Origin of the sequence: Methylobacterium sp. Leaf94 (genome assembly GCF_001426045.1) — a bacterium.
Classification (GTDB): domain Bacteria; phylum Pseudomonadota; class Alphaproteobacteria; order Rhizobiales; family Beijerinckiaceae; genus Methylobacterium.
Genome location: NZ_LMRM01000034.1, coordinates 57,422 through 169,847, shown reverse-complemented (window position 1 = coordinate 169,847; position 112,426 = coordinate 57,422). Strand labels below are relative to the sequence as shown.

104 protein-coding genes and 2 pseudogenes (2 of these 106 cut by a window edge) are annotated in these 112,426 nt (G+C 70.7%); 62 read left to right on the top strand and 44 right to left on the bottom strand.

Annotation, left to right across the window (positions count from 1 at the left end; all coding sequences use genetic code 11):
* The 4 genes from ggt to ASG63_RS16260 form a co-directional block, all read left to right on the top strand.
* Positions 1-383, top strand: the final stretch of a protein-coding gene (gene ggt / locus ASG63_RS16275; protein ID WP_056218494.1) for a gamma-glutamyltransferase. 1,390 nt of this gene lie to the left of the window's left edge; the window shows 383 of its 1,773 coding nt (coding positions 1,391-1,773); the start codon falls outside the window, past its left edge; the stop codon is at positions 381-383.
* A 100-nt stretch (positions 384-483) separates the two neighbouring features.
* Entirely contained in the window at positions 484-1,281 is a 798-nt protein-coding gene (locus ASG63_RS16270) for a lysophospholipid acyltransferase family protein (RefSeq protein ID WP_056218491.1), read from the top strand.
* A gap of 124 nt (positions 1,282-1,405) precedes the next feature.
* On the top strand, positions 1,406-1,852 hold the full coding sequence (locus tag ASG63_RS16265) for a hypothetical protein (protein ID WP_055946546.1): 447 nt from the start codon (positions 1,406-1,408) through the stop codon (positions 1,850-1,852).
* 162 nt (positions 1,853-2,014) lie between these two features.
* Entirely contained in the window at positions 2,015-3,097 is a 1,083-nt protein-coding gene (locus ASG63_RS16260; RefSeq protein WP_056218488.1) for a DUF2125 domain-containing protein, read from the top strand.
* Between the two features lie 26 nt (positions 3,098-3,123).
* Here the strand turns inward: ASG63_RS16260 and ASG63_RS16255 are convergent, their stop codons facing one another.
* The 3 genes from ASG63_RS16255 to ASG63_RS16245 all read right to left on the bottom strand — a co-directional run bounded on the left by ASG63_RS16255 (position 3,124) and on the right by ASG63_RS16245 (position 6,214).
* Positions 3,124-4,056, bottom strand: coding sequence for a prephenate/arogenate dehydrogenase family protein (locus ASG63_RS16255; RefSeq protein ID WP_056219443.1), 933 nt, complete (start codon positions 4,054-4,056; stop codon positions 3,124-3,126).
* A 1-nt stretch (position 4,057) separates the two neighbouring features.
* Positions 4,058-5,194: a pyridoxal phosphate-dependent aminotransferase gene (locus ASG63_RS16250; protein WP_056219439.1), complete on the bottom strand. Its 1,137-nt coding sequence runs from the start codon at positions 5,192-5,194 to the stop codon at positions 4,058-4,060.
* A gap of 156 nt (positions 5,195-5,350) precedes the next feature.
* Positions 5,351-6,214, bottom strand: coding sequence for a chorismate mutase (locus tag ASG63_RS16245; protein WP_056218486.1), 864 nt, complete (start codon positions 6,212-6,214; stop codon positions 5,351-5,353).
* Between the two features lie 323 nt (positions 6,215-6,537).
* Between ASG63_RS16245 and metX the strand changes: the two genes are divergently transcribed.
* On the top strand, positions 6,538-7,743 hold the full coding sequence (metX, locus tag ASG63_RS16240; protein ID WP_443189804.1) for a homoserine O-acetyltransferase MetX: 1,206 nt from the start codon (positions 6,538-6,540) through the stop codon (positions 7,741-7,743).
* On the top strand, positions 7,740-8,447 hold the full coding sequence (gene metW / locus ASG63_RS16235) for a methionine biosynthesis protein MetW (RefSeq protein ID WP_082487441.1): 708 nt from the start codon (positions 7,740-7,742) through the stop codon (positions 8,445-8,447). Before metX ends, metW begins: the two co-directional genes overlap by 4 nt.
* Positions 8,448-8,470: 23 nt before the next feature.
* Here metW and ASG63_RS16230 read toward each other — a convergent pair whose 3' ends face one another.
* Positions 8,471-9,238: a methyltransferase domain-containing protein gene (locus tag ASG63_RS16230; RefSeq protein WP_056218478.1), complete on the bottom strand. Its 768-nt coding sequence runs from the start codon at positions 9,236-9,238 to the stop codon at positions 8,471-8,473.
* A 77-nt stretch (positions 9,239-9,315) separates the two neighbouring features.
* A complete protein-coding gene (locus ASG63_RS16225) occupies positions 9,316-10,554 on the bottom strand; it encodes an amidase (protein ID WP_056218475.1) in 1,239 nt (412 codons plus the stop codon).
* 110 nt (positions 10,555-10,664) lie between these two features.
* Between ASG63_RS16225 and ASG63_RS16220 the strand changes: the two genes are divergently transcribed.
* The 4 genes from ASG63_RS16220 to ASG63_RS16205 all read left to right on the top strand — a co-directional run bounded on the left by ASG63_RS16220 (position 10,665) and on the right by ASG63_RS16205 (position 13,908).
* Positions 10,665-11,681 (top strand): extensin-like domain-containing protein, encoded by a 1,017-nt coding sequence (locus tag ASG63_RS16220; protein ID WP_056218473.1) that lies wholly within the window; start codon positions 10,665-10,667, stop codon positions 11,679-11,681.
* Positions 11,682-11,832: 151 nt separating this feature from the next.
* Entirely contained in the window at positions 11,833-12,300 is a 468-nt protein-coding gene (locus ASG63_RS16215; RefSeq protein ID WP_056218471.1) for a hypothetical protein, read from the top strand.
* Between the two features lie 62 nt (positions 12,301-12,362).
* Entirely contained in the window at positions 12,363-12,998 is a 636-nt protein-coding gene (locus ASG63_RS16210; RefSeq protein ID WP_056219433.1) for a ribonuclease T2 family protein, read from the top strand.
* A 64-nt stretch (positions 12,999-13,062) separates the two neighbouring features.
* Positions 13,063-13,908, top strand: coding sequence for a 23S rRNA (adenine(2030)-N(6))-methyltransferase RlmJ (locus ASG63_RS16205; protein ID WP_056218469.1), 846 nt, complete (start codon positions 13,063-13,065; stop codon positions 13,906-13,908).
* A 121-nt stretch (positions 13,909-14,029) separates the two neighbouring features.
* Here the strand turns inward: ASG63_RS16205 and ASG63_RS16200 are convergent, their stop codons facing one another.
* The gene (locus ASG63_RS16200) at positions 14,030-15,463 is read right to left on the bottom strand and encodes an FAD-linked oxidase C-terminal domain-containing protein (protein ID WP_056218466.1); all 1,434 of its coding nucleotides are present in this window, start codon (positions 15,461-15,463) and stop codon (positions 14,030-14,032) included.
* Between the two features lie 304 nt (positions 15,464-15,767).
* On the opposite strand from ASG63_RS16200, the gene ASG63_RS16195 reads away from it, so the two are divergent.
* Entirely contained in the window at positions 15,768-16,130 is a 363-nt protein-coding gene (locus ASG63_RS16195; protein ID WP_056218463.1) for a c-type cytochrome, read from the top strand.
* 142 nt (positions 16,131-16,272) lie between these two features.
* On the opposite strand, the gene ASG63_RS26860 is transcribed toward ASG63_RS16195, so the two are convergent.
* Positions 16,273-16,857: a MarR family winged helix-turn-helix transcriptional regulator gene (locus ASG63_RS26860; protein ID WP_156394222.1), complete on the bottom strand. Its 585-nt coding sequence runs from the start codon at positions 16,855-16,857 to the stop codon at positions 16,273-16,275.
* A gap of 188 nt (positions 16,858-17,045) precedes the next feature.
* Here ASG63_RS26860 and ASG63_RS16185 point away from each other — a divergent pair, with 188 nt between their 5' ends.
* Positions 17,046-17,468 carry an organic hydroperoxide resistance protein gene (locus tag ASG63_RS16185; protein WP_055946503.1) on the top strand — a complete coding sequence of 141 codons (423 nt, stop codon included), beginning with the start codon at positions 17,046-17,048 and terminating at the stop codon, positions 17,466-17,468.
* A gap of 52 nt (positions 17,469-17,520) precedes the next feature.
* On the opposite strand, the gene hisS is transcribed toward ASG63_RS16185, so the two are convergent.
* The 4 genes and pseudogenes from hisS to secB form a co-directional block, all read right to left on the bottom strand.
* Positions 17,521-19,047, bottom strand: coding sequence for a histidine--tRNA ligase (gene hisS / locus ASG63_RS16180; protein WP_443189802.1), 1,527 nt, complete (start codon positions 19,045-19,047; stop codon positions 17,521-17,523).
* 64 nt (positions 19,048-19,111) lie between these two features.
* On the bottom strand, positions 19,112-19,603 hold the full coding sequence (locus tag ASG63_RS16175; protein WP_056218460.1) for a DUF3429 domain-containing protein: 492 nt from the start codon (positions 19,601-19,603) through the stop codon (positions 19,112-19,114).
* Positions 19,604-19,728: 125 nt separating this feature from the next.
* Positions 19,729-20,993: pseudogene (locus tag ASG63_RS16170) on the bottom strand (MFS transporter); the annotation flags it as partial.
* Positions 20,994-21,154: 161 nt separating this feature from the next.
* Positions 21,155-21,664, bottom strand: a complete 510-nt coding sequence (gene secB / locus ASG63_RS16165) for a protein-export chaperone SecB (RefSeq protein WP_056218455.1) — start codon at positions 21,662-21,664, stop codon at positions 21,155-21,157.
* A 533-nt stretch (positions 21,665-22,197) separates the two neighbouring features.
* Between secB and ASG63_RS16160 the strand changes: the two genes are divergently transcribed.
* From ASG63_RS16160 to ASG63_RS16120, 9 genes are all read left to right on the top strand, one after another.
* On the top strand, positions 22,198-22,926 hold the full coding sequence (locus tag ASG63_RS16160) for a Tim44/TimA family putative adaptor protein (RefSeq protein WP_056218452.1): 729 nt from the start codon (positions 22,198-22,200) through the stop codon (positions 22,924-22,926).
* A 22-nt stretch (positions 22,927-22,948) separates the two neighbouring features.
* A complete protein-coding gene (mltA, locus tag ASG63_RS16155) occupies positions 22,949-24,148 on the top strand; it encodes a murein transglycosylase A (protein ID WP_443189801.1) in 1,200 nt (399 codons plus the stop codon).
* Entirely contained in the window at positions 24,145-24,825 is a 681-nt protein-coding gene (locus ASG63_RS16150) for a Smr/MutS family protein (RefSeq protein WP_056218449.1), read from the top strand. Before mltA ends, ASG63_RS16150 begins: the two co-directional genes overlap by 4 nt.
* 325 nt (positions 24,826-25,150) lie before the next feature.
* On the top strand, positions 25,151-26,416 hold the full coding sequence (gene rho / locus ASG63_RS16145; protein ID WP_407067315.1) for a transcription termination factor Rho: 1,266 nt from the start codon (positions 25,151-25,153) through the stop codon (positions 26,414-26,416).
* A gap of 146 nt (positions 26,417-26,562) precedes the next feature.
* Positions 26,563-27,879 carry a tRNA uridine-5-carboxymethylaminomethyl(34) synthesis GTPase MnmE gene (gene mnmE / locus ASG63_RS16140; protein WP_056218445.1) on the top strand — a complete coding sequence of 439 codons (1,317 nt, stop codon included), beginning with the start codon at positions 26,563-26,565 and terminating at the stop codon, positions 27,877-27,879.
* A gap of 116 nt (positions 27,880-27,995) precedes the next feature.
* Positions 27,996-29,876 (top strand): tRNA uridine-5-carboxymethylaminomethyl(34) synthesis enzyme MnmG, encoded by a 1,881-nt coding sequence (gene mnmG, locus ASG63_RS16135; protein ID WP_056218443.1) that lies wholly within the window; start codon positions 27,996-27,998, stop codon positions 29,874-29,876.
* Positions 29,866-30,504, top strand: coding sequence for a 16S rRNA (guanine(527)-N(7))-methyltransferase RsmG (gene rsmG, locus ASG63_RS16130; RefSeq protein ID WP_056218441.1), 639 nt, complete (start codon positions 29,866-29,868; stop codon positions 30,502-30,504). Before mnmG ends, rsmG begins: the two co-directional genes overlap by 11 nt.
* Complete coding sequence (locus ASG63_RS16125) at positions 30,501-31,349, top strand: ParA family protein (protein ID WP_056218438.1); 849 nt, start codon at positions 30,501-30,503, stop codon at positions 31,347-31,349. Before rsmG ends, ASG63_RS16125 begins: the two co-directional genes overlap by 4 nt.
* A gap of 72 nt (positions 31,350-31,421) precedes the next feature.
* Positions 31,422-32,321 carry a ParB/RepB/Spo0J family partition protein gene (locus tag ASG63_RS16120; RefSeq protein ID WP_056219423.1) on the top strand — a complete coding sequence of 300 codons (900 nt, stop codon included), beginning with the start codon at positions 31,422-31,424 and terminating at the stop codon, positions 32,319-32,321.
* 13 nt (positions 32,322-32,334) lie between these two features.
* Here the strand turns inward: ASG63_RS16120 and holA are convergent, their stop codons facing one another.
* The 3 genes from holA to leuS form a co-directional block, all read right to left on the bottom strand.
* Positions 32,335-33,363 carry a DNA polymerase III subunit delta gene (gene holA / locus ASG63_RS16115; RefSeq protein WP_056218436.1) on the bottom strand — a complete coding sequence of 343 codons (1,029 nt, stop codon included), beginning with the start codon at positions 33,361-33,363 and terminating at the stop codon, positions 32,335-32,337.
* A gap of 13 nt (positions 33,364-33,376) precedes the next feature.
* Entirely contained in the window at positions 33,377-33,928 is a 552-nt protein-coding gene (gene lptE / locus ASG63_RS16110; RefSeq protein ID WP_056219420.1) for an LPS assembly lipoprotein LptE, read from the bottom strand.
* Between the two features lie 413 nt (positions 33,929-34,341).
* Complete coding sequence (gene leuS, locus ASG63_RS16105; RefSeq protein WP_056218433.1) at positions 34,342-36,948, bottom strand: leucine--tRNA ligase; 2,607 nt, start codon at positions 36,946-36,948, stop codon at positions 34,342-34,344.
* Positions 36,949-37,192: 244 nt separating this feature from the next.
* On the opposite strand from leuS, the gene ASG63_RS16100 reads away from it, so the two are divergent.
* The 9 genes and pseudogenes from ASG63_RS16100 to ASG63_RS16060 all read left to right on the top strand — a co-directional run bounded on the left by ASG63_RS16100 (position 37,193) and on the right by ASG63_RS16060 (position 49,149).
* Positions 37,193-37,936: a YggS family pyridoxal phosphate-dependent enzyme gene (locus ASG63_RS16100; protein WP_056218428.1), complete on the top strand. Its 744-nt coding sequence runs from the start codon at positions 37,193-37,195 to the stop codon at positions 37,934-37,936.
* A 162-nt stretch (positions 37,937-38,098) separates the two neighbouring features.
* A complete protein-coding gene (locus tag ASG63_RS16095) occupies positions 38,099-39,415 on the top strand; it encodes an MFS transporter (protein WP_056218424.1) in 1,317 nt (438 codons plus the stop codon).
* Between the two features lie 370 nt (positions 39,416-39,785).
* Positions 39,786-40,508 carry an amino acid ABC transporter permease gene (locus ASG63_RS16090; RefSeq protein WP_056218421.1) on the top strand — a complete coding sequence of 241 codons (723 nt, stop codon included), beginning with the start codon at positions 39,786-39,788 and terminating at the stop codon, positions 40,506-40,508.
* A 40-nt stretch (positions 40,509-40,548) separates the two neighbouring features.
* A complete protein-coding gene (locus ASG63_RS16085; protein ID WP_056218418.1) occupies positions 40,549-41,241 on the top strand; it encodes an amino acid ABC transporter permease in 693 nt (230 codons plus the stop codon).
* Between the two features lie 132 nt (positions 41,242-41,373).
* Positions 41,374-42,102 (top strand): amino acid ABC transporter ATP-binding protein, encoded by a 729-nt coding sequence (locus ASG63_RS16080; RefSeq protein ID WP_056219417.1) that lies wholly within the window; start codon positions 41,374-41,376, stop codon positions 42,100-42,102.
* A gap of 439 nt (positions 42,103-42,541) precedes the next feature.
* The gene (gene aceE, locus ASG63_RS16075; RefSeq protein WP_200957555.1) at positions 42,542-45,205 is read left to right on the top strand and encodes a pyruvate dehydrogenase (acetyl-transferring), homodimeric type; all 2,664 of its coding nucleotides are present in this window, start codon (positions 42,542-42,544) and stop codon (positions 45,203-45,205) included.
* Positions 45,206-45,304: 99 nt separating this feature from the next.
* A pseudogene (aceF, locus tag ASG63_RS16070) lies at positions 45,305-46,660 on the top strand (dihydrolipoyllysine-residue acetyltransferase); the annotation flags it as partial.
* A gap of 40 nt (positions 46,661-46,700) precedes the next feature.
* Positions 46,701-48,560 (top strand): dihydrolipoyl dehydrogenase, encoded by a 1,860-nt coding sequence (gene lpdA / locus ASG63_RS16065; protein ID WP_056218410.1) that lies wholly within the window; start codon positions 46,701-46,703, stop codon positions 48,558-48,560.
* A gap of 136 nt (positions 48,561-48,696) precedes the next feature.
* Positions 48,697-49,149, top strand: coding sequence for a phasin family protein (locus ASG63_RS16060; protein WP_056218407.1), 453 nt, complete (start codon positions 48,697-48,699; stop codon positions 49,147-49,149).
* Positions 49,150-49,587: 438 nt separating this feature from the next.
* On the opposite strand, the gene ASG63_RS16055 is transcribed toward ASG63_RS16060, so the two are convergent.
* Positions 49,588-50,160: a L,D-transpeptidase family protein gene (locus ASG63_RS16055; protein WP_056218404.1), complete on the bottom strand. Its 573-nt coding sequence runs from the start codon at positions 50,158-50,160 to the stop codon at positions 49,588-49,590.
* A 345-nt stretch (positions 50,161-50,505) separates the two neighbouring features.
* Between ASG63_RS16055 and ASG63_RS16050 the strand changes: the two genes are divergently transcribed.
* From ASG63_RS16050 to dapD, 5 genes are all read left to right on the top strand, one after another.
* Positions 50,506-51,192, top strand: a complete 687-nt coding sequence (locus ASG63_RS16050) for a response regulator transcription factor (RefSeq protein ID WP_056218401.1) — start codon at positions 50,506-50,508, stop codon at positions 51,190-51,192.
* Positions 51,193-51,356: 164 nt separating this feature from the next.
* A complete protein-coding gene (locus ASG63_RS16045) occupies positions 51,357-51,815 on the top strand; it encodes a cyclic nucleotide-binding domain-containing protein (protein WP_056218397.1) in 459 nt (152 codons plus the stop codon).
* Between the two features lie 311 nt (positions 51,816-52,126).
* Positions 52,127-52,441, top strand: coding sequence for a hypothetical protein (locus tag ASG63_RS16040; RefSeq protein ID WP_056218394.1), 315 nt, complete (start codon positions 52,127-52,129; stop codon positions 52,439-52,441).
* A 272-nt stretch (positions 52,442-52,713) separates the two neighbouring features.
* A complete protein-coding gene (locus ASG63_RS16035; RefSeq protein WP_156389744.1) occupies positions 52,714-53,115 on the top strand; it encodes a hypothetical protein in 402 nt (133 codons plus the stop codon).
* Positions 53,116-53,248: 133 nt separating this feature from the next.
* Positions 53,249-54,103: a 2,3,4,5-tetrahydropyridine-2,6-dicarboxylate N-succinyltransferase gene (dapD, locus tag ASG63_RS16030; RefSeq protein WP_056218385.1), complete on the top strand. Its 855-nt coding sequence runs from the start codon at positions 53,249-53,251 to the stop codon at positions 54,101-54,103.
* 595 nt (positions 54,104-54,698) lie between these two features.
* On the opposite strand, the gene ASG63_RS25410 is transcribed toward dapD, so the two are convergent.
* Positions 54,699-55,358 (bottom strand): hypothetical protein, encoded by a 660-nt coding sequence (locus ASG63_RS25410; protein WP_156394221.1) that lies wholly within the window; start codon positions 55,356-55,358, stop codon positions 54,699-54,701.
* Positions 55,359-55,448: 90 nt separating this feature from the next.
* Between ASG63_RS25410 and ASG63_RS25405 the strand changes: the two genes are divergently transcribed.
* Positions 55,449-55,673: a hypothetical protein gene (locus ASG63_RS25405; RefSeq protein WP_156394220.1), complete on the top strand. Its 225-nt coding sequence runs from the start codon at positions 55,449-55,451 to the stop codon at positions 55,671-55,673.
* Between the two features lie 27 nt (positions 55,674-55,700).
* Here the strand turns inward: ASG63_RS25405 and ASG63_RS16025 are convergent, their stop codons facing one another.
* Complete coding sequence (locus ASG63_RS16025; RefSeq protein WP_244479940.1) at positions 55,701-56,012, bottom strand: transposase; 312 nt, start codon at positions 56,010-56,012, stop codon at positions 55,701-55,703.
* A 214-nt stretch (positions 56,013-56,226) separates the two neighbouring features.
* On the opposite strand from ASG63_RS16025, the gene ASG63_RS16020 reads away from it, so the two are divergent.
* The gene (locus ASG63_RS16020; protein WP_244479939.1) at positions 56,227-56,526 is read left to right on the top strand and encodes a DUF6471 domain-containing protein; all 300 of its coding nucleotides are present in this window, start codon (positions 56,227-56,229) and stop codon (positions 56,524-56,526) included.
* On the opposite strand, the gene ASG63_RS25400 is transcribed toward ASG63_RS16020, so the two are convergent.
* On the bottom strand, positions 56,519-57,310 hold the full coding sequence (locus tag ASG63_RS25400) for a hypothetical protein (RefSeq protein WP_156394219.1): 792 nt from the start codon (positions 57,308-57,310) through the stop codon (positions 56,519-56,521). The genes ASG63_RS16020 and ASG63_RS25400 overlap by 8 nt on opposite strands.
* Positions 57,311-57,640: 330 nt before the next feature.
* Between ASG63_RS25400 and ASG63_RS16015 the strand changes: the two genes are divergently transcribed.
* Positions 57,641-58,516 (top strand): alpha/beta fold hydrolase, encoded by an 876-nt coding sequence (locus ASG63_RS16015; protein WP_156389743.1) that lies wholly within the window; start codon positions 57,641-57,643, stop codon positions 58,514-58,516.
* Positions 58,517-58,577: 61 nt separating this feature from the next.
* On the opposite strand, the gene ASG63_RS16010 is transcribed toward ASG63_RS16015, so the two are convergent.
* The 5 genes from ASG63_RS16010 to ASG63_RS15990 all read right to left on the bottom strand — a co-directional run bounded on the left by ASG63_RS16010 (position 58,578) and on the right by ASG63_RS15990 (position 61,762).
* A complete protein-coding gene (locus ASG63_RS16010; RefSeq protein ID WP_056218382.1) occupies positions 58,578-59,237 on the bottom strand; it encodes an NrsF family protein in 660 nt (219 codons plus the stop codon).
* Complete coding sequence (locus tag ASG63_RS16005) at positions 59,230-59,838, bottom strand: RNA polymerase sigma factor (protein ID WP_056219407.1); 609 nt, start codon at positions 59,836-59,838, stop codon at positions 59,230-59,232. The genes ASG63_RS16010 and ASG63_RS16005 overlap by 8 nt, the downstream gene beginning before the upstream one ends.
* 239 nt (positions 59,839-60,077) lie before the next feature.
* Positions 60,078-60,860, bottom strand: a complete 783-nt coding sequence (locus tag ASG63_RS16000; protein WP_056218379.1) for a creatininase family protein — start codon at positions 60,858-60,860, stop codon at positions 60,078-60,080.
* 159 nt (positions 60,861-61,019) lie between these two features.
* Positions 61,020-61,403, bottom strand: coding sequence for a CsbD family protein (locus ASG63_RS15995; RefSeq protein WP_056218376.1), 384 nt, complete (start codon positions 61,401-61,403; stop codon positions 61,020-61,022).
* A 146-nt stretch (positions 61,404-61,549) separates the two neighbouring features.
* Positions 61,550-61,762 (bottom strand): CsbD family protein, encoded by a 213-nt coding sequence (locus tag ASG63_RS15990; protein WP_055946396.1) that lies wholly within the window; start codon positions 61,760-61,762, stop codon positions 61,550-61,552.
* A gap of 448 nt (positions 61,763-62,210) precedes the next feature.
* Between ASG63_RS15990 and oxlT the strand changes: the two genes are divergently transcribed.
* The 4 genes from oxlT to ASG63_RS15970 are packed head-to-tail and all read left to right on the top strand — an operon-like array spanning position 62,211 to position 66,876.
* A complete protein-coding gene (gene oxlT / locus ASG63_RS15985; protein ID WP_056218373.1) occupies positions 62,211-63,464 on the top strand; it encodes an oxalate/formate MFS antiporter in 1,254 nt (417 codons plus the stop codon).
* A gap of 4 nt (positions 63,465-63,468) precedes the next feature.
* Complete coding sequence (locus ASG63_RS15980; protein WP_056218371.1) at positions 63,469-64,233, top strand: fumarylacetoacetate hydrolase family protein; 765 nt, start codon at positions 63,469-63,471, stop codon at positions 64,231-64,233.
* Positions 64,234-64,288: 55 nt separating this feature from the next.
* The gene (locus ASG63_RS15975; protein ID WP_056218368.1) at positions 64,289-65,299 is read left to right on the top strand and encodes a ketopantoate reductase family protein; all 1,011 of its coding nucleotides are present in this window, start codon (positions 64,289-64,291) and stop codon (positions 65,297-65,299) included.
* A 20-nt stretch (positions 65,300-65,319) separates the two neighbouring features.
* Complete coding sequence (locus ASG63_RS15970; RefSeq protein WP_056218367.1) at positions 65,320-66,876, top strand: acyl--CoA ligase; 1,557 nt, start codon at positions 65,320-65,322, stop codon at positions 66,874-66,876.
* Between the two features lie 72 nt (positions 66,877-66,948).
* On the opposite strand, the gene gshB is transcribed toward ASG63_RS15970, so the two are convergent.
* Together gshB and ASG63_RS15960 are read right to left on the bottom strand one after the other, a co-directional pair.
* Positions 66,949-67,905, bottom strand: a complete 957-nt coding sequence (gene gshB, locus ASG63_RS15965; protein ID WP_056218363.1) for a glutathione synthase — start codon at positions 67,903-67,905, stop codon at positions 66,949-66,951.
* Positions 67,906-67,980: 75 nt separating this feature from the next.
* Complete coding sequence (locus ASG63_RS15960) at positions 67,981-68,274, bottom strand: hypothetical protein (RefSeq protein WP_056218361.1); 294 nt, start codon at positions 68,272-68,274, stop codon at positions 67,981-67,983.
* Between the two features lie 520 nt (positions 68,275-68,794).
* Here ASG63_RS15960 and ASG63_RS15955 point away from each other — a divergent pair.
* Positions 68,795-69,007, top strand: coding sequence for a hypothetical protein (locus ASG63_RS15955; protein WP_056218358.1), 213 nt, complete (start codon positions 68,795-68,797; stop codon positions 69,005-69,007).
* 22 nt (positions 69,008-69,029) lie between these two features.
* On the top strand, positions 69,030-69,860 hold the full coding sequence (locus tag ASG63_RS15950) for a hypothetical protein (RefSeq protein ID WP_244479937.1): 831 nt from the start codon (positions 69,030-69,032) through the stop codon (positions 69,858-69,860).
* Positions 69,861-69,868: 8 nt separating this feature from the next.
* Here the strand turns inward: ASG63_RS15950 and ASG63_RS15945 are convergent, their stop codons facing one another.
* From ASG63_RS15945 to ASG63_RS15935, 3 genes are read right to left on the bottom strand one after another with little or no spacing between them, the layout of a single operon-like run.
* The gene (locus ASG63_RS15945; protein WP_056218356.1) at positions 69,869-70,465 is read right to left on the bottom strand and encodes a DUF1254 domain-containing protein; all 597 of its coding nucleotides are present in this window, start codon (positions 70,463-70,465) and stop codon (positions 69,869-69,871) included.
* Positions 70,462-71,187, bottom strand: a complete 726-nt coding sequence (locus tag ASG63_RS15940; RefSeq protein WP_200957554.1) for a DUF1214 domain-containing protein — start codon at positions 71,185-71,187, stop codon at positions 70,462-70,464. The genes ASG63_RS15945 and ASG63_RS15940 overlap by 4 nt, the downstream gene beginning before the upstream one ends.
* Positions 71,188-71,202: 15 nt before the next feature.
* A complete protein-coding gene (locus ASG63_RS15935) occupies positions 71,203-73,446 on the bottom strand; it encodes a transglycosylase domain-containing protein (protein ID WP_056218353.1) in 2,244 nt (747 codons plus the stop codon).
* 302 nt (positions 73,447-73,748) lie between these two features.
* Here ASG63_RS15935 and ASG63_RS15930 point away from each other — a divergent pair, with 302 nt between their 5' ends.
* Positions 73,749-74,303, top strand: coding sequence for a YcgN family cysteine cluster protein (locus ASG63_RS15930; RefSeq protein WP_082501427.1), 555 nt, complete (start codon positions 73,749-73,751; stop codon positions 74,301-74,303).
* Between the two features lie 8 nt (positions 74,304-74,311).
* On the opposite strand, the gene ASG63_RS15925 is transcribed toward ASG63_RS15930, so the two are convergent.
* From ASG63_RS15925 to ASG63_RS15915, 3 genes are all read right to left on the bottom strand, one after another.
* Entirely contained in the window at positions 74,312-75,325 is a 1,014-nt protein-coding gene (locus ASG63_RS15925; RefSeq protein ID WP_056218350.1) for a bifunctional riboflavin kinase/FAD synthetase, read from the bottom strand.
* A 72-nt stretch (positions 75,326-75,397) separates the two neighbouring features.
* Positions 75,398-76,645, bottom strand: a complete 1,248-nt coding sequence (locus ASG63_RS15920) for a PepSY-associated TM helix domain-containing protein (RefSeq protein ID WP_244479936.1) — start codon at positions 76,643-76,645, stop codon at positions 75,398-75,400.
* On the bottom strand, positions 76,642-78,822 hold the full coding sequence (locus ASG63_RS15915; RefSeq protein WP_056218345.1) for a TonB-dependent siderophore receptor: 2,181 nt from the start codon (positions 78,820-78,822) through the stop codon (positions 76,642-76,644). Before ASG63_RS15915 ends, ASG63_RS15920 begins: the two co-directional genes overlap by 4 nt.
* A gap of 229 nt (positions 78,823-79,051) precedes the next feature.
* Between ASG63_RS15915 and ASG63_RS15910 the strand changes: the two genes are divergently transcribed.
* On the top strand, positions 79,052-80,317 hold the full coding sequence (locus ASG63_RS15910; RefSeq protein WP_056218341.1) for an adenosylmethionine--8-amino-7-oxononanoate transaminase: 1,266 nt from the start codon (positions 79,052-79,054) through the stop codon (positions 80,315-80,317).
* A 178-nt stretch (positions 80,318-80,495) separates the two neighbouring features.
* Positions 80,496-80,882, top strand: coding sequence for a response regulator (locus ASG63_RS15905; RefSeq protein WP_244472675.1), 387 nt, complete (start codon positions 80,496-80,498; stop codon positions 80,880-80,882).
* A gap of 12 nt (positions 80,883-80,894) precedes the next feature.
* Here the strand turns inward: ASG63_RS15905 and ASG63_RS15900 are convergent, their stop codons facing one another.
* Genes ASG63_RS15900 through rfbF form a run of 5 tightly spaced genes read right to left on the bottom strand, consistent with a single transcriptional unit; the run spans position 80,895 to position 85,481 of the window.
* A complete protein-coding gene (locus ASG63_RS15900) occupies positions 80,895-81,800 on the bottom strand; it encodes an NAD-dependent epimerase/dehydratase family protein (RefSeq protein WP_056218339.1) in 906 nt (301 codons plus the stop codon).
* Positions 81,797-82,327 (bottom strand): dTDP-4-dehydrorhamnose 3,5-epimerase family protein, encoded by a 531-nt coding sequence (locus tag ASG63_RS15895; protein ID WP_056218335.1) that lies wholly within the window; start codon positions 82,325-82,327, stop codon positions 81,797-81,799. Before ASG63_RS15895 ends, ASG63_RS15900 begins: the two co-directional genes overlap by 4 nt.
* 4 nt (positions 82,328-82,331) lie before the next feature.
* Complete coding sequence (locus ASG63_RS15890) at positions 82,332-83,579, bottom strand: class I SAM-dependent methyltransferase (RefSeq protein ID WP_056218333.1); 1,248 nt, start codon at positions 83,577-83,579, stop codon at positions 82,332-82,334.
* Positions 83,576-84,682, bottom strand: a complete 1,107-nt coding sequence (gene rfbG, locus ASG63_RS15885; RefSeq protein WP_244479934.1) for a CDP-glucose 4,6-dehydratase — start codon at positions 84,680-84,682, stop codon at positions 83,576-83,578. Before rfbG ends, ASG63_RS15890 begins: the two co-directional genes overlap by 4 nt.
* A 31-nt stretch (positions 84,683-84,713) precedes the next feature.
* Entirely contained in the window at positions 84,714-85,481 is a 768-nt protein-coding gene (gene rfbF, locus ASG63_RS15880) for a glucose-1-phosphate cytidylyltransferase (RefSeq protein WP_056218330.1), read from the bottom strand.
* Between the two features lie 300 nt (positions 85,482-85,781).
* On the opposite strand from rfbF, the gene ASG63_RS15875 reads away from it, so the two are divergent.
* Positions 85,782-86,426 (top strand): MarR family winged helix-turn-helix transcriptional regulator, encoded by a 645-nt coding sequence (locus ASG63_RS15875; protein ID WP_407067273.1) that lies wholly within the window; start codon positions 85,782-85,784, stop codon positions 86,424-86,426.
* 41 nt (positions 86,427-86,467) lie between these two features.
* Here the strand turns inward: ASG63_RS15875 and ASG63_RS15870 are convergent, their stop codons facing one another.
* The gene (locus tag ASG63_RS15870; RefSeq protein WP_056218327.1) at positions 86,468-86,737 is read right to left on the bottom strand and encodes a hypothetical protein; all 270 of its coding nucleotides are present in this window, start codon (positions 86,735-86,737) and stop codon (positions 86,468-86,470) included.
* A gap of 267 nt (positions 86,738-87,004) precedes the next feature.
* Between ASG63_RS15870 and ASG63_RS15865 the strand changes: the two genes are divergently transcribed.
* Positions 87,005-87,961 (top strand): DMT family transporter, encoded by a 957-nt coding sequence (locus tag ASG63_RS15865; RefSeq protein WP_443189800.1) that lies wholly within the window; start codon positions 87,005-87,007, stop codon positions 87,959-87,961.
* On the opposite strand, the gene ASG63_RS15860 is transcribed toward ASG63_RS15865, so the two are convergent.
* Positions 87,952-88,218 carry a hypothetical protein gene (locus tag ASG63_RS15860; RefSeq protein ID WP_056218320.1) on the bottom strand — a complete coding sequence of 89 codons (267 nt, stop codon included), beginning with the start codon at positions 88,216-88,218 and terminating at the stop codon, positions 87,952-87,954. The genes ASG63_RS15865 and ASG63_RS15860 overlap by 10 nt on opposite strands.
* A 405-nt stretch (positions 88,219-88,623) precedes the next feature.
* Between ASG63_RS15860 and ileS the strand changes: the two genes are divergently transcribed.
* The 9 genes from ileS to bioD all read left to right on the top strand — a co-directional run bounded on the left by ileS (position 88,624) and on the right by bioD (position 99,365).
* Positions 88,624-91,605: an isoleucine--tRNA ligase gene (ileS, locus tag ASG63_RS15855; RefSeq protein WP_056218316.1), complete on the top strand. Its 2,982-nt coding sequence runs from the start codon at positions 88,624-88,626 to the stop codon at positions 91,603-91,605.
* An 87-nt stretch (positions 91,606-91,692) separates the two neighbouring features.
* Positions 91,693-92,181, top strand: a complete 489-nt coding sequence (gene lspA / locus ASG63_RS15850; RefSeq protein WP_056218313.1) for a signal peptidase II — start codon at positions 91,693-91,695, stop codon at positions 92,179-92,181.
* 208 nt (positions 92,182-92,389) lie between these two features.
* Entirely contained in the window at positions 92,390-93,025 is a 636-nt protein-coding gene (locus ASG63_RS15845; RefSeq protein WP_056218309.1) for a hypothetical protein, read from the top strand.
* Positions 93,026-93,179: 154 nt separating this feature from the next.
* Positions 93,180-94,559: a M16 family metallopeptidase gene (locus ASG63_RS15840; RefSeq protein WP_056218306.1), complete on the top strand. Its 1,380-nt coding sequence runs from the start codon at positions 93,180-93,182 to the stop codon at positions 94,557-94,559.
* Between the two features lie 86 nt (positions 94,560-94,645).
* Positions 94,646-95,944 carry a M16 family metallopeptidase gene (locus ASG63_RS15835; protein WP_056218304.1) on the top strand — a complete coding sequence of 433 codons (1,299 nt, stop codon included), beginning with the start codon at positions 94,646-94,648 and terminating at the stop codon, positions 95,942-95,944.
* Positions 95,945-96,105: 161 nt separating this feature from the next.
* On the top strand, positions 96,106-96,711 hold the full coding sequence (locus ASG63_RS15830; RefSeq protein ID WP_056218301.1) for a HupE/UreJ family protein: 606 nt from the start codon (positions 96,106-96,108) through the stop codon (positions 96,709-96,711).
* A gap of 103 nt (positions 96,712-96,814) precedes the next feature.
* Entirely contained in the window at positions 96,815-97,750 is a 936-nt protein-coding gene (locus ASG63_RS15825) for a ring-cleaving dioxygenase (RefSeq protein WP_056218298.1), read from the top strand.
* A gap of 146 nt (positions 97,751-97,896) precedes the next feature.
* On the top strand, positions 97,897-98,670 hold the full coding sequence (locus tag ASG63_RS15820; protein WP_056176712.1) for a ferredoxin--NADP reductase: 774 nt from the start codon (positions 97,897-97,899) through the stop codon (positions 98,668-98,670).
* Positions 98,667-99,365, top strand: a complete 699-nt coding sequence (gene bioD, locus ASG63_RS15815) for a dethiobiotin synthase (protein WP_056218295.1) — start codon at positions 98,667-98,669, stop codon at positions 99,363-99,365. Before ASG63_RS15820 ends, bioD begins: the two co-directional genes overlap by 4 nt.
* A gap of 27 nt (positions 99,366-99,392) precedes the next feature.
* Here the strand turns inward: bioD and ASG63_RS15810 are convergent, their stop codons facing one another.
* The 5 genes from ASG63_RS15810 to ASG63_RS15790 all read right to left on the bottom strand — a co-directional run bounded on the left by ASG63_RS15810 (position 99,393) and on the right by ASG63_RS15790 (position 106,623).
* Complete coding sequence (locus ASG63_RS15810) at positions 99,393-100,247, bottom strand: hypothetical protein (protein WP_056218293.1); 855 nt, start codon at positions 100,245-100,247, stop codon at positions 99,393-99,395.
* Positions 100,244-102,298 (bottom strand): glycosyltransferase, encoded by a 2,055-nt coding sequence (locus tag ASG63_RS15805; RefSeq protein ID WP_056218290.1) that lies wholly within the window; start codon positions 102,296-102,298, stop codon positions 100,244-100,246. The genes ASG63_RS15810 and ASG63_RS15805 overlap by 4 nt, the downstream gene beginning before the upstream one ends.
* Positions 102,295-104,199, bottom strand: a complete 1,905-nt coding sequence (locus ASG63_RS15800) for a glycosyltransferase (RefSeq protein ID WP_056218288.1) — start codon at positions 104,197-104,199, stop codon at positions 102,295-102,297. Before ASG63_RS15800 ends, ASG63_RS15805 begins: the two co-directional genes overlap by 4 nt.
* Positions 104,196-104,903, bottom strand: a complete 708-nt coding sequence (locus ASG63_RS15795) for a hypothetical protein (RefSeq protein WP_056218286.1) — start codon at positions 104,901-104,903, stop codon at positions 104,196-104,198. Before ASG63_RS15795 ends, ASG63_RS15800 begins: the two co-directional genes overlap by 4 nt.
* A gap of 325 nt (positions 104,904-105,228) precedes the next feature.
* Complete coding sequence (locus ASG63_RS15790) at positions 105,229-106,623, bottom strand: M20/M25/M40 family metallo-hydrolase (RefSeq protein ID WP_056218284.1); 1,395 nt, start codon at positions 106,621-106,623, stop codon at positions 105,229-105,231.
* A 326-nt stretch (positions 106,624-106,949) separates the two neighbouring features.
* On the opposite strand from ASG63_RS15790, the gene ASG63_RS15785 reads away from it, so the two are divergent.
* The 3 genes from ASG63_RS15785 to ASG63_RS15775 are packed head-to-tail and all read left to right on the top strand — an operon-like array spanning position 106,950 to position 110,729.
* On the top strand, positions 106,950-107,456 hold the full coding sequence (locus tag ASG63_RS15785) for a (2Fe-2S)-binding protein (RefSeq protein ID WP_056218281.1): 507 nt from the start codon (positions 106,950-106,952) through the stop codon (positions 107,454-107,456).
* On the top strand, positions 107,453-108,466 hold the full coding sequence (locus ASG63_RS15780) for an FAD binding domain-containing protein (RefSeq protein WP_056218278.1): 1,014 nt from the start codon (positions 107,453-107,455) through the stop codon (positions 108,464-108,466). The genes ASG63_RS15785 and ASG63_RS15780 overlap by 4 nt, the downstream gene beginning before the upstream one ends.
* 10 nt (positions 108,467-108,476) lie before the next feature.
* The gene (locus ASG63_RS15775) at positions 108,477-110,729 is read left to right on the top strand and encodes a xanthine dehydrogenase family protein molybdopterin-binding subunit (RefSeq protein ID WP_056218275.1); all 2,253 of its coding nucleotides are present in this window, start codon (positions 108,477-108,479) and stop codon (positions 110,727-110,729) included.
* Positions 110,730-110,789: 60 nt separating this feature from the next.
* On the opposite strand, the gene ASG63_RS15770 is transcribed toward ASG63_RS15775, so the two are convergent.
* On the bottom strand, positions 110,790-111,887 hold the full coding sequence (locus ASG63_RS15770) for a DUF2778 domain-containing protein (protein ID WP_056219383.1): 1,098 nt from the start codon (positions 111,885-111,887) through the stop codon (positions 110,790-110,792).
* A gap of 402 nt (positions 111,888-112,289) precedes the next feature.
* On the opposite strand from ASG63_RS15770, the gene crcB reads away from it, so the two are divergent.
* Positions 112,290-112,426, top strand: partial view of a fluoride efflux transporter CrcB gene (crcB, locus tag ASG63_RS15765; protein WP_056218272.1) — the start only. It continues 232 nt past the right edge of the window; only the first 137 of its 369 coding nucleotides appear in the window; the start codon lies at positions 112,290-112,292; the stop codon falls past the right edge of the window.

Sequence of the window (112,426 nt, the reverse complement as noted above, 5' to 3'; positions counted from 1 at the left end):
CGGTCTCGCCCGGGGCCCGGCCCCTCTCCTCGATGACCCCCGCCTTCGTCTTCCGCGACGGCCGGCTCGTCCTGGTGACGGGCAGCCCCGGCGGCAGCCGCATCATCTCGACGGTGCTGCAGGTCATCGTCAACGTGCTCGACTTCCGCATGAACCTGGCCGAGGCCGTGGCCGCGCCGCGCATCCACCACCAGTGGCAGCCGGACGTGCTGATGGCCGAGGAAGGCCTCTCCCCCGACACCCTGGCCCTGCTCAGGGCCCGCGGTCACACGGTCCGCGTCGGGGCGACCTCCGGCTCGGCCAATTCGGTGCAGGCCGCCGACGGGCTGCTGGCGGGCGCCGCCGATCCGCGCCAGCGCGGCACCCTGGCGGAGGGGGACTGAGGGGGCGGATAATCCCGCGCTCGGATGGTCTGGGACGAGATCGCACGCTACACGGGAGCCGGGCCGCGCCCTGTCCCGGGCTGTCTCCTCCAGGTTCCCGATGCTCCTCGTCCGCTCCCTCGCGTTCAACCTCGCCTTCTACGTCGCCACGACCCTCATCGCGATCGGTGGGCTGCCGACCCTCGTCTCCCGGCGCGGGGTCATCCGGCTGGCCCAGCTCTGGGGCCGCGTCACCCTGTGGCTCCTGCGGGTGGTGGGCGGCATCACGGTGGAGTTCCGGGGCGTCGAGAACATCCCGTCCGGCCCCCTCCTGGTGGCGGCCAAGCACCAGTCGGCCCTGGAGACCCTGGCCCTCGTCACCGCCTTCCCGGACTTCGCCTACATCCTCAAGCGCGAGCTGCTCTGGATCCCGCTGATCGGGTGGTTCCTCTCGCGCTCCGGCATGGTCGCCATCGACCGCAGCAAGGGGGCCCGGGCGATGACCGCCATGAACGAGGCCGCCGCCCGGGCCATCCGGGACGGGCGCCAGCTCATCATCTTCCCCGAAGGCACCCGCCGCCCGCCCGGCGCGGCCCCCGCCTACAAGCTCGGCATCACCCACCTGTACGCCGCCCTCGGCGTGCCCTGCCTGCCCGTCGCCCTGAACACGGGCCTGCACTGGCCCCGCCGCCGCCTGGTCCGCCGGCCCGGCACTGCGGTGATCGAGTTCCTCGCCCCGATCGCGCCGGGCCTGGACCGGGCCCGCTTCCTCGAGGTGGTCCAGGGCCGGATCGAGTCCGCGTCGGACGCGCTGCTGGCTGCCGGCCGGAACGAACTCGCGGCCGCCGGGCACGCGATTCCGGATGCCGTCCCGGCCTCTCCGGCCAAGGCCCGGCGGAACGGATCGCCCGTCGCCTGAGGGGGTCGCCGGGGCCGGGTTGCCCCTGTGTACGACTTGTGGATAACTTCCGTCATCCCCATCTCATTGGAGGCCGGGGCGTCGTCCTTGACGCCAACGAACCGTTAAGATTAATGTGGAACAAATGGCGAACAAGAGAGCCCTGTCCTGGTCGGCCGCCCTGCGCGACCTGAAGGACGATCGAGCACGGAGACAGGAAGTGCGCGAGGAACGCCTGAGGACGACGGCCGGCCTGCGCGGGACCCCCGCCCTGGTGCTCAGCGCCTGGCGCGGCCGGTCCGGCCGCCGCTACGTGGTCGGCATCCATGAGCTGGCTGAGCCCGAGCTCGACGACATGGGCGAGGCCGTGGTGATGGCGGTGCGCCGCGACGCCTCGGGCGTCGGCGAACTCGTCTCGGTGGCCTCCGCCGGGCAGAGCCCGCGGGAACGCCTGCACCGGAACTGGATCGCCCGGGCCCGGCACAAGGGCGCGACCGAGATGCACGTCCACCGGCTGGCCGAGGACGAGGCCGAGCGCGAGGCCATCGTGGCCGATCTCGGGAGCGAGCAGAAGGCCGACGCCGCGAACTGATCGCGGCGGAGCGGTCGCTCCGCTGACGTCACGGCTTCGCGTTTTGCAGCGCCCGTGGGGCCCTGCCATGCTTTCGCCGCCGAGACCCTGCCAAGCCTTGCATCCGGGCTGCCCCGACGATGGCCGCAGGCCCGTGACGCGAGCGCAGGATACCGACACGCGATGGCGCAGAGCCCGACCCCGACCCGTCCCCTCTCGCGCAAGGGGCTGTTCCTCCCCTACATTCTCCTCGCCACCCTCGTGATCGCCTGGTCGCTCGGGTGGTTCTACATCCGCCACCGGGCCGCCTCCGAGATGGATGGCTGGATCGCGCAGGAAGCGGCCGCGGGCCGGACCTGGACCTGCACCGACCGCAGCATCACCGGCTATCCCTTCCGCATCGAGCTGCGCTGCGCCTCCCTGGCCTTCAGCCGCTCCGACAGCCGCTTCACCCTCGGGCCGGTCACGGCGGTGACCCAGGTCTACCAGCCGCGCCAGGGCATCCTCGAGGTCGGCGGGCCGTTCCACGTCGAGCAGGGCGACCTCACGGCGGACGCGACCTGGACCTCCCTGGAGGGCAGCTTCCATGGCGCCTCCGACGGCTTCGTGCGTGCCTCCGTGGTGGCCAACGGCGCCAAGGGCGTGGTGCGCGGCGCCGGTCCCGAGCCGATCGCGTTCGACACCCAGCACCTCGAGCTCCACGCCCGTCCGACCCCGGGCCGCTTCGAATCGGAGGGGTCCATCGACACCAGCCTGCGGGCGAACCGGATTCGCCTGCCGCTGGTCGACGCGGCGCTGGGCAATGCCGACCCGGCCGACCTCGCCCTCGACGCCACCGTGAGCCGCGCCACGGCCCTCGGCACCGGCACCGTGGCCAAGGAGCTGGAGGACTGGCGCCAGGCCGGCGGCGGCCTCGACATCGCGCTGCTGTCCCTGGCCAAGGGCGAGCGCCGGCTTCAGGCCAAGGGCCGCCTCGACCTCGACGCCGCGCACCGGCTCCAGGGCCAGCTCGACCTGCGCGCGGCCGGCGTCGAGGCCCTGGTCGGCCAGGTCATGGGCCAGCGCTTCGGTGCCGAGAAGGGCGCGCTGATCGGCAGCCTCGTCGGCCAGCTCCTCGGGCGTCGCAGCCAGGCCAGTGCCGAGGCCGGCGTCGCGGCCCCGGCCGACGATGCCCTCAAGCCCCTGCCGCCCCTGCGCCTCGCCGAGGGCCGCCTGATGCTCGGCCCGTTCCCGATCCCCAACGTGCAACTGCCGCCGCTCTACTGAGCGACCGCCCGCGCGGGGGACGCGCCTCAGGCCGCGGGGTCGCTCGGGCGCCCGCGGCCGAAATCGGCCTCGGCCGTCTCCTGGCCCATGGCGACGATGCCCCGGCGGATGGCGCGGGTGCGGGTGAAGAGGTCGTGCAGGGCCTCGCCGTCGCCCCAGCGGATCGCCCGAGCCAGGGCCGCGAGGTCCTCGTTGAAGCGCCCCAGCATCTCCAGCACCGCGTCCTTGTTGGTCAGGAACACGTCCCGCCACATGGTCGGGTCGGAGGCGGCGATGCGGGTGAAGTCGCGAAAGCCGCCGGCCGAGAACTTGATCACCTCGGACTGGGTCACGGCCTCGAGGTCGGCGGCGGTGCCGACGATGTTGTAGGCGATGAGGTGCGGTACGTGGCTGGTGATGGCCAGGACGAGGTCGTGATGCTCCGGCGTCATCGTCTCGACGATGGCGCGCAGGCCTTCCCAGAAGGCCTGGACTCGCGCGGTCGCAGCCGGGTCGGTGTCCTCGGCCGGAGTGAGGATGCACCAGCGTCCGGAGAACAGGGTCGAGAATCCGGCATCCGGCCCCGAATACTCGGTGCCGGCCACGGGGTGCGCCGGCACGAAATGCACGCCGGCGGGCAGATGCGGCGTGACGGCCGCCACCACCGAGGCCTTGACCGAGCCGACATCCGACACGATGGCTCCCGGCTTCAGGGCCGGACCCAGGATCTCGGCCACCGCGCCGACGGCGCCCACCGGTACGCACAGGATGACGAGATCGGCCCCCGCCACGCCCGCGGCGAGGTCGTCCGTGGCCGTGTCCGCGAGGCCGAGCGCCCGCACCCGCTCCAGCACCGCGGCGTCGCGGTCGAGGGCGACGATGCGCCGGGCGAGGCCGAACTGCCGGGCGCCCCGGGCGATCGAGGAGCCGATCAGCCCGAGGCCGACGATGGCCAGGGTCTCCAGGGGGGGCGCGTCGATCTCAGCCACGGGTCTCGCCCCGCACGAAGGCGGTCAGGGCGTCGAGGAAGGCGGTGTTCGCCTCCTCGCCGCCGACGGTGACGCGCAGGGCGTGGGGCAACCCATAGGACGAGACCCGCCGGGTGATGACGCCCCGGGCGGAGAGGAACGCGTCGGCCTCGGCGGCCGTCCGGCCCGGCGCGTCGGGGAAGTGGACGAGGATGAAGTTCGCGACGCTCGGCGTCACGGTCAGCCCGAGTTCGTGCACCGCCCCCGTCATCGTGGCGAGCCAGGTGTCGTTGTGGGCGACGGCGGCGGCCACGTGCACGTCGTCCGCGATGGCGGCCGCCCCGGCGGCGATGCCGGCCCCCGACAGGTTGAAGGGTCCCCGGATGCGGTTGACGGCGTCGACCACTTCCGACGGGCCGACCATCCAGCCGATGCGGAGCGCCGCCAGCCCGTGGATCTTCGAGAAGGTCCGGGTCATCACGACGTTGTTGGCCTCGAGCGCGAGGTCGAGGCCGGCGCTGTAGTCGTTCGCCCGCACGTATTCCGCGTAGGCGCCGTCGAGGACGAGGAGGACGTGGGGCGGCAGGCCCGCATGCAGGCGACGGATCTCGTCGAAGGGCAGGTAGGTGCCGGTCGGGTTGTTGGGGTTGGCGAGGTAGACGATCCTGGTGCGCGGCGTGACGGCGGCCAGCAGCGCGTCGACGTCGGCGCGCAGGTCGCGCTCGGGCACCACCACGGGGGTGCCGCCGGCGGCCAGGATGGCGATCCGGTAGACCAGGAAGCCGTGCTCGGTGAAGATCCCCTCGTCGCCGGCCCCAAGATACGCGTAGGCCAGGAAGGACAGGAGCTCGTCGGAGCCCGCGCCGCAGACGATCCGCGCCGGGTCGAGGCCGTAGCGGGCGGCGATCGCCTCGCGCAGCACCCGGGATGTGCCCTCCGGGTAGAGTTCGAGCTTGGCGGCTTCCGCCCGCATCGCCGCCACCGCCTTCGGGCTCGGGCCCAGCGGGGTCTCGTTTGAGGAGAGCTTGTGCACCTTGGCATGGCCGGGCGCCCCGCTCTTGCCGGGCACGTAGGCCTCGATGGCGAGGACGCCGGGGCGGGGCACCGGGCGCGAGGGAGCGACGGGGGCGGAGGCGGAGGACGGGGACATGGACGAGGACATGGACGAGGACCTGGCGGCCGCCGGTGGATCGGCGAAGCGCCCGTCTAACAAAGCTGGCCCGGCTTTGCGAGCGGGCCCCGTGCCTCCGGCCCGCGTCCCTCGGACCCGCATGCCTCAGATCCGCGTCCCTCAGACGCGCATGCCTCAGACCCGGAAGCGGGCGGCGTGGCTGCCGATCTCGTCGAGGGTCTCGGGGGCGGCGCCGGCCCGGGTCAGGGCCTCGTGCAGCTGCCGGGCGCTGACCCCGCCGGGGACGGCGAGGAGCAGGCCGTGCCCGTCCGGCCCGGCTGCGCGGGCGACGACCTCGCCGTAGAGGTCCTGCAGGGCGCGCGCGGCCTCCGGCTCCCAGGCGGCGACGCGGGTGGCATGGAGGACCCAGTCGCGCTGGGCCGCCGCCGGATCGTCCAGCGGGTTCGAGACCACGAAGACCGGGGTGCCGGCCGGGTGGGTGGGCCGCTCGATGAAGGGCAGGCGCGCGATGACCTTGGGCCGGCCGGCGCCCACGAGCCCTTCCCACCAAGGCGCGGCGTCGGTGGTGGCGCCCGAGCCGTCGGGGTCGAGGCGGAAGATGCCGAGGTCGCCGCGGGAGGCGGCCACCGCCTCGATCACCGCGAGGCAGGTGGGGTGGGGCCGGTAGGGCACCGTGAACCCGAAATGGAAGCGGGCGGAATCGCGCATCGGCGCATCCCCGCCCGAGATGTCCGCATGGACCGAGAACGGCGCCTGCACGTAGGTGAAGGTGGCGATGATGACCCGCCAGATCCCTTCCACGGTGTCGAGGGGCAGGAGCCCGCGATGGCGCTCGGCGACGCGCCGCATCATCGAGGCCTCGCGTCCGGGCCGGAAGGCCGAGCCGCTGGCCGAGGTGCGCTTGACCGCGATCAGCCGGTCGATGATCGACCCGCGCTGGATCAGCAGGGCGTGCATCTCGGCGTCGATCCGATCGATCTCGGCGCGCAGGTCGCCGAGGTTGTCGAGGGGCGGCGCGGGTCTCGTCGTGAAGCGCATCGGGGGCTCGCGAGGGTGCGGTGGGGACGATCGGGGGAGCCGGCGCCGGGGTCTCGCCTCCCGGGCGCCACCGCCCCGGTCTACGATCGCGCGCGCCGAAGGGCCAGAGCCGTTTGCCCGGAACCGGCGCGACCGGGCGGTTGTGAAACCGTGGGCGGGCCCCAAGCGCGGTGCGTGGCCCTTTCGTTGACGCGTGAGGGAGCGCACACTACCTCAACGCCTCACGACGCATGGTCTTCTCTCCGGATGGCACGCCGAGCCGTCCCTTCCGTCCCGCCCGGACCGACGCGCCGTCTCCTCCAACCCGTTTCATGACCATGTCGCTGGATACCGCCCTCAAGCCAGGCACGCCCGAAGACGAATCGGTGCGCGCCGACGCGCCGGGCGCCGAGCTGTCCCAGGCCCGCGAGCCCAAGGGCCTCGTGGCGCAGTTCGGCCTGGACGAGCCCCTGGCGATGGATGCCGGCGTGCAGCTCGCACCGTTCCAGATCGCCTACCAGACGGCGGGCACCCTCAACGCGGACCGCTCCAACGCCGTCCTGATCTGCCACGCGCTCACGGGCGACCAGCACTTCGCCCACACCCATCCGGTGACGGGCAAGCGCGGCTGGTGGGAGACCCTGGTGGGGCCGGGCAAGCCCGTGGACACCGACCGCTACTTCGTCGTCTGCTCGAACGTCATCGGCTCGTGCATGGGCTCCACCGGCCCGGCCTCGACCGACCCGGCCACGGGCCGGGCCTACGGCCTCGACTTCCCCCTCGTGACCATCCGCGACATGGTCCGGGCCCAGGCCATGCTGCTCGACCGGCTCGGCATCCGCGACCTGTTCCTCTGCATCGGCGGCTCCATGGGCGGCATGCAGGTGCTGCAATGGGCCGCGAGCTACCCCGAGCGGGTCTTCGCCGCGATGCCGATCGCCACCGGGCCCCGCCACTCCGCGCAGAACATCGCCTTCCACGAGGTCGGCCGGCAGGCGATCATGGCCGATCCCGCCTGGGCCGAGGGGCGCTACCTCGAGGCCGGCACCCGGCCGGCCAAGGGCCTCGGCGTCGCCCGCATGGGCGCGCACATCACCTACCTGTCGGAGCCGGCCCTGCACCGCAAGTTCGGCCGCCGCTTTCAGGGCGGCTCGGCACCCACCTTCTCGTTCAACGCCGACTTCCAGATCGAGAGCTACCTGCGCCACCAGGGCCTCAGCTTCGTCGAGCGCTTCGACGCCAACGCCTATCTCTACCTCACCCGGGCGATGGACTATTTCGACCTCGCCGCCGACCAGGGCGGAGTGCTGGCCAAGGCCTTCCGGGGCACGAAGACCCGGTTCTGCGTGATCTCCTTCACCTCCGACTGGCTGTTCCCAACCTCCGAATCCCGCGCCATCGTCCACGCCCTGAACGCGGCCTCGGCCCCGGTCGCCTTCGTGGAGGTCGAGAGCGACAAGGGCCACGACGCCTTCCTCCTCGACGAGCCGGCGATGTTCGCCGCCGCACGCGGCTACATCGACGCCGCTGCCCGGGCCCGCGGCCTGTGACGGGATCGGAGAGGTTCGCGCACCGGCCCTGGGAGGCGGCGGAGACGCTGCCGCGCGAGGAGGCCGGCAGCACCCGCGTCGACCACCTCGTGGTGCTCGACCTCGTGCCGGCGAACGCCCGGGTCCTCGACATCGGCTGCGGCGACGGCGCCTTGCTCGCCCTGCTGCGAGACCGGCGCGGCGTGGACGGACGCGGCATCGAGCTGTCGCGGGAGGGCGTGAACGCCTGCCTCGCCCGGGGCCTGCCGGTGATCCAGGGGGACGCCGACACCGATCTGGCGAACTATCCCGACGACGCCTTCGACGTGGTCGTCCTGTCTCAGACCATCCAGGCGACGCGCAACCCGCGCATCGTGCTGGAGCACCTCCTGCGCATCGGCCGGCAGGTGATCATCTCCTTCCCGAATTTCGGCCATTGGCGGGTGCGCTCGGAACTCGCCCTGCGGGGTCGCATGCCGGTCACGGCCCTGATGCCCGAGGAATGGTACGAGACCCAGAACATCCATCACTGCACGATCCGCGACTTCGTCGGCCTGTGCCGGACCGTGAACGCCGAGATCGAGAAGGCCACCGCCCTCGATGCCAGGGGCCGGCCGATGCGCTTCGCGATGCCCTGGTGGGTCTGGAACCTGATGGGCGCGCAGGGCGTGTTCCTGCTGCGACGGGGCGGCGGCCCGGGCGGCGACACCCAACCCGCGGCCTGAGCCGCTGTTGCACGTGAAAACCCTTAACCCTGTCGCGCGCGCCGGATGAGCAGCGTCGCGACCTCGTAGGTGACCTGCGCGCCCCCCGCCTCGAAGCCCCGCAGCACCCGCCGCATCGTGCCCGGCGCGAGGGTCCGCGCGGCGCCGGGCGTCCCGGCGCCGATGGCGCGCAGGGAACCCAGGAAGGCCCGGCCGTCGGCATGGGCCTCGACCACGGGCTCGGCGGAGACCGCGAGGGTGCAGCCCGGACAGGCCAGCGCGGCGAGGTCCGACAAGGCCGGATAGACGGGCGTCGCCGCCTCCAGGCCCAGAGCCGCATGCGCCGCCCGCCACTCGGCGAAGGTGCCCGCGCCCAGCGTCGCCACTGCCAGCAGGCCGCCGGGGGCCAGCAGCGCGGCGAGGCGCGCCAGGGTTCCGGGAAGGTCCTCGAACCATTGCGCCGCGAGGCTCGAGGCGATGAGGTCGAAGCCGGGCGCGAAAGCCGGCCGCTCGGCATCCATGACGACGAAGCGCAGGTCCGCGGTTCCGGTGAGGCGGGCGCGGCAGCGCTGCACCATGGCGGGGGCGAGGTCCGAGGCCACGAGAACGCCCCCCGGCAGGCGCCGGCGCAGATGCGCGGTCAGCAGGCCGGTGCCGCAGCCGACCTCGAGGGTGCGCGGCGCCTGTGCCAGGGGCTCGGCCCCGATGCGCCGGGCCAGGCGCTCCGCCACCACGGCCTGGATCGCCGCCGCGCCGTCATAGCCCTCGGCCCCGTCGAAGGCCCGGGCCACGGCCTGTTTCCAGGAATGCATCGGGGCGATCGTCTGTAATACGGGCAGGGGCGAGGGGCAGTCGTCGTTCTATCTCGTCGGCTTGCGGCGTCGGGGCGCTACACCGCCAGGGCTTGCTCGATCATCCGTGCCACGGCGAGTGCCCGGCCATCGTCGCCGAAGCGGGCGACGACCTGAACGCCCAGGGGCAGGCCGTCCCCGGGGACCGGGACGGTGACGCAGGGCACGCCCATCAGGGTCCAGAGGCGGTTGAAGCGCGCGTCGCCCGTGGTGCCGAGGCCGGCCGGCGCCCGGCCCGGGGCCGACAGGGTCAGGATCGCGTCGAAATCTCCGAACAGGTCCTTCAACGCGCGCCGGGCCCGGTGCGCGGCGCGGCGCGCCGCGTCGTACTGAGCGGCGACGAGATCCTGGGCCGCATCGAGCTGCGTGCCGAGTTCCGGGCTGAGCTGCGCCCGGTGGTGGGCGTATTCCCAGGCCAGCGCCTGGCGTGCCTCGTAGTCCTGGATGACGGGGTGCTGCGCCCAGGCCTCCGGCAGCGGGGCCGGCAGGACGAGGTCGACGACCCGGGCGCCGGCGGCCTCGGCCGCGCGGGCGGCCCGGTGCAGGGCGGCGAGGGCGTCCGGGTCGGGCGCGTCGGCGAAGCCCTGGAGGCAGAGGCCGAGGCGCGGAGCCTGGGGGGCCGCGTCCAGATCGAGGTCGAGGGCGGGCCGGTCGGCGATCAGGCTCAGGCCCTGGGCGACGTCGCGGATGCCGGCGCCGAACAGGCCGACGGTGTCCAGCGCCCAGGAGAAGGTCTTCACGCCCACCGTCGGCAGGAGCCGGAAGGACGGCTTGATCGCCGCCACCCCGCAGAAGGCCGCCGGCCGGATCACGGAGCCGCCGGTCTGGGTGCCGAGCGCGAGGGGCACCATCCCGGCGGCGACGGCCGCGGCCGACCCCGCCGAGGAGCCGCCGGGCGTGTGGCCGGGGTCGCGCGGGTTCACCGTTGCGGTGGGATCGTGGCTGGCGAAGGGGGAGGTGCTGGTCTTGACCAGGGGCACGGCGCCGAGCGCCCGCAGACGCGCCACGATGGCGGCATCCGCCCTGGGCTGCCAGCCGGCATAGATCGGAGACCCCATCTGCGTCGGCAGGTCGGCGGTGTCGATGATGTCCTTGACCCCGACCGCGATGCCCGCCAGCGGCCCGGAGCCGGCGATCGCCGGGGCGGGATTTCGGCTGACGATCGCCCCGATGCCGGGGTCGCGCGCCGCGATGGCGGCCTCGGCGAGACGGATGGCGCCGGCGGGGTCGAGGGTGCCGGCGGCGATGCGGGTGCGGAGATCGACGAGGGACAGCATGGGGGCTTGGTCCGGCCTCGGCCGCCTCCTGTCAACACCCGTCCACAGGGACGCCGCCCGCACCGCATCGTTGACGCAACGTTTACGGAACCCGGCGCATCGTCCGCGTCATGTGGCGTAGCGTATTCGCGTTCTCGGCCCTGACGCTGTTCGGCGCGGGCCTCACCGGCTGTGCACTCAACAAGTTTGAGCAGCGCGAGCCGTGGCGTGACCAGACCGAGCAGGCCTGCAATGCCAAACGCCTGGTGGAGACGACGGAGTTCGTCACCCCCGTCAAGGAGATCAGCGGGCCGGGCGTCTGCGGCATGCTGCAGCCCTATCGCGTCACCCGCCTGGGCAAGGGGACCGTCGCCCTGAAGCAGCGGGTGACCCTGGCCTGCCCGGCGCTGACCGAGGCCGAGGCCTGGCTCGCCGACACGATCCAGCCGGCCGCGAACCTGTATTTCGGCCAGCCCGTGGCCGAGATCAACGCCGGCACCTATGCCTGCCGCGGCCGCAACAACCAGGCCGGCGCCAAGCTCTCCGAGCATTCCTTCGGCAATGCCGTCGACATCATGTCGTTCAAGCTCGCCGACGGCTACGTCATCACCGTGAAGGGCGGCTGGCGCGGTACCGAGGCCGAGCAGGGCTTCCTGCGCGAGGTCTTCCTCGGGGCCTGCGCCCGGTTCTCCACCGTGCTGGCGCCGGGCTCGAACGTCTTCCACTACGACCACATCCACGTCGACCTTGCCCGGCACGACCCGCGCGGCCTGCGTCGCATCTGCCAGCCGCTGATCAAGTTCACACCGCAGCTCGGTGCCGACGGCGTGCCGCGCGCCACGGCCCGGCCCCGTCCGCCCGAGCGCCTGCCCGCCCCGCCCCAGGCCCCGATCGACGTGGAGGAGGACGATCCCTACGGCGTCGCCCCGATGTCGGCGCGCCAACCCGCGAAGGTTCCGGCCGCGCAGCTCGCCCACGGCCCGGCCCCCGTTCGTCCGACCGCTCCGCCGGTGGCCTACGCCGCCGCGCCGCGGGGTCCGGTGCCGCGCGCCCCGGCGCCCCGGGTCGCGGCCGCCCTCCCCCCGGAGGATTTCGCCGCCGAGCCGCTCTCGCTCGCGGCCCCCGGCCTCGCCGAACCGATCTACTGACGGGCGCGCTGGTCCCGCATCCGGGGTGTGCCCGGCGCACCCCAGGGTCCGCGGAAAGCGACGGCGCGGCCGGCCGCCTGCTTGACAGGGCGGGCCGAGCCGCCATCGTTCGGGTCAGCTTCACGGACTCCAGCGGAACAAAGACGCCGGCATGCGCCCGAATCCCCTCTCCACCGCCCTCGCCCTCGGCCTCGTCCTGGCGGGCGCCCTCCAGCCGGCGCTCGCCCGCTCCGGCCGCGAGGAGATCACCCCCGCCGAGGAGCGCGAATTCAACTACGACGCCGACATCCCCGGCTGCCAGGCCCCCGAGGTGCTGGAGCGGCTCTCGACGCACTTCGCCGAGAAGGAGGCGAAGTTCTGGAACTCGTCCCTGACCATCCTGCGCTACGAGCACATCGAGCGCACGGCCTGGCGCCCCTGGGGCCTCGACTACGTCCCGCGCCGCTTCTGCAGCGCCGTGGCCACCACCTCGGACGGCGTCCGCCGCAAGGTCGACTACTCGGTGCGCGACGGGCTCGGGATCATCGGCGCCGACTGGGGCATCGAGTTCTGCGTCCACGGCCTGGATCGCAACCTCGCCTACGCCTATTCCTCGGCCTGCCGCGAAGCCCGTCCGTGAGCCCTGCCGCCGGGCACCGGTCGCGCGCACGCGGCACCCTGGCGGGCCTGACCCTGGCGCTGATGGCGTCGGGCGGACCGGCGTCGCCGGCGATGGCGCAGGGTTTCGAGCGCGGTGGCACGCCGGGCACGTTCGACTTCTACGTCCTGGCCTTGTCCTGGTCGCCGACCTACTGCGAGGGGCCCGGCGCCCGGCGCGAGGCGCAGGGCCAGTGCCGCCCGGGACGCGGCCTCGGCTTCGTCGTCCACGGGCTCTGGCCGCAATACACCCGCGGCTACCCGTCCAACTGTTCCTCCGTCGAGCGGTCGCCCACCCGGCAGGCGATCGCGGTGGCGGGCGAGGTCTACCCGAGCGAGGGCCTCGCCCGGCACGAGTGGCGCACCCACGGCACCTGCTCGGGTCTCGACCCGGTCTCCTACTTCCAGGCGGCCCGCGACGCCCGGGCGGCGGTGACCCTTCCGGACGCCTTCAAGGCCCCCGAGCGCGACACCCGGATGGCGCCGATCGACATCGCCCGGCAGTTCGTGGCGGCCAACCGGGGCCTGCGTCCCGACATGATGTCGGTGACCTGCCGGGGCGGCCAGCTCCGGGAGGTGCGGATCTGCTTTGCCAAGGACCTGCGCGGCTTCACCCCCTGCCCCGAGGTGGCGCGCCAGAATTGCCGTGCCGACGCGGTCGCCATCGACGCCGCGCGGTAGATGATGCCGCGATTCCACCCTGGGCCGGAGCGCCGGGGGGCGGGGTGAGACAGGCCCGGACGCCATGAATTACCGCCACGCCTTCCACGCCGGCAATTTCGCCGATGTCCTGAAGCACCTCGTGCTGAGCCGGGTGCTGGCGCATCTCTGCCTGAAGCCCACGGGCTTCCGGGCGATCGACACCCATGCGGGCCTCGGCTTCTACGACCTCACCGCCGACGAGGCCGGTCGCACCGGCGAGTGGCGGGACGGCTGGGGCCGCCTCGACACCCCCTTTCCCGAGGCCGTGGAAGCCCTGCTCGGGCCCTACCGCGCGGCGGTGGCGGCGGTGCAGGAGCGGCACGGGGCCGACACCTATCCCGGCTCGCCCGCCCTGATCCGCGAATTCCTGCGGCCCACCGACCAGGGCGTGTTCGTGGAGCTGCACCCGGCGGATGCCGAGATCCTGCGGGCGCGCTTCAACCAGGATTCCCTGTCGAAGGTGATGCATCGCGACGGCTGGACCGCGCTCAACGCGCTGATCCCGCCGCCGGAGCGCCGCGGCGTGGTCCTGATCGACCCGCCCTACGAGGAGCTCGGCGAGATCGACCGCCTCGGAACGGCCTTGGCCAGGGCGGTGGCCAAGTGGCCCACCGGGATCTATCTCGGCTGGTACCCGATCAAGGACGTGGCCAAGGTCGACCACATGGTGGCGCAGCTCGACCGGGTTCTCGCCCGCCCGGCCCTGCGCCTCGACCTCATGGTGTCCGAACCCGATCCGACCCGGCTCAACGGCAACGGCCTCATCGTCGTCAACCCGCCGTGGCGGCTCGCCGAGGAAGCGACGCTGTTCCTGCCGGCGCTCGCCGAACGCCTGGCCCGCACCGATTACGGCGCCTTCCGCTGCGAGGCCTTCGGCGCCGAGCCCTAGAGGTCGTCAGGGATCGGCGGAAACCGGTTATCCCGAAGAGACGAACGACGAGACCGGAATCGAGGGTCTGTCTGGTTCAGGAGGAACCTGACAGACCCCTGGGCGCTCAGGCTCTCGGCATTCAGGCGACCAGGCGCCCTTCCAGGGGGAACACCTTGGCGGGGTTCATCAGCCAGTGCGGATCGAAGACGTTCCGCACCCGCATCTGCTGCTCCAGGTCTTCCTGGGCGTACTGGAAGCGCATGAGCTCGCGCTTCTCGATGCCGACGCCGTGCTCGCCCGTGAGGCAGCCGCCGACCTCGACGCAGAGCTTGAGGATCTCGTCGCCGGCCGCCTCCGCCTTCTCCATCTCGCCCGGCTTGTTGATGTCGAACAGGATCAGCGGGTGCAGGTTGCCGTCGCCGGCATGGAACACGTTGGCGACGCGCAGGCCCTTCTCGGCGCAGATCGCCCCGATGCGCTCCAGCACCCCGGGGAGCTGCCCGGTGGGGATGGTGCCGTCCATGCAGATGTAGTCCGAGATCCGGCCGGTGGCGCCGAAGGCGGACTTGCGGCCCTTCCAGATGGCGGCGCTCTCGGCCTCGGATTTCGAGACCCGGATGCTCGTTGGGTTGAAGTCGCTGGCGATGGCCTCGATGCGGGCGAGCATCGCCGTGCACTCGGCGTCGGACCCCTCGACCTCGATGATCAGCATGGCCTCGGCGTCGCGCGGATAGCCTGCCTGGGCGAAGTCCTCGGTGATCAGGATCGCCTCGCGGTCCATGTACTCGATCGCCACCGGGATGATGCCCGCGCCGATGATCGCGGCCGTACAGGCGCCCGCATCCTCCACCGAGCCGAAGCCGACCAGCGCCGGGCGCGCGCCCTCCGCCGCCCGCAGGATGCGCACGGTCGCCTCGGTGACGATGCCGAGCTGCCCCTCCGAGCCGCAGACGAGACCGAGGAGGTCGTAGCCGGGCGCGTCGAGATGCGTGCCGCCGATCGTCACCACGGTGCCGTCGTTCATCACGAGGGTCACGCCGAGCAGGTTGTTGGTGGTCACCCCGTACTTGAGGCAGTGCGCCCCGCCCGAATTCATCGCGATGTTGCCCGCGATGGTGCAGGCGAGCTGGCTCGAGGGGTCGGGGGCGTAGAAGAATCCCTCGTGGCTGACCGCGCCCGAGATGGCCAGGTTGGTGATGCCGGCCTCGACCCGCGCGGTGCGGTTCTCGAAATCGATGTCCAGGATGCGGTTCATCTTCGAGATGCCGAGGATCACCGCATCCTCCTGGGCGATGGCGCCGCCGGCCAGGGAGGTGCCGGCGCCCCGCGGCACCACCCGGACGCCGTTGGCGTGGCAGAACGCCATCACGGCCGAGACCTCGGCGGTGGTGGAGGGCAGCACCACGGCCAGGGGCATCTTGCGGTAGGCGGTGAGCCCGTCGGTCTCGAAGGCGCGGCGCTCGTCCTCCGTCGTGACCAGGGCCTCCGGAGCGACCAGGGGGGCGAGGCCCGCGATGATCGCCTCGCGGCGGGCGACGATGGCGGCATCGGGCACGGGAAAGGCGATCGACATGGGCATGTCCTCCGGGGGCGGGCCATCTTCATCATCCGCTCAGCCGCGATCGCCTATGAGCAAGCGGCGGTGAGAGACGGAGGGACGGACGGCGCTTTGCGGTGGACCTTAGGGCAAACGCCGGCGCGGCGCATCCGGTTCGTGGCCTCGACCGCGGCGGCGGAACCGAACGCCGCCGGGGAAGCTTCCTTTGGCCGCAGCTCATCGCGGCGGACCTTGCGCGTTCCTGTCTCGATCTGTTCTAAACGGGTAAGCTCTGCCATAAGCCCAAGCGGCTGAAGCCGCTTCTAGGAGGAAAAACACGATGCGTCATGTCATGTTCGGCGCCGCCCTGGCCCTGCTGCTGCCTCTGTCGGCGCATGCCGAGGGCGACGCCGCCGCCGGCGAGAAGGCCTTCGCCCCCTGCAAGGCTTGCCACAACTTCGAGAAGAACGGCGTCGGCCCGACCCTGAAGGGCGTCGTGGGCTCGAAGGCCGGCGAAGGCGCGGACGGCTACGCCTTCTCGGCGGCCCTGAAGGCCTCCGGCATCACCTGGGACGAGGCCAATCTCCACGAGTGGCTGGTCGACCCGAAGAAGAAGGTTCCGGGCACCAAGATGGTCTTCCCCGGCATCAAGGACCCCAAGAAGGTCGACGACATCATCGCCTACCTCAAGACCAAGTCCTGATCCTGACGACCTGATTCCGAGGCCCGGGGTTCCGCGATCGGTCCGGCCTGTCCTTCGGGGCCGGCCGGGATCATCCGCCCGGGCTCGATCAGGAAGCCGTTCCCGCCACGGCGGGAGCGGCTTTTTTCATGCCTCGCGTCCCTCAGGATCCGCGTCGCGCGGCGTCGCGGCCGGAGGGAACGGAGCGGTCCCTCCCCTCGCCGAGGCTGATTTGGTCTTCGCCGGCGCCGGCCTGGCCCTCGCCGAGGCCCGCATGCAGCGCGCCGCGCAGGTTCATCAGGATGTCGAGGAGGGCCCGCCGCCCCTCGAGATCGAGGCCGGTCAGGCCGCCCACCTCGTCCGGCACGCATTCCATCCGGCCGCGCAGGGCCCGGCTCTGCTCGGTCAGGAAGATGCTCACCTGCCGCTCGTCGGCCCGGTCCCGCGCCCGCTTCACGTGGCCGGCCGCCTCCAGGCGCTTGAGCAGGGGCGTCAGGGTTCCGGAATCCAGGAACAGGCGCTGGCCGATCTCCTTGACCGTCAGCCCCTCCTCCTCCCACAGGACCAGCAGGACCAGATATTGCGGGTAGGTCAGGTCATGCGCGGCCAGCAGGGCCCGATAGGCTCGTCCGAAGGCATGGGCCGTGGCATAGACGGCAAAGCAGAGCTGGCTGTCCAGGCTCAGGGCGTCCGGGGATGCCGGCTCCGCCACCGGCTCCCGGCGCGTGCGGGTCTGCCGTCCCGACATATTCAACGATCCTTCACGATGGGCCGCGCGCCGAACTTGGGCCGCGGGACCGATCTTATTCAAATTTCATATTGCGCACAATCAAGTTCTATGCGAGGAAATAACTAGGTTGCGCGCAATCGATATGGACCGGCCCCGGCCGGACCGACGCGTGCGATCCCCGCGTTCGTTCAGCAGGAGAGACCGACATGAAGGCACTCTACACCGCCCACGCCCATGCCACCGGCGGCCGTGAAGGCTCCGCCGCGACCGACGATGCCAAGGTGGACGTCAAGCTCTCCACCCCCAAGGAGCTGGGCGGCGGCGGTGGCGCCGGCACCAACCCGGAGCAGCTCTTCGCGGCCGGCTACGCCGCCTGCTTCCTCGGCGCGATCAAGTTCGTGGCCGGCAAGGACAAGATCACGGTGTCGGAGGAGTCCAAGATCGAGTCGAGCGTCGGCATCGGCCCGCGGGACGACGGTACCGGCTTCGGCCTCGTCGTCGCCCTCAAGGCGACCCTGCCGGGCCTCGACCGGGCGGTGGCCGAGGATCTGGTGAAGCGCGCCGACGTGGTGTGCCCCTACTCCCACGCCACCCGCGGCAACATCCAGGTCGACATCTCGGTCGCCTGACGGCTCCCGGCCGTGGAGCAGGACTCCCCGGCCCCGTCGTGCGCCTGGGACGTCAGAAGTGGCGTCCTAGGACCTCGCGCACCCGCTCGACCATCTCGGCCACCGGCACCGAGAACTGGGCCGGGCGCGCGGCTTTCCAGGCGGCGTTGCTGGTGATGGCGGCCGCCGCCTTGGCGCCCTCGATCAGGTCCTTGATCTGGACCTCGCCGGCCTCGCGCTCGTTCGAGCCCTGGATGATGGCGCAGGGGGATCCTCGCCGGTCGGCATACTTCATCTGGGCCTTCATGCCCGAGCCGCCGAGATAGAGTTCGGCCCGGATGCCGGCCGCGCGCAGGCTCGCGACGAGCCGTTGGTAGTCGGCGACGTTGTCCCGGTCGAGCACCAGCACCACCACGGGGCCGGGCTTGGCGAGGCCGTCCAGCAGCGGGCTCTTCACCAGCTGCAGCGCCGAGAACAGGCGCGAGACGCCGATGGAGAAGCCGGTGGCCGGCACCGGCTCGGCGCGAAAACGCCCGACGAGGCCGTCGTAGCGGCCGCCGCCCGAGACCGAGCCGAAGCGCACCACCTGTCCGTCCTCGTTGGTCACCGGGAAGGTCAGCTCCGCCTCGTAGACCGGGCCGGTGTAGTACTCGAGCCCGCGCACCACCGAGGGGTCGATGCGGATGCGGGCGTCGTAGCCGGCCGCCGCGAACAGGGCGGCCATGTCGGCGAGCTCGCGCACGCCCTCCAGGCCGATGGCGCTGCCCGCCAGGGAGGTTTCGAAGTTCGCCAGGGTGGTGGCGTTGTCGGCCGGCGCCGATCCCGCTCCGGTCCAGCCGGTGAAGGCCAGCACCCGGCCGATCGCCTCATCGGGCAATCCGGCGCCCTTGGTGAAGTCGCCGCTCTCGTCCTTGCGCCCCGCGCCCAGCAACTCGCGCACGCCCGCGTCGCCGAGGCGGTCGAGCTTGTCGATGGCGCGCAGCACGGTCAGGCGCTGACCGGCCTTGTCGGGACCGCTGAGCCCGATCGACTCCATCAGCCCGTCGAGCACCTTCCGGTTGTTGACCTTGACCACGTACTGGCCGGTGAGCCCGAGCTTCTCCAGGGTGTCGGCCATCAGCATGCAGATCTCGGCATCCGCCGCCACCGAGGCGGCGCCCACGATGTCGGCGTCGAACTGCATGAACTGGCGGAAGCGCCCCGGACCCGGCTTCTCGTTGCGGAAGACGTAGCCGGCGCGGAAGCTCCGGTAGGGCTTGGGGATCGCGTCGAAGTGCTCGGCCACGTGCCGGGCCAGGGGGGCGGTGAGGTCGTAGCGCAGCGAGAGCCAGGATTCGTCGTCGTCCTGGAAGGAGAAAACGCCCGCGTTCGGCCGGTCGAGGTCGGGCAGGAACTTGCCCAGCGCCTCGGTGTACTCGACGAAGGGCGTCTCCAGCGCCTCGAAGCCGAAGAGTTCGAAGCTCTGCCGGATCGTCTCCAGCATGCGGTGCTGGGCGGCGATCTCGTCCGCGCGCCGGTCGACGAAACCGCGCGGCAGGCGCGGCTTCAGGGTGTCGGCCTTCGTTGAATCGGCCTTGGCCATGGTGATCTTCGCGTCCATCGGGGCTGTTCGAGGTCCCGGGGGCTCTATCGCGGGTGGCGGGGGGCGGCAAGCAGGGGGGCGTTCAGAGCCTCAGGGCCAGGAGGGCCGCGAGGCTGAGGAGGGCGATGGGGATCTGCACCGGGCGCAGGCGCGCGAAGAACAGGGGCGCCTCGCCCCGCCGTGCCGCGATCGGGTCGAGCACCGCGATCGCCCCGAATCCGACGAGGAGCAGGACCAGCGCGGCCACTGCCGCGTCCAGGGTCGCCAGCGCCAGGGCGACGAAGCCGAGGCTGAACAGCCCGATCATGGTGGCCATCTGGGTGAGGGTCGGCCCGCCCTCGGTGCGGAAGCTGAGGCCCCGGCGCACGCCCGACAGGAACAGCAGGATGGCGCAGCCCCAGAGGATCGTCAGGAGCAGGGCGGCCTCGCCCAAGGGATCGCCGGGCCGGACCCAGGCGGTGACGGCGCCGACCACGAAGGGCAGCATCGGGCCGTAGCCGAACACGATGCTGAGCCAGGGGACGGCGCGCGGTTCGGTGACCCGCAGGGTCCGTCCGTCGGGTCGATCGTGCATGGTCGGGGGCTCCGGTGGCTGAGGCTCCCTCGCCAAACCGGGGCGGGGGCGGCCTGTTCCGCCGGGCGGCAATCCGCCCTCAGGCGGTCTCCGGCTCGCGCGCGCCCCGAGCCTTCTCGGTGCCGCGGCCGGGTTCGCTCCCGCTCTCGGCGGCGGCGCCGTTCGCGGACGACCCGTCGCCCGGATGTCCGTCGCCTTCGCGTCCGCCGCGACTCTCGCTGGTGGTATCGAGCCACAGGACTAGGCCGAGGGCGACGAGGGCGGGCGCCCCCAGCGCCAGGAAGGCGCCGGTCCAGCCGAGCATCGCCTGGGCGAGGCCGCCGTACCAGGCCGAGAGGGCGCCGCCGATGCCCTGGAGGGCGTTGAGGGCGCCGAGCGCCGTCTGGGTGCGGCCGGAGCCCCAGGTCAGGTCGGCCACCACCACCGGCACGGCCACGCCGATGATGCCGGAGGCGACGCCGTCGAGGATTTCGGCCGAGATCAGCCAGAGGGGATCGTCGATGAAGGCCGAAAGCGCGGCGCGGACCGGCAGCACCGCGCAGGCGGCGATGAGGAGCTGGCGCCGCCCGCGCCGGTCGGCGAGCGATCCGGCGAAGAGCGCCACGGGGATCATCACCAGCTGCGCCACCATGACGTAGCGGGCGGTCCAGCTCGTTGCGTCGACGGCGGTGGCCACCAGCGTCTGGCCGAGCAGCGAGAGCATGCCGCCGTTGCCGAGGTTGAACAGGGCCAGCGCCACGGCGAGGACGAGGAGCTTGCGGTTGGCCACGATGCTGCGCAGGCCGGCGCGCTCGGGCGTGTCGTCGCCCTCCTCCTGCCAGCCCACGGCCCGGCGCTCGCTGTAGCAATGCCCCGGCGTCGTCAGCGCCGCCACGATGGCCAGCACCGCCATGGCGCCCAGCACCCAGAAGGCGATGGCGGGGCCGAACCAGCCGGTGCCGAGGCTGATGCCGCCGGCCGCGAGCAGGATGCCGAGATGGTTGAAGGCCTGGTTGCGGCCCTGTTGCTTCGGAAAGCGGTCCTTGCCGACGATGCCGAGGGTCAGGGCGGTGACGGCCGGCAGCAGCAGCGTGCCGCCCGCCGCCGCCATCATCTGCGCGGCGAAGACCGGGATGACGCCGCGTGCGGGGAGCAGCAGCAGGGTGCCGCACAGGATGGCGCCGCAGGCCACGGCGATCAGCATCCGGGGCCGGCCGAGGCGGTCGACCAGGGCGCCGAAGGGGCCGCTGAGGAGGAGGGAGCCGATCCCCACCAGGGTGGTGACGAAGCCGATCCGCGAGGGGCTCCACGACGCGGCTTCCGCGAGCCAGGTGCCGAGGAACGGTCCGAGCCCGCCCTGGATGTCGCCCGTGAAGACGTTGATCAGGGCGAGGTGGTGTGTGGCGAGCATGCGATCCCGGGGCTGAGGCGATCCGGCGACCGGCGGCACGCGGGGCCGCGGCCGGACTGGCTGCGAGTAACGGCCAAGTCCGGCCTTCGATCCTCAAGTCCGGCCTTCGATCCTCAGGACCCCGGATCCCGCCCCGGGCGGACGGGGCGCGACGCGCGCTCTCAGGAGGCGAGCGGGCCGGTCTCGCCCTGGGCCTGGGCCTCCATGGCCTTCTGGCGGTAGAGGCCGACGAAGTCGATCGGGTCGATGTAGAGGGGCGGGAAGCCGCCGTTGCGCACGGCCTCGGCGACGATCTGGCGCGCGAAGGGGAAGAGCAGGCGCGGGCACTCGATCATCACGGCCGGGTGGAGCTGGTCCTGCGGGATGTTGCGCATGCGGAAGATGCCCGCATAGGTCAGCTCGAAGGCGAACAGCACTTCGTTGGCGATCTTGGCATCGCCTTCCAGGGTCAGGTCGACCTCGAAATCGAACTCGGCCACCTGCTTGGCGTTGACGTTCACCTGGATGTTGATCTGCGGCCCGCTTTCCTGCGGCTGCAGGGAGCGCGGCGCGTTCGGATTCTCGAAGGAGAGATCCTTGGTGTACTGCGCGAGCGCGTTGATCGTCGGCGTCGCGTCGTCGGTCTGCGCCGTGGCGCCACCGTTGCCGTTCGGTGCCGGAGTGTCGGCCATGGCGTTGTGTCCTCTTCCTGGATCGTCGGGGCGCGGTGGGGCCCGGGTCTGATGCGCTCTCCCGGGGGCGAACCCCGTGGGCGCCGATCCCGGTCGCCCGGAACCGGGCGCACCGGCCTGCACACCGGCCTGCCACCACCGCCCGGCCCGCGCGATAGCGCGCTATCACGCTCGCCCGCACGGGACAAGGCGAGCCCGGGAGCCCGGGACGCGGGACCCGTCGGGGCCGCCGCCGGGTCAAGGCGGCGCAGGCGCACGCCCTCGCCTGGAATCGCCGCCCGCGATATCCATATCTCCGCACGAGCCCGGAGGTTCGACCCCGATCGAGACTTCCGCGCGCAGGAACCCGGCCTGCGCCTTGCGCGGGGCCGGGGGAATGCGCGACATGGCCAGATCTTTCTGGCCAGATCCTTCCTGGCCGGACCTATTCGGCCGGGCGTGTCTCGGCCACGCATGTCAGCCGAGGACCCGGGCCGGGTTTCCAGAGCCCCGTGAAGTAACGTATTCGTGCCACGGCCACGATCGGATCAGTGATGCAGGACTCCTTCGACTTGACGACCCTGATCTTTCTCGCGCTGGCGGTCTTCGTCATCTGGCGCCTGCGCTCGGTGCTGGGTCAGAAGACCGGCACGGAGCGCTCGCCCTTCAAGCCGGTGGACCGCAGCCGCACCGAGCCGCCGGCCCGCGGGGAAGGCGACAACGTCGTGCGCCTGCCCGGCGCCGACCGGGTCCAGCCCCCGGCCGATCGCGGCCAGACCGCGGTGAAGACCGACGTGCGCGACTGGCGCGGCATCGCCGAGCCCGGCTCGGCCATCGCCCAGGGCCTCGAATCCATCGTCCAGGTCGAGCCCGCCTTCGATCCGCGCGCCTTCGTGGAGGGGGCCCGCAGCGCCTACGAGGCCATCGTGATCGCCTTCGCCAAGGGCGACCGCAAGACCCTGCGCAGCCTGCTATCCCGCGAGGTCTGCGAGGGCTTCGAGCGCGAGATCGACGCCCGTGAGGCCCGCCGCGAGACCGTGGAGACCACCTTCGTCTCCCTCGACAAGGCCGAGATCGTGGCCGTCGACGTGAAGAACCGCGTCGCGCAGGTCACGGTGCACTTCCTCTCCCACCTCATCACCGCCACCCGCAACGCGCAGGGGCAGGTGACCGACGGCAGCGCCGAGGCGGTGGTCGAGGTGCCGGACGTCTGGACCTTCGCCCGGACGCTGGGCACCCGCGACCCGAACTGGCAGCTCGTCGCCACGGAAGCCGGCGCCTGAGCCTGAAGGGGCCCAAGGTCGCGTGATCCGCTTCTTCCGTCCCGCGGCGAGTCTCCTCGCCGCCCTCAGCCTCCCCTCCCCCGGCTCGGCCGCCCCCGCGGCCGAGCCGTTTCGCGTGGGCGGGGCCGTGCTGGAGCCGGTCGATCCCGCCTCGCTGCCGGGGTTCCCCGGCCCCGAGGCCGGCGCGGCGCTCGCGGCCTTCCGCCGGACCTGCCGGACCCCGCCGGGGACGCCCCAGCCCGCCACCGTCGCGGGCGCGCCCGAGGCGCTCCGGACCGCCTGCGCCCGGGCCGAGACCGTGCCCGAGCCCGTGGCTGACGCCGCGGCGGCCCGCTTCTTCGCCGAAGCCTTCACGCCCTATCGGATCGTCAGGCCTCCGGCCGGGGGCAAGCCCGAGCAGCGCACGGGATTCCTCACCGGTTACTTCGAGCCGGAACTCGTCGGCGCCGCCACCCCGAGCCCGGATTTCACCGCCGCGGTGCTGGCCCGGCCCGACGACCTCGTCAGCCTGGAGCCCGGCGAGACGCGGCCCGGCCTCGACCCGTCCTTGCGCGCCGCGCGCCGGACCGGCGACGGCTTCGAGGCCTATCCCGACCGGGCCGCGATCGAGGACGGCGCCCTGGGCGCCCACGCCCGCCCCCTCCTCTACCTGCGCGACGCCGTCGACCTGTTCGTGCTCCAGGTCCAGGGCTCCGGCCGGGTCCGCCTGACCGACGGGCGCTCCGTCCGGGTCCTCTACGACGGCCGCAACGGCCGGCCCTACACCTCCATCGGCAAGCTCATCGTGACCGAGGGGCACCTGCCCCTCGACGGCCTCACCCTGGCCCGCTGGACCGGCTGGCTGCGGGCCAACCCCCGGCACGCCGCCCGGCTGATGCGGGCCAACGCCTCCTACATCTTCTTCCGCCTGGCCGAGATCGACGACCCGACGCTCGGGCCGCCCGGCGGGGCCGGCGTGCCCCTGAGCCCCGGCCGCAACCTCGCGGTGGACGCCACCCTCTGGCGCTACGGCCTGCCGTTCTGGCTCGAGGGCCGGATCGCCGGATCCGCCGAGCCGGGGCGCCTCGTCGTCGCCGCCGACACGGGGTCGGCCATCGTCGGCCCGGCGCGCGGCGACCTCTATCTCGGCACCGGCGCGGAGGCGGGGATCGCCGCCGGCAACCTGCGCGACGCCGTCGGCTTCGTCGTCCTGCTCCCGAAATCCGGGACGTCCGCCCCATGAAGACGCCCCGGCGCCCGCGCGGCCTCTCCGGGGAGGACGCCTATCTGTGGGGCGAGATCGCCCGGCTGATCACGCCCCTGCGCGGCCGCCTCGCGGGGCGGGGCGCGGCGGGCAAGCCGGCCGCCGCCACGCCGGCCCCGGCGACGCCCGCGGGGGCGTCGTCCAAGGTCGTCCCCGCCAAGTCCGCCATCGCCAAGTCCGCCATCACCAACTCGGGTCCCGCCAAGCCCGCGCCCCCGAAACCGATGCCCCGGACGCTGGCAAAGCGCGCGGCTCTGAAGCCGAACCCGCCGCCGGCGCTGCCCTCCCCCGTCCTGGCACCGGCACCGCCGACCGCGCCCGGTCTCGAGCGCCGCGTCCGCCTCGCCCTGCGCCGGGGGGCCCTCCAGGTCGATGCCCGGATCGATCTCCACGGGATGTACCAGGCGGAGGCGCACGGGGCGCTGATCGGCTTCCTGATGCGGGCCCGGGCGTCGGGCCACACCCACGTCCTCGTGGTCACCGGCAAGGGCGGCCCGACCTACGACGACGCCTTCTCCGAGCGCGGCGTGCTCCGCCGCAGCGTGCCCCACTGGCTGCGCGCGCCGGAGCTGCGCACCGTGGTCCTCGGCTTCGAGGAGGCGGCCCGCCACCACGGCGGCGCCGGGGCCCTCTACGTCCGCCTGCGCCGCCGCTGAGGGCCCCTGGCGGTGCCCCGACGGACGGACCTTGCGAAAAGCCGGGAAACGCGCTACCGCTGAAGCCTCTCCTCGTTACGCCGTGTTGCATCCGTGAGCCCCTGGCTCCGCCAAGACGATGCGCGGAGCCGTCTTTCCCCAGGACGGACCGACTGATCGGCGCCGAAACGGCGCCCGGCGACCAAACTCCCCGACTGCCCTGTCCGACCCTCTGCCCCGCCTCGCCCTTCCCGCCGGTTCTGAATCCCCCATGACGTCACCGTACGAGACCCTCCCCGTGGAAAGCCCGGCCGAGGGCGGAATCGTCGCCGCCGATCTCGACGGCATGCGCGAGGTCAAGCTCCAGGACCTCAAGTCCAGGACGCCGACCGACCTGATCGCCTTCGCCGAAGAGGTCGAGGTCGAGAACGCCTCGACCATGCGCAAGCAGGAACTGATGTTCGCCATCCTGAAGCAGCTCGCTGCCAAGGAGGTCGAGATCATCGGGGCGGGCACCGTCGAGGTGCTGCAGGACGGCTTCGGCTTCCTGCGCTCGTCCGACTCGAACTACCTGCCGGGTCCCGACGACATCTACATCTCGCCGACGCAGATCCGCCGCTTCGGCCTGCGCACCGGCGACACCGTCGAGGGGCCGATCCGCGGACCCAAGGACGGCGAGCGCTACTTCGCGCTGCTCAAGGTCAACACGATCAACTTCGAGAACCCGGAGAAGATCAAGCACAAGGTCCATTTCGACAACCTGACGCCGCTCTTCCCGACGCAGCGCTTCAAGCTCGAACTGGACAATCCGCCCAAGAAGGATTTCTCGCCGCGGATCATCGACATCGTCGCCCCCATCGGCAAGGGCCAGCGCGCCCTGATCGTGGCGCCGCCGCGCACCGGCAAGACCGTGCTGATGCAGAACATCGCGCAGTCGATCACCATCAACCACCCGGAATGCTACCTCATCGTGCTGCTCATCGACGAGCGCCCCGAGGAAGTCACCGACATGATCCGCTCGGTGAAGGGCGAGGTCATCGCCTCGACCTTCGACGAGCCGGCCACCCGCCACGTGCAGGTCGCCGAGATGGTGATCGAGAAGGCCAAGCGCCTCGTGGAGCATGGCCGCGACGTGGTCATCCTGCTCGATTCGATCACCCGCCTGGGCCGGGCCTACAACACCGTGGTGCCGTCCTCCGGCAAGGTGCTCACGGGCGGCGTCGACGCCAACGCCCTGCAGCGCCCGAAGCGCTTCTTCGGTGCCGCCCGCAACATCGAGGAGGGCGGCTCGCTCTCGATCATCGCCACCGCGCTCATCGACACCGGCTCGCGCATGGACGAGGTGATCTTTGAGGAGTTCAAGGGCACCGGCAACTCCGAGATCATTCTCGACCGCAAGGTCTCCGACAAGCGCATCTTCCCGGCCATCGACATCACCCGCTCGGGCACCCGCAAGGAGGAGCTCCTGGTGCCGCCGGATGCGCTCAAGAAGACCTACGTCCTGCGCCGCATCCTCAACCCGATGGGCGTCACCGACGCGATCGAGTTCCTCATGGACAAGCTGCGTCAGACCAAGAGCAACAACGACTTCTTCGACTCGATGAACACCTGAGACCGAACCGACCGGACCCGCGCTGCATCAGCCTACGGGTCCGGTCGGTGCCCTCGCCCGCTCGGAAATTTCCGGCTGAAACAAGTTTATTAGCTGGTTAACGATTGCCTGACGCGTCAGGGATTGGCGTCCGGGGCGCCGCGCCGATGACCGAAACCCCCACCCTCTACGCACCTGCCACCGGCCCGGGTCGATCGGCGGTCAGCGTCATCCGGATCTCCGGACCGGCCTCGGCCGCGGTGATATACACCCTCGCCGCCCCCCTCCCCCCGCCCCGCCGCCTGTCCCTGCGCACGCTGCGCAGCCCCGACGGCACGCCACTCGACCAGGCCCTCGTCGCCTGGATGCCGGGCCCCGCCAGCTTCACCGGCGAGGACATGGCGGAGCTGCACCTGCATGGCGGCCTGGCCGTTCGTAGCGCGGTCCTGCAAGCCCTGGCCGAGATCCCGCACTGTCGACCGGCCGAGCCCGGGGCCTTCACCCGCCGGGCCTTCCTCAACGGCCGTCTGGACCTCACCGAAGCCGAGGGGATCGCCGACCTCATCGATGCCGAGACCGAGGCGCAGCGACGCCAGGCCCTGCGCCAGCTCGATGGGGCCCTGGGCGGGCGGGTGGCCGATTGGCGCGCACGCCTCATCGATCTCCTCGCGGGCGTCGAGGCGGCCCTCGATTTCTCCGACGAAGGGGACGTCGACGACGGGGCCCTGGACGCCGCCCTGGCGCAGAAGGCCCGCGCGATCCGCGACGAGATCGCAACGGTCCTGGCCGATGCCCGGCGCGGGGAGCGCCTGCGGGATGGTTTCACCGTGGTCCTTGCCGGGCCACCCAATGCCGGCAAGTCGACGCTGCTGAACGCCCTGAGCCGGCGCGAGGCGGCCATCGTCTCGGCCATCCCCGGCACCACCCGCGACGTCATTGAGGTCCGCTGCGACCTCGGCGGCTTGCCGGTGATCCTGGTCGACACCGCCGGCCTGCGCGAGGCGGGCGATGCCATTGAGGCGGAGGGCATCCGCCGCACACGGGCCCGGATGCGGCAGGCCGACCTTGTCGTGATGCTCGACGGCCCGGACGCGCCGGCGACCACGCTCGAGCCGATGCCGGAGGGACCGGTGCTCCGCGTGCGGACCAAGCGCGACCTCGAGCCCGCCGTCGGCGTGCCGGAGAGCGCGATCGGCATCTCGGCGATCACCGGCGCGGGCCTGGAGGGATTGCTGGCGGCCATCGAGGCCGAGGCTTCCCGAGCAGTGGGGAGCGGCGATGCTCTGATCACCCGCGAACGCCACCGGCTGGGGCTGACCCGCTGCCGTGAGGATCTCGACCGCCTGCTGGCGGGGGCCGCCCTGCCCGAGCTCGCCGCCGAGGATCTCCGGCTCGCCGTGCGCGCGCTGGGCGAAGTGGCAGGGCATGTGAGCGTCGAGGAGATGCTGGATCGGCTGTTCTCCGGCTTCTGCATCGGCAAGTGAGCCGGGTCGACCTCGGCCTGTGACCCTGGGACCACGGGGCGGCGGTTTCACGTGAAAACCACGCTATGGTCGAACCATCGATTGACCATCGGCGCGCCAGCCGCTTAATCGATCCAATGCACCATACCCCTGATTCCTACGACGTGATCGTCGTCGGTGGAGGCCATGCCGGCGTCGAGGCGGCGGCCGCCGCGGCCCGGATCGGCGCGCGGACGGCCCTCATGACCCATCAGGCCGCCACCATCGGTGCCATGTCCTGCAATCCCGCCATCGGCGGTCTGGGCAAAGGTCATCTGGTCTGCGAGGTCGATGCCCTCGACGGCCTGATGGGGCGGGTCGCCGACGCGGCCGGCATCCAGTTCCGGCTCCTTAACCGACGCAAGGGTCCCGCGGTCCGCGGTCCCCGCACCCAGGCTGATCGCAAGCTCTACGCCCGCGCCATGCAGGCGGCCATCGCCGGGACCGCGAACCTGGCGGTGATCGAAGGGGAGGTGGCCGACCTCGCCCTCGCCGGGGGACGCGTCTCGGGGGTGATCCTGGCCGATGGGCGCACCCTCCCCTGCGCCGCCGTCGTGCTGACCACCGGCACCTTCCTGCGCGGCCTCATCCATATCGGCGAGACCCAGATCCCCGCCGGTCGGATTGGCGAGGGGCCGTCCGTGGGCTTGGCCCGGACACTGGACCGCGCCGGTTTCGCCCTCGGCCGCCTGAAGACCGGCACGCCGGCCCGCCTCGACGGGCGCACCATCGACTGGTCCGGCCTGGAGATGCAGTCGGCCGACGCGGACCCCGTCCCGTTCTCGACCCTTACCGAGCGGATCACCACGCCGCAGATCCAGTGTGGCATCACCCGCACGACCCAGGCGGTCCACGACCTCATCCGCGCCAACCTGCACCGCTCGCCGATGTATTCCGGCGGCATCGCCAGCCGGGGGCCGCGCTACTGCCCGTCCATCGAGGACAAGGTGGTGCGCTTCGGCGATCGCGAGGGCCACCAGATCTTCCTCGAACCGGAAGGCCTGGACGACCCGACCGTCTACCCCAACGGCATCTCCACCGCGCTGCCCGAGAGCGTGCAGCGCGACGTCATTGCGCTGATCCCCGGGCTGGAGCGCGCCGCGATCCTGCGGCCGGGTTACGCCATCGAGTACGACTACGTGGACCCCCGCGAACTCGACGCGACCCTCCAGGCCAAGCGCCTGCCGGGCCTGTTCCTGGCCGGGCAGATCAACGGCACCACCGGCTACGAGGAAGCGGCGGGGCAGGGGCTCGTGGCCGGCATCAACGCGGCCCGCCTCGCCGGCGGCTCGGCCCTCGCCACCTTCGACCGGGCCGAATCCTACCTCGGCGTGATGATCGACGATCTCGTCACCCATGGGGTGAGCGAGCCCTACCGCATGTTCACCTCGCGCTCGGAGTACCGGCTCTCCCTGCGCATCGACAATGCCGACGAGCGCCTGACGCCGAAGGGCGCCGCCCTCGGCTGCGTCGGGCGGCACCGCGCCGCGCATTTCGCCGCCGGGCAGACGGCCCTCGAGGCCGCGCGCGCGCAGCTCGACCGCCTGAGTCTCAGCCCGAACCAGGCCGGGGCCGCCGGCATCGCGCTCAACCAGGACGGCATCCGCCGCAGCGCCTTCCAGCTCCTGTCCTACCCGGACATCGACTGGGCGCGCCTCTGCGCGGTCTGGCCGGAACTCGCAGCGGTCCCGCCCCGCGTGGCGGAGCGACTCTGCACCGATGCCACCTACGCCGTCTATCTCGACCGACAGCGGGCCGACATCGCGGCCTTCCGCCGTGACGAGGCCGTGACCCTGCCGATCCGCCTGGATTATGCGGGCATTCCCGGGTTGTCGAACGAGATGCGGCTGAAGCTCGAAGCCGTGCGTCCGGGAACCCTGGGGCAGGCGGCCCGCATCGAGGGCGTGACCCCCGCCGCCCTTACGCTCCTCGCCGCCCATGCCCGCCGGGCCGAGCGTGGGGCCTCCCATGGCCTCTGATCGCGACCGCGATCGGGTCCTGGCCGCTGCGGGTGTTTCACGTGAAACAGCGCGGCGCCTCGATCTCTATGTCGACCAGCTGCGGCGCTGGCAGACGGTCAAGAATCTGGTCGGACCGGCCACCCTGTCCGAGGTCTGGACCCGCCACATTGCCGACGCGCTCCAGCTTCGGGAGCTCGCGCCGGAGGCCGACACCTGGCTGGACCTCGGTGCGGGGGCGGGACTTCCCGGCCTCGTCCTTGCCATCGCGGGCCGGGAGCGTCCCGGGTTTCGGGTCGATCTCGTCGAGAGCAATGCGCGCAAATGCGCCTTCCTCACCGAGACCGCGCGCCTCACCGGCGCGCCTGCGACGGTGCACAACGCCCGGATCGAGCAGGTCATCGGCGCGCATCGGGGCGTCGCGGTGGTCTGCGCCCGGGCGCTCGCCCCCCTCGCCCAGCTGCTCGCCTGGGCGGAGCCGCTGTTGACAACCGGCACGGTCGGCCTGTTTCCGAAAGGACGGGATGTCCAATCGGAATTGACCGAGGCCGCGCAACGGTGGAGATTCGTTTACGATCTCGTGCCGAGCCGAACCGAGTCGGAAGCGCGGATCGTCCGCGTCACGACCCTATCTCGCGTGGATTCATGACAAGCGATCCGACTGCCGTACCGACGACCGGAGCGCATCCGGATCGGCCGCTGCGCATACTGGCCCTGGCCAACCAGAAGGGGGGCGTCGGCAAGACGACGACGGCGATCAACCTCGGCACCGCTCTGGCGGCCATCGGCGAGAGCGTTCTGGTGATCGACCTCGATCCGCAGGGCAACGCCTCCACGGGTCTCGGCATCGACCGCCGCCAGCGCAAGGTCTCGACCTACCACGTGCTCGCCGGCGAGGCGTCCCTGGGGCAGGCCTGCATCCCCACCGCGGTGCCGCGCCTGATGGTGGCCCCCTCCACCATGGACCTCCTCGGCCTGGAGCTGGAGATGGCGAGCGCGCCGGACCGCGCCCATCGCCTGCGCAACGTGCTGAAGGGCGTCGGCGAGGTCGGCGCCACGGCGGGTGTCACCTACGTGCTGATCGACTGCCCGCCCTCCCTGAACCTGCTGACGATCAACGCCCTGGCGGCCTCCGACGCGGTGCTGGTCCCCCTGCAATGCGAGTTCTTCGCCCTCGAAGGCTTGAGCCAGCTGCTGCGCACGGTGGAGCAGGTGCGGGGCGCCCTCAATCCGCGCCTCACCATCCAGGGCATCGTCCTGACCATGTTCGATCCCCGCAACAACCTGTCGGCGCAGGTGGTGGCGGATGTGCGCAGCTTCATGGGGGAGAAGGTCTACGAGACCATGATTCCCCGCAACGTCCGCGTGTCCGAGGCGCCGTCCCACGGCAAGCCCGTGCTGCTCTACGATCTCAAATGTGCGGGCTCGCAGGCCTACCTGCGCCTCGCCTCCGAGATCATCCAGCGCGAGGGGCGTCTGCCCGTCGCCGCGTGACCGATGCGGGGGCCCCCTGCCCCCGGTGTGTGACAAGCGTTTCCCGAAGGTTCGGAGTTGAAGCAGGTGGCGATGGCGGATGATGTGGTGCGGCCCCGGCTCGGGCGCGGCCTCGCGGCCCTGATCGGCGATTTCGGCGACGACAGTGCCGCGGCGAGCAAGTCGCAGGAGCAGCGCAAGGTCGCGGTGGAATTCCTGCGTCCAAACCCGCGCAACCCGCGCCGCCGCTTCCACGAATCCGACCTCGAGGAGCTGTCGGCTTCGATCAAGCTGCGCGGCATCATCCAGCCCATCGTGGTCCGGGCCCTGGCCGGCGTGCCGGACACCTACGAGATCGTCGCCGGCGAGCGCCGCTGGCGCGCGGCCCAGCGGGCCGGGCTCCACGAAGTGCCGGTGGTCACGGTGGAGATCGACGATCGGACCTCCCTCGAATTTGCCATCCTGGAGAACGTCCAGCGCACGGACCTCAACGCCATCGAGGAGGCCGCGGGCTACGAGCGGTTGATGAGCGAGTTCCAGTACAGCCAGAGCGAGCTCGCGGAGATCCTCGGCAAGAGCCGCAGCCACCTCGCCAACACCCTTCGGCTGCTCCAGCTCGCCCCGACGATTCAGGACCGGGTCGTGGCCGGTGAGATCACGGCCGGCCATGCCCGCGCGCTCCTGGCCGTGCGGGATGCCGAGGGCGTTGCCCGCCGGATCGTGGAGGAGGGCCTGTCGGTCCGCGAGGTCGAGGCCTTGGCCTCCGCCGAAGTGCCGGAGGGCGACGGCCCCCGCCCCGGCCGGCCCCGGCGCGCGGCCGAGAAGGATGCGGAGATCCGCACCCTGGAACAGGCCATGGCCCGCGCCCTCGGCATGACGGTGGCTGTCAAGTCGAAGGTGGCCGGGGCGGGGGAGATCCGCATCCGCTACGAGAACGCGGCCGAGCTCGAAGCCCTGTGCCAGCGCTTCAACCTGGGGCAGGCGGAGGCCTGAGCCAGACCGATCGCTAACGCCGCCGGGCCGCCTCGCCGGCGATGCGCAGGAGGGTACTCGAGGCATGCGCGTGGGCCAGGTCCGGGTCCGCACGGCGGCAGGCCAGGACGGAGTCCTGCAACAGCTGGATCGCGTGGCGCAGGGCCGGGGGCGACCAGCGGGCGAGCTGGGTCTCCACCAGGGCTTTCCGCCGGAAATGCAGGCCACGCCAGTTCGCCACCATCAGGCTGGCACTCTGCCCCTCCCCGGCGAGCCGCGTGGCCAGGAGCGTCAGGGCGTGCCGCAGGGCCGAGCCGAGCATCACCGAGGGATCCATGCCCTCGTGGCGGAAGCGGCGATAATCGCGCTCGACCTCGCCGCTGCGCCCGGCGAAGGCCGCATCGATCAGGGTGTTGAGCACGCTGCCGGCGACGTCGCTGACCACCGCCTCGACATCGTCGAGGCTCACCTGGCTCTGGCCACGGGCGTAGAGGGCGAGCTTCTCGATCTCCGACAGGCTGGCGCCGCGGTCGCCGCCGAGGCTGGTGGCGAGCACGTCCCGCGCCTCGCGGGCGATGCGCAGGCCCTGGTCCTGCAGGGTGCGGTCGATGAGGTCGCCCAAGGCCCGCTCGTCGTCGGGATAGCAGGGCAGGGCGAGGGCCTTCGGCGACTTCTCACAGAGCGTCCGCAAGGGCGCGCTCTTGGCGAGGTCGCCGCCCTCCACCACGATGCGGGCGTTCTGGATCTCGGCCTTCAGGGCGGCCTCGACGGCGGGGGCGTAGTTGCGGCTGCCGGACCGGACCCAGATGGTGCGGGTGCCGCCGAAGAGTCCGACCGTGCCGGCCTCGTCCACGAGGCGGCCGGGGTCCTGGGCCAGCACGTCCCCGTCGATCTTCACCATGGCGAAGGGGTCGCCCGGATCGCTGACGAAGGCTTCCGCCAGCGCCTTGGCGCGGGTGAAGACGAGGCCCGTATCCGGGCCGTAGACGAGGAGGATCGCGATGCGCGGATCGGGCCCGCGCCGGATCAGCCCGTCGACGTCGCCGGCCTTGACGGCGGTCACGCGCCCGTCCCGCTCAGGGCTTCGTCACCAGCACGGAGGCGATGCGGGTCTTGATCTGCTCGGCCAGGACCTTGGCGAGGCGGATCTCGGCGTCACGTGCGGCCCGCAGGCTGGCAAAGCGCTGGATCGAGCGGTCGTAGGTGGCGGTGGAGGTCGCCACGCCCTCGCTGATGATCTTCGTGCCGCTCAGGTCTTCCAGGGCGTATTTCACGGTTCCGACGATGGTGCCGGCCTCGGCGCGACCGGTCTGCGAGGAGACGATCGGGGTCTGCACCGACTCGCTGCCCTGCATCTTCAGGCGATAGCGCTTGGCGGAGGGCTGGCCCGAGCCGTCGAGATCGAAGATGAGTTCGCTGCGCAGGTAATGCCCCAGGCGCTCCTGGCCCTGCGCCATCGCCACGTCGTCCACCTGGACGGAGGCGAGGAGGGCGGCCATGGGCTCGCCGGAGGCGGTGGGGCCGTAGAGGGGGCGGAAGCAGGCCGACAGGTTGAGCGCCAGGGCGGCGACGGCCGCGACCCGCACGGACCGGCCGACCGAACCGGTTGCCGCGACCCGAACCGCCATCGCCCCGTTTGCCAAGCGCATCATGCCCGCTGCCGTCCCGCTGTCTCGTCACGCCCGTCTGTACGGCGAACCGGAGTTCGACGACAGCCTATTCGCGCCAAGCTTTACGTTTCCTATCCGGCAGGATCATGGTCGCCGGATCGGGGGTGTGGACAATGTGGGCGTCCCCCTTCCTCTTAAAGGGCCGGGGTCGGGGGTGGGGGCGGTTCCACTTGTCTCCGCAACGCGAGGGTCGCCCAACCACCCCCACCTCCAATGCCTTCCCGCAAGCGCCATGGATGTCGGGCAGGCCCGAGATCCGCTGGGGAGGAGGGCTGCGTCGCGCGCGCCGAACCGAATTTCAGCGTTGGGAAGGCCGGGCGCTGTGCCAGGCTCCGTTCCGCCCGCCGGAAGCCGGAGCGCGGTCTCCTCGATCAGACGACGAGGTTCACGATCCGGCCCGGCACCACGATGACCTTCTTCGGGCTACGGCCCTCCAGAGCCCGCTGCACCGCCTCGTCAGCCAGGACCAGGGCCTGGACCGCCGCCACGTCGGCGCTGCGCGGCACCGTGACGTCCGCCCGCTTCTTCCCGTTGAGCTGGACGGGGAGGGTGACGCTGTCCTCCACGAGGAGCGCGCGCTCGACCTTCGGCCAGGCCGCCTGCGCGGCCAGGCCGTCGCGACCCAGCGCCTGCCAGCATTCCTCGGCGAGATGCGGCATCATCGGGGCGATCAGCTGGGTCAGGATCCCGGCCGCCTCCCCGGCGACGGCCCGCGAGACGCCGCCCCGCAGGGCCTCGTCGAGGGCGTTGGCAAGGGTGTAGATGTGCGCCACGCAGCGGTTGAAGCGCAGGCGCTCCACATCCTCCTCCACGGCGGCCAGGGCCTTGTGGGCGGCCTTGCGCAGGGCGGCGTCGCCGGTGGCCTCCGGTGCCGCCACGGTGCTCGCCAGGGAGACGAGACGCCAGACGCGCTGGACGAAGCGGGCCGCGCCCTGGACGCCGTCCTCGGTCCAGATCACGTCGCGCTCGGGCGGCGAGTCGGAGAGCATGAACCAGCGCGCGGTGTCGGCGCCGTAGCTGGCGATGATGTCGTCCGGGTCGACGACGTTCTTCTTCGACTTCGACATCTTCTCGATGGCGCCGATCGTGATCGGCGCCGCCGTTTTCACGTGAAACGCCTCCCGCGTGCCGGACTCGGCCGAGATCCGGATGTCTGCCGGCGGCACCCAGGCCCCGGCCGCATCCTTGTAGGTCTCGTGGACCACCATGCCCTGCGTGAACAGGCCGTCGAAGGGCTCCGAGACGCCGGACCAGTCGGTGGCCTTCATCGCCCGCATGAAGAAGCGGGCGTAGAGCAGGTGCAGGATCGCGTGCTCGATGCCACCGATATACTGGTCGACGGCGAGCCACTGGTCGACCGCGGCGCGGTCGGTGGGCGCGTCCTGCAGCCAGGGGGCGGTGAAGCGGGCATAGTACCAGGACGAATCCACGAAGGTGTCCATGGTGTCGGTCTCGCGCCGCGCCGGCTGCCCGCAGGTGGGGCAGGGGACGTTGCGCCAGGCGTGGTCGCGCTCCAAGGGATTGCCGGGCACGTCGAAGGAAACCGTGTCGGGGAGCTTCACCGGCAGGTCGGCCACCGGCACCGGCACGGGCCCGCAGGCCTCGCAGTGGATGATCGGGATGGGGCAGCCCCAGTAGCGCTGGCGCGAGACGCCCCAGTCGCGCAGGCGGAACTGCACCTTGCGCTGCGCCACCGGCTCTCCGTCGAGGATCTCCGCCTCCAGCCGGTTGGCCACGGCATGGAAGGCCTCGTCCGTGGTCATGTCGTCGAGGAAGCGCGAGTGGATCATCCGCCCGTCGCCGTCATAGGCGGTGTCGGTGATGACGAAGCTGGCCGCGTCCTGGTCCTCCGGGCAGACCACGGGCGTGTTGCCGAGCCCGTACTTGTTGGCGAAGTCGAGGTCGCGCTGGTCGTGGGCCGGGCAGCCGAACACCGCGCCGGTGCCGTAGTCCATGAGCACGAAGTTCGCGACGTAGACCGGCAGCAGCCAGGACGGCTCGAGGGGGTGGCGGACCTTGAGGCCGGTGTCGAAGCCGAGCTTCTCCGCCGTGTCGATGGCGGCCTGGGCCGTGCCCGTGCGCCGGCATTCCTCGATGAAGCCCTGCAGGGCCGGGTGGGCCGGGGCCAGGGCGGCGGCGATCGGGTGGTCGGCGGCGATGGCCAGGAACTTCGCCCCGAACAGGGTGTCGGGCCGCGTCGTGTAGACCTTCACCTCGGGGTCGACATGGGCCGGCGGCGCCTCCAGGGCGAAGCGGACCTCCAGCCCTTCCGAGCGGCCGATCCAGTTCTTCTGCATCACCCGGACCTTCTCGGGCCAGCGCTCCAGGCCGTCGAGGGCGTCGTAGAGATCCTGCGCGAAGTCGGTGATCTTGAAGAACCACTGGGTCAGCTCACGCTGCTCCACCAGGGCGCCCGAGCGCCAGCCGCGCCCGTCGATGACCTGCTCGTTGGCCAGCACGGTGTGGTCCACCGGGTCCCAGTTCACCTTCGCGGTGCGGCGCGTCACCAGACCCTTGGCCAGGAAGTCGAGGAACATGCGCTGCTGGTGCTTGTAGTAGTCGGGGTCGCAGGTCGCGATCTCCCGGCTCCAGTCCAGCGACAGGCCCATGCTCTGGAGCTGGCCGCGCATCGTCGCGATGTTGGCGTAGGTCCAGTCGCGCGGGTTGACCTTGCGCTCCATGGCGGCGTTCTCGGCCGGCAGGCCGAAGGCGTCCCAGCCCATCGGGTGCAGCACGTTGAAGCCCCGCGCCCGCTTGTAGCGCGCCACCACGTCGCCCATGGCGTAGTTGCGCACGTGGCCCATATGGATGCGGCCCGACGGGTAGGGGAACATCTCCAGCACGTAGTATTTCGGCTTCGGATCGTCGTTCTTCGTGGCGTAGATGGCCGCCGCATCCCACGCCTGCTGCCAGCGCGGCTCTGTCTCCTTGGCGTTGTAGCGCTCGGGAGCGGGTTTGGGGGCGGGGGTGGTCGTCATGGGCCGGCGCCGGGGTTCGGGGGTGAGGGGCGCGCCCCGCACGGTGCGGGCGCGCCCTGAGAGGCTGGGGGCCGGACTACCACGGGGAGGGGAGGGGTCAACACGGATCGGGTCGTCCCGCCCGCCGGGGGAGCCGCGTCGCGGGGGCCGCGTCGGCGCGATGCGCGTTGTCCTTCGCGGCCCGCGCCCGGGATGGTAGTTCCCGGGCCGACCGGTTCACCGAACCCCTTCCCTGCGAGGCAGCATGGCCGACACAGTCTCCGACGACGCCGCTCCCGAAGCCGCTCCCCACGCCGCCCCGCCCCCCCCGAACGCCGCCGACGTGGTGGCCGGGCTCGCGGCGGTGCGCCACCAGATCGCCCAGGCGGCCGAGGATGCCGAGCGCGACCCCGCCTCGGTCGCCCTGGTGGCGGTGTCGAAGACGATTCCCGCCGCGGGCATCCTGCCGGCGCTCGAGGCCGGGCAGCGCCTGTTCGGCGAGAACTACGTCCAGGAATCGAAGGCCAAGTGGCCAGCCCTGCGCGAGCGCTTCCCGGATGTGGAGCTCCACCTCGTCGGGCCGCTGCAATCCAACAAGGCCCGGGAGGCGGTGGAGCTGTTCGACGTCATCCACGGCCTCGACCGGCTCTCCCTCGCGGCGGCGCTCGCCAAGGAGATCGCGCGGGTCGGACGGGCGCCCAAGCTCCTGATCCAGGTCAATACCGGCGACGAGCCGCAGAAGGGCGGCATCTCCCCGGCCCAGGTCGACACCCTGCTCTCGGAGTGCCGCGAGACCCACGGCCTCGCGATCCAGGGGCTGATGTGCATCCCGCCCGCCGAGGCGCCGCCGTCGCCGCACTTCGCCCTGCTGGCCCGGATCGCCGAGCGCCACAACCTGCGGATCCTATCGATGGGCATGAGCGCGGACTACCCCGCGGCGATCCAGATGGGCGCGACCCATGTCCGGGTCGGTACCGCGATCTTCGGCGCCCGCCCGCGCAGGGACTAGGGCGCCGCCTCGCACCGACGTGGTCCACCGCCAGGGCGCCGGCCAAGGCGACGAGTGCGCTTGGGCCGGGCCGGCGCGGGACCGGGCCCCTTGGCTCATCCGTGTCCATGCCCCTATGGAGGGCGCAGCGCCCCGGCAGCCGGCGCTCCGGAGCGATGCTCCATGGCCACCGACCCCACCCTTCGCCTCTCCGACGCCGTCGCGGCGGGCCTCGCCCGCCGCGGCGTCCATTACGGCTGGGCGGTGGCCGCCGTGACCTTCCTGACCATGCTGGTGACGGCGGGCGCCGTCGGGGCCCCCGGGGTGCTGATCCTGCCCCTGCAGAAGGAGTTCGGCTGGGACACGGCGACGATCGGCTCGGCGCTCGCCGTGCGCCTCGTCCTGTTCGGCCTCATGGGCCCCTTCGCCGCCGCCCTGATGAACCGCTACGGCCCGCGCCGGATCGTGCTCCTGGCCCTGGCGCTCATCGCCGGCGGCCTGCTGGCCTCCTTAGGCATGACCCGGGTCTGGCAGCTCGTCCTGCTCTGGGGCGTGGTGGTGGGCATCGGCACGGGGCTCACCGCCCTGGTGCTGGGGGCGACGGTGGCGACGCGCTGGTTCTCGCGATCGCGCGGCCTCCTGGTCGGCCTCCTCACCGCCAGTTCCGCCACCGGGCAGCTCGTCGTGCTGCCCCTGCTGGCCGCCCTCACGGAGGCGCTCGGCTGGCGCGCCGCCCTCCTGGTGATCTGCGCGCTCCTCCTCGCGGCGGGTCTCGGCGTCCTCGCCCTGATGCGCGACCGGCCGGAGGATCTCGGGCTCGCGCCCTACGGCGAGACCCGTCCCCTCGCGCTCCCGGCCATGCCGGGACCGAGTGCGAACGGCGCCCTGTCCGCCCTGCGGGACGCCGCCGGCACCCGCGTGTTCTGGGTGCTGTTCGCCACCTTCTTCATCTGCGGGGCCAGCACCAACGGGCTGATCCAGACCCACTTCATCCCCCTCTGCGCCGATTACGGCATCGGGCCGGTGCAGGGGGCCAGCGTGCTCGCGGCCATGGGCGTGTTCGACTTCATCGGCACCGTGGCCTCGGGCTGGCTCTCCGACCGCTACGACAACCGCTGGCTCCTGTTCTGGTACTACGGCCTGCGCGGCCTCTCGCTGATGTTCCTGCCGTTCTCGGACTTCTCCTTCGTGGGCCTGTCGCTGTTCGCGGTGTTCTACGGCCTCGACTGGATCGCCACGGTGCCGCCCACCGTGCGGCTCACCGCGGCGCGGTTCGGGCGCGAGCGCGCCAACCTCGTCTTCGGCTGGGTCTTCGCCGGCCACCAGCTCGGCGCGGCGACGATCGCCTACGGGGCCGGCCTTTCGCGGACCGAACTCGCGAGCTACCTGCCGGCCTTCTTCGCCGCCGGGGCGCTCTGCCTCGCCGCCGCCGGGCTGATCCTCACCCTGGGCCGGCCGGCCCCGCAGGGTGTTCCCGCGGCCACACCCGCCCGCGCCTGAGCCGGGGGCCGGCCTGCCCCTGTAGGCTCTGGTCCGGATGATGCTTGGGACGGGCACCGATGTGCCGCCCTGGGTCCCGACCGATCCGTCCCAACCCCCTCCATGCCCGGCCGAATCGCCGGAAGGCCGCCGCGCCGCCCCCGTGGGGCGGGGCGACGGCCGTCGCATGGCCTGCGCCGGGGGATGCCCGGAAAAGCAGCAAATCTCTGGAAATGTCAGTGTGGGACCGGGGCGCGACCCTCAAGGCCCTGGACCTTCCGCTCAAGGTCTCGGCACTGTCCGACACAGCACCGCCACATTCACGGGCGCGCGCCCGCATGCCTGCCACGGGCGCTCGCCCGGATGCCCGATCACAGGGGACGACGACGCGATGAACTACAACTGGAACTGGGGCATCTTCTTCGAAGCCTCCCCGGAAGGCACCGGGACCTACGCGGACATGCTCCTCTCGGGCCTGATGTGGACGGTGGTGACGGCGCTCTGCGCCTGGGTCATCGCCTTCTTCCTCGGCTCGCTCATCGGCGTGATGCGGACCCTGCCTTCCAAGGTCGCCAACACCATCGGCACGACCTACGTCGAGCTGTTCCGCAACATTCCCCTGCTGGTGCAGATGTTCCTCTGGTACTTCGTCCTGCCGGAGGTGCTGCCCGAATCGTGGGGCGGCTGGATCAAGCAGCTGCCGAACGCGCCGTTCTACACGGCGGTGGTGTGCCTGGGCTTCTTCACCGCCTCCCGCGTCGCCGAGCAGGTGCGCGCCGGCATCCAGGCCCTGCCGCGCGGCCAGAAGATGGCTGGCACCGCCATGGGCCTGACGGTCTACCAGACCTACCGCTACGTGCTCCTGCCCAGCGCCTACCGGATGATCCTCCCGCCGCTGACCTCGGAATTCCTCAACAACCTCAAGAACACCTCGGTCGCCCTCACCATCGGCCTGCTCGAGCTCACCGCCCGCGCCCGCGCCATGCAGGAATTCTCGTTCCAGGTGTTCGAGGCCTTCACCGCCGCCACCGTCCTCTACGTCCTGATCAACGTCGTGGTGATCTTCACCTCCGGCTGGATCGAGCGCCGCGTCGCCGTCCCGGGCCATCGCTGAGGGTCCGCCCTCCGCCTCCTCATCCTCAAGGATCGCCGCGATGCTCGCGAATTTCGACTTCTCCGTCATCACCTCCGCGCTGCCCTACCTGTTCCTGGACGGCATGCGCTTCACCCTGACGCTGACGGCGCTCGCCGCCATCGGCGGCATCGTGCTCGGCACGCTCATCGCCATGATGCGGCTCTCCAGCATCCCGGTGATCCCGCTGGTGGCCAAGGGCTACGTCAACCTGATGCGGTCGCTGCCCCTCGTGCTGGTGATCTTCTGGTTCTACTTCCTGGTGCCCTATCTCGGGCAGTGGGTCACGGGCGCCGACCGGCCGATGACGGTGGGCGCCTTCACCTCGTCGCTGGTGACCTTCACCCTGTTCGAGGCGGCCTACTTCTCCGAGATCATGCGCGCCGGCATCCAGTCGATCCCCAAGGGGCAGGCGGCGGCGGCCTCGGCGCTGGGCCTGACCTACTTCGCCTCGATGCGCAGCGTGATCCTGCCCCAGGTGTTCCGCAACATGACGCCGATCCTGCTGACCCAGACCATCGTCCTCTTCCAGGACACCTCGCTGGTCTACGTCCTCTCGGTGACCGACTTCCTCGGCGCGGCCTCGAAGATCGCCCAGCGCGACGGCCGCCTCGTGGAAATGTACCTGTTCGCGGCCGTGGTCTACTTCGCGGTCTGCTTCGTGGCCTCCCTGGCGGTGCGCCGCCTCCAGAAGAAGATCGCCATCATCCGCTGACGCCCGGCCTCCCCTGTCCAGGCCTCCCCCGGACGAGGCGTCGCCGCACCCCAGACGAGGATTTCCGCCATGACCACGTCGCCCAACCCCACGTCGCTCAACACCGCCCAGGCCCCCGTGACCACGGGGCCCATGATCACCATGAAGTCTGTCAGCAAATGGTACGGCGACTTCCAGGTCCTCACCGATTGCAGCACCGCCGTGAACAAGGGCGAGGTGGTCGTGGTCTGCGGGCCCTCGGGCTCCGGCAAGTCGACCCTGATCAAGTGCGTCAACGCCCTCGAGCCTTTCCAGAAGGGCGAGATCGTCGTCGACGGCACGCCCGTACACGACAAGAAGACCAACCTGCCGAAGCTGCGGGCCCGGGTCGGCATGGTGTTCCAGCACTTCGAGCTGTTCCCGCACCTCTCCATCACGGAGAACCTGACCCTGGCGCAGCGCAAGGTGCTCAAGCGCGACGAGGACACCGCCCTCAAGACGGGGCTGGCGCTCCTCGACCGGGTCGGCCTCTCGGCCCATGCCAAGAAGTTTCCCGGCCAGCTCTCGGGCGGCCAGCAGCAGCGCGTGGCCATCGCCCGGGCGCTCGCCATGAACCCCGTGGTGATGCTGTTCGACGAGCCGACCTCGGCCCTCGATCCCGAGATGGTCGGCGAGGTGCTCGACGTCATGGTCCAGCTCGCCCGCGAGGGCATGACCATGATGTGCGTCACCCACGAGATGGGCTTTGCCCGCAAGGTCGCGAACCGCGTGATCTTCATGGACAAGGGCGAGATCGTCGAGGACGCCACCAAGGAAGACTTCTTCGCCAACGCCCGCTCCGAGCGCGCCCAGAACTTTCTGTCGAAGATCCTGGTGCATTGAGAGCCGCGCGCCGGGTCCGGCGCCCCGAACGCTCCCATGCCCCCGGCGCTCGCACGAGCCGGTTCCGCCGAGACGGAACCGGCTCGTCGTCGTTTCGACTCGGCTTCGCCCCGCCGGGCGCTCCCCTGCGCGGGCGGATCGTCCGGTACCCGGACGGTCCCGGCCCTGCTGTCCGAGCGCTGCGTCGCCCCCTCGCGGGCCAACGCCGTCGGCCCCGGTCTGGAAAGCCAGACAAAAAAATTCAAACCCGTAACAAATATCGCAGACCAAAAACCTTCGGCTCAGGCGAAGCCGTTGCCAGACAACGCGAAAAGCGATTGGGTGGGGTTGGCACGAACGCTGCTGGCGAACGCACGCTGCCGACGCACGAACGCCGCTGAAGCGTGGCCAGCCAAAGGGCGGACGACGAGAGCCGCTGGAAAAATCTAAGGAGGATGCCATGGAGCGGAACCGCGACCTCGATCCCGTCGAGACGCAGGAATGGCTCGATTCGCTGGACGGCGTCCTCGACGTCGACGGGCCGGAGCGGGCCCACTACCTGATCGAGCAGGTGATCGACGGGGCCCGCAAGAAGGGCGCGCCCGTCCCGTATTCCGCCAACACCGCCTACCTGAATACGATCCTGCCCGAGAAGCAGGACCCGCATCCCGGCGACCGGGCGATCGAGCACCGCATCCGCTCGGCTATCCGCTGGAACGCCATCGCGATCATCCTGCGGGCGAACAAGGACTCGTCCGAGCTCGGCGGCCACATCGCCAGCTTCCAGTCGGCCGCGACCCTCTACGACACCGGCTTCATGCACTTCTGGCGGGCGGCCGACGCCAGCCACGGCGGCGACCTCATCTACGTGCAGGGCCATTCCTCGCCGGGCGTCTATGCCCGCGCCTTCCTGGAGGGCCGCCTCACCGAGGACCAGCTCCTCGGCTTCCGGCAGGAGGTCGGCGGCAAGGGCCTGTCGTCCTATCCCCATCCCTGGCTGATGCCGGATTTCTGGCAGTTCCCCACCGTCTCCATGGGCCTCGGCCCCCTGATGGCGATCTACCAGGCGCGCTTCCTGCGCTACCTGCACCACCGCAACCTCGCGCAGACGGACGGCCGCAAGGTCTGGGCCTTCATGGGCGACGGCGAGATGGACGAGCCGGAGAGCCTCGGCGCCATCGCGCTCGCGGCCCGGGAAAAGCTCGACAACCTCGTCTTCGTCATCAACTGCAACCTGCAGCGCCTCGACGGCCCGGTGCGCGGCAACGGCAAGATCGTCCAGGAGCTCGAGGCCGATTTCCGCGGCGCCGGCTGGAACGTCATCAAGGTGCTGTGGGGCTCGGGCTGGGACGCCCTGATCCAGCGCGACGGCACCGGCATGCTGGCGCGCCTGATGGAGGAATGCGTCGACGGCGAGTACCAGGACTTCAAGTCGAAGAACGGCGCCTACATCCGCGAGCACTTCTTCGGGCGCTACCCCGAGACCGCGGCCCTGGTGGCCGACATGAGCGACGACGACATCTGGCGCCTCACCCGCGGCGGCCACGACCCGCGCAAGGTCTTCGCCGCCTACAGCGCCGCCTCCAAGCACAAGGGCCAGCCGACCCTCATCCTCGCCAAGACGGTCAAGGGCTACGGCATGGGCGAGTCCGGCGAGGGCCAGAACATCACCCACCAGCAGAAGAAGATGGGCGAGGCGGTGCTGCGCCAGTTCCGCGACCGCTTCCAGATCGACCTGAGCGACGACCAGCTGAAGGAGATCCCCTTCATCAAGTTCCCCGAGGGCAGCCCCGAGCACCGCTACCTGATGGCGCGGCGGGAAGCCCTGGGCGGCCCGCTCCCGGCCCGGCGGCGCACCTCGCAGGCCCTGGAGATCCCGCCGCTCTCGGCCTTCTCGGCCCAGCTCAAGGAGACCGCGGGCCGCGAGATCTCCACCACCATGGCCTTCGTGCGCATCCTCAACACGCTGCTGCGCGACAAGAACATCGGCAACCGCATCGTGCCGATCGTGCCCGACGAGAGCCGCACCTTCGGCATGGAGGGCATGTTCCGCCAGTTCGGCATCTTCTCCCAGGTCGGCCAGCTCTACCGGCCGGAGGATGCCAACCAGCTCATGTACTACAAGGAGGACAAGAACGGTCAGATGCTCCAGGAGGGCATCAACGAGCCGGGGGCGATGTCGTCCTGGATCGCGGCCGCGACCTCCTACTCGCATTCCGACGCGCCGACGATCCCGTTCTACGTCTACTACTCGATGTTCGGCTTCCAGCGGGTCGGCGACCTCGCCTGGGCGGCGGGCGACATGCGGGCGCGGGGCTTCCTCATCGGCGGCACGGCGGGGCGCACCACCCTCAACGGCGAGGGCCTGCAGCACGAGGACGGCCACAGCCACCTGATCTCGTCCACCATCCCGAACTGCGTCTCCTACGACCCGACCTTCTCCTACGAGGTGGCGGTGATCGTGCAGGACGGCCTGCGCCGGATGTATGCCGAGCAGGAGGACGTGTTCTACTACATCACCGTGATGAACGAGAACTACGAGCACCCCGGCATGCCGGAGGGCGCGGAGGCCGACATCATCAAGGGCATGTACCTCTTCCGGGAGGGGCCCAAGGAGACGAAGCAGGGGCACCGGGTGCAGCTCCTGGGCTCGGGCACCATCCTGCGGGAGGTGATCGCCGCGGCCGAGCTGCTGGAGCGGGATTTCGGGATCGCGTCGGACATCTGGAGCTGCCCGAGCTTCACCGAGCTGCGCCGCGACGCCATGGCGGCGGAGCGCTGGAACCTCCTGCACCCGCTGGAGGGCAAGCGCCTCTCCCACGTGGAGACCTGCCTGACCGGCCGCACCGGCCCGGTCATCGCGGCCACCGACTACATGCGCCTGTTCGCCGACCAGATCCGCGCCTGGGTTCCGGGCCGCTACCGCGTGCTCGGCACCGACGGCTTCGGCCGCTCCGACTACCGGGCCCGCCTGCGCGACTTCTTCGAGGTCAACCGGCACTGGGTCGTGGTGGCGGCCCTGCACAGCCTGGCCGAGGACGGCGTGATCCCGGCCCAGACCGTGGCCGACGCCATCGCCAAGTACGGCATCGACACGGACCGACCGGCCCCCTGGACCGTCTGATTCCGGCGCCGGCCGCCCGCCCGCGGCCGGCGCCCCGACCCTTTCCGCCATCATCGACGATAAGCGACCGCACGAGGGGGCCCGCGAGAGGCCTCGACTCAGAGCCAGGGAGAACGCGCAGTGGGCATCGAGATCCAGATCCCGGACATCGGCGACTTCAAGGACATCCCGATCATCGAGATCCACGTGAAGGAGGGCGACACGATCGGGCCCGACGACCCGCTGGTCTCGCTGGAATCCGACAAGGCGACCATGGACGTGCCCTCGCCGAGCGCCGGCGTGGTGGAGCGGATCCTGGTCAAGCTCGGCGACACGGTGAGCGAAGGCTCGCCGCTCCTCGTGTTCAAGGGCGAGGGCGCCAAGGGTGATACGGCCGGCGCCGCGAAGGCCGCCGAGGCCCCGGCCGGCGCCGATGGCGCAGCCCTCGTGGCTAAGCAGGAGCCGGCCCCGACCCCAAGCCCGGCCCCAAGCCCGGCCCCGGCCGCCGCGCCTGCCCCGTCGCCCGCCCCGGCCGGCACCCTGCCCGACTTCTCCCAGGTCCATGCCAGCCCCGGCGTGCGGCGCCTCGCCCGCGAACTCGGCCTCGACCTGAGCGCGGTGAAGGGCACCGGCGAGAAGGGCCGGATCACCAAGGAGGACGTGAAGGGCCATCTCACCCGCTCGGCCGCCCCCTCGGCCGCCGGCACGGCGGCGTTCCAGGGCGGCGGCATGGGCATCCCGGAGATCCCGGCGGTGGACTTCGCCAAGTTCGGCCCGATCGAGACCCAACCCCTGTCGCGGATCAAGAAGATCTCCGGCGCGCACCTGCACCGGTCCTGGCTCAACGTGCCGCTCGTCACCCACCAGGACGAGTCGGACATCACCGAGACCGACGCCTACCGCAAGGAACTCGACAATGCCGGCAAGGAGCTCAAGGACAAGGGCTACCGCGTCACCCTGCTGGCCTTCCTGATCAAGGCCGCGGTCTCGGCGTTACGCAAGCATCCCGAGTTCAACGCCTCGCTGTCGCCTGAGAAGGACGCCCTGATCCTCAAGCGCTACTACAACATCGGCGTGGCGGTGGACACGCCGGACGGCCTCGTCGTCCCGGTCATCAAGGAGGCCGACCGCAAGGGCCTCGTCGAGATCAGCCGCGATCTCGGTGCGATCTCGGCCAAAGCCCGCGACGGCAAGCTCTCGGCGGCCGACATGCAGGGCGCCACCTTCTCGATCTCGAGCCTGGGCGGCATCGGCGGCACCGCCTTCACGCCGCTGGTCAACGCGCCGGAAGTCGCGATCCTGGGCGTCGCCCGCTCCAAGATGAGCCCGGTCTGGAACGGCACCGAGTTCGCGCCGCGCCTGATCGTGCCGCTCTCGCTCTCCTACGACCACCGCGTCATCGACGGGGCGCTCGCCGCGCGCTTCACCCGCCACCTCGCCCACGTCCTCGAGGACGTCCGGCGCCTCGTCGTCTGACGAAGGCCGGCCCACGCGACCCAACGAGCGAGGTGACCCGATGAGCAGCAACGACGTCCACCTGCCGGATATCGGCGACTTCAAGAACGTGCCCGTGATCGAGGTCAGCGTCGGCCCCGGCGCCGTGATCGCGGTCGACGACGTGATCATCGTGCTGGAATCCGACAAGGCCACCATGGACATCCCGTCCCCGGTGGCCGGCACGGTGGCCGAGGTGCGGATCAAGCCCGGCGACACGGTGAGCCAGGGCGACCTGATCCTGGTGATGGCCGAGGCCGCCGCCACTGGTGCGCCGAAGCCCACGGTGACCGACACCACCAAGGCGGGCGCGGGGGCGTCCGCAAACGGCGCGGGCGTCCCCGGCCACGCCCCGGGCGAGGGCCAGGCCGGCTACGGCTCCTCGGCCGCCGCCACCGGTGGGGCGGCGCCCGCCCCGGCCCCGACGGCGGCGGCCCCCGTCTCCGGCGAGGCGATGCGGGCCCAGGTGCTCGTCATCGGGGCTGGGCCGGGCGGCTACACCGCCGCCTTCCGGGCGGCCGATCTCGGGCAGTCGGTGGTGCTGGTCGAGCGCTGGCCGAGCCTCGGCGGCGTCTGCCTCAACGTGGGCTGCATCCCCTCGAAGGCCCTGCTGCACGCGGCCAAGGTCATCGACGAGAGCCACGCCATGGCGGCGCACGGCATCTCCTTCACCGCGCCGCAGATCGACATCGACAAGCTGCGCGAATGGAAGGACGGGGTGGTCAAGCGTCTCACCGGCGGCCTCTCGGGCCTCGCCAAGCAGCGCAAGGTCACGGTGGTGACGGGCGAGGCCCGCTTCGTCTCACCTCATCAGGTCGCGGTGGAGCACGAGGGCCGGACCCGCGTGATCGGCTTCGACCACGCCATCATCGCGGCCGGCTCCGAGCCCGTGCGGATGCCCTTCATCCCGCACGACGACCCGCGCGTCCTCGACTCGACGGGGGCGCTGGAGCTCGACGGGGTGCCGGCCCGCCTCCTCGTGATCGGCGGCGGCATCATCGGGCTGGAGATGGCCACCGTCTACCACGCGCTGGGCTCGAAGGTGACCATCGTCGAGCTGATGGACCAGATCATCCCGGGTGCGGACAAGGACATGGTCACGCCGCTGATGAAGCGGATCGCGAAGCAGTACGAGGCGATCCACCTCAAGGCCAAGGTCACCGCCGTGGAGGCGACCCCGGCGGGGCTGAAGGTCTCGTTCGAGGGCGGCACGGCCCCGGCCAGCGACACCTTCGACAAGGTGCTGGTCTCGGTGGGGCGGCGCCCCAACGGCCATCGCATCGGCGCGGAGGCGGCGGGCGTCGCCGTCGACGCCCGCGGCTTCATCGCCGTCGACAAGCAGATGCGCACCAACGTGCCCCACATCTTCGCCATCGGCGACGTGGTCGGCCAGCCGATGCTGGCCCACAAGGCGACGCACGAGGGCAGGGTCGCGGCCGAGGTCGCCGCCGGCAAGTCCAGCGCCTTCGACGCCAAGGTGATCCCCTCGGTGGCCTACACGGACCCCGAGGTGGCCTGGGTCGGCATGACCGAAAACGAGGCCAAGGCGAAGGGCATCAAGGTCGGCAAGGGCGTGTTCCCCTGGGCCGCCTCCGGGCGCTCCCTGGCCCTGGGGCGCGAGGAGGGCCTGACCAAGGTCCTGTTCGACCCCGAGACGGACCGCATCCTCGGCTGCGGCATCGTCGGCCCGTCGGCCGGCGACCTCATCGCGGAGGCGGCCCTCGCCATCGAGATGGGGGCGGATGCCGAGGATATCGGCCTGACCATCCATCCGCACCCGACCCTGTCGGAGACGATCGGCTTGGCGGCGGAGGCCTTCGAGGGCACCATCACGGACCTCTACATGCCCCGGAAGGACGGGCCGAAAAAGGCCGGTCACTGAGGCCGGGCGTTCGCGCCGCGGCTTCGGGATCGGCAGCGCCTTCGGGACGGGCGCCGCATCGGGAAGACAGGACCGCGCCACGACCGGCGCGGTCCGCGCGGAGCCCGTCCCGGCTCCGGCTTCGGGAGACCCGCGGATGTCATCGAACGAGCCCGAGACCACACCCGATTCCCGCCCCGCGCCCGGCCCGGCACTCGAGACAGACCCGGCCCTCCGGCGCGCCGAGGCCGCCCGCGATGCCGTCACGGAGGCCCTGGAAGACCATCTGGATCGCCTGGCCACCTTGGGTCGGGCGGCCCGCACCGACCTCGACGCCGACCTTCAGGCCGCTGGCCGGCTGGTGGCCCGCACCACCCACCGGCAGCTCGCCGCCAACCTCGCCCTGGTGGAGGGCCTGATGGCCGCGCGGACCCTGTCCGCGATGCTCCAGCTCCAGCAGGATTTCCTGCGCCGGCAAATGGACTGGGCCCTGGGCGATTGGGAGCGGATGCGGGCCCAGGCCCTCGACCTGCTCAAGGAGGGCCGCCAGGGAGCGGAGGAGCCGGATGCCGGCCCGCCCGTCTCCGGTGCGGGCCGACGCTCGTCCTGAATCCAGGACGAGACGCCGGACCACGAGATCGCGGTGGTGCAGGCCTTTCCACCGCCGGCGTTTCTGGATTGCACGCCTCCGGCGCTCCGGAACGACGGCGCGGGGAAGGCCGCCTACGTTGGGAATGCCCGATCGGGTCCCCGGAACAACCGGGCCGGGACGAGCAGGAAAAGCCGGCTACACGCTTACTGAGCCGGCAATTTTTCTTGGGGTCTGCCGAGCCGGCCGCCTTTCGGCAGGGGGCGTTCACGCCCGTCCCACGCCGCCTCGGCCCCGCAGGAGGAGAGAGGCGGATACGAGGATCGCCAGCCTGGCCCCGGTCGCCGGGGCAATCGGGGGGAATCGGCGAGCCTCGCCGCCCTGCGGGCCCGCGCGGCGTTCGAACGAGGCCCAGAACCGCCCTCCCGAAGGGATCCAGCGGATTTGGCCTGAACCCGGTCAGCCGATCCGCATCCGGGTGCCCGGGCCGACCCGGCGCAGGAGGCGGACGAGGTCGGCCCGGCGCAGGGCGACGCAGCCCTCGGTGGGCAGGAAGCCGCCCCGCGCCACGTGCAGGAAGATCGCCGAGCCGCGGCCGGGCCGGATCGGACCGCGATTGTGGTCGAGGTCGACCACGAGGTCGTAGAGCCCGTCCTCCCGCCACATCCGCTCGTGCCCGACCCCCGGCGCGGGCAGGCGGATCGGCCGGTTGTAGCGCCGGTCGCGGGCGTCGTCGCACCAGCCGTCGCCGGGGGCGCTCGGGCGCAGGGGGAGGGGGCTCGCCGGCCGGCTCGCGAAGTGGTCCGGCCGGTAGACCCCGCCGCGCAGGCGGACCGTGCCCCGGGGCGAGGCGCCGTCGCCCTCGCGCTTCACCTGCACGATCCCGCTCCGCCCGAGGGCGCAGGGGATGATGGCGGCGCCCGCGAGGAGCTGGCCCCGGCTCCGGTCCGTCACCAGGGCGCGGACGCGCAGGCGGGGGAGGGTGGTGGGCGTCGGGGGACGCTGCCGCGTCGAGGTCGGGGTCCGCTTCATGGGGCGCTTATCGCGCGGGCCCGCGCGGCTGCCAAATCCGCCCGGCCCCATCCGGCCGCACCCCGCGCGGAACGGCGACGGGACCAATTGGCTGCTACATCCGCTGAAACTTTTCTTGGGGCTTCACCGTTTCCGCAGTGTTAGGCTGCGCACAACCGTATTGTGCGCAGCCCGGATTGTTGGTTTAATGACCCCGGTGTGATTTCCTGACGGCAAGACGATGCCCGCGTGTCATCATCGTGCCTCGGGATCGCGGCGTCACCGTCGATCCTGTCTCTCACCGCCCGCCCGCGGACCCGAACACCGCTGGCGGATCCTGCAAACTGCCTGAAAGTCCTTCGGTCGATGCCGAATACCCATCGCCTGCTGATCTGCGACGACGATGCCTCGCTGCGCGAGACGCTGATGGAGCAGCTCGATCTCTACGACGAATTCACCGTGCTGACCGCCCTGGACGGACAGAGCGCGATCACCCGCGTCACGGAGGATCGGATCGACCTGGCGGTGATGGATGTCGGCCTGCCCGACATGGACGGGCGCGAGGCCGTGCGGGCCATGCGCCGCGGCGGCTATCGCGGCCCCGTCATCATGCTGACGGCGCAGGATTCCGAGGACGACACCGTCGAGGGCCTGGAGGCGGGCGCCAACGACTACGTCACCAAGCCCTTCAAGTTCGCCGTCCTGCTGGCGCGCATCCGCGCCCACCTGCGCAGCCACGAGGCCAGCGAGGACGCGGTGTTCCAGATCGGCCCCTACACCTTCCGGCCCGGCGCCAAGCTCCTGGTGGGCGAGCGCGGCTCGAAGCTGAAGCTCACCGAGAAGGAGACCGCGATCCTGCGCTTCCTCTACCGGGCCGGGCGCGAGGTGGTCGGCCGCGACACGCTGCTGGCCGAGGTCTGGGGCTACAACGCCCAGGTCACCACCCACACCCTCGAGACGCACATCTACCGCCTGCGCCAGAAGATCGAGCCGAACCCGGCGCTCGCCGCGATCCTCGTCACCGAGGGCGGCGGCTACAAGCTGCTGCCGTAGGGGAGCGTCCGGCGATCCCGGCCCCCGCACGGGGGAGCGCACGGGGGCGTCGACCTCCGGCGGCGACGCGTCCGGGCCTGCCTCGACGCGGCGTCCCCGCCGTTTCGCCCGCCGGCCGGTTCGGCTAAGCTCCCCCGACAGCGCGGCCAAGGACGGGACGGCAGGTGGGGCTCGACGACGACATCGCGATTCTGAGCGCCGCGCCGCTGTTCGGCTTCCTGGGCCGGGATGCCCTGCGCCTGCTCTCTTTCGCCGCCGAGCGCCGCAGCCTCGCGGCGGGCGAGCGCCTGTTCGCGCGCGGGGAGCGCGGCGACGGCGGCTTCGTGGTGATGTCGGGCACCCTGACGCTGACCCCGCGGGGGGACCGTGCGTCCCCCGTCACGGTCGGGCGCTCCAGCCTGATCGGGCGCCTGGCCCTGTTCCAGCGCGGCGAGCGTCCCTGCGACGCCGACGCGGCGAGCCCCGCCGAGGTGGTCCGCATCACCCCGACCCTGATGCGCCGGGTGCTGGAGGAGTTTCCCGACGCCGCCCGCGCGATCCACAGCGAACTGCGCGCCGACCTCGCCGCGTTCGCGGGCGACCTCGTCCGCCTCGGCGACCGGTTCGACCGCATCGCGCCGTAGCCGCCTGCATCCGGTCGCGCCCCCCGTCCAGGGCGGCCCACGGCTTTCGCCCCCGATCCGGTGACGGAGCCGGCGCGGGGCCCTCGTCACCGCCGCCGCAGGTCCGCGGACCCTCGCGGTCGCGATGCGCCGGCGGGGCACCCGTGGCGCGGGCCGTCGAGGGATCTTCGATTTCCACAGGCTATAGGCCTAGTCGAGTCCGGACAAAGACACTAAGTCCGACTCGGCCCCAGGCTCCTGATCGGTCCGACGGGATGGAAGGAGCCTGTCGCGTCATCGGTGATCATCGATCAGATTGAGGATACACTGTCATGAACGGCGTCAAAATGGTCCTGGCCGGATGTCTCGTCAGTGGTTCGGCGTGGCTCGTGGTGCCCGCGCAGGCTCAGGAGAGCCTGCGGACGGCGATCGTCGCGCAACACGCCGCCCATAGCGCGAATGTTCGCGCCATTCAGTCTCGCAGAGACGTGCATGCCGCGAACGTTGCTGCGCTCCACGGTGATTTCGGTGCGGCGCGGGTGTTCTCGCACGCCGCCGCCGTCCGGCAGGCGCAATCCGACGGAGACGCCCGGTTCGCGGATCGCGCCGATCGGGCCGCGCGCATCCAGCGCTTCTACGGGGAGTGAACGACGGTCGCCCCCGGCTCGGTCGCCCGCGACCCCCTCGGGGGCGGTCCGAGCCGGGGCCTCGCCCCGGAGCGAGACCGACCGTTGTGAGGGTCGAACCGCCTCGCGGAAACCCTTTGTGATGGAATCGGGCGCATGCTCGGCCGGACGTGACATCCGGCGCCCGTGACTCCCCGGTTCGGGCTCACGGGCACGGGCCCCGTGCGCCTCCGGGCCCGGGTCGTCGCCCGGCGGAGGGGCATGCGATGGCGGAGCGCCAGGAGGATCAACCGATGAGCCGGAGGACGCAGACGGCGGCCGTCGCCTTCTTCGCCCTGGCGGTCATGGGCGCGGGCTACCTGATCTACGAGCAGTCGACCCGCCTGCTGGTCTGCTACGAGACCAACGCCACCCTGCCCGACGAGGCCTATGTCGACATCATGATCCGCGACATCGTCAGGAACGGCGATCACGGCGGACGGGCCTATGCCAACCGGCTCGACTATCTCGGGGACAAGACCGAGTGCTGCACCATCGAGCGGGTGCCCAGCGCCATCGCCGAGGGGCGCCCGGGCCGGCGCGAGGTCGCCGTCTCGGCCAAGTACTACAACACCGCCATGAGGGACTACTTCCTCATCGAGCGCCGCTACGACGCCTGCGGCCATGCCAGCGCCAAGCCCATGACGACCGGCTGAGCCCAGCCGGCTCAGCCCGTCCGGATGGGACGGCCGCCCGGGCCGCCCCACGGACCGCAGCCGCGAAGGTGACAGGCCGGACGGGCTTTTGTAAGCACGGGGCCCGTCCCGATCCGTTGCCGGAACCTGCCCCATGTCGCACCCCGCGTCCCCCACCGACCTCGCCGCCACCATCGAGACCGCCTGGGAGGAGCGCGCCGGCATCGACACCGGCACCAAGGGCGCCGTGCGCGAGGCCGTCGACGCGGCCCTCGACCTCCTGGATTCCGGCAAGGCCCGGGTCGCCGAGAAGGTCGGCGACGACTGGCAGGTCAACCAGTGGCTCAAGAAGGCGGTGCTGCTCTCCTTCCGCCTCAACGACATGGAGATCATCCATGGCGGCCCCGACGGCGCGACCTGGTGGGACAAGGTGCCCTCGAAGTTCGAGGGCTGGAAGAAGAAGCAGTTTCGCGAGGCCGGCTTCCGGGCCGTGCCCGGCTGCGTCGTGCGCCGCGGCTCCTACATCGCCCCCGGCGCCGTGCTGATGCCGAGCTTCATCAACCTCGGCGCCCATGTGGGCGAGGGCACCATGGTCGACACCTGGGTCACCATCGGCTCCTGCGCCCAGGTGGGGAAGAACTGCCACATCTCCGGCGGCGCCGGCATCGCGGGCGTGCTCGAGCCGCTCCAGGCCAACCCGGTCATCATCGAGGACAACTGCTTCATCGGCGCCCGCGCCGAGGTGGCCGAGGGCGTGATCGTCGGCGAGGGCAGCGTGCTCTCCATGGGCGTCTACATCGGCGCCTCGACCAAGATCATCGACCGGACCACCGGCGAGGTGATGTACGGCCGCGTGCCGCCCTACTCGGTGGTGGTCTCCGGCACCACGCCGGGCAAGGACCTGCCCGACGGCAGCCCCGGCCCGGGCCTGTACTGCGCGGTGATCGTCAAGCGCGTCGATGCCGGCACCCGCGCCAAGACCGCCATCAACGAACTCCTGCGCACCTGATCTGAGGGCGCGTCGCCGGGGGGCGTGATGCCGTTCCGCGCGACGCCCCTTACGGGGTCGCCGGGGCGCTTGATCGGGATCCACGGCTCATGGAGCAAATGCCCCAAAAGCGCGGTACATCAGGGCTTACGGCATCGCCTATGAGGGCAGAATAGATGGTCAAAGCCCCATCGATGGATTGCTCGTAAGCGCAACGAGCTGCGCGAGCGAACGACGACGTGCGCGAGTGCATGGCGATCCTCGCTCGTCCATCAGCCTAGAGGCCCTGGACAGGGTTTCGGGAGCCGTGCGGGTTCCCAAGAGGAGCTTGAGGGCTCCACGCCCGGCGCGCACCATAGCTCGTTCCATCCGACGGGCTATGGGACGACCTCTTGGCCGAGCCACGCAAGGCAGGGGAGCCTCTGACGGCCCGCCAGTTGGCGCTTCTCGTCTGCCAAACCAAGGCGAAGAATGGGTGGAACTGGCGTTCGCTGGCCGATTTCACACGCCACATCGCCTGCGCGCTCAGAAATCAGAAAGATGAGCGCGAGCCAGATGGTGGGAGGGGAGCGGACGCAGGCGGGGCAGGTTTGGCGGTTGCCAATTGGATGATGCGTTACGCGAGGCGCGCATTCTTTGGTGCTGGAATTGCCGGCCACAAATCTGAGATAGTGGCGCCCGCGGCCATCATATTGCTGAACCGTCTCTTTGAGTTGCCCGGTGCCGGATGCACAGTCCCACTGTAGGCGCAGACAGAGATGCACAGCGCCTTGTCAGACTCACAGCCATTATTGATAGGCGCGTCTTCGAGATATCCGTAAGACAATGCACTAAGATATAGTGCTTCTTCGGTTGAGGCACTCTTTCCTTTGCTATAAAGCAGAAACATGGCGCCGATTTTTGCAACGTTGTTTCTGTTTGTATTTTTTAAAATCAAATCAGGTGCATATCGAACGTCGAGCCCATTCATATTGATTGATACCTTCCCAGCCAATGCCTCCATGTCACATGCAGGGATAGCTAGCTGGTCACAGATATCGCGGAATGCCTCAACGTAACCCGCATTGTGTTCGTTCACTTCAGCTTCAAAATCCGTGTCCGCAATTTTGCGACGTATGCGAGCGGCCTCGGCTGTTAGAGCGTCGCTGTCGCCTGCGCCTTGGCGCATCCAATGCCCGATTGAGGCGCGAGCTTCCTTGTGCTGCACCAGACGAGCGAGTGGGCGGAACTTACACTTCTGGATGACAGTTCGTTTCGCCACATCGCTTGCAGCCATGTATTCTGCTAGGTCTTGCGCTCTCATGGAGGGCTTTGCCTGGAGCCGGTGAGTGGGTGATTCGGGCATTTTTGCGCTGGGGGGCTGGAGATGGACGCATTTTATTTCAGCGCGGATATTGAGGAAAATGCAACCCTTTGTATAGCGCCTTTAACTCGACGCACCGCAGAAGCTGTTGGGCAAAGTTGGGAGCAATGCGGAGGATATTTCTTGTTTCGACGATTGAAGGGTAATTTAGATAATATAGAGATAATCGCCCATTTAGAGTCAGAAGTTGCCGCTATAGATCTAGCGGAACTTCTTAAATTATCTTGATTTCTATATCGATTTTCCAAGTATCGCCTATGCCTCGTGACGCTGCCAGTAGCCTTTCCAAGCCCGTCTGACAGGCGAAGCCATGGTTAGGCCGATCGTGGGCGTGGAAGCCTTGCCATTCGGCAGGCTACGGTGGTCCTCCTTCCAAGCGGCATCGGCAGCGTATTGCTGAAGGTAGCGGGCCGTGACGAAGCGATGCTGACCGGTCACCATGCGACGCAGGCAGGCAAAGAAACTCTCGGCTCGGTTCGTGTTCGCGCCGTGCGCTCGGTAGGCGAGCGAGTGATTGATGCGGCCAGCGTCGAGGAACTTGGCCTTAAGTTCGTCCCAGTGGTGCATCTCATTGGCATAAACCTGTGAGCCGTGGGCGACGTGCTGGCAGGGCACACGGGATCGCCATTCATCAGAGACAAGCGAAGGCGCTTGAAGGTCTGGATGCTTGGTCCTCGCCACCCTTGAAAATCGCGTTGAGCAAGAGGGTTCGAGCGGCTGAGGAGAGGATGAAGTGAGAAGCCATCGCCTTGCGTGCTTATGCATCACATATGGTGGCGTCATGGGCCGCTGGCTTACGAAGTTCGTATCGCTGATGATGGCGTTCATCATTAGACAGAATGCGAGTGCCATGACCGAAGGCGTTGAGGAGCATTGGGATACGCGCGTGAAGGCGATCCTGAAAGCTGAGTTGAAACGGAAGGGTGTGACCTATGCGCAGCTTGTCGAGAAGTTGGCGGCTGTCGGCGTCAAAGAGACCGAACCCAACATTCGCACCAAGCTAGCGCGTGGGAAGTCTGCGGCCATCTTTACGATACAGGTTATGTCTGCGATAGGAGCTAAACAGATAAATATCACTTAGCACCCGCCGAGGTGATGTAGTTCCTGTTTTGATTTGGGCACTGTACGAATTTGTTGAATGATTTTGAGTAAGAGGCGCAATATCTCGTCACCCTCCTCTGTTCTGAGGAAAGCAAAGAGTCGTCTTTATAATAAATTACCACTAGTACGTACAGGTACATAGACCCACTTGTCGGACCATTATAGTAGTCCAAGCTATTTGCTGGCTTGTTCTCGTCGGTTACGGCAGTGATTGCCATTCCAATGTAGTGATTCGGTGTAATTTCAGTTGAGTTTATGGCTTGTCTAGATTCTTCCATTGCATCTTTTTCGATATCTCGCATTCTTTGAGAGTCACTGTCTTCGACTGGTCCGTGGCTTGATATGCGCAATAACAGGCGCCCAGATACGAGGTAGGCTGGTATCGCACCAGCGTTTGTTATGTTAACTTGATACGTGTAGAGACCGTCAGAAGCTATTGGCTCAATGTCGCCGATTTGCAGGCGAGATGATGGTCTTAATGCCAGTCCACCTTTAGAAACCAAATCATTGTATTTGGCGTCCGTATCAAGACGAGTTTGATGCTCGTCGCGCCATGCGAGGAACCCGATCCAAAAAACGGCAATGACAACAATTGCTACCTTCCCCAGCCGGAAAAGTAGATCCCAATAGGGACCACTAAACCTTTTGACGCGCTCAAGCATGATGAGCACGCCTCCGATAAGGGCGGAGGGCAGTACGACGCCGGCAATGGCTTGGTACTTTTCGAAAAGCAGCCAGAGATAGGTGTAGAGTTCGCCGAGCATGGCTTGACGATACCACTGAGGCGCTGGGAGTCACTAAATGAAGTCGATAGCGGATCGGCCTCGCGGGTTCTGTGCGAGCCATGGTCCCATTTCCGAAAATGGGCCGTCTGGAACCGCACTACCTGCGATGGCCTACGCCATCCTATTCGGTGCATTTGCCCCATAAGGCTGGAAATCCGATCGAAGCCGCTTTCGGGGCGTCGCCGGGTCGCTTAACCAAAAATCGAGCGAAGCCCCTTCGGGGCGGCGCTCGGTCGCGTGCCGGTGCGGCCGGCCCTGCCCCATCTGGTGGCGGTGACATCGGCCCGGATGCGAGGGAGAGGCGTAACGATGATCGACCCGGCCCATTCCGCCCGCAGCTTCGCGCTGACCTTCGCCGGGCGTCGCGTGCCGACGCCCTACGACGTCGTCGGCAGCGGCCCCGAGGCCCTGCTGCTGCCGGCCCTGTCCTCAATCTCGGCCCGGGTCGAGATGCGGCCCCTGGCTAAGGACCTCGGCCATGCCTATCGCTGCCTCGTGCCGGACTGGCCGGGCTTCGGCGACCATGTCCGCGCCCGGGTGCCGATGAATCCGGAGACGATGCACGCCTTCCTCGACGCCCTGCTGGCGGCGGCCCCCGGGCCCTACGCCCTCGGGGTCGGGGCCGGCCACGCCGCCGGCTACCTCGTGGCCGCCGCCCGGCGCCATCCCGGGGCCTTCGCGCGCCTCGTCCTCGTCGCCCCGACCTGGCGGGGGCCCCTGCCGACCGCCCTGGGACCGGAGCGCCGGGGCCTGTTCGCCGGCCTGCGCAGGGCCGTCGAGTTGCCGCTCCTGGGCGACGCCCTCTACCGCATCAACATCAGCCGCCCCGTCATCGGCCGGATGATGCGCGCCCACGTCTATGCCGACCCCGACCACGTCACGCCCGGGGTCATCGCCGACAAGCACGCCATCACCCGCCAGAACGGCGGGCGCTTCGGCACCGCCGCCTTCGTCACCGGCGGCCTCGACCCGTTCGCGAATCGCCGGGACTTCCTCGACCTGTTCGAGGCCCCCGGCCTGCCGCCGGTCCTGGTCCTGCGGCCGGAGCGGGCGCCGCGCCGCTCCGGCGCCGAGATGGACGCGCTGATCGCCACCGGCCGGGTCGCCCGGGCCTCGGTGCCGGGGGCGCTCAGCCCGCACGAGGAATATCCGGGCGAGGTCGCGGCCGCGATCCGCGCCGGCTGAGCGGCGCGGGGCGAAACCCCCGCGACCTAGACACGACCCCGCCGGTATACCGGCGCGTCCCTCAGCCCCGCCGCAGCAGGCGTCCCCCGGCCAGCCCGTTGGCCCCGATCACCAGGCCGACCACGAGCGCGTGCAGGGCGAGGTCCGTCGCGGTGGCGTCGTGCGGATGGAACGGCACCAGGAGCGCCGCCGCGGCCGCCGCCGCCGAGAGCCCCGCCAGCGCCGCCGTGAGGTTGGGGCGCAGGGGACAGGCCCGCCGCAGCATCCAGACGAGGACCAGCGACAACGGAAGCGAGACGGCGAGCAGGAAGGCGACGCACCCCCCGGTCTGGTGCATGTCGGCGGGGTCGGCCCCGGGGACCGCCCAGTCGCGCAGGCAGCCGGCGCCGCTGGCCCCGATCCAGAATGCGGCCGGCGCCAGGGGCAGGAGCGCCCAGGCGGAGGCGCGCCCCGGCACGCTGGTCTGGAACGCGGCGACCGCCGCCGCGACGGCGGTCAGCACCGCGCCGAGGGCGGCGTAGCGCAGATCGGCCACCGCCATGCGGATGCGCAGGGCCTCGAGATCGGCGAAGGGCATCAGGGCGAGCCCCAGCCCGACGGCGGCCGCGCACCAGGCGAGCGCCCGAAAGGCCGGCCCGGGCAGGCGCCGGACGGGCCGAAGACCGCCGGCGAGGCTGTCCATCAGGCGGTCATGCGAAGACGTGCGGGCCGTGTCAGACATCGTGGGTTCCTCGCTCGCCCGGCCGGGACGCGGCCTCGTCCCGGTCCGCGGAACCCGATCCCAGCGTCCGTCGCAGGGCCTTCAAGGCCCGGTGCAGGTTGACCTTCAGGGCACCCTTGGTGCGCCCCGTCAGGGCGGCCGTCTCCTCCAGGCTGCGCTCCTGAAGGGCGAGATGCTCCACGGCCTGGCGCTGGCCATCCGGCAGGGCGGCGACGGCCCGGGCCAGGACCCGCTCCCGGTCGCGCGCCTCCAGGTGGTGGCCCGGCGCCGGCCCGCGATCGACCTCCGCCTCGTAGGCGATGGGGTCGTGGACTTCCCGCGGGCGGCGACTCGCCCGGCGCATCCCGTCGATGGCCCGGCGCCGGGTGATGGCGCGCAGCCAGGGCAGGAAGGGCCGGGCCGGATCGTAGGTCGCCCGCGCCCGGTGGATCGTCAGCAGCACGTCCTGCACCACATCGTCCACCGCCTCCGCCCGGACCCCCTGCGCCCGCGCCAGTCCGGCGATCACCGGAAGGCAGTCGCGCAAGAGGCGGCGATAGGCCTCCGCGTCGCCCGCCTGGGCGGCCGCCATATCGCACGCCAGAGCCTCATCCCGGCTCATGCGCTCGGTGCGCCCGCTGGCCGCCGCGGCGGGCCGGGCGACCGTCGCCCAGCCGAAGGGGTCGCAGGCCTGCGGGGTCGGCCGATCGTGTCCGGCCGGGACGGCACAGGCCATCGGGGGTGCTCCATGATCCGAGAGGTCGACATCCGGGAGGTCGGCTCTCTCGCATCAGGCTTGTTCGCGCCGGGCTTCCCGGAGGTTACGGAGCGCATGGGACCGACGTCACGATCGTCGCCCTCTCACTCGGCCAAGCGGAAGCGGTCGACGTCGCGCAGCAGCTCGAGGAAGGCGCGGGCGCCGTGGTCGAGGGCACGATCCCCGGCTTCCGCGGTACCGAGGCGGGCGTCGCCGATGGCGCCGGCCGGGTTGAGATCTTCCGCCCGCCAGGCGAAGGCGGCGGGACGGCCCGCGCGCAGATGGGTGAAGGTCCGCTCCATCGCCAGCGTGCGCGGCGTGAAATCCGCGATCTCCGACCGCCGCACCAGATCCGGCCGCAGGGCCAGCATCAGGGCGGTCTCGATACCGCCGCCATGGATGCCGTGACGGATCTCCGCCTCGGGGAACAGCCCGTCGGGATAACCGAACCGACTCCAGGCGGTGGTCACCGCCACCATGGCGTGGCGCCCGCGCAGATCCCCCGCCACGAGATCGATCAGGCCGCTATTGCCACCATGCGAGGTCACGATGACGAGCTTGCCGCAGCCGCCGCGGCGGACGGCATCGCCGATCCCGGTCCAAGCCTGCAGGGCCGTCGCGGTGGTCAGCGACAGGGTCCCGGGAAAACTCTCGTGCTCGTCCGACTTGCCGACGACCTGGACCGGCAGGAGCAGGACGTCGAGATCTTGGGCCGGCAACGTCATGAGACGCGCGAGATAGCCCTCGGCGATGATCGCGTCGGTGGCCAGCGGCAGGTGCGGGCCGTGCTGCTCGATGGCGGCGACGGGCAGCACCGCGATCGTGCAACCCATGTCGCGATCCCGGATCTCGTCCGTCGTCAACTCGGCCCATTGGCGTATCGGCATCGCCGCTCTCCTCGGGCGAAGCGATCGAGACGCCGCGCGCCATTCTGCGTGCCACGGAAACCATGCCTCATCCAAGAGGGGTTGCCGCACCGTCGAACGCGAAGTGGGCCGGGGCGCGTAAACGCCCCGGCCCCCCCTCTCAGGCGATGAATCGATGATTCAGCGGGTGCGGCGCAGGAGCCAGCCGGCGCCGAAGGCGGCCGCGGCCACGAGGAGGAGGGTGGCACCCTTGTTCTCGTCGGCCCGGCGGGCAACGGCGCGGCCGCGTCGCACGGCCTCGTTCTGATAGAGCCGGCCGCGGTCCTGGAGGGCGCCCGCGATGGCCCGGCCCCTGTGGCGGGCCTCGTCGACACGGTGGGCTCCGTCGCGTTGCAGGTCATCGGCGGCATGACGGGCCCGGCCATAGGCAGACTGGACGGCACCGGCCGCCTGGTCGTAGGCGCCCTCGGCCTGCGGACGGACCCGTCCGGTCACGGCACCGAGGGCCGAGCGCCCGCGGCCCTGGATGTTCCGGATTCCACCCTCGATCTGGTCGCGGTTCATCTTGAAGATCCTTCTCGTCTCGGCCCTTGTCAGAACACCCGAACGCGCGCGGGCACTCCGGCCAGGACTGTTTCGATGATGCTGTAGATCGGCCCGACGGCGCGATGCCTCGGCCCGTCAGGGACCGAGGCGAAGGGACGATCCGCTCAGATCTTCTTGACGGCGTCGGCGGCGCTCTGGGCCGCGCCCTTGATGCCGTCCTTGGCATCGCCGACGGTCTTCTGGGCTTCGCCCTTCAGTTCCTGAGCCTTGCCCTCGGCCTGCAGCTTTTCATTACCGGTGGCCGAACCGATGCCTTGCTTGATGTTGCCGACGGCCTCGTTGGCGAGACCCTTGATCTTGTCCGTCGTGCTGCTCATCAAACGCTCCGTAAAGTTGGTTCCAGGCTGAACGTCCGGTCGCAGGATGCCACCCGGCGTCGTCGGCAAGCGTAACGGTGCCTGCTCCCGTTGGTTCCATATCCGACAGTTTCCCGCCTGGCCTGAGCCTGTCCACTGCACTTCTGATGTCGCACCGCAAACGTCGTCCTTTGCACTGCAAGAAAATCTACGAGCCGAATGCGCGGATTGAGCAGCATCTCAAATTTTTTAGGGGCTTAACCCAAAAATTTTGCAGACGAACCACAGGTTTGGCCGAGGTATAGCTCCTTGAATTCAAAATAATTGCCGATAAAACCGAAATCCGCAAACAAGAGTTGAGTCAAGGAAGACGCCCATGACCGCGCGTACTGCTGCGCCTGTCCCGCCCGGGACGACGTCGATCGCGCCCGCCGACGTTGCTGCAAGCCGCAGGGAGCTTGCTGCGAAAGTGGATGCGCCACCGCTCGGCCGGTGGGGACAGCTCGTCCTCGGCGTGCTCTGCATGTCGATGATCGCCAACCTGCAGTATGGCTGGACGCTGTTCGTCGATCCGATCCAGCAGAAGTTCGGCTGGGAACGCACCGCGATCCAGTGGGCCTTCACGATCTTCGTGGTGATGGAAACCTGGTTGGTGCCGATCGAGGGCTGGTTCGTCGACAAGTACGGCCCGCGCCTGGTCACCATCTTCGGCGGCGCCCTCTGCGCGCTGGGCTGGGTGATGAATTCCTACGCCGACACGCTGACCATGCTCTATGCGGCCGCCGCGATCAGTGGCGTCGGCGCGGGCGCGGTCTACGGCACCTGCGTCGGCAATGCCCTGAAGTGGTTTCCCGACCGGCGCGGCTTCGCGGCCGGCCTCACCGCGGCCGGTTTCGGCGCGGGCTCGGCCCTGACTGTGATCCCGATCGCCAACATGATCCGCGATTCCGGCTACCAGCACACCTTCTTCGTGTTCGGCCTCGGCCAGGGCTTGGTCGTCATGCTGGCCGCCCTGCTCCTCGTCTCGCCGAGCGCCGCCTTCAAGGATCGGATGCTGGCCGGCCGCACCGCGACCGTGAACACCGTCACCCGGCGCCAGTACTCGACCGCCGAGATGGTCCGGACGCCGGTCTTCTGGCTGCTCTACCTGATGTTCGTGATGATGGCCGCCGGTGGCCTGATGGCGGCCGCCTCCCTCGCTCCCATCGCCAAGGACTTCAAGGTCGCGGGGGTCGAGGTCTCGCTCATCGGCATTACCCTGCCGGCCCTGACCTTCGCGCTCACCATCGACCGGGTGCTCAACGGTGTGACGCGGCCGTTCTTCGGCTGGGTCTCAGACAAGATCGGGCGCGAGAACACGATGGTCATCGCCTTCATGATCGAGGGCGCCGGCATCCTGGCGCTCGGCATGTTCGCTCATATCCCGATGGCCTTCGTGCTGCTCACCGGGCTCGTGTTCTTCGCCTGGGGCGAGATCTACTCGCTGTTCCCCGCCACCTGCAGCGACACCTACGGCGACAAGAACGCGGCGGCCAATGCCGGCCTTCTCTACACCGCCAAGGGCACCGCCGCCCTGCTCCTGCCGATCCTGCTCATGATCCAGGCCAAGACCGGCTCGTGGCAGAACGTGTTCTACGCCGCCTCCGGCATGGCCTTCCTGGCCGGGTTCCTCGCGCTCTTCGTGCTGAAGCCGATGCGCGCCCGGTTCATCGCCCGGAGCTGACCCGATGGCACGCTGGCTCCGCTACCTCCACCACGGCGCGAGCGGCTTCGGCCGCCTCGACGGCGAGACCATCCACGTTCATGCGGGCGATCTGTTCGCCGATCCGACACCCACCGGCGCGTTCCTGCTGCTGTCCGAGGTCACCCTCGACCTTCCGTGCCGACCGTCGAAGTACATCGCCCTGTGGAACAACTTCCACGCCTCGGCCGAGAAGCAGGGGCTCACCCGGCCCGATGTGCCGCTCTACTTCGTGAAGCCGGCGAGCTGTTACCTCGCCAGCGGGCAGACGATCACGGCGCCTGAGGGCGCAGGCCGGCTGCTGTTCGAGGGCGAACTCGGGATCGTAATCGGCCGGCGCGGCCGAGACCTCACGCCGGAGACGGCGGCCGCCCACATCTTCGGCTACACCTGCGTGAACGACGTCACCGCGCTGGAAGCGCTGAAGGCCGACCCGAGCTTCGTGCACTGGACACGCTCCAAGGGCTTCGACGGTTTCGGCCCCTTCGGTCCGGTGATTGCCACCGACATCGATCCCGAGGGGCTCGATGTGGCGGTGCGGGTGAACGGACGCGAGCGCCAGCGCTATCCGCTCGCCGACATGATGCGCCGGCCCGCCGAACTCGTGGCCGAGCTTTCTCGGGACATGACCCTGGAGCCCGGCGACCTCATCGCCTGCGGCACCTCGGTGGGCAGCGGCCCGATCCCCAGGGGCGCCACGGTAGAGGTCGAGATCGCCGGCATCGGCGTGTTGTCGAACGGCGTTTCATGAGACACCCGACTCCCACGAAGCGGACGTGATCAGGACAGGTTTTGAGGACACCCATATGAGCATCGCGATCGTCGGCGCCGGCGCCATCGGAGGATTTCTCGGCGTGCGCCTCGCCCATGCGGGCGAGGACGTCACCTTCATCGCGCGCGGCGCCAACCTCGACGCCATCCAGCGAAACGGCATGCGGCTGATCGAGGAGGACGGCTCCGAGATCCACGTCACGAACCTGAAGGCCACCAAGTCCATGGCCGAGGCGGGCCAGCACGACATCGTGCTCCTCACGGTCAAGGCGCATCAGGTCGGGCCGATCGCAGCCGACCTTCACCACCTCATCGGACCCGAGACGATGGTGGTGACGATGCAGAATGGCATCCCGTGGTGGTACTTTTCGCAGGGGTATGGCGGGGACCTGACGGGTACGCACCTGGAGACCGCCGATCCGGCCGGCCTCATCGCCCAGCACCTCGACCCGAAGCACGTCATCGGGTCGGTGGTGTACCCGGCGGCCGTGCTCACGGAGCCCGGCGTGGTTCAGGTGGTGGAGGGCCATCGCTTCGGCCTCGGCGAGCTCGACGGCTCGATGTCGGCGCGAGTGCAGTCCCTGGCCCAGACCTTGATCAAGGCGGGCTTTCGCGCACCGGTGACCAGCGACATCCGGGCGGAGATCTGGCTCAAGCTGTGGGGCAATCTCAGCTTCAACCCGATCTCGGCGCTGGCCCACGCCACCCTGGTGGACATCTGCCAGTTTCCCGAAACCCGCGCGCTCGCCGCCGACATGATGCGGGAAGCGGAGACGATCGCGAACCGCCTCGGCGTCACCTTCAAACTCGGCATCGAGCGCCGCATCGCGGGGGCCGAGAAGGTCGGTGCCCACAAGACCTCGATGCTGCAGGACGTGGAGGCCGGGCGGCCAATCGAGCTCGAGGCCCTGGTCGGCTCGATCATCGAACTCGGGCGCCTCACCGACACCCCGACGCCCCATATCGACACCGTCTACGCCCTGATGCGCCTCCTCGCCCAGAGCCTGGAGCGGGCGCAGGGGCGCCTCTCCATCACGCCGGCCTGAACCCCAGACATTCGAGGACGATGACCATGGCCGAGACCGCCGCACCGACGACCGCCGCCACCACTCTCCACGCCCTGATCCGCGCGGGGGCCGGGGAGGCCACCGCCCTGTCGAGCCCCGGTGGCGTGCCGCTGACCTTCGGCCGTCTCCGTGCGCTCACGGACCGGACGATCGCGGCCCTCAACGCGCAGGGCATCGGTCGGAACGATCGGGTCGGCATCGTCCTCGACAACGGGCCGGAGATGGCGGCCGCCTTCATCGCCATCGGAGCGGGCACGACGGCGGCCCCCCTCAACCCGAGCTACAAGGCGGACGAGTTCACGTTCTACCTCTCCGACCTCAACGCTCGCCTGCTGGTCGTCGCCGCGGGCTCCGAGAGCCCGGCCGTGGCCGTGGCCGCGCGCCTGGGCGTACCCGTGGTGCGCCTGACCCCCACCCCGGCAGAAGGCGCGGGCAGCTTCACCCTGTCTTTCGAGGACTCCACCGCAGCCCCGGCGGCCCAGGGCGGCCCAGCCCATCCCGACGATATCGGCCTCGTGCTGCATACCTCGGGCACCACCTCGCGCCCCAAGATCGTGCCCCTCAAGCAGTCGAACGTCTGCGCCTCGGCCCGCAACATCCGCACCACCCTGGCCTTCACGGCCGAGGATCGCGGTCTCAACATCATGCCGCTGTTCCACATCCACGGGCTGATCGCCGGCATCCTGGCGCCGCTCTCGGCCGGCGGCCAGGTTTGCTGCACCCCGGGCTTCAACGCCCTGAAGTTCTTCGGTTGGATGAGCGAGATACGCCCGACCTGGTACACGGCGGTGCCGACGATGCACCAGGCGATCCTCGGCCGCGCCTCCCGCAACCGGGAGACCATCGAAGCCAATCCCCTGCGCTTCATCCGCTCGTCTTCCTCCTCCATGCCGCCGCAGGTCATGAAGGAGATCGAGGAGGTCTTCGGCGCACCCCTGATCGAGGCCTACGGCATGACGGAGGCTTCCCACCAGATGGCCTCGAACCCGCTGCCGCCGCGCCCGCACTACGCCGGCTCGGTCGGTCTCGCGGCCGGTCCGGAGATCGCCATCGTGGACGAGGATGGCGAGCCCCTGCCCGCCGGCGAGACCGGCGAGATCGTCATCCGCGGCGACAATGTGATGTCTGGCTACGAGAACAACGACAAGGCCAATGCGGAGGCCTTCACCAAGCAGGGCTGGTTCCGCACCGGCGACCAGGGCTCGCTCTCACCCGAGGGCTACCTGACCATCACGGGGCGCCTCAAGGAGATCATCAACCGAGGCGGCGAGAAGATCTCGCCCCGCGAAGTCGACGAGATTCTCATGGACCACCCGGCGGTGTCGCAGTGCGTCACCTTCGCGATGCCGCACGACAAGCTCGGTGAGGACGTCTGTGCCGCGATCGTGCTGCGCGAGGGACACCACCTTGTCGAGAAGGAGTTGCGCGGCTTCGCCTCGGAGCGTCTCGCCGCCTTCAAGGTGCCGGCCAAGATCATGATCCTGGACGAGATCCCGAAGGGCGCCACCGGCAAGCTCCAGCGGATCGGCCTGGCGCAGAAGCTCGGTCTGGTCTGACGCCGGAACGAACGGGGCAGGTCCGAGATATACCGGACCTGCCACACGGGGCCGTCCGAGCCTCGGCGCCCCTCAGGCCGACAGGACCTTGCCGACGCGGCCCTCGATCGCGTTCCATACCGAGACCGCCAAGTCCGGCCCGCCGAGGCGCCTGATCGCCCGAATGCCGGTCGGCGACGTCACGTTGATCTCGGTGAGATTTCCGTCGATCACGTCGATCCCCACGAGGATCAGGCCCCGGCGCTTCAGCTCCGGGCCGATGGCGGCGCAGATCGCGCGCTCGCGCTCCGTGAGATCCGAAGCTGCCGCTGCACCGCCTCGCACCATGTTCGAGCGGATGTCGTTGAGGGCGGGCACCCGGTTGATCGCGCCCATCGGCTCGCCGTCCACCAGGATGATGCGCTTGTCGCCCTCGGTGATGCGCGGCAGGAAACGCTGCACAACCCATTGTTCGCGGAAGGTCACCGAGAACAGGTCGAACATCGAGCCGAAATTCGCGTCCTCCGGCAGGACCCGAAACACCGCAGCTCCGCCATGCCCGTGCAGGGGCTTCATCACGATGGCGCCGTGCTCGGCCCGGAACGCCTCGATCTCGGCCTTGTCGCGGGTGATCAGGGTAGGGGGCATCAACTCGGGAAAATCGAGCACGAACAGCTTCTCGGGCGCATTGCGGACCTCGGCGGGGTTGTTCACCACGAGGGTCCGCGGGTGGATCCGCTCCAGCATGTGGGTTGCGGTGATGTAGGCCATGTCGAAGGGCGGGTCCTGACGCATCAGGACCACATCGACGCTCGACAGATCGATGCGCTCGACCGGCCCAAGAGTGGCGTGCGCCCCCTCCACGTCCTGCACCGTGAGGGCCTCGACGCGGGCCGTCACGACCTGACCCTGCATCGACAAGCGATCCGGCGTGTAGTGCAGCAACCGGTGTCCCCGGGCCTGGGCCTCGAGCAGGAGCGCGAAGGTGGTGTCCCCGGCGATCCGGATCGTTTGGATCGGGTCCATCTGCACCGCGACGGTCAGGGTCATGCTGTCAAACCTCTGTCTGGGGACGGGCAGCGTCGTTGCCCGTCCCGCCCGTGATGCGGTGTGCCGTGCGGCACCTTACTTCTGCGATTTCCCGCCGGTGCGGCGGTCGTAGTCGCCGATCGCCGCCTTGCACTCGGGCGACAGGCGGGCGCGGTTGCGATCCATGCAGCGCTCCGCATCCTGGCTATTGGGATCCACGCCGGCACAGAGGCGGAAATAGTCGTTGGCGCATCCCAGCTGAAGGCCCTGGTCCTCACGCTGGGCCTGGGCCGGGCTGACCGCCACCATCAGGAGGGCGAACGGCGCAATCCGCAGGGCCGTGCTGAGTCCTCTGGTCGAGCTCAAGAGTCGGGAGATAACCACGCGCATCCGGCGGTGTCCTTCAATCGAAATGGGGTGTGCGAAAGGGAAATGTGTTGGATGGGAGAGTGCGTTCGCGAAAAGTCAGGCCGTTCGAACGGAAGCGACACGGCATATCGGGCGCGACCGGCCCTTAGCAAGCGCTCCCGCCGCCGCGTGTTCCATGCCGTCGATCCCGCGTCCGGCGGGGTTCGAAGTGTCGCCGTAATGCCGATCCCGCAAAAAAAGCCCCGCTCGCCGGGCGAGCGGGGCCGAGTACAAGGGAGGAAATGCCCGCCATGGGCAGCCCACGCCGTCGCAAATAGCGGGCCATGCCATGGGCCGAGGGCGTGGCAGGGAAGCCACGCCCGACTGGCCCGCTGCGACCGAGGCACGGAAGAGAGAGCCGTTCCGGCCATCGCAAGGTTCCGTTAACCACCCCATGCTGATCTCTGACGGCATCACCCCGACACCGGAACGGCCCGGATGCGGCGGGAGCAGGCCCGGCGACGGCTCGCCTCAGAGATCGAACGGAATCGGAAACCAGCCGATGAACACCCACAGGTTGCCCGACACCGGCGGCGCCGATCGCCGCCCCGAGCGTCCGACGGCCACGGTCGTGACGTTCCCGGCTACGGCGCGCCGCTTCCGGAGAGCGGACGCGGATGCGCCGCGGGGCGCCATTCTGCTCTTCACCGGAATTCGCTACGAGCGCATGCCCGAGCCGGAAGCTCCCGCGCCGCGCCTGCGCCGCCGTTCCTGACACCCGGCCGACGCGCCCCCGCATGGTGTCCTTATTCCGAACCGGACGTCGGCAGGCCCTCCGGCTGCATGCGCTGCGCCTGATACCCCTCGCGATCCCGGCGCTCCTCGCCGGCTGCGCGCAGGAGGGGGATTTGGGGCGGCCCAAAACCGGCGCCTGGAACAGCCTGATCGAGACCACCGGGACCCTGGCGGCGCGGGAGCGCGAGGAGCCGGCCTCCGCCTTTCCCTTCACCGACGAGGAACGCGTCCTGCGCGACCGCGCCTGGCGCTTCCTCATGCCAGCGGCCGGGCACGACGCGTTCACGGACATTCTCGCCAATCTCACGCGCGCCCGGGTGCTCCCCGCCTCCTGGCGGACCGACGATCCGGCGGCCTATCACGACACGCTGATGGCACAGAGCTTTCGCTCGCCGGTCTCGCGCTACCGGCGCCTGTCGGAGGATATCGGCACCGATGCCCGGCTGATCCCGCAATTCGCCGCCCTGGCGGTGCGGGTGAAGGAGGGCGACGCCCTGCGCCTGCGCAGCTTGCCCTTCGCCAAGAGTCTGGACGACGGCGATGTGCGCCAAGCCGCCATGCGGGTGGCCGAGAACCGGTGCCTCATCGCCTGGGTCCGCTTCGAGACCGGTCGCCGCTCCCGCCGCTACCGCTATGCTCTCGAGCATCTGCTGATCGAGGCGCCAGGGCCGGAAGGCGTGTCGGTGGAAGGGACCCTGGCCGCCCTCGACGGGCGGCGTCCCCTGCTCGATCCGTTGGTGCCGCCGGAAGCCGAGGCCCGATGCGGGCTCCTGCCGGAGGCGGAGGGCGTGGTCGCGGTCGCAGCGCCGAGGCCGATCGTCGCAAAGAATTGAGGAGTGCCTCAGCCGCCGGTCTTCTCGTCGCCGGGGCTGTCGACGGTGCAGGAGACCGCCTGTACCGCCGCGTCGGCCGCCGTGCGCTGGCTCGGCAGGGCCGCGATCACCCGCACCACCACGAAGCCCCGGGTGTCGCCGGCGACGATGCGGACATCGTGGCTGACCTCGTCCTCATCGGCATTGGCGAGCGCCTCGTCGTATTGGGACCGGGTGAGCACCACGAGGTCGAGGGCGCCGCGCACCGCCGCCTGGTCGGTCACCGCGTAGAAAGCCCCCCGTTGTCCATGTACCGCCAGGGACAGCATCAGCGAGCCCGTACGGGCCGAAACCCGCATCGGTCCCTCGGAGAGATCATAGGCGCAGAGCCCGACCGCCACCGCCGGGTCCGGAATCGGAAGCCACGCCTCCACGGGCGGGGTGGCGTCGCCGGCCGCCACGGTGTTGATCGCCAGCGGATGGTCGAGGTTCTCCCCGGAACGCGCCCGCGACAGCGCATCGGACTCCGCCAGGCGCGGGATGAGCAGGACGGTGGCCCCGTGCACGAGGCCGGCGAGCACCAGTCCCGACAGGGTGGCGACGAGGAAGCGGCCCCGCGGCGTCATGCGGCGCACCCGGTCCGGGTGATGGCCGGCACCGCCGAGCGGTCGAGGCTGCCCGCGCTGGCCGCCACGGGCGTGTCGTACAGGCGCAAGGCGAGCCGTACCGGCCCCCTGGGGCGCGGCATCGGCAGCCAGTTCCCCGGTTGGACCTCCAGCGACAGGGTGATGACGAACTGCCCGTCGATCTCGCGCAGGATCTCGGTGGCGGTGAAGCCTTCGCGCATCGGGGCGGTGTCCGAGTCGCGTGGCCCGCGCCCGGCCACCGTCACGGTCCAGGCGCGGGCCGGCGGCGTCACGCCCGCCACGCGGTAGGTGCAGGCGGCATCGAGTGCCCGTCCGGATTCGTCCTGTTCGGCCGTGAGCAGCATGCCTTCACCGATCGCCAGGGGGATCTCACCGCGCCGCGCGTTGACCGCGCGGGCGTAGGGATCCGCACCGACGGAACCGACTTTCGGCCAGGCGGTCCAGGCCCCCACCCGCACGCCGCCGAAGGGATAGCCACCTCGCGTGGCATAATCGGCGGTCGCGAGGCCAAGGCCCGCCCCCAGCGCCAGGGCGTAAAGCATCATTGTCACGGTCGAAGCCTTGCGGACGCCGCGTCGCAGCGCGCGCGTCAGGCGTCCGCCGGTCCCGGAGACCGGGCCTGCTTCCCGGCTCCGAAGCTCGGAAGAACGCGTCCGGCTCTGGTCCGGACGCAACCGCGCCACCGTCTCGGCGAATGTCATGCGCATGATCGCTGGCTACGGTGTGCCGACGCGGCCGCCGACGGCGCGAACCCCGTCCGCCACCGGGCCGGGGGCGTTCAGGGGCTCGAGGGCGGAGGTTTTCTCGGATGCCTTCAGGGAGGTCTTCTCCACCTGGCGGAACAGGCCGTTCATGCTGCCGATGACCTCGAAGGAACGCCGGGAAAGTTTGCCGGCCGCGCTCGCCGCCGCGTTCACGGGGGCCGCACTCTGCCCCGACTGCGCCACTGCACGGCCCGGATCCTTCAGGCCCGGCATGGGTTTGAGCTCGATACCCTGATGCGCGACTTCCATCACGTCATGCCAAGTCATGGCCGGCAGCGAGCCGCCCGTCATTTTGTTGGTGGAGGTGTGATCGTCGTTGCCGAACCAGACAGCGCCGACGTAATTCCCCGTATAGCCGACGAACCAAGCGTCCCGGTAAGCGTTCGTGGTGCCGGATTTGCCCGCGACCTTGATGCCTTCCAGGGCCGCGCGCTTGCCGGTGCCTTCCTCGACCACCTTGGTCAGCATGTAGTTCATGTCGGCGACCACCTGGGTCGACAGCACCTGCGGCATCGGCTCGTCGGCATGGCGGTAGATCACATCACCGGACGAGTTGCGGACCTCCATGGCCGCGTAGGGCTTGGCCCTGCGCCCGCCATTGGCGAAAACCGCGTAGCCGGCAGCCTGGTCGATGACGTTCACCTCCGCCGAGCCGATCGGCAGGGAGACGGAATCGGTCAGCTGCGTGGTGATGCCCATGGCGTGGGCGGTCTCGATGATCTTCTTGCGCCCGGCGGCGGCGGCCCTGGCTTCATGGGAGATGCCCATCGCCTTGCCCAGGGCGATCGAGACTTGAATCGGGATGGTGTTGATGGATTTCGCCACCGCGACAGTGAGCGTCGTGGCTCCCGAGAACGAGCGCCCGTAGTTCTGCGGGCACCAATTGCCGATGCAGACGGGCCGATCGACGACGCGCGTGTCCGGCCGATACAGGCCCGAGGCGAGGCCGGCGGCGTAGACATAGGGCTTGAACGACGAGCCGGGCTGGCGAAGGGCGTCGGTGGCGCGGTTGAACTGGCTCTCGCCATAATCGGCACCACCGACCATCGCCCGAAGGGCCCCGTCCGGATCGAGGATCACCATGGCGGCCTCGTCAACCTCGTACTGGTCGCCGAATCGGCGCAGGGTATTTTGCACCACCTCGTCGGCCCGGCGCTGGATGGTCAGGTCTAGGGGCGTCTTCACGGTGAGGACGCGGTCGCTGCGGAAGCGGCCCGCATCGGCCATCTGCTTGATCTCGCCGAAGGCCCAGTCGAGATAGTAGTCCGCCGTGATGTCGCGGGTCCGCGTCACCGGTGTTGCGGGGTTGCGCAGGGCGGTCTGGATCTGGCCCTCGGTGAGGAAGCCGGCCTCGACCATGTTGTGCAGCACGTCGCCGGCGCGGGCACGGGCCGCCGGCAGGTTCACGTGGGGGGCGTACTTGGTCGGCGCTTTGAACAGGCCGGCGAGCATCGCGGCCTCGGCCAGGGAGATGTCCTTCAGCGGCTTGCCGAAATAGTAATCCGCCGCCGCCACGGCGCCGAAAGTGCCGCCGCCCATGTAGGCCCGGTCGAGGTAGAGCTTCAGAATCTCGTTCTTTGAGAGGTGGCTCTCCAGCCAGAGCGCCAGGAAGGCCTCGTTGATCTTGCGCTCGAGGGAGCGCTCGTTCGTGAGGAACAGGTTCTTGGCGAGCTGCTGCGTGATCGACGAACCGCCCTGGGTGTTGCCGCCGCCGCGCGAGTTCGACACCAGCGCGCGGGCGGTGCCGATGGGGTCGATGCCCCAATGCTCGTAGAAGCGCCGGTCCTCGGTGGAGACCAGCGCCTTGATCATGATGTCGGGAAAATCGTCGAGCCTCAACGAGTCGTCGTGCTTGATGCCGCGCCGTCCGACCTCGGTGCCGTAGCGGTCGAGGAACGTCACGGCGAGGTCCTGGGCCTTGAGCCAGTTGTCGCTGGTCAGGTTGAAGGCCGGCTGCGCCAGGGCAAGCATCAGGACCGCGCCACCCGTACCGAGGGTCACCCCCTCGCTGGTCAGGTCGAGGGCGAAGCGTTTCCAGCCTCGTACCGAGAAGACGTTCATGCGCTCCTGGAAGCGCTCGTAGGTCTCTCCCGCCGTGCGGCCGCCGTCGTACAGGCTCGCGTTCACCCAGGCGTCGAAGGCGAGGGCGGCGTGCTTGATCCGTGTCGTGAGGGAGGTCGCTTTGGGCAGGCGCACCTGAGTTCCAGTCCTTCCGCACCCGGTTCCGGCACGACGCCGGTCCGCACGATCCTACCAACACCCGCGCCCGGCCGCGAGGCTTCGTTCATGGGAACGCCCGACAAGGGCAAGCGTCCCGCCGCCGCAGACCATAACCTGTTCTCAACCTTGATGCCGGAATGGGGCGGCGCGGTGGCGCGGCGCCTCCGAACGCGGCGCGGCGTCATGCCGTGCGCCGGCAACGCTTGCTCCCGGGGCCGCGTTGCGGCACAGGGGCAGATCATCCGGATCCTCACCGCTCCCAGCCCAAGGTGTTCCCCATGCGGGACCGCTCGGCCGCGCGTTCCCCGACGCCGCAGGCCTTCCCCGAAACCATCCGTTCCGATCCTCAGACCGCTCCGACCGTGGAGCCGTTCTGGCGGACGAAGAGCCTGGAGGCGATGTCGCCGGCCGAGTGGGAGAGCCTGTGCGACGGATGCGGCCGCTGCTGCCTCCTCAAGCTCGAGGACGAGGATACGGCGGAAGTCTATCACACCGATGTCGGCTGCACCCTCCTCGACGGCCATGGCTGCCGCTGCCGCGACTATGCGCGGCGCCAGAAGCGCGTGCCCGATTGCGTGCGCCTGACGCCCGAGGCGGTGCGCACGATCCCGTGGCTGCCACCGACCTGCGCCTATCGACTGATCCGCGAGGGCCGCGATCTCTACGCCTGGCATCCGCTGGTCTCGGGCCGCGCCGCCAGCGTGCACGAGGCCGGCATCTCCGTGCGCGGCCGCGTCTCCGGCAACGAGGAGGAGTTCACAGCCGACGAACTCCTCGATCGGATCGTGACCTGGCCCAATCGCACGCCGGAGACCGAGGACGACGCAGAATAGGCGTGGCCTCAGGCGTCGAGCATTGAGGGGACGGCATTCTCGGCGATGATCCGGCGGGCCTCGGCCGCGTCGCGATGCATCTGGGCGATCAGGGCCTCCGCTCCGTCGAAGCGGACCTCGCCGCGGAGATAGTCCAGGAACTCCACCGCGATCGTCTGGCCATAAAGGTCGCCGGAGAAATCGAACAGGTTGACCTCGAGGAGCGGGGCGCCGTCGTCGAAGGTCGGGCGCCGGCCGTAGCTGGCGACCCCGTTTTTCACCCGACCGTCGGGCAGGCGCGCTCGCACCGCGTAGATGCCGTGGGCGAGGTTGCAGGCGGGCAGCGCCACGTTGGCGGTGGGATAGCCGAGGGTACGTCCACGCTTGTCGCCGTGGCGGACCTCGCCGGAGACGAACCAACGGTAGCCAAGGAGCGCGTTGGCCCGCGTCACCGCACCCTGGGTGAGGGCAGCCCGGATCGCGCTCGACGAGACCGGCTCCGCCCCCGTGCTCAGGGCGACAGGCGGGATGATCCGGCAACTCAGGCCCGCCTGCGTGCAGAGATCGGCGAGGACCATCGGCGTGCCCTCGCGGCCCCGGCCGAAATGGAAATCGTGGCCGATGACGACGCCCGCCACCCCGAGGTCGCGCACCAGCAGCCCCTCGACGAAGTCGCGCGCGCCGGTTCCCGCCAGGGTTGCGTCGAAGCGGCGTACGATAAGTCCGTCGAGGCCGAGATGGGCGAAGACGATCTCCTTGGCTTCCGCGTCGGTGAGACGGAACATGGGGAGATGTGGCGCGAAATAGGCGCGCGGATGCGGCTCGAAGGTGAGGACGACCGCCGGGCGGCCGGCCGCCTGCGCGGTCTCGCGCACGGCGGCGATCAGGGTCCGGTGACCGAGATGCACCCCGTCGAAATTGCCGATCGCCGCGATGGCTCCGGAAATCACGGGCGGCACCGGCTCGTCCTCGCGACAGATCGTGAAGCGTCGCTCGTGCGCGGATGCGGCGGGCGGGACAGCGGATTCGTCGCCAGACGACATCGGATCTCAGGAGTTGCAGCGGTCGGGGACGGGTGCTGTGGCGGCGGAACCTGTCGAAAACCGGTCTGGGGGTCAAGCGCGCGGGCTGAGCGCGGAGGTCGCGGTACGGCCCGCTCCCGCCTGCGCGCGCCGCGCCTTCGCCGCCCGTCGCCCGACGTAGAGCAGCACGCCCGTCACCAGGAAGAGCGGCATCAGCAGGGCTGCGACGAGGAAGATCGGTGGCCCGAGGAGTCCGAAGATGCGCCCGCTGTGCACGTCGAGCATGTTGCGGGCGATGCGGGCGCCGAGCGGACGCTCCCCGCCGATCTCGCGCATGAGGATGCGCCCGCTGGCCGCCTCGATCCGTATGTCGTCGCGCCAGCCGTTCCGGTTCTCGGAGCGGATGCGCACGAGCCCGGCGGGGCCGGCGGGCAGGAGCAGGGTGGCACGGAGGAACTGCCCGTCCTGTGCGGTACGGAAGGCCGCCCAGGCCGCGTCGAGGGACGGCGCCCCCGCGCTGCCCAACCCCACCTCCTTGCGACTGCCCCCGCCTGCAGCCTCGCCATTCGCTGCAGAGTCCCTGCGGCCGGCGGGCAGCCCGTTCGCCTTCGTCGCCGGCGGCTTGCCATCGGCCATCCGGGTGATGGTCTCGCCCCGGGTGAGGAGGGTGGTGACGACCTCGCGATAGCCGTCGAAGGACCACCACAGCCCGCTCAGGGCGATGACGAGGTAGACCGGCAGCACCCAGGTGCCGGCCACCGCGTGCAGCGACCAGTAGGTCGGCCGGCCCCATTGCCGGAGATGGGGCTTCAGCCAGATCCGCAGCGACATCACCTTCGGCCAGCGCAGGTAGAGACCGGTGCAGAGGAGGACGAGGAGCGCGAGGACGCTCGCGCCGGTCAGGGTCCGGCCCCAGCCCTTGCCGTCGCCGGGCAGGAGCAGCCAGCGATGCAGGCGCCGGATGGTCGCGAAGGCCTCCTCCGTCCGGGCCGCGCCGCGCACCGTGCCGTCATAGGGGTCGAGATAGAGGGAGGGCGGCCGCAGGCCGGTGGCGGGATCGCGCCCGAGCCGGACCATCGCGGCGGTGGCAGCCTCGGCCGAGAGCGTCAGGTTCGCCACCGTGTCGGACCGCTTGGCATGGAAGCGGGCCAGGAGGGCATCCGGGGCGAGCGGATCCTCCGCCCGGCGGGCGACCCGGATCAGGTCCGCGTCGAAGGCCTCGCCGATGGCGTCCTCGTAGCTGAGGAGCGCACCGGTGACGCCCGCCACGGTCAGGATCAGCCCGGCCCCCAGCCCCAGCAGCCAGTGCAGCTGGAACAGGACGGCGCGCAGGTGCCTCACCACGCCACCCGCGCGGTCACCAGGGCCTGGAAGGGCTCGCCCACCGCCACCAGCAGGTTGCTGCCCCCCGACGAGGGATAATAGGTGCGGTCGAACAGGTTCTTGAGGTTGAGCTGGAGCGTGGTCGCCAAGCCGTTCACCTCGGTGCTGTAGGCGAGGAACGCGTCGCAGACGACGTAGTCGGGCAGGGCGAAGCTGTTGGCGGCGTCCCCCGGCCGGGCGCCGACGTAGCGCGCCCCGAAACCGGCTTCCAGGAAGCCGGCGCCCAGCCGCGTCGCGCCGAACTCCTTGGCCTCGGCGATGGCACCGAACTGATGCGTGAGGAAGGCCGAGGCGGTGACCCGCGGGGTGTTGAGGAGCTGCTTACCCACCAGCACCGGGTCCTGGGTCACCTCCGCCTGGGTGAAACCGTAGCTGGCGATCACCGCCCAGTCGGGCAGGATCTGGCCGGCGACGTCGAGCTCGAACCCGCGCGAGCGCACCTTGCCGGCGGTGGTCGCCACGGTGAGGCCCTGGCCGTTGACCTGCGTCACCAGCACGTTCGCCTTGTCGATGTCGAACATCGCCCCCGTCACGGTCAGCCCGGCGGCGAGGTCCGCCTTCACCCCGACTTCGATGGAGTCTCCCTCCTCGGGCGGCAGGGCGCCGACGATGTTGGCCAGCGAGGTGTTGGGTTTGAAGGACTGCGAATAGCTCCCGTAGAGCGAGAGGGTGGGGGCGAGCTTGTAGACGAGGCCGACCCGCGGCAGGACGCGCACCCCGTCGATGTCGGTGTAGGCCACCGCCGGCGTCCCCTTGGCGCCGAACTGGTCGAAGATCTGCGTGCTGACCCCGGCGACCAGAATCCACTGGTCGCTGAGGTGCAGGGAGTCCTGCAAATACACGCTGGTATTCACTAAGCGTTCGCGCAGGTTGCTGTCGGCGGGCGAGATCACCGGCACCGCCGCGAGCGTTCCGTAGACCGGCCGGAACGGGTCGAACCCCGCCCGGTTCGGACCCCGGATGATGTCGGGCCGGCCGTAATCGATGTTCTCGTAAGTGACGCCGGCCAGGAGGTCGTGGCGCAGGCCGGCGGTGTCGAAGCTGCCGGTCAGGTCGAGGCGGGCGACATGCGCATTGAAGTCCGCGTTGCGGGTGCCGTCGGCCCGGCGGGTGAGGAGGCCTCTGGCCGGAAGATAGGTGACCGGCCGGATCTGGTCCTCGTCGTAGCCGAGGTGGGAGTAGGTGTAGCCGAAATGCAACGTCCAGGCGTTGTCGAAGCGGTGGTCGACATCGAGGGTGGCGAGATGGCTGGTGGCCTCGTGCTGGCTCGAGCGCTCGTCGAAGCGCCGGTCGCGCGGTACCCGCAGGGGCCGCCCGGTGGTGGGATCGAAGATCGTGCCGCGGTCGTAGGGCACGCGGTAGTGCCCGAATTCATACCCCACCGTCACGGTGGTGTCGTCGCCCTTCCAGGTGAGGGAGGGGGCCACGACCTGGCGGCTGAGATGGCCGAAGTTGCGCCAGTAGGCGTAGCTCTGGATGTCGGCCACCATCCGGTAGGCGAGGTTGGTGCCCGCGATGGGGCCGGTGAGGTCGCCCTGGACCAGGCCGCCGTCGAAGCTCGTCCCCGTGAGGTTGAGGGAGCCGTGCGGCGTGAAGTCCGGCCGCTTCGAGACGAGGTTGATCAGCCCGCCCGGGTCGGTGATGCCGTAGAGGAGCGAGGCCGGGCCCTTGAGCACCTCCACCCGCTCGATGGCGTAGCTGAAGTTCTGCTGCAGCACGGTGCGCCGGCCATCCCGCAGGATCGAGTCGTCGCGGAAGGTGCCGAAGCCGCGCCGGACCACGGCCTCCTGCGTGCCGCCGACGCTGTTGGTCTGGGCGATGCCGCTGACGTTGCGCAGGGCCTCGTCGAGGGAGATCACGCGCTGGTCGCGCAGCACCGCGGCGGAGACCACGGCGATGTTGGCCGGCGTGTCGAGGAGGGCGGTGTCGGACCCCGCCCCGAAGGTCGAGCGTTTGGGCTGGTAGCCGACGGTCGCGAGTCCGTTGCCGAGGCCGGCGACGCTGAGTTCCTCGAGTGTGACGGTGGACGGCGCCTCCTGCGCCGAACTCGCACCGGCGGACAGCAGCCAGAGGGCGCCCCCGGCCAACCGGCGGTGCCGGGACGGATGGCGGAAGGTTCGGGCGGCGCGCGGCATATCGGATCTCGGACGAAGCAGAAGCTTCGCCGTAGTGCGCTGCAACATCATTTGCAAGATGTCGTTTAAAGATTAGAACCGCTAAAAGGAATGAATATACGTAGCTTAGACAGGATATACATGGTCGATCATAAGAAGAAGGCTCATGTGTTCAGTCCCGTCGCGGGGGCTATCGGCAGCGAAGGGCCTGCTTGACCCGGCGGTCCCGCGCTCACATCCCTGTCCGATCATGACGAGCCCGCGCGAATCCCCCGGACGGCATCATCTCTGGCGCCCCTACACGCAGATGCAGGGGGCGGCCCCGCCGCTGGAAGCCGTGCGCACGCACGGGTCGCGCATCGTCCTCGCCGACGGGCGCGAGCTGATCGACGGCATCGCTTCCTGGTGGACGGCGGCCCATGGCTACAACCATCCCCACATCCGGGCGGCCGTGGCCGCGCAGCTCGAGACGATGCCGCACGTGATGTTCGGGGGGCTCACCCACGCCCCGGCGGAGCGGCTGGCGGCGCGCCTCGCGGCCCAGCTGCCCGGCGACCTCGACCATGTCTTCTTCACCGATTCCGGCTCGGTGGCCGTGGAGGTCGCCCTGAAGATGGCGGTGCAGATGTGGATCAACCGGGGGGTGGTCGGGCGTACCCGCATCCTGGCCTTCCGCGAGGGCTATCACGGCGACACCCTCGGGGCGATGTCGGTCTGCGACCCCGACGAGGGCATGCACCGGCGCTTCGGCGCCTACCTGCCGACCCAGGTCTTCTGCGACCTGCCCCGGACGGCGGCGCAGGTCGCCGCCCTCGACGCGACCCTGGCGGCCGCGCGCGAGACCCTGGCGGCGGTGATCGTCGAGCCCCTGGTCCAGGGGGCCGGCGGCATGCGCATGCACCCCCCCGAGGTGCTGGCGACCGTCGCGCGGCTCGCGCGGCGCCACGGGCTGCCGCTCATCGCCGACGAGATCTTCACCGGGTTCGGGCGCACCGGCACCCTGTTCGCCTGCACGCAGGCCGGCATCGTGCCGGACATCCTGTGCCTGTCGAAGGCCCTCACCGGGGGCACGATGGCGCTGGCCGCCACGGTGGCCACGGGGGCCGTGTTCGAGAGCTTCCTCGCCGACGATCCCGCCGCCGCCCTCATGCACGGGCCGACCTTCATGGCTAACCCGCTCGCCTGCGCGGCGGCCAATGCCAGCCTCGACCTGTTCGACCGCGAACCGCGCCTCGATCAGGTCGCGGCCCTCGCGGGGGCCCTGGCGGACGGGCTCGAACCCCTTCGCGGGCTGCCGCACGTGGCCGACATCCGGGTCCTGGGGGCGATCGGGGTGGTGCAGTTCCGCCGGCCCCCCGATCTGGCCGATTTGAAGCGCCGCTTCCTGGCGCGGGGCACCTGGGTCCGCCCCTTCGGCGACATCGTCTACCTGACGCCGGCCCTCACCGTCCCGCCGCAGGATCTGGCCGAGCTTCTCGACGCCATGCGGACGGTGGTGCCGGCGGTCGCCCTCTGACGGCGAGGACCCTGCGTCCGGTGCAACCCACGCCCCCGTCGCTCGTTGGGATGACGTTGCGCTGGCCCCATGTCCAGGATCTCCGGTGTCCCGGATCGCGCCGTGCGGGCCCCCGGGCTTCACGCGAGGATCCCGGTCCCGGGCGGGGCCCGCGGCCAGACAGGCTGGAGGGTGCATCGTGGTGGACGAGGCGAAGGCGAACGACGACCGGCCGGTGATCCTGCTGGTGGAGGACGAGGCCCTGACGATCATGGACCTCGGCGACGTTCTCGAGAATGGCGGCTACGAGACCGTGCAATGCGCCTCGGCCGAACGGGCGCTCGGCATCATCCAGGACCGCCCCGACATCAGCGGCCTGATCACGGACGTCGAATTGTCCGGCAAGACCAACGGCTTCGAGCTCGCCACCGCGGTGTCCGAGGCCCGGCCGCAATTGCCGATCGTCATCGTCTCGGGGCGCGCGGCCCCCGATCCCGAACGGATGCCGAAGGGCGCCAAGTTCATCGCCCGGCCCTGCACCGGCGAGGACATCCTGTCCCAGCTCAAGGGCCTGCTGCCCTGCTGAGGGTCTGAGCGGTCAGCCCGGAGCCTTCCCCCGGGCCCGCCACCACGCGACGGTGTCGTCGAGCCCCTGCGCTACGTCGAAGCGCGGCCGGAACCCCACGGTCTCCGTCAGGATGCGGGTCCCGGCCTCGATGACTGGCGGCTCCGTCGGGCTCAAGGGACGGGCCCCGAAATCCAGGTGCTCGGCGCCCCCGATCCGGGCGGCGAGCCCTTCGAGGAGCGCGCGCACCGGGATCGCCGCCCCGGAGCCGATGTTCACCGGCCCGGGCACGTCCCCCGCCACCAGGGCGGCCAGGGCCGCGGCGGCATCCGCGACGTGCAGGAAGTCGCGGCGCTGGTGCCCGTGCGAGGTCGGGAACGCCGTGCCGGCCGTCAGGGCCCGGATCGCGTCCGACACGAGCCGCCCGCGGCGCTCGCCGGGGCCGTAGAGATAGAACAGCCGCCCCCAGGCGACGCTGAGCGTCTGCGTGGCGGCATAGGCCTCCAGGATGCGCCGCGTGCCGTCCTTGGCGGCGCCGTAGAGCGTCGCGGGCCGGCAGGGCGTCGTCGCCTCCTCGAAGCGGGCCGCGCCCCATTCGTACTCGGCGCAGGTGCCGGCCCCGACGAACCGGCGGCCCCCCGCCGCCGCGAAGGCCTGGGCGAGATCCAGGGTGGCCGCGACCCAGTCGAGGTTGCGCGCCGAGGTCCAGTAGCGGCTGGGCTCCGCATCCCAGGCGAGGTGGAGGAGGTGGCTCGGCCGGATCTTCGCGATCAGCGCCTGCCGTTCCGCGGGCACGAGCAGGTCGGCCGCGTGCCAGGTCGCCTCCGCCGAGGGGCTGCGACCGACGCCGTGAACCTCGAATCCGCGCGCCCGCAGGGCCGGCACGGCGTGGCGGCCGACGAAGCCGGCCGCCCCCGTGACGAGGACGCGCTCCCTCACCGCACCCAGTCGGGGTAGGCGAGATCGCGCGCGGCGATCACCGTGACGGGCTCCGGCCAGGCGACGTCGAGGCTCGGATCGTTCCAGCGCAGGCCCCGGGCGCTGCCGGCCACGTAGGGGCGGTCGATCATGTAGAGCACTTCCGCGTCGTCGCTGAGCGCCTGGAAGCCGTGGCCGAAGCCCACGGGAATGTAGAGGGCGTGGCGGTTCCCGGCGCTGAGTTCGGTCCCGTAGGCCTGGAGGTAGGTGGCCGAATCCGGCCGCAGGTCGACGAGGACGTCGTGGATCGCGCCGGCCGTGCAGCGCACGAGCTTGGTTTCCGCGTGGGGCTCGGCGGCGAAGTGCAGGCCCCGCACGGTGCCGCGCCGGGCATTGTAGGAGATGCTGGACTGCGCGAAGGCGCCGATGAGGCCCCGCGCGGCGAAGTCCTCCGCGCAGGCGGTGCGGGCGAAGAAGCCGCGCGCATCGGCCTGGGGGTCCGGGACGACCCGGTACGCGCCGGCGAGCGGCAGGGCCTCGAAGCGCATGGGCTCAGAACACCGAGAGCCGTGGGATCGCCGTGACGAAGCGCCCGCCCCAGTCCCGGATGGCGGCCATCTCGCCGGCGATCTCGTCGGTCAGGTTCCAGGGCAGGATCAGGACGTAGTCCGGCCGCTGCGCCAGCAGGGACTCCGGGGAGACCACCGGGATGCGGCTGCCCGGCAGGAGGGTGCCCTGCTTGTGCGGCGAGCGGTCCGCCACGGCCCGCACCAGCTCGGGGCCGATGCCGCAGTAATTGAGGAAGGTGTTGCCCTTGGCCGCCGCCCCGTAGGCGCAGATGGTCTTTCCCGTCAGCCGCAGGTCCGCCAGGAAGGCGAGGGTGGCGCACTTGATGCGCACCACGTCCTCCGCGAAGGCGGCGTAGCCGCTCGCATCGAACAGGCCGCCGGCGCGCTCCTCCGCGCGCACCCGGTCCACGGCGGGACCCTGCGGGTGCGCGGCCGCCGCGTGGCAGGCGAAGACTCGGAGGGAGCCGCCATGGGTCGGCCATGCCTCCACGTCGAAGACCCGCAGGCCGTGCGCATCCAGGATCCCCGAGACGACCCCGAGGGAGAGGTAGGAGAAGTGTTCGTGGTAGATGGTGTCGAACTGGCGCTCCGCGATCATCCGCAGGAGGTGCGGGAACTCGAAGGTGGCGACGCCCTCGGGCTTCAGGAGAATTCGGAAGCCGTCCACGAAGTCGTGGATGTCGGGCACGTGGGCCAGCACGTTGTTGGCCGCCATCAGGTCGGCGGCGTGGCCCTCCGCCCGCAGGCGCCGGGCGGTCTCCGCCCCGAAGAACGCCACCTCGGTGGGGATGCCGCGCTCGCGCGCCACCGCGGCCACGTTGGCGGCCGGTTCGATCCCGAGGGCCGGGATGTCGCGGGCCACGACGGCGCGCAGCAGGTAGCCGTCGTTGCTCGCCACCTCCACGACCTTGCTGTCCGGCCCGAGACCGAAGCGGGCCTGCATGGCCGCGACGTAGGCCTCCGCATGGGCGAGCCAGCCGGCGGAGAAGCCGGAGAAATAGGCGTAGTCCGAGAAGATCGCCTCCGGCGTCTCGAAGGCCTCGAGCTGCACCAGCCAGCAGGCCTCGCAGACGAAGGCGTGGAGGGGATGGACCATCTCCCCCCGGCCGGCGCGCTCGGCCGGCACGTAGGCGTTGGCCAGGGGCGACAGGCCGAGATCGGCCACGCTCCGGTGCAGGGGCGTCCCGCAGGCGCGGCAGCTTCGGGTCGGAGTCGTTGTCGGAGTCGTCATGCGGCGAGCGCCTCGTAGGCGCCGATCTGCGCCAGGGTCAGGTCGCGGGCGCACGCCCCGCCGGCCTGCGCCCGGTGCCAGGCCGCGGTCCAGGCGAGCGCTGCGTCGAGGCGCAGGCGCCGGTCCCAGCCGAGATGGGCGCGGGCCTTGGCCGAATCGACCTTGAGGAAGGTCGCCTCGTGCGGATGGATCGCCGCCGAGAGGTGCCACAGGGCCTCGGAGCCCCAGGCCTGGGCGAGTTCGTCGACGAGATGGGCCACCGGCCGGCAATCCTCGTCGGCCGGGCCGAAGTTCCAAGCCTCGGCGTAGCGCGGCCCGTCCGCCCCCGACAGGCATTCGGCGAGGCGGAGATAGCCGCTCAGGGGCTCGAGCACGTGCTGCCAGGGCCGCGTCGCGTGGGGCGCGCGGATCTCCACCGACTCGCCCCGCGCGAAGGCGCGGACGATGTCGGGCACGAGGCGGTCCGCCGACCAGTCGCCGCCGCCGATGACGTTGCCCGCCCGGGCGGTGGCGACCCGGCAATCCCGTTCCCTGAGGAACGAGGCCCGGTAGGCCGCCGCCACCAGCTCGGTGCAGCCCTTCGAACTGCTGTAGGGGTCGTGGCCGCCCAGCGCCTCCGTCTCGCGGTAGCCCCAGGGCCATTCGCGGTTCGCGTAGGCCTTGTCGCTCGTCACCACCACCACGGCCCGGACGGAGGGCGTCGCCCGCACCGCCTCCAGCACGTGGGCGGTGCCCATCACGTTGGTGGCGTAGGTGGCCAGCGGATCGCGGTAGGCGGCGCGCACCAGGGCCTGGGCGGCCATGTGGATGACGATCTCGGGGGCGGTGGCGGCCAGGCACGCCCGGACTGCCGCCGCGTCGCGGATGTCGGCGAGGTGCGAGTCGAGGCCGCGGCCGATGCCGGCCGTGGCGAACAGGCTCGGGGTGGTCTCGGGGGCCAGCGCCAGCCCGCTCACCCGGGCGCCCAGGCGTTCCAGCCACAGGCAGAGCCAGCCGCCCTTGAAGCCGGTATGGCCCGTGACGAGCACCCGTCGCCCGGCCCAGAAGGCGGGATCGGGATTCGGGTCGCGCGTGCGCGGCAGGGGGAAGGGCGAGGGCTGCACGCTCTGAAACGATCTCCGGTGGGGCGCCAGACTACCAGCACTTCCAGGGCGGCGCGTCCCCCGCCCACAGGGCTTCGAGGTGGTTCTTGTCGCGCAGGGTGTCCATGGCCTGCCAGAAGCCCGCATGGACGTAGGCCGCGAGCTGCCCGTCGGCGGCGAGGCCCTCCAGGGGCTCCGCCTCCCAGACGGTGGCGTCGCCCGCGATCCGGTCGAGCACCCGCGGCGAGAGCACGAAGAAGCCGCCGTTGATCGTCGCCCCGTCCCCGGCGGGCTTCTCCCGGAAGCGCCGCACCGTGCCGTCCTCCAGCTCCAGCGCCCCGAAGCGGCCCGGCGGCGTCACCGCCGTGAGGGTGGCGAGCTTGCCGTGGGCCCGGTGGAAGGCTGCCAGGGCCGTCAGGTCCACGTCGGCGACGCCGTCGCCGTAGGTCATGAAGAAGTCGTCGTCGCCCAGATAGTCGCGCACCCGCTTCAGGCGCCCGCCCGTCATCGTGGTCTCGCCGGTCTCGATCAGCGAGACGCGCCAGTCCTCGGCGGTGCTGCGGTGGAAGTCCACGTGGCCGCGCCCGATGTCCACGGTCACGTCGGACAGATGCAGCCGGTAGTTCAGGAAGAACTCCTTGATGACGTAGCCCTTGTAGCCGAGGCAGATCACGAATTCGCGCACCCCGTGGGCGGCGAAGATCTGCATGATGTGCCAGAGGATCGGCCGGCCGCCGATCTCCAGCATGGGCTTGGGGCGGATCACCGTCTCCTCCGAGAGGCGCGTGCCGAGACCGCCTGCGAGGATGACTGCCTTCATGGATTCCTGAGCGGTCTTCGGAAGGTCCTGGTGCGGGAACGGCCGCGCTGCGGGTGCGTGCGCCCCGTCGCGCAACGCTTAATCGAGGGGTCGCCCTTCGTCCAGGCGCGGGGACGGATGGGCCGTTTAGCCGACTTTTCCCGCTCGCTCGGGCTCCCGGGCGGGGCGCTGTCATCGCAGCTTCATACGGCCCGGTCATGCCCCGGGACGGAGGGACGTTCCCGGTTGGCGGTGGATGTGCCCGGATTGACCGGCGCGGGCCCATCGTTCGCGGGGTATGAGAGCTGAAGGGCGAGAGCGATGCGGGCGGCTGACGAGCGCGGGAGGGTCGAACCCCACGGGGACCTGACCCGCGCGGTGATGGCGTCGCTCCCCGGGGCGAGCGGTGACAGGGATGGCGAGCGGAGCATGAGCAAGTCCGACAAGCGCCTGCGGCCCCCGGGCGCGAAGAGCGTGGGCTGGGCCCTGGTCCAGGCCGCGCGCCTGCACCGCTCCCGCGTGGGCGACCGGCTAACCAGCCTCGACCTCTTCGCCGGACAGGAGCAGGTCGTCCAGGCGCTCGCCGCGGCCGGAACCATGACGATGGGCGACCTCGCCGCGACCCTGCGGGTGCGTCCGCCGACCGCCTCCAAGACGATCTCGCGGCTGGCGGCCCTGGGCTTCGTCGAGCGCCGCGCCGAGGCCGGCGACGGCCGCATCGTCCGCGTGCGCCTCACCGAGACGGGCCTCGCCAAGGCCGCCGCCATCGAGCGGCTGTGGGACGAGGTCGAGGCCGAGCTCCTCGACGGGTTCGACGGCAAGGAGAAGCGCCGCCTGCGCAAGCTCCTGCGCAAGGCCGCCCGCAACCTCGCGGAGGTCTCGGGCGTCACCGGCCACGAGGTCGAGGGCGATTCCGAGATGGACGAGGACGAGGCGGACGGCCTGGCCGTCCCGGGCGCGCTGTAGCGCCGGCGGCCTCCGGACCCGGCGTCCCCCGCACCGATCTCCTAGAGCGGTCCGGCCTTCGGGGCCTTCGCCTTGCGCATCATGCCGGAGCCCGCATGCACGGCCCGCCGGCGCCGGAACAGGCGCTCGCCGGTCCGCTCCAGGACGAGGGCCAGGCGGGTGGCGGCCCGGTCGAACAACCAGACCGCCGCGCAGATCACGATGGTGATCGCGCAGCCGAGGCCGATCATGAGGCCCAGGATTCCCGGAGCGGGGAGAACCATCAGGCAGACCAGCCCGAAAGTGGCAAGCAACGGTATGGTCCGCGTCATGGATGGCCCTCCGCCAAAGACGTTCGGCCGCGAGGATGGTCGGACATCGATAAGAATTGGTGCAGGCGACGCGACGCGCCGGCGCGGCCGCAACCGACGGTCGCCATCCGGTTCCGAACCGGGCGGTGCCGCGTCGGCCAGCGATGCTTCAACGCCGTGGCGAACCCGATCCCCACGCAGGTGTGCGCTCCCCCGCGTCTGCTTTAAAGCTCCCCGGTCGCGCCGTTCATACCAGGCGAAACGCCGTCGCGGATCGGGATCACGTCGTTGAGGTCACCACCAGAGGGCGGCGCGCCCACGAACCGGCGCCTGGCCGGCATCGCGCTGATGTGCGGCACGCTGGCGTTCTTCGCCTGCCTCGACGCCTCGGCCAAGACCCTGGCGGGCCTGGGCGTCGATCCGCTGCTCTCGACCTTCATGCGCTACGCGGTGAACGTCGCGCTGGTGCTGGTGGTACTCAATCCGGTCCGGACGCCCGGGGTGGCGCGGACGAACCGGCTCGCGCTCCAGGTCCTGCGCTCGCTGCTGCTGTTCGGGTCGACGGCCCTCAACTTCCTGGCCCTGCGCCAGCTCCAGCTCGCCGAGACCCTGTCGATCCAGTTCGCGACGCCCCTGATGGTGGCGCTGCTCGCGGGGCCGGTGCTGGGCGAATGGTCGTCGCCGCGCCGCTTGGTGGCGGTGGCGATCGGCTTCCTCGGCGTCCTCGTCATCGTGCGTCCGGGCGTCGGCGCCTTCCAGCCCGCCGTGCTCCTGAGCATCGGCAACATGCTGTGCTACGCGTTCTACGTGCTGACCACGCGCAAGCTCGCGAGCGTCGATTCGACGGCCACGACGGTGTTCTATTCGGGACTGGCCGGACTCGCGCTGATGAGCCCGCTCCTGCCCTGGATCTGGACCACGCCGACGGCGTGGAGCACCTGGGCGCTGCTGATCGGGGTCGGGCTGTTCGGCACCCTCGGGCATTGGCTGCTGGTCCTGGCCCATGCCCGGGCGCCGGCCAATGTGCTGGCCCCCTTCATCTACACCCAGCTGCTCTGGTCGTTGATGCTGGGCTACCTGATCTTCGGCGACGTGCCGAACCGATGGACGCTGATCGGCGCGTCCATCGTGATCGGGTCCGGGCTCTATCTCCTGGCCCAGGAGTCCAAGGCCTTGGAATCCCGGGGGCGGCGCCGGCCGGACGGCGCGTGCGCCCCGCGGGATCCCGCATCGCCTCAGCGGTGACGGCGGTGATGGGAGTGGCGGCGGGACTTCATGCGGGTGCGGTAGGCGCGACGGCCCGGATCGATGCCGAGCGCCCCGTTCACGGTTCCCACCGCGCCGCCGACGGCGCCGCCGACGATGCCGCCCACCGGACCGGCGACCCGGTCGCCCTCGGCCGCGCCACGGCGGATGCCGCCCGGCAGGCCCTGCGCTTCGGCCGCGCCCGACAGGGCGAAGGCGGACAGGACGAGGCTGGCGGCGAGCAGAGCTTTTCTCATGGTCGTGTCTCCCAATGACGCCGCGTCTCGGTCACCCCTCGGATCTGGTCCCCGGCCGAAGCCGGACGGCGCCCGAACGCGTGAGGGACAACGGCCGAGCTTGAAAGAAGGTCCCCACGAAAGTTGGTCCGGCATGCCGGCGTCGGAAAGCTCGCTGGTCTCGCGCCTGCACCGCTGCTAGAAGCCGCCGAATGTGCGTTGATGGTGATCCACGCGGGCGGCGCGGCGTGCTGAGCGCCCCCCGGCCTCGAATTATGAGCCCGGCCTGCGCCTGAGGGCCGCCGCGGCGGTCCGATGCGAAGGCCGGGAGGGCGACGCCTCGCCTCCAGTCCGCCGGCCCCGGGGGCAGTCCTGCCCACCGACCGCCTCAACGCCGATCCGCGCCGAAGACCTCACAGACAGCCCATGAGCGACCAGACCTCTCCCGCTGCGGCCCCCGCCCGCGACTACTCGAAGACCCTGTTCCTGCCCCAGACCGACTTCCCGATGCGGGCCGGCCTGCCGGTGCGCGAGCCCCTGCTGCTGGAGCGCTGGGCCGCCACCGACCTCTACGGGCAGATCCGCGCGCAGGCCGCCGGCCGGCCGAAATTCGTGCTGCATGACGGCCCCCCCTACGCCAACGGCAACATCCACATCGGCACGGCGCTGAACAAGATCCTGAAGGACGTCATCGTCCGCGCGCAGGGTACCCTCGGCTACGACGCCAACTACGTGCCGGGTTGGGACTGCCACGGCCTGCCCATCGAGTGGAAGATCGAGGAGCAGTACCGCGCCAAGGGCCGCAACAAGGACGACGTGCCGGTCATCGAGTTCCGCCAGGAATGCCGGACCTTCGCCGCCCATTGGCTCGACGTGCAGCGCGGGGAGTTCAAGCGCCTCGGCGTCACCGGCGACTGGGACCACCCCTACGTCACCATGTCGTTCCCGGCCGAGGCCGCGATCGCCCGCGAGCTCATGACCTTCGCCATGACGGGCCAGCTCTATCGCGGCTCGAAGCCGGTGATGTGGTCGGTGGTGGAGAAGACCGCCCTGGCCGAGGCCGAGGTCGAGTACGAGGACCACGTCAGCGACACGATCTTCGCCGCGTTCCGGCCCATCGCGGGCGCGGGCCCGGATCTCGCCGAGGCCCGGGTGGTGATCTGGACCACGACGCCCTGGACCATGCCGGGCAACCGCGCCGTCGCCTATTCGCGCAGGGTCGCCTACGGTCTCTACCGGGTCACGGCGGCGGCCGACGACAACTGGGCGAAGGTCGGCGATCGCTACGTCCTCGCCGATGCCCTGGCCGCCTCGGTCTTCGCCAGCGCCCGGGTCGAGGCCTTCGAGCGCCTGCGCGACGTCGCCCCGGACGAACTCGCCGCCCTGACCCTGAGCCATCCGCTGGCCGGCCACGTGCCCGGCTACGACTTCGCCGTCCCGCTCCTCGAGGGCGAGCACGTCACCGACGAGGCGGGCACCGGCTTCGTCCACACGGCGCCGGGCCATGGCCGCGAGGATTTCGAGGTCTGGATGGCCAACGGCCGGGCGCTCGCCCAGCGCGGCATCGAGACCCGCATCCCCTACACGGTGGACGCCGACGGGGCGCTCACCGAGGAGGCCCCCGGTTTCACGGGAAAACTCGTTCTTAACCACAAGGGCGAGAAGGGCGACGCCAACAAGGCGGTCATCGCCGCCCTGCTGGAGGCCGGCACCCTGGTGGCGCGCGGCACGCTCAAGCACAGCTACCCGCATTCCTGGCGCTCGAAGAAACCGGTCATCTTCCGCAATACGCCGCAATGGTTCATCGCGATGGACAAGCCGGTCGGGTCCTTGGACGGCCGCACCCTGCGCGATGTCGCCCTGCGGTCCATCGAAGAGACCCAGTGGGTACCGCCACAGGGCAAGAACCGGATCAACGGCATGGTCGGCAACCGGCCCGACTGGGTGGTGTCACGCCAGCGCGCCTGGGGCGTCCCGATCACGGTTTTCGTCAAGCGCGGCACCCACGAGGTGCTTCGCGACGCGGCGGTGAATGCCCGCATCGCGGCGGCCTTCCAGGCGGAGGGCGCGGATGCCTGGTTCACCGATGCGGACGGCGCCCGCTTCCTCGCCCCCGACCACGATCCGGCGGACTACGAAAAGGTCACGGACGTGCTCGACGTCTGGTTCGATTCCGGCTCGACCCACGCCTTCGTGCTCGACGATTCCGAGCAGTTCCCGGGCCTGTCCGGCGTCAAGCGCAAGCGCGACGGCGGCACCGACACGGTGATGTACCTGGAAGGATCGGACCAGCATCGCGGCTGGTTCCAGTCGTCCCTGCTCGAATCCGCCGGCACCCGCGGTCGCGCCCCCTACGACATCGTCCTGACCCACGGGTTCGTCCTCGACCCGAAGGGCCTGAAGATGTCGAAGTCGAAGGGCAACGTCGTCGCCCCGCAGAACGTCATCAAGGATTCCGGCGCCGACATCCTGCGCCTGTGGGTGGCGGCCTCCGATTACGCGGACGACCTGCGCATCGGCCCGGAGATCATCAAGACCTTCGCGGAGACCTACCGCAAGCTGCGCAACTCGGTCCGCTGGATGCTCGGGTCGCTGGCGCATTTCGAGCCCGGCCCCGAGATCGCCCACGCCGAGCTGCCCGAGCTCGAGCGCCTGGTCCGTCACCGGCTGTCCGAGCTCGACGGCGAGATCCGCGAGGCCTACGCCGCCTTCGACACCAAGCGGGTGGTGGCGCTCCTCAACGGCTTCATGACCGGCGACCTCTCGGCCTTCTACTTCGACGTGCGCAAGGACGTGCTCTACTGCGACCCGGCCTCCTCGCCCGTGCGCCGCGCCGCCCTCCAGGTCATCGACGAGACCTTCCGCCGGGTCACGATCTGGCTCGCCCCTGTTCTGGCCTTCACGGCGGAGGAAGCCTGGCTCGACCGCTACCCGTCGGAGGCCGGCTCCGTCCACCTGCAGACGCTGCCGGAGACGCCGGCCGCCTGGCGGGACGAAGCCCTCGCGGCCCGTTGGCAGGCGATCCGCCGGGTGCGCCGGGTCGTCACCGGCGCCCTGGAGATCGAGCGGACGGCCAAGCGCATCGGGGCGAGCCTGGAGGCGGCCCCCACCGTCTACATCGCGGATGCGGAGCTGCGGACGGTGGTGGAGGGCGTCGACTTCGCCGATGTCTGCATCACCTCCGCCCTCCGCATCGCGGCGGGCGAGGGCCCGGCCGAGGCGTTCCGCCTCGACGACGTTCGGGGCGTCGCCGTGGTGCCGGCCCTGGCCGAGGGCCGCAAATGCGCCCGCTCCTGGCGGGTCGCGCCCGAGGTCGGCAGCGACCCGGACTATCCCGACGTGACGCCCCGCGACGCCCGCGCCCTGCGCGAGTGGGATGCGGCGCATGCCGGCACGAACGCCGCGTGACGCGGATGCCGCCCCTCGCCGTCCCCCATCCCGGGGGGAGGCCCTGTCTTCCCGCGTGACGTCCTCCCCGATGACCCCCTCTCCCCCATGACCCCCTTCCGCCTGGGCCTCGTCGCGCTGCTCGTCACCCTGGTCGTCGACCAGGCCTCGAAGCTCTGGCTCTATCTCGGCACCGACCTGGTGCTGACGCAGCCCTGGCGGATCGCGCCCTTCGCCGAGTTCCTCGTGGTGTGGAACCGGGGCGTCTCCTACGGGATGTTCCAGCAGGAGGGCGGCCTCGGCCGCTGGGTGCTGGTGGGCGTGTCCTGCCTCGCGGCGCTGGGCCTGTCGCTCTGGATGCGGCGGGCGGAATCGCGCCTGCTGGCGGTGGCCCTCGGGCTCGTCGCGGGCGGCGCCCTCGGCAACGCCATCGACCGCGCGGCCTACGGCGCGGTGTTCGACTTCGTGCACCTGCACTGGCGCAGCTGGTCCTGGTACGTCTTCAACATCGCCGACGCGGCCATCGTCGCCGGCGTCGTCGGCCTCATCCTCGACAGCCTGCGGCCGGCCCCCCGGAGCACCGGGTCCGAGCTCTGAGGCTTCGCCGTCATTTCCGCCCGACCTGTGATCCGTAAACCACAGCCGGGATCGTTGTGCCGGCGAGGCTGGTGCACTGCGGTCAAGGCGCCATACGATCGCCTGAAACCGGGATCAGGCCGAGAAGGTCGGATCAGGATCGTGGCACAAGGCGATCATCCGGGCTCGGGGAACCGGGACCCACAACCGGGCGGAGAGCGGGGATAGCATGATCGGACATCGGGCTTTGCTGGTGGTGGCGGGCATTCTGACCGCCGGGAGCGCGCAGGCGCAGCAGGGCGTGTTCATGCGCGACACGCTCAGCAGCATCGGCCTGATCGAGCCCGAGAAGCCCGCGATCACCTACCGCGAGCGGGCCCCCCTGGTGATGCCGCCCAAGCTCGACGGCAAGTCCCTGCCGCCGCCGCGCCAGCCGGAAGCCTCGGCCCAGTGGCCGAAGGATCCCGAGGTCGTCCAGCGCGAGCGCGAGCGCGAGGAGGCCCGGAAGCCGATCGTCCGCGGAGCCCAGGGCCGGATGAACGACAACAACATGACGCTCTCCATCGACGAGATGCGCGGCGGACGCCGCGCCGGCGCCCAGGCGCGCACCGAGCCGGGCCGGCCCGAGGGCGAGAACGACGATCGCAACTCCTTCTGGTCGAACCCCTTCGGCCTGCGCTCCGCCGAGGTCGCGGAGCCTTCGCAGGTCGAGCCGGACCGCGACGTCCTCACCGATCCGCCCACCGGCTACCGCAAGCCGCCCCGCAAGGTCGCCAAGACCAACGGCGACCCCGTGAACAACCCGTATCGCGAGCGTGAGGAGTCCGATCCGGGCGCCTACGTGCGCGCGCGCTCGGCGAACTGAACCCCGGGTCCGGCCCGGTGCCGCAGGCGCGGCGGGTCACCGCACGAGGACCTGTTTCCTGCCCCTCCGACGCACCCCCGTGGCGCGGAGCCGGCGCAACGCCAACATGACGGATGGCCCTCGCAAGCGGCCGACCGCGGAAGGAAGAGCTTCGATGCACCTGTTCAGGAAGGACATGCCCCTCTTCGGACCCTCGCGCGGCCATGCCAGCGCGGGCCGGGCCGAAGCCGCGCCCTTCGGGCGCTCCGAGGCGGGCGGCCCCGAGGTCAGTGCCTTCGCCCTCGACAACGGCCTCGACGTCGTGGTCGTGCCCGATCACCGCGCCCCGGTCGTCACCCACATGGTGTGGTACCGCAACGGCTCGGCCGATGATCCGCTCGGCCAGTCGGGCATCGCCCACTTCCTCGAGCACCTGATGTTCAAGGGCACGGAGCGGCACCCGATCGGCGCCTTCTCGAAGGCCGTCTCGGGCCTCGGTGGCCAGGAGAACGCCTTCACCTCCTACGACTACACCGCCTATTTCCAGCGCGTCGCCCGCGATCACCTCCGGACCATGATGGAGTTCGAGGCCGACCGCATGACCGGCCTCGTCCTCGACGACGCCGTGGTGGCGCCCGAGCGCGACGTGGTGCTGGAGGAGCGCCGCATGCGGGTCGAGACCGACCCCTCGGCACAGCTCTCCGAGGCGATGGCCGCCTCCCTGTTCGTGCATCACCCCTACGGCACGCCGATCATCGGCTGGATGCACGAGATCGAGGAGCTGAATCGCACCCACGCCCTCGACTACTACAAGCGCTTCTACACGCCGGAGAACGCCATCCTGGTGGTGGCGGGCGACGTGACCCCGGACGACGTCCGCCGCATGGCCGACGACACCTACGGCCGCGTCACCCCGCAGGGCGCCCGGCCCGTGCGCATCCGCGCCAAGGAGCCGGAGCCCCGGGCGCTCCGCCGCCTCGCCGTGGCCGACCCCAAGGTCGAGCAGCCGACCCTGCAGCGGCTCTACCTCGCTCCCTCCTGCATCACCGCGCGGGACGGCGAGTGCCACGCCCTCGAACTGCTGGCCGAAGTCATGGGCGGCGGCTCCACCTCCTACCTCTACCGCAAGCTGGTGATGGAGCTCGGTGTCGCCGTGAATGCCGGCGCCTGGTACATGGGCTCGGCCATCGACGACACCCGCTTCTCCGTTTACGCGATCCCCGCCGAGGGCGTCAGTCTGGAGAAGCTGGAGGAGGAGGTCGACCGCGTCCTGCGCCGCGTCCCCTCCGAGGCCCTGGAGCCCGAGGCGATCGAGCGGGCCAAGACCCGCCTCGTGGCCGAGACGGTCTATTCCTCCGACAGCCAGTCTTCCCTCGCCCGCATCTACGGCTCGGCGCTGGCCATCGGTGAGAGCATCGAAGAGGTCCGTCGCTGGCCCTCCGACATCGAGGGGGTGACGAAGGCGCGGCTCGTGGCCGTGGCCGAGCGCTACCTGACGCCCTCCCGCTCCGTCACCGGCTACCTGACCAAGGCCCGCGAGGCCGACGCGGCCTGAAGGCCGATCCCGGCCCCCGGCCGGGCCACACCATTCGGGAGGCCGCGGCGCCCGCCGCCGCGCCCCGCGCACAGCATGAGGTTCCCATGAACGTGGCCACCACCGACCTGCTCGACTCCGCCACCCGCTCCGCGACCTCGCCGACCCAGGCGGTTCCCGTCGCGGCGGCCCCCGGAATCGAGGCGTGGCACGTCGAATCCCCGGTAGTGCCGCTGATCGCCCTCGCCTTCACCTTCGAGGGCGGCGCGGCGCAGGACCCCGAGGGCAAGGCCGGCGTGGCCCAGATGCTCGCCCGCCTCCTCGACGAAGGGGCCGGCGACCTCTCCTCCGACGCGTTCCAGGAGAGCCTCGCGGCCCGGGCCATCGAGCTCTCCTTCCATGCCGGCTCCGATGCGCTGGGCGGCTCCCTCAAGATGCTGGTCAAGCACGCCGACGAGGCGATCGACCTCCTGGCCCTGGCCCTGGCCAAGCCCCGCCTCGATCCCGACGCCATCGAGCGGGTCCGGGCCCAGACCCTGGCGGGCCTGCGCTATCAGCAGAACGATCCGGGCGTGATGGCCTCGCGCCGCTTCTTCGCCGAGGCCTATGCCGGGCATCCCTATGCCCGTCCGTCCTCCGGCACGCCCGAGAGCATCGCGGCGATCACCCGCGACGATCTCGTGACGATGCATCGCCAGATCATCGGCCGCGGGGCCGTCAAGGTCGCCGCGGTGGGCGCCATCGACGCCGCGCGCCTTGCGGAGAGCCTCGACCGGGCGTTCGGCCGGCTCGAGATGGCCGCCCCTCTCAAGGCGGTGCCCCAGACCCGGATGCAGAACATCGGCGCGCGCCACGTGGTCGATCTCGACGTGCCGCAATCCGTGATCCGCTTCGGCATGAACGGCGTGCCGTGGTGCGATCCCGACTTCATCCCGGCCTATGTCCTGAATCACATCCTGGGCGGCGGCTCCTTCACCTCCCGCCTGTTCCAGGAGGTGCGCGAGAAGCGCGGCCTCGCCTATTCGGTGGGCACGTCCCTCGTCAGCCACCGCGCCGCCTCGATGACCTGGGGCTACACCGCCACCAAGAACGAGCGCGTCGGCGAGGCCCTGTCGGTGATCGGCGAGGAGATCGGCCGCCTCATCACGGACGGCCCTTCGGACGAGGAGCTGCAGAAGGCTAAGGACTACCTGACCGGCTCCTACGCCCTGGGCTTCGACACCTCGACCAAGATCGCGCACCAGCTCGTGCAGATCGCCTTCGAGGGCCTGGGCATGGACTACATCGCCCGTCGCAACGATCTCGTAGCCAACGTGACCCAGGCCGACATCCGCCGCGCCGGGGCCCGTACCTTCGCGGACGGGAAGATGCTGGTGGTCGCCGCCGGCCGTCCCACGGACTTCTGACGGATCACGAACGTTCGGGGCGTCCAGGTTCCGGGGCCCGTGGACGAACCGCCGCGCCCGGCTGCGGTCGCTCGGGACTGTACGCGGGCACGGCGGTTGCTAGTTTCCGCCAAGGCGGCGACGATGCTGCACCGCTGGTTTTCAAGCTCGGGACAGTCCGGATGACATCACGCCTCGCCTCCCTGCCGGCCCGCCTCGCCCTTGTGACGGCGATGGGCCTCGCCGCGACGCCGGCCCTGGCCCATCCCGGCCACGCGCCCGCCGCCGGCTTGACGCAGGGCTTCCTCCATCCCTTCAGCGGCCTCGACCACGTCCTCGCCATGGTGGCGGTGGGTCTGATCGCGGCCCGCATCGGCGGACGCGCCCGCGTCCTCGTCCCCCTGTCCTTCCTCGGCATGATGGCCGTCGGCGGCGCCCTCGGGGTCGCCGGCATCGGGCTGCCCTTCGTCGAGATCGGGATCGCCCTCTCGGTGGTGGTGCTCGGCGCCGCCCTGGCCCTGCGCCCGGCCCTGCCGCTCGCCGCCGCCATGGCCCTCGTGGGCGCCTTCGCGGTGTTCCATGGCCATGCCCACGGCGCCGAGATGCCGGAGACCGGCTCGGGCCTCGCCTACGGTCTCGGCTTCCTCGGGGCGACCGCCCTCTTGCACGTGGTGGGCCTCGGTCTCGGCCTCTCGGCCGGACGGCTCGTACAGAGTCTCACCGCCCTGCGGGTGACCGGTGTGGCCCTCGCGGTTGCGGGCCTCGGCTTTCTCGCCGGCGCCGTCTGAGCGCCCCCTCCGACGTCGTCGAACGGCCCCCTCCCGGGGGCCGTTTCGTTTTCGGGTCGGTCGCCCCATCCGACAGGTCAGCCCGCCGCTCAGGGATCCGCCGATGCAACTCACCGGAATCCACCATCTCACCGCCATCACCGCGCAGGCGGCCGACAATCTGGCCTTCTACACACGGGTCCTCGGCCTCCGATTGGTGAAGAAGACGGTGAACCAGGACGACGTCTCGGCCTATCACCTGTTCTACGCCGACGGCCGCGCCTCGCCCGGCACCGACATCACGTTCTTCGACTGGCCGGCGCCGCCGGAGCGACGCGGCACCGACTGCATCAGCCGCACCGGCCTGCGCGTCTCCGGCGCAGACGCGATCGGGTGGTGGCGCGAGCATCTCGCTCGGCAGGGCGTGAACCACGCCGTGCCGGTGGAGCGCGACGGGCGCCTGACCCTCGATTTCGAGGATGGCGAGGGCCAGCGCCTGATGCTGGTGGATGACGGCGGCGTCGGCGAGGCCCATCCCTGGGCGCGGAGTCCCGTGCCAGGCGAGCACCAGATTCGCGGCCTCGGGCCGATCCGGCTCAGCGTGGCGCAGATCGAGCGGACTGAGGCCGTGCTCACCGAGATCCTCGGCCTGAATCACGACCGGAACTATGAGCTTCCCGAGGGCGAGGTCCGCGTCTATCGCATGGGCGCGGGTGGCCCCGCCGCCGAACTCCATCTCGTGGCCGAGCCGAATCTCCCCCCCGCACGTCAGGGCGCCGGAGCCGTCCACCACGTCGCCTTCCGCATCCCGGACACCGACTACGCCGCCTGGGCCGACCGGCTCAAACAGCGCCGCATGCCCTCCAGCGGCCCGGTGGACCGCTACTATTTCCGCAGCCTGTACTTCCGCGAACCCAACGGAATCCTGTTCGAGATCGCCACCGACGGGCCGGGCTTCGCCACCGACGAGCCCATGGAGACCCTGGGCGAGCGCCTCGCCCTGCCGCCCTTCCTCGAACCCCGCCGCGTCGAGATCGAGGCCGGCCTGAAGCCGCTCTGACGCGCCGCGGCAGAATTAAGAACGATTCCAAGCCACTGTGCCGACGTGCGACTGCGTAAGCGCGCCGCCTTGACGGGCCTACCGCAGGTGCGAGAAGACGCCACGCAAAGCTTCGAGATTCGAGCGAAATTCGAGACGGACCGTCGATGAGCAAGTTCAACGAGGAGCGTGTGCTGAGCGTCCACCACTGGACCGACACGCTGTTCTCCTTCCGCACCACCCGCGATCCCGCTTTCCGCTTTCGCAACGGCGAGTTCGTGATGATGGGCCTCGAGGTCGAGGGCCGGCCGCTCCTGCGCGCCTACAGCGTCGTCTCGGCCAATTACGAGGAGGAGCTGGAATTCTTCTCGATCAAGGTCCCGAACGGCCCGCTCACCTCGAAGCTGCAGCACCTCAAGGTCGGCGACCCGATCATCGTCGGCAAGAAGCCCACCGGCACCCTGGTGCTCGACAATTTGATGCCGGGCAAGAACCTCTACCTCCTCGGCACCGGCACGGGCCTGGCGCCCTTCATGTCGATCATCAAGGACCCGGAGACCTACGAGCGTTTCGAGAAGGTCGTCCTCGTCCATGGCTGCCGGCAGGTGCAGGAGCTCGCCTACGGCGAGACCATCACCCAGGACCTGCCGAACCACGAGTTCCTCGGCGAGGTGATCAGCGCCGGGCTGATCTACTACCCGACCGTGACCCGCGAGCCTTTCCGCAACCGCGGCCGCATCACCGACCTGATGACCTCGGGCAAGCTGTTCGAGGATATCGGCCTGCCGCCGATGTCGGTGGAGAACGACCGCTTCATGCTCTGCGGCTCGCCCGACATGATCCGTGACACTCGCCAGCTGCTGACCGATGGCGGCTACGAGGAGGGCAACCACGGCGAGGCCGGGCACTACGTCATCGAGAAGGCCTTCGTCGAGAAGTGAGCGGCACGCGCGCCGTCTTCATCGCCGGCGCCGGGACAGAGATCGGCAAGACCTACGTCACCGCCGCCCTGACGCGGCGGCTGCGCGCCCTGGGCCGCGACGTGCGGACCCTCAAGCCCTTGGCGAGCGGAGTCCCGCCCCTCGATGCCGCGGACTTCGCGCAGAGCGACACCGGTCGGCTTCTCGCGGCGCAGGGCCTGGCCGTGACGCCGGAGACGGTCGCCGCCTGCTCGCCCTGGCGCTTCGTCGCCCCCCTGAGCCCCGATCTCGCCGCCGCCCGCGAGGGCCGGACCCTGGCCCTCGACGACCTCGTCGGCTGGTGCCGGGCCGCGATCGCCGCGACGCCGCCCGGCGGCACCCTGCTGATCGAGGGGGTCGGCGGCGTCATGAGCCCGGTGACGGGGGAGGCGACCGGCCTCGACTGGCTCACGGCCCTCCGCCTGCCGGCGCTCCTCGTCTCCGGCTCCTATCTCGGGGCGATCAGCCATGCCCTTACGGCGGCCGAGACCCTGCACGCGCACGGCGTCCCCCTGATCGGGATCGTCGTCTGCGCCAGCCCGGACGCGCCGACTCCGCCCGAGGTCGTGGCGGCGGCGATCGCCCGGCACCAGGCCGTCCCGGTGATCGTCATCGCCCGCGACGGGGACTGCCCGGTCGACCTCGCCGATCTGGTGCGCCCGGTCTCCGCCGCCTGAACGCCCGTCCCCCGCACCGGGGGCGCCTCACAGCACCCGAAGCGCGAGCGCGCCGGCCGGGCAGAGCCGCAGCACGTGCGGGCGCTCCAGCAGCACGTCCCAGATCCGCGCCTCCGCGTAGCGCAGCAGCACCGCGCCCCCGGGGCCCGGCCCGTGGAAGCACTGTTCCAGGGCGAGGACCAGGGTAGGGCGGGGCGGATGGGGGCGCAGGGTGGTGTCGACCGCGAGGGTGAGCGCGTCGGCGGCCGAGCCCGGGAAGGCGTCGAAGCTCTGGACCAGGCCGTCGATCTCGCTTCCGTCGAGGGTCAGCACGAGGCAGAGCCGGGGCAGGAAGCTGGGGCAGGCCGAGACCGGCACGTCACGCCGCAGGGTCAGGGCGAAGCGGGGCGAGGCTTGGGCCGGATAGGTCCAGCGATGGGTCTCGCGGACCCCCTGGAAGGGCACCCATTCCTCCGGCTGCGAGGCGGACGGGGCTGTGACGCGGCCCTCCGCCCGCCCGTCCTGGCGGTAATGCACCAGGGGGTTGACCCCGGCCAGCCCGACATCGGGGTAGCGGGCCACGTACATCAGGGTGCTGAAGGCGGGATTCGGGTCGAGGCCGGCCTTCGCCCCCGCCCGCAGGTAGTGCCGCACCGGGTCGAGGCGCGTCGGGCCGCTCTGGCGCTTGTAGAAAGCGGTGTCGAAATCGGCGCTCGGATCGCGGTCCTGAGCGGCGCCGCGCCAGACGTAGTGCAGGAACGGGTCGATGCCGGAGCGGGCCACGTCCGGGTTGGTCGCCCGGTAATAGGCCGCATCGAACAGGCGGGGCACGCGGCCGAGGATCACCCGGCGGATCAGGGGCGTGGCGAGGCGGACGGCGTGGAACGTCGGGCTGCGTGTCATGGGAAGGTCGGCGCCTCGCACACCTGGCGCAGGACGGCGCGGTAGGCCGCGGGGTCCTCGTCGCGGCCGACCTGGGCGAGGCCGGCGCACTGCACCTGCGTCCACGCCGCCGCGTCCGCGTGGAGATGCGCCAGCGTCTCGGCGAAGCCCCGGGGATCGTGCCAGTCGTGGACCCGGTATCCGGTGCCGTCGGGCCAGCCCATCTGCCCGGCCAGGACGGGGGTGACGACGCTCGGCAGGCCGCGCGCCACGGTCTCCAGCACCTTGTGCGGAAGGCCGGCGGCGAAGCGCGTCGGCGCGAGGGCGACGCGGGCGGCATCCAGGGCGGGGCCGATCTCGTCGAGGCGGCCGAGCACGGTGACGCCGGGCCGGGTCAGCCGCTCGGCGATGGAGGGCGCGACCGCACCGATGATGGTGACGTGGGCGTCCGGCATGAGCGCCCGCAGGAAGTCCCAGGCCTGCCCGAAGAACCAGTCGAGCGAATCGATGTTCGGCTCCCCCTCGCGGGCGAGGGACCCGATGAAGACGAAACCCCGGCGGGCGGCGAATCCGGGCGGGTTCGGATGGGGCGCCTGGACGTGGCCGAGGACCACCGGATCGGCGACCCCGGCCCGGCGCAGCAGGCGCGCGTCGGCCGGGGAGACGCAGACCACCCGGTCGGCCGCCGCGATCGTCCGGAGCTCCAGGGCGGTCGCCCGGGCAAGGGACGGCCCCGGCGACGGCCGGCCTTTGAGGGCGTCGACGACGAACTCGCGCAGGGCGTAGAGGGATTCGGAATCGAACACCACGCGGGCGCGGCCCACATCCCGCGGGCTCAGGCCCAGATCCGCCAGGACCTCGCACACCATGCGGATGTGCGGCGGCCGGCTGACCCAGAGTACGTCGTAGGCTCCGGCCCGCTCGGTGACGAGGCGGCGGAAGCCCTCCCGCCCGCAGGGCTCGATGACTTCGATCCGGTCCGAGAGATCCCGATAGGTCGTCGCCGGCTCCTCGCGCTCGCCGTAGACCGAGCACACCGTCACGGCGTAGCCGAGATCCGCCATCGCGTTGACGATGGTGTTGGCCCGCGGCAGCCCGGCCCCGAGATCCTGATGGGGGGCGCGGTCGTCGACGTAGAGGACGCGCAGGGCGAAGGGCGCGTCGTCGCGGGGCCCGAAGCCCGTGCGCCGCGGCCCCTGCCCGAAGAGCCAGGCACCGTGCCGCTCGCGGAAGCGGACCCGGTTGCGGTCGAGGAGCGCCTCGACGTCGGCGCGCCGGACGCTGGTGCCGCTCTCCACGTGGATCGCGATCGCACGCGGCTGGTAGACGACCCGCCGCCCCGCCTGCTGGCAGCGGGCGCAGAGGTCGGTGTCCTCGAAATAGGCCGGCGCGAACAGGTCGTCGAAGCCGCCGAGCTCGGTGAACAGCCGGGCCTCGATCATCAGCAGGGCCCCGGAGACGTAGCCCGCGTCGCGGACGTAAGAGGCCTCCGGCGCGAAGGGATCGAGGCCGCCGCGGCCGGCCGGATGGGTGAGCTGCGGGTCGTCCTGGAAGCCGGCCCCGGCCTCCTGCAGGATGCCCCCGGGGAAGACCAGCCGCCCGCCGACGATGCCGACGTCGTCGGCCTCCGCGAAGGTGCGGACCAGGGCCGCCAGGGCACCGGGCATCAGGTCGATGTCGGGATTCAGGAACAGCACGTAGCGGCCGCGGGCCTCGGCGGCCCCCTGGTTGCAGGCGGGGCCGAAGCCGGCGTTCTCCGGATTGAGCAGGATCCGGGCGCCGTCGACCCGGTCGAAGAGCGTCCGGGTCTCGGCATCGGAGGCGTTGTCGACCAGGATCACCTCGAAGGCGGGGCCGGCGAAGGCCTGGTGCCCGGCGAGCTTCGCCAGGGTCCAGGCCAGCAGGTGCCGGGCCCCGCGCGAGACGATCACGACCGAGATCACGGGCGCGGCTTCCGGCCGGAACGCGATGCGGATGTCGTTGAGAAACAACGCATTCCAGATCAGGGCGGCCTCGACCAGGGCCGCCTTTCGGCCCGCCGGAGCGTCGAGGATGTCGGGGGCCGCCATCATGGAAGGGGCTCCGGGCTCGGGACGGGGTCGGGCAGGACCGTGATGCGGCCGATGAGGTCGTCGTGCAGGAACAGGATCGTGGAGGCCTCCGGGCCTGCTCCGAGCCCCGCGAAGGTCACGGCCGCCGGCGCGCCCGGGAGGTCCGCGCGGGCGCTGGTATACGCGCTGATATACGCGCTGGAATACATTGGAATCCGGCTGGTATTCAGAGGGGTGACACGTCCGAGCGTGATCTCGCGCGTCGGCGTGCCGATCCGGAAGGCGGCGTGGGGATGCGTGCCGAATGCGAGGTGACGCGGCAGCGTCAGGGCCAGGGTCGTCGCGTCTCCGGCGGTGCCGACGCGGACCGCCTGGGCTTCCCAGTCCGCCGCGACATCCGCCAGCTGCGCCGCGAGGTCCGCCCGGAGGAGAGGGGGCAGGCGCCGGTCGCGGACCCATTCCGGCGAGAGGGCGAGCCGGAGCCCGGCCAAACCGGCGTCCGGTGATCCGGCCTCGTCCTGTCTGCGCTCGGTCTTGCCCTCCTCCGCCCTGGCGAACCAGCGCCGGCGGGCGGGGGTGTAGGGATCGGCGCCGGGCGGGGCGACGCGCTCGGTGGCGACCAGGAGGCCGCGTTCGGGATCGTCGCGCAGGTCGGACCGCAGGGAGGTCTCGCGGGTGAGGCGTCCGCCCTCGAGGAACGTGACCACCCGATCGGGATCGTTCGCGGTGGCGGGGGCGACAGACGCGGCAGCCTCAGATGGTTTCTCATCGGAAACAGAGAGCATTGCCAGCAAAGCGGTTTCGGCCTGCTCGGCGCGGGCGTTATAGCCGGCAAATAGATCCGCGCAGGCGCAGGTGAGGGCGGCGAGGCCGGCCGCGTCGTCGGCCAGCCCGAGCACCTCGGCCTTCACCGCTTCGGCGGTCGGCAGGCGGTGGGCCGGCGCCACGGGATCGAAGCCCTCGAAGCCGAGGGCGGTGCCGATGACGGGCTTGCCGAAGGACAGGGCCTCGGCGACCTTCATCTTCAGGCCGCTGCCCATGAGGATCGGCGCCACCACGAGGTCGACGCCGTCGTAGAAGTCCTCCAGCTCCGGCAGGTAGCCGGCGAGCCGCACGCCGGGCCCTGCGGTCGGGCCGAGGCTGTTGCTGATCTCGCCCGCGATGACGAGTTCGGGACGGGCCGGGGTCCAGTCCTCGCTCCAGGCCGCGGCGAAGCGCCGGATCGAGACCAGGTTCGGATCGTTGCCGTGGCCGAGGAAGCCGATCCGCTTGACCCGGGCCGGGGCCGCGAAGGGCCGGCGGGCGTCAAAGCGCGGCGGCAGCAGGTGAACCCGGCGATCGGTGATCGTCCGGAAATAGGCCGCTTCCTCGGACTGGATCGCCAGCACGATGTCGGCCCGGGCGAGGCCCGCCGCCTCGCCCGCCCGGTCGGTGTAGAAGAAGTTCGGCTCGGCCCGGAACGGACGGTATTGCCGCTGCCGGTCGGCGAAGCGGTCGTGGGTGTCGATGAGCCTGAGCACGCCCGGCGGCGCCGCCTCCAGCGCCCGCGACAGGAACACGTAGTTCATCAGGATCGCACGGGTCTCAGGGTAGGCCCGTCCGTACCAGGCGACGAAGGCGCCGACCGCCTCGGGGCACCAGTCGTCGATGGCGAAGCACCGCGACCGGGTGGTGAGCGGGATGGTCGCCGGCGGCTCGATCCGGAAGATGTGCCGGAACAGGCCCGCCGCCGCGGCCTCGTCGGTGGGCGGGTGCTGCCCGAAGCGGCGATAGATCTGGTCCTCGTGGGCGTAATAGGCGAGGTCGACCGCGTAGCCGCCGCGCTGCAGGGCGGCGCAGGTGGTGAGCAGCCGGCGCCGGTTGCCGGCGCTGGTCGGAAACGCCGGCATCGGCGCCACCACGAGGATCGCGGGGCCGCTCATCGTCCGGCCTCGCGGCGGAGGCGGGCGGGCGTGACGGTGCCGGGGCCGAGGAGGAACGCGGTCTCGACGGTCGCCCCGCGGGGGTTGCCCCAGGCCGGCGCCAGGGTGAGGTCGATCGCGGGGGCCGGGCCGAAGCGGAGCTCGGCCGTCGCCACCCGGGCGCAGCTCCAGGTGCTGCCGGCCCGCAGCAGCAGGTAGTTCGGCACCGTGGAGCCCGAGAGCGTGGCCCGGCGCGCATCGTCGCCCGCGAGGGCGAGGCGGGGCGCCGTCTCGGGCATCGGACCCTCCGCGACGGCGGGGGCCAGCAGCGGAAACAGCGTCGCCAGGGCATCGAGGGTGTCCGGCATCACGGCCGCCAGCACCGCCTCCCCGAGGGCGGCGCGCTCGGGCCGTTCCAGCTCCGCCACGGGCCGGGGTTTCGGACAGGCGATCGCCGCATCGCGAAAATGGGTCTCCAGGGTCAGGGTGCCGCCCTCCGTCAGGGCCGCCTGCCCGTCATGCAGGACGAGGAGCCCGGCGGGATCGGGCTCGGGGCCGCCGAAGCCGGTGAAGGCCCAGGTGAGGAGGCCGAGGCCGGCCGGCGCCAGGACCGCGAGGGGGATCGGCAGGTCGGTGGCGACCGGGTAGCGGCAGACGAGCACGCCCTGGCCCGCCGCGAACAGGCGAGCCGCGCTGGGACTGGGAGGGGCAGGGGTGGCGGTCATGCGGCCTGGGGATTCGAGCGGAGCGTGCGTCCGCGGATTTCGAACGGTCGACGGTCACCCGACCCTCCCCGCCCGGCCGGGGCTCGCCGGCCGCCCAGGGGCCTGGGCTGCGCGGGTCCCCACGCCGGTCGGGAGAGGGACAGGGGGAGGTGGGTGCGCAGTCCGGAAAGGGCACACACCTCACCCCAACCCAATCCTTCCCGGCGAGGGAGCCGCCTCGCGTCTCGCCCCGGTCGTCGATGGCTCGGCGTCACGCGCGTCCCCACGAGGATCGACCCGAGCTCCGGGGTGCGAGGCCGCGCGCCACGGGCGACGACGGGGCCGCTCAGCCGGCCCGCTGCCCGCCGAAGGCCGCCAGGATGCGGGCCCAGGAGCGGGTGCCCTTGTGGAAGCTGGTCAGGTCGTACTTCTCGTTGGGCGAGTGGATGCGGTCGTCGTCGAGGCCGAAGCCGATCAGCAGCGTGTTGCGGTCGAGGAGGCGCTTGAAGTCGCCCACGATCGGGATCGAGCCGCCGGCGCCGATGGTCACGGCGGGTACGCCCCATTCCTCGGCCAGGGCCGTGCGGGCGGTCTCGAGTTCGGGCATGTCGAAGGGCAGGCTGATGGCGCGGCTGCCCTTGTAGCAGATCACCTCCACCGAGCAGTCGGCCGGGATGCGTTCGCGCACGAAGGCCTCGAAGGTGCGGGCGAGCTGCTCCGGGTCCTGGTCGTCGACGAGGCGGAACGAGACCTTGGCGCTGGCCTGGCCGGCGATCACCGTCTTGGTGCCCTCGCCGGTATAGCCGCCGATGATGCCGTTGACGTCGCAGGCCGGGCGGGACTGGACCAGCTCGATCAGCATGCGGCCGCGCTCGCCGGCCGGCTCCGACAGGCCGATGGGCCCGAGGAAGGTGTCCGCCGTGAAGTCGAGGCCGCGCCACTGGTCGAGCACCGCCTGCGGCGTCTCGCGCACGCCCTCGTAGAAGCCCGGCAGCGCCACCTTTCCGTCGGCGTCGTGCAGGTCGGCGATGATCCTGGACAGGACGTGGATCGGGTTGCGCGCGGCGCCGCCGAAGAAGCCCGAATGCAGGTCGCGGTCGGCGCAGGTCACCTTGACCTCGAAATAGGCCAGCCCGCGCAGGGAGGTGGTGATGGCCGGGGTGGTCGGATTCCACATGCTGGTGTCGCAGACGAGCACGATGTCGGCGCCGAGCTTGTCGCGGTTGGCCGCGACCCATTCGGGCAACCCTTGAGAGCCGTTCTCCTCGGCGCCCTCGACCAGGATGGTGACGCCGCAGGGGAGCTCGCCCGCCATCGCCAGATGGGCCCGGCAGGCCTCCACGAAGGTCATCACCTGGCCCTTGTCGTCCGAGGTGCCGCGCCCGACGATCGTCCGCTTCCCGGCGGCGTCGGTGGCGAGGCGCGGCTCGAAGGGGGGCGTCTCCCAGAGGGTCAGGGGGTCCACCGGCTGCACGTCGTAATGCCCGTAGAACAGCACGTGCGGGAAGCCGGGCTTCGGCTTATGGGCCAGCACCACCGGGTGCAGGGCGGTCTCGTGGATGCCGGTCTCGAAGCCCAGGGCCGTCAGGGTGCCGGCGAGCCAGGTCGCGGCCTCGCGGCACTGGGGGGCGAAGGTCGGATCGGTGGAGATCGAGGGGATGCGCAGGAAGGCGAAGAGCCGCTCCAGGGCGCTGTCGAGGTCGCGGTCGATGTCGTTGAGAACGGGGGCGAGCGCGATCATCGGGCGTCCTTGAGCGAAGGCGGGCGGCGGCTCCCGGGTTAGCCCATGGCGGCTGGGCCAAGCAACCTCGACCGAGCAACCTCGACCGAGCGACGGCGCCGGCCATCGGACAGCAGACGTCTCCGGCTGAAACCGACCGGCGCAGTGGTGCTCTCGTCAAACGTGAACCCGGCGCAAGGATCTCCGGCGGGAACACCAGCTTTTTGGAACTGTTATTGAGTGGACCGGGACGGGGCGGATGTTTTTTCCCCGCCGCCGCCCCTGCGAGTTTCCTCGAACACCAGCGGCGTCGCGCCTTACGCGCCGCGCAAGCCACGGATACCGCCATGCTCATCGAAAGCGGCTCCTCCCATGCTGCGAACACCATCGGCATCACCCTGACGATCAACGGCGAGAGCCGGACGCTTCAGGTCGCCCCCTGGACCACCCTCCTCGACCTCCTGCGCGAGGACCTCGACCTCACCGGCACCAAGAAGGGCTGCGACCACGGCCAGTGCGGCGCCTGCACGGTGCTGGTGAACGGCACGCGCATCAATTCCTGCCTGACGCTGGCGGTGATGAAGGACGGGGCCAGCATCACCACGGTCGAGGGCCTGGCCGGCGCCGAGGGCCTGCACCCGCTCCAGGCGGCCTTCGTCGAGCACGATGCCTTCCAGTGCGGCTACTGCACGCCCGGCCAGCTCTGCTCGGCCGTGGGCATGCTCTCCGAGGGGCACGCCCAGTCGCGGGACGAGATCCGGGAGGCGATGAGCGGCAACATCTGCCGCTGCGGCGCCTACACCAACATCGTCGACGCCATCGAGGACGTGATGCACGCGGGAGCCGCGAAATGAACCGCTTCGATTACGTCCGCCCGACCACCGTCGACGAGGCGGTGCGCGCCATCGCCTCCGGCGCCCAGGCCCGCTTCATCGCCGGCGGGACCAACCTCGTCGACCTGATGAAGTACAATGTCGAGCGGCCCGAGCGCCTCGTCGACATCACCCGGCTGCCCCTCGACCGGATCGAGGAGCGCGACGGCGGCCTCAGCCTCGGCGCCCTGGTGACGAACGCGACCGTGGCCTACGACGACCGGGTCAAGGCGCGCTATCCGCTGCTGTCGAGCGCGATCCTGGCCGGCGCCTCGGGTCAGCTGCGCAACGCCGCCACCACCGGCGGCAACCTCCTGCAGCGCACCCGCTGCTATTATTTCTACGACGACGCCACGCCCTGCAACAAGCGCGAGCCCGGCACCGGCTGCGCCGCCATCGGCGGGGTCAACCGCATCCACGCCATCTTCGGGACGAGCCCGTCCTGCATCGCCACCCACCCCTCCGACATGTGCGTGGCCCTCGCCGCCCTGGAGGCCAAGGTCCGGGTCGCCGGCCCGGGGGGCGAGCGCACGATCCCCTTCGCCGACTTCCACCGCCTGCCGGGCGACACGCCCGAGCGGGACACCACCCTCGCGGTCGACGAGATCGTGCTCTCGGTCGACCTGCCCGACGAGGAATTCGGGGCCCACCACACCTACCTGAAGCTGCGCGACCGGCTCTCCTACGCCTTCGCCCTCGTCTCGGTGGCGGCGGTGATCAAGCTCGACGGCGACACCATCCAGACCGCGCGCTTCGCCCTGGGCGGCGTCGCGCACAAGCCCTGGCGTGACGCGCAGGCGGAAGCCTTCCTGGTCGGCAAGCCGGCCACCCACGAGACCTTCGCCGCCGCCGCCAATATCGTGGTCGCCGCGGCGCACCCCCAATCCGAGAACGGCTTCAAGATCGAACTCGCGCGGCGCGCCCTCATCCGCGGCCTGTCCCAGGCCGCTGCCGGCACGCCCCAGTCTCAGTCCGACAAGCGCATCGCCTGAAGGAACCCCCATGGCCCACAGCATCAGCACCTCCGGCACCGACACCTATGTCGGCACCGCGCAGAGCCGCGTCGACGGCCCGGCCAAGGTCACCGGCCAGGCGAAATACGCCGGCGAGTTCGCCGCCCCCGACCTGACCCACGGCTACGTGGTGTCGAGCGGCATCGCCCGCGGCCGGATCCTGTCCATCGACACGGCGGCCGCCGAGGCGGTGCCGGGGGTCCTCAAGGTCTTCACCCACGAGAACCGGCCGCGCACCGCCTGGCTCGACTACAATTACCAGGATCAGGTCGCGCCTCCCGGCTCGCCCTTCCGGCCGCTCTACGACGACAAGGTCCATTACAGCGGCCAGCCCGTGGCCCTGGTGGTGGCGGAGGATTTCGGCACGGCGCGCTACGCCGCCTCGCTGGTGAAGCTTGCCTACGAGGCCGATGCGCCGACCACCGACCTGCGGACCCTGGAGGACGTGGCCTACGTGCCGCCCAAGAAGCGCTCCGGCATCAAGCCGCCGCCGGCGCCCTGGGGCGATGCGGACGGCGCCTACAAGGCCGCCCCGGTCCAACTCACCAACCACTACCACATGGCCGTGGAGCACCATAACCCGATGGAGCCCCACGCCTCGACCGTGGTCTGGGAGGGCGACGGCAAGCTCACGGTCTACGACAAGATCCAGGGCGTCTCGAACAGCCTGGGCTACATCACCGGCGTGTTCGGGATGAAGAAGGACGACGTCCACGTCCTCAATCCCTATCTCGGCGGCGGTTTCGGCTCGGGCCTGCGCCCGCAATACCAGCTCTTCCTCGCCGTCATGGCGGCGCGGGAGCTGGAGCGCTCGGTGCGGGTGACCCTGACCCGCGACCAGATGTTCACCTTCGGCTACCGGCCCGACGTGCGCCAGACCATCGCCCTCGGGGCCGAGGCCGACGGCGCGCTGACCTCCCTCCGGCACGAGGCGATCTCCGGCACCTCCGGCTTCGAGGATTACCAGGAGGTCGTCGTGAACTGGTCGGGCATCCTCTACGACTGCCCGAACGTCGCCCTCGACTACCGGCTCGCCAAGATCGACACCTACACCCCCTCCGACATGCGGGCACCCGGCGCCGTGACGGGCGTGTTCGCCCTTGAGATCGCGATGGACGAGCTCGCCCACGAGACGGGGCAGGACCCGATCGACCTGCGCCTGCGGAACTACGCCGAGAAGGACCGCACCCAGGACAAGCCGTTCAGCTCGAAATCCCTGCGGGCCGCCTACGCGGAGGGAGCCGAGCGTTTCGGCTGGTCGGCCCGCAGCCCCGAGCCGCGCTCCATGAAGGACGGGCGCGAGCTCGTCGGCTGGGGCATGGCCACCGGCATCTGGGAGTCGATGATGCAGCAGTCGAGCGCCCAGGCCACGCTGACGGCCGACGGCAAGCTCGTGGTCGGCAACCAGACCGGCGACATCGGCACGGGCACCTACACGATCCTGACCCAGATCGCCGCCGATGCGCTGGGTTTGCGGATGACGGACGTGACGACGAAGCTCGGCGACTCGAAGCTCGCCGACGCGCCGATCGCCGGCGGCTCCTGGACGGCGGCCTCCTCCGGCACGGCGGTGATGAAGGCCTGTCGCGAGATCGCCGCCCAGGTCTTCACCCTGGCCCGCGGCCTCGACGATTCGCCCCTGGCCAACGTCGACTTCGATCGCGCGGTGTTCAAGGACGGGCGCATCTCGGTGGCGGGCGATCCGTCCCGCAGCATCGCCATCACGGAGGTGATGGCGAAGGCGGGGATGGACCAGATCGAGGCCACCGGCTCGGCCGGCCCGGATTCCAACCATTCCCAGGAATTCGCCGGCTACACGCACTCGGCCATCTTCGCCGAGGTGAAGGTCGACGAGGATCTCGGCGTGGTGCGCGTCACCCGGATCGTCTCGGCGATCGCGGCGGGCAAGATCCTGAACACCAAGACCGCCCGCAGCCAGATCCTCGGCGGCGTGGTCATGGGCATCGGTTCGGCGCTGGAGGAGGAATCCATGCTCGACCACACCATCGGCCGGTTCATGAACCACAACCTCGGCGAGTACCACGTGCCGGTGCATGCCGACATCCACGAGATCGACGTGATCTTCGTGGACGAGGAGGACAAGGCCAACCCGATGGGCGTGAAGGGCCTGGGCGAGATCGGCATCGTCGGCACGGCGGCGGCGGTGGCCAACGCGGTGTTCCACGCCACCGGCAAGCGCATCCGCGAGCTGCCGATCACCATCGACAAGATCATCGGCTGATCCTGCGCCGCGGGTCCTGACGTCTTGCGAGCCGCGCACCCCGGGTGCGCGGCTCTTTTCTCAGCGCGTGGCGCGGCCGAACAGGCGCTCGGCGAAGGTCGGGCCGGCATCGCCGCGTCCGGCGACCACGACGAGGCGGCGGACCTCGCCGCGCAGGAAGGCCTGGAGGAAGCGGTTGTAGTCCCTGAACGAGACGCAGCCGTTCGAGGCGCCGCTGGGGCCCAGCATGTAGGTGTGGGCCAGGATGCCGTCGCGGCCGTGGATCGCCGCGCTGCCGCCCACCGGGTTGAGGCGGATCGCCCGCACGCCGTGGAACAGCGCCTCGCGCTCGGTGAGGTCGTAGGTGCCCGGCGGGGTCGAGCCGCGCATCCGGCGGTGGACATGGCGCGGGTTGTCCATGCTCTCGCCGAGACCGGAATGGGCCTCGAGCCGCTCGCCGCTCGGCAGGGTCACGGTGCGGGCGGTGATGTCGTAGACGGCCGTGCCGGCGCCGACCACCGGGCTGCTCTCGATCACCCGGCGCGGACCCGGATCGACGCTCGGGTCCACCGCCGCGTAGGCGAGGGTGGTCCGCGGCGCTGCCTCGGGCTCCGGCGCGGAGCGCGTCCCGAACACCGTGTCGAAGAACGAGCGCTCGGCCGCGGCCTCGGCGCTGGCACGGGCGACCTGGGTCCGGCGGGTGGCCAGCGCGCGCAGGGCGGGGGCCGAGCGGAGCGCCAGGCGGGCCGGCTCGGCCTGGGCCACCAGGCCGGCCGGGCGGGGCACCGGCAGCGGGATGGTCTGGGGCAGCGCCTGCGCGGTCCGGACCGGGCTGGCGGCCGGGGCGGGCGCGGGGCGCGGCGCCGCCATCGCCAGCGTCGTCCGGGCCGCACCCGCGGGGGGCACCAGGGCGGCGCTGAGCGGGGCCGCCTGGGCCAGACCCCGGGCTGCGGGGCCGAGGGCCGGCGTCGGATCGAGCATCCAGGCAGAGGCGCTCGGCGTCGATGCGGTCGCCAGCACCGGCCGTCCCGGACCGGCCGGGACGGGCGCGTCCGGCGCGGTCAGGTGCGGGAAGGCGGCGCAGAGGAGCGCCACGGCGGAGGTCCGCAGGAGCATCGGCCCGTGGGGCCGGCGACGACGGCGGAGGCGGCGGCCGGACGGGTACACAGCGTCGTTCATGCGGGCGAACTCGGATACGCAGTTCCCGAACTGGCACAGCCCCATCTCTGCAGACCTCAAGAAAAGGTTAAGCGAAGAGGAGGGTCGTGAAAGGTGCCTGTTAGGAAAACATCAACCTTAACTGGCCCTATTCAGCCGCAACTTGGTTAATCGCAGATAAACCGCGACGCATTGTGTGGAGAAATCTTCAGCCTCGCTGTTCGGCACCCTGCCGGGAGCCTCCGTCCCCGCTCTTCGGCGAGCGGGCATGCGATGGGCCGGCCCGACCCCGCGACGAAATCCGGTCCGGACCCTGTGGACCTCGGGGGCAAGCCGGGCCGGGACAGCGAACCACGCGAATTTTCTGCGTATCCTCAGCGTGGGGCCGGGCCGGCGGCCGGCTGCAGGGGGATCGTACCCGCCATGGGGTTTCTCATCGTCTTTCTCGGGGCCGGCCTCGGCGGCATGGCCCGCCACGGCGTCGGGCTGGCCGCCCTGCGCTTCGGCACGGCTTTTCCCTACGGCACGATGGGCATCAACATCCTGGGCTCGATCCTGAT

Coding starts and splice junctions, on each gene's coding strand:
- leuS (WP_056218433.1), bottom strand. CDS start 36,948: ATGACGACCACCCCCGCCCCCAAACCCGCTCCCGAGCGCTACAACGCC.
- aceE (WP_200957555.1), top strand. CDS start 42,542: ATGGAGCGGAACCGCGACCTCGATCCCGTCGAGACGCAGGAATGGCTC.
- ASG63_RS16185 (WP_055946503.1), top strand. CDS start 17,046: ATGAAGGCACTCTACACCGCCCACGCCCATGCCACCGGCGGCCGTGAA.
- ASG63_RS15945 (WP_056218356.1), bottom strand. CDS start 70,465: ATGACGCCGCGGGGCCGCTTCCTCGTCGCCACCCTGTCGGGACTGGTG.
- ASG63_RS16100 (WP_056218428.1), top strand. CDS start 37,193: ATGGCCGACACAGTCTCCGACGACGCCGCTCCCGAAGCCGCTCCCCAC.
- hisS (WP_443189802.1), bottom strand. CDS start 19,047: ATGGACGCGAAGATCACCATGGCCAAGGCCGATTCAACGAAGGCCGAC.
- ASG63_RS16055 (WP_056218404.1), bottom strand. CDS start 50,160: ATGAAGCGGACCCCGACCTCGACGCGGCAGCGTCCCCCGACGCCCACC.
- ASG63_RS16215 (WP_056218471.1), top strand. CDS start 11,833: ATGCGCCCGAATCCCCTCTCCACCGCCCTCGCCCTCGGCCTCGTCCTG.
- ASG63_RS26860 (WP_156394222.1), bottom strand. CDS start 16,857: ATGTCGGGACGGCAGACCCGCACGCGCCGGGAGCCGGTGGCGGAGCCG.
- ASG63_RS15770 (WP_056219383.1), bottom strand. CDS start 111,887: ATGAACGACGCTGTGTACCCGTCCGGCCGCCGCCTCCGCCGTCGTCGC.
- ASG63_RS16245 (WP_056218486.1), bottom strand. CDS start 6,214: ATGCGCTTCACGACGAGACCCGCGCCGCCCCTCGACAACCTCGGCGAC.
- ASG63_RS16010 (WP_056218382.1), bottom strand. CDS start 59,237: ATGTCTGACACGGCCCGCACGTCTTCGCATGACCGCCTGATGGACAGC.
- ASG63_RS15845 (WP_056218309.1), top strand. CDS start 92,390: ATGATCGGACATCGGGCTTTGCTGGTGGTGGCGGGCATTCTGACCGCC.
- lptE (WP_056219420.1), bottom strand. CDS start 33,928: ATGGCGGTTCGGGTCGCGGCAACCGGTTCGGTCGGCCGGTCCGTGCGG.
- ASG63_RS16015 (WP_156389743.1), top strand. CDS start 57,641: ATGATCGACCCGGCCCATTCCGCCCGCAGCTTCGCGCTGACCTTCGCC.
- ASG63_RS16250 (WP_056219439.1), bottom strand. CDS start 5,194: ATGTCCCCGTCCTCCGCCTCCGCCCCCGTCGCTCCCTCGCGCCCGGTG.
- ASG63_RS15970 (WP_056218367.1), top strand. CDS start 65,320: ATGACCATGGCCGAGACCGCCGCACCGACGACCGCCGCCACCACTCTC.
- ASG63_RS25400 (WP_156394219.1), bottom strand. CDS start 57,310: ATGCTCGGCGAACTCTACACCTATCTCTGGCTGCTTTTCGAAAAGTAC.
- ASG63_RS16265 (WP_055946546.1), top strand. CDS start 1,406: ATGGCGAACAAGAGAGCCCTGTCCTGGTCGGCCGCCCTGCGCGACCTG.
- ASG63_RS15840 (WP_056218306.1), top strand. CDS start 93,180: ATGCACCTGTTCAGGAAGGACATGCCCCTCTTCGGACCCTCGCGCGGC.
- ASG63_RS15820 (WP_056176712.1), top strand. CDS start 97,897: ATGAGCAAGTTCAACGAGGAGCGTGTGCTGAGCGTCCACCACTGGACC.
- ASG63_RS16085 (WP_056218418.1), top strand. CDS start 40,549: ATGCTCGCGAATTTCGACTTCTCCGTCATCACCTCCGCGCTGCCCTAC.
- ASG63_RS16260 (WP_056218488.1), top strand. CDS start 2,015: ATGGCGCAGAGCCCGACCCCGACCCGTCCCCTCTCGCGCAAGGGGCTG.
- ASG63_RS16120 (WP_056219423.1), top strand. CDS start 31,422: ATGGCGGATGATGTGGTGCGGCCCCGGCTCGGGCGCGGCCTCGCGGCC.
- ASG63_RS16210 (WP_056219433.1), top strand. CDS start 12,363: ATGGCGTCGGGCGGACCGGCGTCGCCGGCGATGGCGCAGGGTTTCGAG.
- ASG63_RS15990 (WP_055946396.1), bottom strand. CDS start 61,762: ATGAGCAGCACGACGGACAAGATCAAGGGTCTCGCCAACGAGGCCGTC.
- ASG63_RS16160 (WP_056218452.1), top strand. CDS start 22,198: ATGCAGGACTCCTTCGACTTGACGACCCTGATCTTTCTCGCGCTGGCG.
- lpdA (WP_056218410.1), top strand. CDS start 46,701: ATGAGCAGCAACGACGTCCACCTGCCGGATATCGGCGACTTCAAGAAC.
- ASG63_RS15925 (WP_056218350.1), bottom strand. CDS start 75,325: ATGTCGTCTGGCGACGAATCCGCTGTCCCGCCCGCCGCATCCGCGCAC.
- ASG63_RS16195 (WP_056218463.1), top strand. CDS start 15,768: ATGCGTCATGTCATGTTCGGCGCCGCCCTGGCCCTGCTGCTGCCTCTG.
- ASG63_RS25405 (WP_156394220.1), top strand. CDS start 55,449: ATGGACGCATTTTATTTCAGCGCGGATATTGAGGAAAATGCAACCCTT.
- ASG63_RS15835 (WP_056218304.1), top strand. CDS start 94,646: ATGAACGTGGCCACCACCGACCTGCTCGACTCCGCCACCCGCTCCGCG.
- ASG63_RS15870 (WP_056218327.1), bottom strand. CDS start 86,737: ATGACGCGGACCATACCGTTGCTTGCCACTTTCGGGCTGGTCTGCCTG.
- ASG63_RS15800 (WP_056218288.1), bottom strand. CDS start 104,199: ATGAGCGGCCCCGCGATCCTCGTGGTGGCGCCGATGCCGGCGTTTCCG.
- ASG63_RS16035 (WP_156389744.1), top strand. CDS start 52,714: ATGAGCCGGAGGACGCAGACGGCGGCCGTCGCCTTCTTCGCCCTGGCG.
- mnmG (WP_056218443.1), top strand. CDS start 27,996: ATGCACCATACCCCTGATTCCTACGACGTGATCGTCGTCGGTGGAGGC.
- ASG63_RS16220 (WP_056218473.1), top strand. CDS start 10,665: ATGTGGCGTAGCGTATTCGCGTTCTCGGCCCTGACGCTGTTCGGCGCG.
- ASG63_RS16125 (WP_056218438.1), top strand. CDS start 30,501: ATGACAAGCGATCCGACTGCCGTACCGACGACCGGAGCGCATCCGGAT.
- ASG63_RS15780 (WP_056218278.1), top strand. CDS start 107,453: ATGAACCGCTTCGATTACGTCCGCCCGACCACCGTCGACGAGGCGGTG.
- ASG63_RS15930 (WP_082501427.1), top strand. CDS start 73,749: ATGCGGGACCGCTCGGCCGCGCGTTCCCCGACGCCGCAGGCCTTCCCC.
- mnmE (WP_056218445.1), top strand. CDS start 26,563: ATGACCGAAACCCCCACCCTCTACGCACCTGCCACCGGCCCGGGTCGA.
- ASG63_RS15805 (WP_056218290.1), bottom strand. CDS start 102,298: ATGATGGCGGCCCCCGACATCCTCGACGCTCCGGCGGGCCGAAAGGCG.
- lspA (WP_056218313.1), top strand. CDS start 91,693: ATGACCCCCTTCCGCCTGGGCCTCGTCGCGCTGCTCGTCACCCTGGTC.
- ASG63_RS15960 (WP_056218361.1), bottom strand. CDS start 68,274: ATGCGCGTGGTTATCTCCCGACTCTTGAGCTCGACCAGAGGACTCAGC.
- ileS (WP_056218316.1), top strand. CDS start 88,624: ATGAGCGACCAGACCTCTCCCGCTGCGGCCCCCGCCCGCGACTACTCG.
- ASG63_RS15910 (WP_056218341.1), top strand. CDS start 79,052: ATGACGAGCCCGCGCGAATCCCCCGGACGGCATCATCTCTGGCGCCCC.
- ASG63_RS15995 (WP_056218376.1), bottom strand. CDS start 61,403: ATGAACCGCGACCAGATCGAGGGTGGAATCCGGAACATCCAGGGCCGC.
- ASG63_RS16230 (WP_056218478.1), bottom strand. CDS start 9,238: ATGCATTCCTGGAAACAGGCCGTGGCCCGGGCCTTCGACGGGGCCGAG.
- ASG63_RS15860 (WP_056218320.1), bottom strand. CDS start 88,218: ATGAGAAAAGCTCTGCTCGCCGCCAGCCTCGTCCTGTCCGCCTTCGCC.
- ASG63_RS15875 (WP_407067273.1), top strand. CDS start 85,782: ATGCGGGCGGCTGACGAGCGCGGGAGGGTCGAACCCCACGGGGACCTG.
- ASG63_RS15810 (WP_056218293.1), bottom strand. CDS start 100,247: ATGACACGCAGCCCGACGTTCCACGCCGTCCGCCTCGCCACGCCCCTG.
- dapD (WP_056218385.1), top strand. CDS start 53,249: ATGTCGCACCCCGCGTCCCCCACCGACCTCGCCGCCACCATCGAGACC.
- ASG63_RS16095 (WP_056218424.1), top strand. CDS start 38,099: ATGGCCACCGACCCCACCCTTCGCCTCTCCGACGCCGTCGCGGCGGGC.
- ASG63_RS15795 (WP_056218286.1), bottom strand. CDS start 104,903: ATGACCGCCACCCCTGCCCCTCCCAGTCCCAGCGCGGCTCGCCTGTTC.
- ASG63_RS16205 (WP_056218469.1), top strand. CDS start 13,063: ATGAATTACCGCCACGCCTTCCACGCCGGCAATTTCGCCGATGTCCTG.
- ASG63_RS16090 (WP_056218421.1), top strand. CDS start 39,786: ATGAACTACAACTGGAACTGGGGCATCTTCTTCGAAGCCTCCCCGGAA.
- ASG63_RS15980 (WP_056218371.1), top strand. CDS start 63,469: ATGGCACGCTGGCTCCGCTACCTCCACCACGGCGCGAGCGGCTTCGGC.
- ASG63_RS16200 (WP_056218466.1), bottom strand. CDS start 15,463: ATGTCGATCGCCTTTCCCGTGCCCGATGCCGCCATCGTCGCCCGCCGC.
- ASG63_RS15830 (WP_056218301.1), top strand. CDS start 96,106: ATGACATCACGCCTCGCCTCCCTGCCGGCCCGCCTCGCCCTTGTGACG.
- ASG63_RS16020 (WP_244479939.1), top strand. CDS start 56,227: ATGGGCCGCTGGCTTACGAAGTTCGTATCGCTGATGATGGCGTTCATC.
- ASG63_RS15825 (WP_056218298.1), top strand. CDS start 96,815: ATGCAACTCACCGGAATCCACCATCTCACCGCCATCACCGCGCAGGCG.
- ASG63_RS15955 (WP_056218358.1), top strand. CDS start 68,795: ATGAACACCCACAGGTTGCCCGACACCGGCGGCGCCGATCGCCGCCCC.
- ASG63_RS15785 (WP_056218281.1), top strand. CDS start 106,950: ATGCTCATCGAAAGCGGCTCCTCCCATGCTGCGAACACCATCGGCATC.
- ASG63_RS15915 (WP_056218345.1), bottom strand. CDS start 78,822: ATGCCGCGCGCCGCCCGAACCTTCCGCCATCCGTCCCGGCACCGCCGG.
- ASG63_RS15890 (WP_056218333.1), bottom strand. CDS start 83,579: ATGACGACTCCGACAACGACTCCGACCCGAAGCTGCCGCGCCTGCGGG.
- ASG63_RS15950 (WP_244479937.1), top strand. CDS start 69,030: ATGGTGTCCTTATTCCGAACCGGACGTCGGCAGGCCCTCCGGCTGCAT.
- ASG63_RS25410 (WP_156394221.1), bottom strand. CDS start 55,358: ATGGCTGCAAGCGATGTGGCGAAACGAACTGTCATCCAGAAGTGTAAG.
- ASG63_RS16060 (WP_056218407.1), top strand. CDS start 48,697: ATGTCATCGAACGAGCCCGAGACCACACCCGATTCCCGCCCCGCGCCC.
- ASG63_RS16150 (WP_056218449.1), top strand. CDS start 24,145: ATGAAGACGCCCCGGCGCCCGCGCGGCCTCTCCGGGGAGGACGCCTAT.
- secB (WP_056218455.1), bottom strand. CDS start 21,664: ATGGCCGACACTCCGGCACCGAACGGCAACGGTGGCGCCACGGCGCAG.
- ASG63_RS16040 (WP_056218394.1), top strand. CDS start 52,127: ATGAACGGCGTCAAAATGGTCCTGGCCGGATGTCTCGTCAGTGGTTCG.
- ASG63_RS16270 (WP_056218491.1), top strand. CDS start 484: ATGCTCCTCGTCCGCTCCCTCGCGTTCAACCTCGCCTTCTACGTCGCC.
- ASG63_RS15895 (WP_056218335.1), bottom strand. CDS start 82,327: ATGCGCTTCGAGGCCCTGCCGCTCGCCGGCGCGTACCGGGTCGTCCCG.
- ASG63_RS15940 (WP_200957554.1), bottom strand. CDS start 71,187: ATGACATTCGCCGAGACGGTGGCGCGGTTGCGTCCGGACCAGAGCCGG.
- ASG63_RS16000 (WP_056218379.1), bottom strand. CDS start 60,860: ATGCCGATACGCCAATGGGCCGAGTTGACGACGGACGAGATCCGGGAT.
- ASG63_RS16025 (WP_244479940.1), bottom strand. CDS start 56,012: ATGCACCACTGGGACGAACTTAAGGCCAAGTTCCTCGACGCTGGCCGC.
- ASG63_RS16050 (WP_056218401.1), top strand. CDS start 50,506: ATGCCGAATACCCATCGCCTGCTGATCTGCGACGACGATGCCTCGCTG.
- ASG63_RS15775 (WP_056218275.1), top strand. CDS start 108,477: ATGGCCCACAGCATCAGCACCTCCGGCACCGACACCTATGTCGGCACC.
- ASG63_RS15975 (WP_056218368.1), top strand. CDS start 64,289: ATGAGCATCGCGATCGTCGGCGCCGGCGCCATCGGAGGATTTCTCGGC.
- gshB (WP_056218363.1), bottom strand. CDS start 67,905: ATGACCCTGACCGTCGCGGTGCAGATGGACCCGATCCAAACGATCCGG.
- rho (WP_407067315.1), top strand. CDS start 25,151: ATGCGCGAGGTCAAGCTCCAGGACCTCAAGTCCAGGACGCCGACCGAC.
- ASG63_RS16005 (WP_056219407.1), bottom strand. CDS start 59,838: ATGAGCCGGGATGAGGCTCTGGCGTGCGATATGGCGGCCGCCCAGGCG.
- ASG63_RS15790 (WP_056218284.1), bottom strand. CDS start 106,623: ATGATCGCGCTCGCCCCCGTTCTCAACGACATCGACCGCGACCTCGAC.
- ASG63_RS16225 (WP_056218475.1), bottom strand. CDS start 10,554: ATGCTGTCCCTCGTCGATCTCCGCACCCGCATCGCCGCCGGCACCCTC.
- ASG63_RS16175 (WP_056218460.1), bottom strand. CDS start 19,603: ATGCACGATCGACCCGACGGACGGACCCTGCGGGTCACCGAACCGCGC.
- rsmG (WP_056218441.1), top strand. CDS start 29,866: ATGGCCTCTGATCGCGACCGCGATCGGGTCCTGGCCGCTGCGGGTGTT.
- ASG63_RS16080 (WP_056219417.1), top strand. CDS start 41,374: ATGATCACCATGAAGTCTGTCAGCAAATGGTACGGCGACTTCCAGGTC.
- rfbF (WP_056218330.1), bottom strand. CDS start 85,481: ATGAAGGCAGTCATCCTCGCAGGCGGTCTCGGCACGCGCCTCTCGGAG.